We start from the raw sequence: 113111 nt of genomic DNA on the forward strand, positions 1-113111 counted from the left end.
CGGCCGCCCCCCCCCTCAACCGCGCCCGGTATCACTTGTCGGTCCCCCCGGGGTTGGTAACCGCCGGGGCGTCGCCCCGGGGGGCGGGGGCCCCCCCCGCGGACGGGGGCTCCGCTTCTGTGGCCCGGGCGTCAGGACGGCGGCCGGGCCCACACGGCGTCGCCGGTGGACAGACGGTGTGTCACCACCGAGGTGAGTGCCAGGAGCAGCAGGCACAGGCCCAGGGTGAGCACGAGGTGGCCGTGCAGGACCAGTCCGGCACCGCAGAGGGCACCGAGCAGCATCGCCAGCACGGACAGGATCCGGCGGCCGGGCCGCGGCGCCGCACCGCCCGCCGGCGTGGAGTCCGCGGCCAGACCGGTGAGGGTCAGCGTCAGCACGGTGGTGGTCATGTCCGGGACGCCCAGGCGCCGGGCGACCGCGTTCTGCAGACCCATGCCGAGCCCGAGGCACACGATCAGCGTGTACTGGACACCGGTGGTGACCCGGCCGTCGGCGACCGCCGTGACGAGGACGGTCACGGCGACCAGGACCGTCTGCACGGCGGTGGCCGTCCTCAGCAGGTGCCCCCGGTGCGCGGCGAACCGGCTGCCGAGCCTGCCGCCGGCCAGCGCGCCGAGCAGGAACGTCACCAGCGCGACGACGGAGGCGAGCGCGGACAGGTTCGGGGCACCCCCCAGCGCGAACCCCAGGAAGACCACGTTGCCGGTCATGTTGGCGACGAAGACGTGCCCCAGCGCCAGATAGCTCACCGCGTCGACCAGCCCGGTCACCACGGTCAGCGTCAGCATCAGCGGTGGCAGCGGTCCGTGGCGGTCGTCCTTCGGCGGGACCAGCGTACGGACGGCGTCAGTCAGCAAGCCGCGCACGAGGCTCTCCTTCCGCCGCCGAGGGCGTACGGTGCAGCACCAGGCGGGTCAGCAGCCCGCTGACGGGGCCGGCCACGATCGCGGCGAGCACGACCCACACCGGCCACGGGGTGATGCCCAGCGCGTGGTCGACGGACCACCGGCCGGGCCCGGTGAGGGCCAGCGCCGCGGAGACCACGACGAGGACCAGCGGGTACTCGTAGCCGTCGTTCTGCACCCAGAGACCCTTCGGCCACTTGACGGTGCCCGCGACGGTCATCACCCCCATGGCGGCCATCGCCGCCAGGGGCGTGAGGAGTCCGGCGGTCAGGAACAGGCCGGCACCGATCTGACTGGCGCCCGCGACCACCGCGGTCAGCCGGCCCCCTCGGAAACCGTCGTGCCGGAACTCCTCGGTTCCGCCCGCCAAGCCGTGGCCCCCGAGCCGGAAGCTCACCTTCTGCACTCCGTGCCCGGCGACGAGCAGTCCCGCCACCAGCCGGAGGACCAGCAGTCCCGCATCCATCGTGTTGTTCCCTGCCTGTATGTTCCGTCGTTTTCCCGGTCGGGTCAGCCGGCCGCGTGGGCGCCCATGACGGCCTGCGCGTACACGACGCCGAGACCGTAGGCGCCGGCGTGCTGCTTCACCACGTCGGTGGTGGCGGCGTACGTCTCCGTGCGCGCCCAGTCGCGCTGCAGCTCCAGGAGCACCTGCACCCACGTCACCGGGACGGCACCGCCCTGGACCATGCGCTGGACGGCGTGCTCGTGGGCCTGCGGGCTGACACCGCCGGACGCGTCCGTGACGACGTACACCTCGTAACCCTGCGCGATCGCGGACAGCGTGGGCAGGACGACGCACACCTCGGTCCACAGACCCGCGATGACCAGCTTCTTCCGGCCGGTCGCCTTGACGGCGTCCACGAAGGCCGTGTCCTCCCAGGCGTTCATCGAGGTGCGGTCGATGATCTTCTGGTCCGGGAAGACATCGGTGAGCTGCGGCATGATCGGGCCGGAGAAGGACTCGGCGGCCACCGTGCTCAGGACGACCGGCACCCCGAAGGCCCGGGCGGCCTTCGCCAGGCCGACGGTGGAGTTGATGATCGCGGTGCGGTCCCCGCTGCCCGTGCCGAAGAACATCTGCGGCTGGTGGTCCACGAAGAGCACGGCGCAGTTGTCGGGGGTCAGCAGGTCGGGGCCGGGGGACGCGGTGACCTGAGCGATGTCGACCATGGGAGTACTGCCTTTCCTAGGGTGGGTGAGGGTGGTGATGAGGGAAGTGGTTCGAGGGGGATGGTTCAGAGGGAGAAGCAGGGGTCGAAGAACGTGCCGCCGCCTTCGCGTGCGGCGCCGCGCCGTACCCGCCACGCGTGGTGCCGCTCCGACTCGGCGACGGCCTCGCCGAGTGACTCGGCCTGGCGCACGCCCGCCGACCGGGACGCCTGGTAGCCGCCGAAGTGCGCCACCGGGCTCCAGTCGGGTGCCACGGGCGGCAGCTCCTCGTCGAGACCCTCGTACTCGCCGGCGGCGTAGACGATCCGGCCGCCGGTGACCGTGAGCAGCGACTCGATGTGCGCGATCTCCGGCTCCGGCACCGTGAAGTAGTCCTCGGACAGCACCGCGAGGTCGGCGAGACACCCCGTCCGGAGCACGCCCTTGACCTCTTCCTCACCGGTGAGTCGGGCCCCGGCGACGGTGAACATCCGCAGGGCGGTCTCCCGGTCGACGCGATTGCCGCGCGGACGGAGTACGAGGTCGCCGACGCCGCGTCCGCTCACCAGCCAGTGCAGGGCGACCCAGGGGTTGTAGGTGGAGACCCGGGTGGCGTCCGTACCGGCGGCCACGGTCAGCCCGCGCTCCAGCATGGCCCGGACCGGCGGGGCGTCCGCGGCGCGGCCGGGGCCGTAGCGGTGCAGGAACGCCTCTCCCTGGAAGGACAGCCGGTTCTGGACGGACATGGCTCCGCCGAGCGCGGCGACGCGGTCGAGGCTCTCCGGGGAGGCGGTCTCCGCGTGGTCGAACAACCACCGGTTGCCCGCCGGGAACAGCCCCTCGACGGCCAGCTTCTCGAACACCGCGAGGTCCCGGCGGATGGTCTCGTCGTAGGTGGCGTGCAGCCTGAAACCCCAGCCGTTCTCCATGAGGAGCCGGACCGCCTTCTCGAACTCCGGCTCGTACTCGCCGAGTTCGGGGCGAGGCTGGGCGAAGTTCTCGAAGTCCGCCGCGGCCCAGGTGAGGTTCTCACCCGCTCCATTGAGGCGGAGCCACTCGTCCCCGTCCTCGGGACGGGCCGTCTCGATCCAGCGGGTCAGGTCGGCTATCTCCTGGCCCGCGGTCTGCGGGAAGAGGTGGTAGGCGATGCGCAGCGACAGCTGCCCGGCCCTGGCCAGTTCGACGACGGTGCTGTAGTTCTCGGGGAAGTTCTGGAAACCGCCGGCGGCGTCGATCGCCGACGTCAGGCCGAACCTGTTCAGCTCGCGCAGGAAGTGACGGGTCGAGAGCTTCCTGTCCTCGCCCTCCAGAGCGGGCGCCTTCGCCAGCGTCGCGTAGAGGACGAGTGCACTGGGCGCCGCCAGCAGCATGCCCGTCGGTTCCCCGTCCCGGCCGCGGACGATCTGGCCGCCCCTGGGCTCGGGCGTGTTCCTGTCGAACCCGGCGGCCCGTGCCGCCGCCCGGTTGAGAACGGCCGACTGGTACAGGTGCAGCACGAACACCGGGGTGTCGGGGGCGGCCGCGTTCAGTTCGGCGACCGTCGGCAGCCGGCGTTCGGCGAACTGCTCGGCCGACCAGCCTCCCACCACGCGCACCCACTGCCCCTTCGGTGTCCGCGCGGCCTGCTCCCGCAGCATCGCCAGACCCTGGCGGAGCGTCGGAACCCCATCCCAGCGCAGCTCCAGGACGTAGTTGAGCCCGCCCCGGATCACATGCAGATGGGCGTCGTTGAGCCCCGGGACCATCCGCCGGCCGAGCGCGTCCACCACCTTCGTGTCCGAACCGATGTAGGGGGCCACGTCCTTGTCGTCACCGACGGCCGTGATGACACCGCCGCGGACGGCGAGCGCCGCGGCCCGCGGACGGCCCGCGTCCCCTGTGTGGATCTTCGCGTTGCGGACGACGAGCTCTGCGGCTTCGTCGGTGGCCTGGGGAACCAGACCGCCGACCGGCATGGCGGACACGTGTACGGGACCTCCTCCGGGATGAGCGTCCGCGCCCTCCGCGGCATGCGGACCCGGCGGACGGGAAAGCGGTGACGGGCGCGAGTGCCCGCCGACGGCCGCCCGGCGAAGAACGGCGAGTGCCGGGCGGACCGCGACCGCTGCGCCGTGAACGCTAGGCCCGGCGGATGCCCTCGCGTGTCCCGTCCGCGCACCGCGGCGTTCCTCACAGCGCACTGGACGCGGGCCGCGGGGGCCGCCGGACCCCGGGGCGGGCCGGGGCGGCCCGGGGCGGCCCTCCTGTGCGCTGTCAGGACGTCGGGGGTGCGCTCGTGGGCAACTACGGCGCTCCCGGCGGACCTAACGTGCGGTCCAGCGGCGCCGGAGTGCTCAGCACGACGGTCCGGATCACGTGCCGGAACGGCCGGCGCCCCGATGCAAATCCAGGAGATCCCCATGTCTGATGCCATCGCGCCGGTCCAGCCGGTGCTGGAACCCGCCGCGGCCGAGTTCGCCGAGGCGACCGCCAAGCCGCCGTTCCTGTTCGACCTGCCGCCGGCGGAGGGCCGCAAGGCCGTCGACGAGGTGCAGTCCGGCGAGATCGAGAAGCCGGCCGTCGACGAGGAGTGGATCACCGTCTCGGGCGGCCCCACGGGCAGCGTCCGGGCGCGGATCGTCAAGCCCGCCGGTGCCACCGGCACCCTCCCGGTCGTCTTCTACATCCACGGCGCGGGCTGGGTCTTCGGCAACGCCCACACCCACGACCGTCTGGTGCGCGAGCTGGCCGTCGGCGCCCGGGCCGCGGTCGTCTTCCCCGAGTACGACCTGTCGCCCGAGGCCCGTTACCCGGTCGCCGTCGAGCAGAACTACGCGGTCGCGCAGTGGGTGGTGGAGCAGGGCGCCGGCAAGGGCCTGGACGGCTCGCGGCTGGCCGTGGCCGGTGACTCCGTCGGCGGCAACATGACCGCCGCCCTCACCCTGATGGCCAAGGAGCGCGGGGGTCCGGCCCTGGTGCAGCAGGTGCTGTTCTACCCGGTCACGGACGCGAACTTCGACACGCCGTCCTACCACCAGTTCGCCACCGGCTACTTCCTGCGCCGCGACGGCATGCAGTGGTTCTGGGACCAGTACACCACCGACGAGGCCGAGCGCGCCCAGATCACCGCCTCCCCGCTGCGCGCCACCACCGAGCAGCTGAAAGGCCTGCCGCCGGCGCTCGTCATCACCGGTGAGGCCGACGTGCTGCGCGACGAGGGCGAGGCGTACGCCAACAAGCTCCGCGAGGCCGGCGTGCCCGTCACCGCGGTGCGTTTCCAGGGCATCATCCACGACTTCGTGATGCTCAACGCCCTGCGCGGCACCCACGCCGCCCAGGCCGCCATCGACCTGGCCGTCCGCACCCTGCACACGGCCCTGCACACCGCCTGACTCCGGGGAGACACCGCAGACATGAGCACCTCCACGCCCACCGTCGTCCTCGTCCACGGCGCCTTCGCCGACGCCGCCAGCTGGTCCGGGGTCATCGGGGAACTGCAGAGCCACGGCATTCCCGTGATCGCGCCGCCGAACCCGCTCCGCGGCCTGGCCGCCGACGCCGCGTACGTCGCCTCCATCGCCGCCCAGGTCGACGGTCCCGTCGTACTGGTCGGCCACTCCTACGGCGGTGCGATCATCACCGTGGCCGGCACCGCCGACAATGTCGTCGGCCTCGTCTACGTCGCCGCCTACGCCCTGGAAGAGGGCGAGAGCCTCGGCGAACTGCAGGGCCGCTACCCGCTCTCACCGCTGGCGAGCAACCTCAGGCAGTGGACGTACCCCGTCCCGGGCGGCGAGCCCGCCGTCGAGGTCACCATCACCGAGGACGCCTTCCCGTCGGTCTTCGCCGCCGACGTGCCCGCCGAGGTCACCAAGGTCCTCGCGGCGGCCCAGCGCCCGCTCGCCGCCGCGGCCTTCGAGGAGACGGCCTCCGCCGCCGCGTGGCGGACCAAGCCGTCCTGGGCCCTGGTCGCCGGCGCGGACAACGCGATCAACCCGGAGGTGGAGCGCTTCGGCGCGAAGCGGGCCGGGGCGACCATCGTCGAGGCCGAGGGCGCGTCGCACGCGGTCGCCGTCTCCCAGCCGAAGGCGGTCGCCGACCTGATCCGCGAAGCGGTGCGCGCGACGAGCTGACCCGGCGCCACGAACGGCCGCGCGGACGCCTCCCCCGTATCGCGTCCGCGCGGTCCCGGCCCCTGTACGCGGTTCGGGCCCGCGAGCAGAACCGGAGAACCGCCGACGCCGGACGTTCACCTCGAACCGTCATGACCGCGCTCCGGAGGAATGGGGCGTCGTCACCCGGCACGACCCGACCGGTCCACACCGGCCTCCCCGCGCCCCGCACTCCGCCCCGCCTCGCGCGGCGCGAACCCCGGCCCGCCGGAGCCGCGGGGTGTGGTCGGGTGCTGCCTCGAAGGCCGTGGATCCCGCCCCGGACCGGCCGGAATCGGCTCGGTCCGCGCGGCGGCGCTCACCGCCGGATCCAGAAGGTGTGGCAGCTGGGCGGCAACAGCGCTCTCCCCCGACGGTCACGGTCAGCCGACCCCCGGCACGGCTCCTCATGTCGGCCCGCGCCCCGGGTCGCCGGTCCCTCACCCCGCGCCGCGTCCTCGTGGCCCGGGGCGGGCCCGTCGGCCGGTCAGGGTGCGGCAGCCGCCCGGGCGACGGCCGTTGCCGCTGTCTCGACGTCCTCGGCCGTGGTCCAGCGGCCCAGCGACAGCCGCAGCGCCCCGAGCGCGCGGTCGGCGGCGAGGCCCATGGCGGTGAGTACCGGGGAGGGGGAGTGGGTGCCGCTGTGGCAGGCCGAACCGGTGGAGGCCGCGATCCGGTCGGCTCTGGCGAGGAGTTCATGGCCGAGGGTTCCCTCGACGCTGACGTTGAGCGTGTTCGGCAGGCGCTGCCGCTCGGGTCCGTTGAGGCGGACGCGGCCGGGCAAGGCGACGGTCAGCCGCCGGTGGAGGTCGTCGCGCAGGGCCGCGACGCGGGCCGGGGCGCCGTCGGCGAGTTCTCCGGCCGCGACACGGGCAGCGGTGCCGAGGGCGACGGCGAGGGCCACGTTCTCCGTGCCGGCCCGGAGACCGCGTTCCTGGCCGCCGCCGTAGACCACCGGCTCCAGCCGTACCCCCTCACGCACGTAGAGGGCGGCGACGCCCTTGGGCGCGTACATCTTGTGCCCGACGACGGTCAGCAGGTCGACGCCCAGTGCCTGGACGTCGAGGGGGATCTTTCCGGTGGCCTGGGCGGCGTCGCAGTGGAACAGCGCACCGTGCGTGCGGGCCAGCGCGGCCAGTTCGGTGATCGGCTGGAGTGCCCCGGTCTCGTTGTTGGCGGCCATCACCGACACCAGCACTGTCTCCTCGGTGAGGGCGGCGGCCAGCGCGTCCGGGGCGACGAGACCGGCGCCGTCGACCGGCAGTACCGTCACGCGCGCCCCGTGCAGGCGCCGCAGCGCCCGCGCCGTCTCCAGCACGGACGGATGCTCGGTGGCCTGCGTGATCACGTGCGGCGCCGAGCGGCCGGAGGCCAGCAGCGTGCCGCGCAGGGCGAGCAGGTTCGCCTCCGAGCCCGAGGACGTGAAGACGACCTCGGAGGGCCGCGCGCCGATCAGGGCCGCCACCTGGGCACGCGCCCCGGCGAGCGCCCGGCGCGGTTCGGCGCCGTAGGGATGGCTGCTGGCGGGATTGCCGAAGTGGACCGTCAGATAGGGGGCCATCGCTTCGACAGCCCTCGGGTCGACAGGCGTGGTGGCGTTGTGGTCCAGGTAGACGGGCCCGTCGGCCGGTCCCGGACGCGGCGCGAGTGCGCCGGGCGGACCGGTCATCCCCGTCCCGCCGCACCGGCCGGCAGCCACACGGTGTCGCGGGCGCGTTCGCGGCACCCACCACGGCAGTACACGACGATCATCGTCCTTCCGGCGGCTCGGCGAGGGACTCCGGACGCGTCCAGGGACACCGTAGAGGAGGTCACCGCGCCGCGGCGGAAGGCCGGACAGGCGGAGGGTGAGGTCAGCCGTTGCGCCGGCACCCCCCGAGGAACCGGGAGGCGTTCCCGGGCACCGACCGCCCTGCGGGCCGCCCGGCCTCCCACGGACGCGCCGCGCCACGCCGCCCACGATATGACACGGCGTCAGCCGGTGATTACGCTGCGCATGTGATCGGGTCACGGGTCGGCCGCGACGGGAGCGTGGGGCGTCTGCGTCGTGCCGCCCTGCTGGTCGGGCTGGTTCTGGTGGTCGCCGCCCACCTCACCGGCGCGGTGCACGCCTGTCCCTTCGCCGGGGCGGACCCGAGTGCCGTGGTGGCGGGGGACGTTGCGCACACGGCCGACGGAGCCGGCGGCACGGGTTCGACCGCGCCCCCTCCCGGTCACCGGCACGGGGCGGACGGCCACGTCGACCACACGGCGGACCGGCCGCGCGCCGCCCTGGACGACACCGGACTCGGGGACGAGGCGCCCCAGCCGGTTCTGCCCGCCGTGTCACGCGGCCGGTTCACCCACGGCGGGTGGCGCGCGCGGCCCGGTGACCCGCGCCCCTGCGAGAACGGCTCCCCACGCGCGCTCGTCCGCGTCCTGCGGCAGTAGGCCGGCCCCCGCACGCCCCGGGCCCGTCCGCGGGGCGGGAGTGTGCCCGACCGCCCCGCCCCACTCGCGCAGCGTCCGCCGCACCGCCGTCGGGCCTGAAGGAGCCGTACCCCATGCACCTCTCCCTGCCCGAACCGTTCGGGGCGCGTGCGCCCCGTCCACCGGCCGCCCGACGCGCCGCCCACCTCGTCGGCGACACCCCGGTGCTGTGGGTGGACGAGCCGTTCGCGCCGCCCGGCCGCGGTTTCCACGCCAAGCTGGAGGGCGCCAATCCGGGCGGCCTCAAGGACCGGCCCGCCCTGCACATGGTCCGCGAGGCACGCCGGCGCGGCGACCTGACGCCGGGCGCGCCGATCGTCGAGTCGTCCAGCGGCACCCTCGGTCTCGGCCTGGCGCTGGCCGGGCTGACCTACGGCCACCCGGTCACCGTCGTCACCGACCCCGGCATGGAACCTGCCGTGGCGCGCCTGCTCAGCGCGCTGGGCGCACGGGTCCTCCAGGTCGGCGCACCGCACCCCGAGGGCGGCTGGCAGGAGGCGCGCCGCGAGCGGGTCGCCGGCCTGCTGGCGCGCACCCCCGGCGCGTACTGCCCGGACCAGTACCGCAACCCCGACAACGCCGCCGCCTACCGGCCCCTCGCGGCCGAGCTGACCGCCCAACTCGGACGGGTCGACGTACTGGTGGCCGCGGTCGGCACGGGCGGCCACTCCGCCGGGGTCTCCGCCGTGCTGCGTGAGACCGTGCCGCGGCTGACGCTCATCGGGGTGGACTCGGTCGGCTCGGCCATCTTCGGCCAGCCGGCCGGACCGCGACTGATGCGCGGCCTGGGCTCCAGCATCCATCCGGAGAACGTCGACTACGCGGCCTTCAACGAGGTCCACTGGGTGGGTCCGGCCGAGGCGGTCTGGGCCTGCCGGCAACTGGCCCGCCGTCACTACGCCTCCGGCGGCTGGAGCGTCGGGGCGGTGGCGCTGGTGGCCGGGTGGGCGGCGCGCACGTATCCCGCCGGGACCAGGATCGCCGCGGTCTTCCCCGACGGCCCGCACCGCTACCTCCAGACGGTCTACGACGACGCCTGGTGCCGCGAGCACGCCCTCCTCGGGCGGACACCACCGTCCGAGCCCGACGACATCGCCGAACCGGACGCGCGCGTGGTGACGCGGTGGACCCGGTGCGCCCGGGTCCGCGATCCGCTCGCGCGCGATCTGGCGAAGGCGGGCCCGCGGTGAGGCGGCTGTGGACCCAGGTGGCCTCCTTCGACCGGCCGGCCCGGCTGTTGATGGTGAACCAGTTCGCCATCAACCTGGGTTTCTACATGCTGATGCCCTACCTGGCCGACCATCTGGCCCACGGCCTCGGCCTCGCCGCCTGGGCGGTCGGCCTCGTGCTGGGGGTGCGCAACTTCTCGCAGCAGGGCATGTTCCTCGTCGGCGGCACCCTCGCCGACCGCTACGGCTGCAAGCCGATGATCCTGACCGGATGCGCCCTGCGGTCGGTCGCGTTCGGACTGCTGGCGGTGGCGGCTTCGCTTCCCGCCCTGGTGACCGCTTCGGCCCTGACCGGTCTGGCGGGCGCGCTGTTCAACCCGGCGGTACGCGCGTACCTCGCGGCTGATGCGGGGGAGGAGCGGCGGGTGGCCGCGTTCGCCGCCTTCAACGTCTTCTACCAGGCGGGCATCCTGGTCGGTCCGCTCGCCGGACTCGCCCTGCTGGCGTGGGACTTCAGCGCGGTGTGCGCGGTCGCGGCGCTCATCTTCGCCACCCTGGCGTTGCTGCAGTCCCGTGCCCTGCCCGCCCGGCCCCCGGCCGGCCGTGGCGCCGAACCCGCCTGGCGGGCGGTCGCCGCCGACTGGCGGACCATCGCCGCCAACCGGCCCTTTCTCCTCTTCGCGGCCGCCATGAGCGGCTCCTACGTCCTGGCGTTCCAGGTCTATCTGGCCCTGCCGCTGCACGCCCGCGAACTCTTCGGCCCGCGGACCGGCGCGGTCACCGGGGCGGTCTTCGCCGCCTCGGCGCTCGCCGCGCTGGCGGGACAGCTGAAGCTGACGGCGTGGGCCCAGCGCACCCTCTCGGGGCCGCAGGCCGTCGCGTGCGGGCTGGCGGTCATGGGCGCCGCCTTCCTGCCCCTGCTGCCGCGGACCCACGGCGCCACGGCCGGGGCGGTCACCCTGACGGTGTGCGCGGTCCTGCTGGCCTGGGGCGGGGCACTGCTCTACCCGTTCGAGATGGACACCGTGGTGCGGCTCTCCGGGGACCGGCTCGTCGCCACGGCCTACGGCGCCTACAACACCGCCTCCGGCATCGCGGTGTCGCTGGGCAACCTGGCCGTCGGGGCACTGTTCGACACGGGGGTGCGCTGGCTGCCGTGGGCGGCGCTGGCCGCCACCGGGCTCGGGTGCGCCGCTCTGGTCGCGGGGCTGCACCGGGCCGGACACCTGGGGACGAGGCCGGTTCCGGTGCCGGGATGACGCACCGCCGGACGGCGGCGGGGGGACACGCCCACAGCCCGCGGCCGTCATCCCGTTGTGAGGCGCAACACGGAGCACGTCGTGGAGCGCAGCCTGCCCCCGCCCCGGCGCGAACTCGGCCGCATGACCTTCACAGGGCGCGGCACAGCAGGGCCGCGGGGCCGGGACGGCTGCCCACCCGGGTGGTGAAGGCGATCCCCGCGGCGTACTCGTCCGCCGCGCACTGCCCCTTGTAGTGGCCGGACGCGAAGTCTCCGCCGGCCGCGTCGGCGGGCCGGTTGTCGGACCGGTCGAACCACACCGTACGCCCGGCGCCCGGCAGCGCGGCCCGTGCCGGTGCGCACAGCGCCGCCGACAGGCGTTCGCCGCGCAGGCTGTAGCCGATGAGGAACTCCCCTGCGGGACACTGGTACTTGGTGTAGCCGGACGCCCAGTCGCCACCGGCCGGTACGTTGCGCTCGTCGGTGACGACCGTCTGCCGGGCCTCGGCGCCGCGCAGATCGCCCGTACCGGCGTCGGTGCACAGCCCGCGCCCACCGGTGTGGCTCAGCCCCGCCAGCCTCGAACCGTCGGGGCAGGCGGCCTTGTGCGCTCCCGGATCCCAGTCGCCCGTGGCGCGCACCCGCAGTGACGCCACCGCGTCGCCGTGATCGGTGCTGAGCATGCGCCAGACCGGCACGGCGGCCACGGCACCGGTCTTGCCGGGCGTGGTCATCAGATGCTGCCACGCGGCGGCGCGCCAGTCGCCGCCGTCCAGGATGCCCGAGCGGTGCCCCGCACTGTCGTAGCGCAGCAGTGCCCAGTCGTCGTGGCCCTCGAAGCCGACCAGCGGCCAGAACGCGAAGTCGGCGTCGTGGTCGGCGAAGTAGTCGGTGACATTGCCGAACCAGGTGCGGGCCGCCGCGTTCGTCTCGCTCGAACCGATGCCGAACTCACTCACCCAGACGGGCGCGGTGTAGTGCCGGCCGGTCTCCTCCGCGAAGAACGCCTCGTCGTCCAGGGCCGCTGCCAACTCCGTGCGGGACAGGTCCTGGTAGCGCGCGTCGTGGGTCTCGCCGATGCCCGTGGCGCCGCTGTGGCGGGGGCCGGTGTAGCCGTAGAAGTGGGCCGAGTAGACCAGCTTGCGGGAGTCCACCAGGGTGTGCGAGAGGGTGCGGGCGGGGGTGAGCACGGGCCGGCCGTGCGGCAGCCCGTCCACCGGCACACCGGTCCAGTTGATGCCCTCGATCACGACGAGGAGGCGCGGGTTCGCCTCGGTGAGTATGCGGTCGGCGGCGACCTGGGCGGCGCCGTACCAGTCGTGGTCGTCCCCCAGACCCCAGTTGGGGTCGTCCAGCACGTCCCGCCGGACCTCGTTGTACAGGTCGGCGCCGACCACGCGCGGGACGGAGGCGTAGCGGCGGGCCATGAACACCCAGTCGTCCGCCCACCGGCCGGTGGTCTGGCCGCTGTTCCAGCGCTCGTTGCCGTCGACGCCGCAGCACCACCGCGAGGTGTTGGTGTGGTTGTTGAGGATGACGGCGAAACCGTCCTGGCTGAGCGCCTCGACCACGGCGTCGTAGATCTCCAGCGGTGTTCTGCCGCGGAGCTGGGGGTTGGCCGAGACGGCGTTGTCGGGCACGGGCGCCGTGCTGTGGATCATCTCGTTGGAGAAGGGCAGCCGGATGGTGTTGACGCCCAGTGCATGGAAGTCGGCGAGCAGTCGGGGCAGTGGCGTGCGGTCCAGGCCGAGCGGTATCCCGTGGGAGTCCTGCCCGGCGTGGTGGTTGGCGGGGTCCGCGGCACTGCCGCTGCCGGTCCACGAGCCTTGCGCGCCGTCCCAGTTGGCGCCCTTCAGCCGGAACCGGTCGCCGTGGGCGTCGACGACGTAGCGGCCCCGGGTGGACAGGGGGGCGTACCAGGTGGCCGCGTCCGTCGGGCCCAGGGCGGCCCGGGCGGGAGCGGAGCGCGGTGCCGTGGTGGCGATCCGGGCGGGCGGTGCCGTGGTGGCGATCCGGGCGGGGGCCGGCTGTGGTGGTGCGGTGGCGAAGGCCGTGGTGGTCGTGGTGGCCGTGAGCAGCAGACCCGCGGCGGCGACGGCGAGCCGCGGCACGGCTGGTGATATCGGCATGAGGACCCTTGGGGGTGGGTGGCGGGGGAGTGGGCGGGCCGGTCGACGGCACCGCCCGGCTGGGCGGAGTCTCCACCACCGTCCGGGGCGGGGGGAAGAGCCGGAACGGTGTGTACGTCCGGCCGCCGTTCCCCGGGCGGGCAAAGGCGGTCGGGCACCGGCGGCCGGTCGGTGCGGGCCGTCGCGGCGACGTCCGGACACGTGCCGGGAGACCCTCCGAGTCAGGCCACCGCCGACCCCTCCCACCCACTTGACGGGTGCATGGTCCGTACCTATGGTCTCGTCAACTCAAACGTTCAAAAAGCCGTATGGCGTTCACATATGAGGACGGGTCAGATGCAGGACAAGGACATACCAGCCCGGCGCCGCCGCACGTTCCCGCGTTCCGCTCTCGCCCTCACGGCGGCGGCCGGCGTGCTCACCGCCGGGCTCCTCGCCCTGCCGGGCGCCCAGCGGGCTCAGGCCGCACCCACCGCGTTCGCGCACCCGGGCGTCACCGTCTCGCGCGCCCAACTCGACTTCGTCCGCGGCAAGGTCCAGGCCGGCGCCCAGCCCTGGAAGGGCGCGTACGACCAGATGATGGCCAGTGGCTACGCGAGCCTCAGCCGTACGCCCAAGCCCCGCGCCGTCGTCGAGTGCGGTTCGTACTCCAACCCCAACTACGGTTGCACGGACGAACGTGAGGACGCCATCGCGGCGTACACGGACGCGCTCGCCTGGTACCTCACCCGTGACGAGCGCTACGCCAAGAAGGCGATCGAGCTGATGGACGCCTGGTCAGCCGTGCTCAAGAACCACACCAACAGCAACGCGCCGCTGCAGACGGGCTGGGCGGGCTCCTCCTGGCCTAAGGCCGCCGAGATCATCAAGTACACGTACACCGGCACGTGGGCCAACTCGGGCCGGTTCGCGACCATGCTCCGCGACGTCTATCTCCCCGAGATCATCAACGGCTCGAACTCCAACGGCAACTGGGAGCTGTCGATGATGGAGGCGGCCGTCGGCATCTCCGTCTTCCTGGAGGACAAGGCGTCGTACGACACCGCCATGGCGAAGTTCCGCACTCGCACGGCCGCCTACGTCTACCTCGCCTCCGACGGCGACCTGCCGAAGACCGTACCGAGCCAGAACCTGAACACCCGCGACAAGATCGTCTCCTACTGGCAGGGCCAGTCCACCTTCGTCACCGGCCTGACCCAGGAGACCTGCCGCGACTTCACCCACACCGGATACGGCATCTCCGCCATCTCCCACATCGCCGAGACCAGCCGCATCCAGGGACAGGACCTGTACGGCACCGACGTCGGCGAGCGGCTGCGGCAGGCCCTCGGCTTCCAGGCCAAGTACGAACTGGGCACCGCCGCCCCGAGCTGGCTGTGCGGCGGCACCGTGAAGCGGGGGCTGGGCCCGGTCACCGAGGTCGGTTACAACGCCCTGCACAACCGACTGGGCATCGCCATGACCAACACCCAGGCGCTGACCGAGCAGAACCGCCCGGCGGGCAGCAACAACCTCTTCGTCGCCTGGGAGACCCTGACGCACGGGGACAACCCGAACTGAGCCGCACGGGCGGCCGGCCCGGCCCGACGGCTCCCGGACTTCTGTCCTCGGGAGACCGTCGGCCGCGTCATGGCCGGCGCCGGGCCGGCCGGCCTCGCCGTGCCGGGGGACCGGCGGTCAGAGGGCCGAGCCCGCGTCTCCGGGCCGGATCCGGCCGCGCCACCCACCGGACTCCCCGCCGCGGTCCTCGATGTAGCTCTTGAACCGCTTCATGTCACCCTTGACCCGCCGGTCGATCGTCCCGAGCAGGTCCGCGGCCTTCTCCGTGGCTCCGCTGGGCTCGATGTCCATGACCAGCTCGACCTTGGTGTGGGTGTCGTCCAGGCGCTCGAAGCGGACGGTGCCCTTCTGGTTGGTGTCGCCGCTGGTGGTACGCCACGTGATGCGCTCGTCGGGCAGCTGGTCCACGATCTCGGTGTCGAACTCGCGCCGTACCCCGCCGATCTTCATGGTCCAGTGATTGTGCCGGTCGTCCAGCTGCGTGACCTCCTCGACGCCTTCCATGAAGTTCGGGAAGTTCTCGAACTGGGTCCACTGGTTGTAGGCGGTGTGGAGGGGGACGTCGACTTCCACCGCTTCCTTGACCTTGCTCATCTCTGCCTCCGTTCACTCTCCGGGCTGTGCGAACCCCCGAGGGCCTGCGCGGGCCCGGCCGGGGCCTGCCGGGTACCCAGGCAGCCGGCGGTCATGACTGCGCGCCTGACCGCGTGCGCACCCCGCGGCGGGCCCCGGAGCCGGTCCGACGCATCCCGCGAGGCCCCGAGCCCTCCCGAACGGTGCGGATCCGGCCACTGCCCCCGCATTCCGGCCACCGCCTTGACGTGGTGTTTTACAGTGTGAGCCACCAGTTCCGGCGACAGGACCTGTGAGGTATTCGCGAACATGCCGACCGAGACGTTTGAGTTTCAGGTAGAGGCCCGTCAGCTGCTCCAGCTGATGATCCACTCGGTGTACTCGAACAAGGACGTCTTCCTGCGGGAACTCGTCTCCAACGCCTCCGACGCGCTGGACAAGCTGCGTCTGGAGAAGCTGTGGGACGACTCGCTCGACGCCGACGTGTCCGACCCGCACATCGAGATCGACATCGACAAGGACGCCCGTACGCTCACCGTTCGGGACAACGGCATCGGGATGTCGTACGACGAGGTCGGGCAGCTCATCGGCACGATCGCCAACTCGGGCACCGCGCAGTTCCTGCGGGAGCTGCGGGAGGCCAAGGACGCCGCCGGTGAGGAAGGGCTCATCGGCCAGTTCGGCGTCGGCTTCTACTCCGGCTTCATGGTGGCGGACGAGGTCACCCTGCTGACCCGGCGCGCCGGCGAGAGCCAGGGCACCCGGTGGACGTCACGCGGCGAGGGCACGTACACGCTGGAGAGGGTCGACGACGCGCCGCAGGGCACGTCGGTCGTGCTCCACCTCAAGCCCGCCGACCCCGAGAACCAGCTCCACGACTACACCTCCCCGTGGAAGATCAGGGAGATCGTCAAGCGGTACTCGGACTTCATCACCTGGCCCATCCGGATGGTGCCCGAGGGTTCCGGCACGGCCGACGAGAGCGCCGAGCCGCCCGCACCCGAGACCCTCAACTCGATGAAGGCCCTGTGGGCCCGGCCCCGCGACGAGGTGTCCGACGACGAGTACCACGAGCTGTACAAGCACATCGCCCACGACTGGCGGGACCCGCTGGAGACGATCCGGCTCCAGGCGGAGGGCACCTTCGAGTACCAGGCCCTGCTGTTCCTGCCCGCGCACGCCCCGCACGACCTGTTCACCCGGGACGCCAAGCGCGGCGTGCAGCTGTACGTCAAGCGCGTGTTCATCATGGACGACTGCGAGGCGCTGCTCCCGCCGTACCTGCGCTTCGTCAAGGGGGTCGTCGACGCGGCGGACCTCTCGCTGAACGTCTCCCGCGAGATCCTCCAGCAGGACCGCCACATCGAGATGATGCGGCGGCGGCTGACGAAGAAGATCCTATCCACGGTCAAGGACATGATGCCCAAGGACCAGGAGCGGTACGCCACGTTCTGGCGGGAGTTCGGCACGGTCCTCAAGGAAGGGCTGATCTCCGACCCGGAGAACCGCGACGCCATCCTCGCCGTCGCGTCGTTCGCCAGCACGCACGACGACTCCGCGCCGACCACGCTGAAGCAGTACGTGGAGCGGATGAAGGACGGCCAGGAGGACATCTACTACCTGACCGGCGAGTCGCGCCAGAGCATCGAGAACTCCCCCCACATGGAGGCGTTCCGGGAGCGGGGCATCGAGGTGCTCCTGCTCACGGACGCCGTCGACGAGGTGTGGGCCGACGCCGTCGGCGAGTACGAGGGCAAGAAGCTGCGGTCCGTCGCCAAGGGGCAGATCGACCTCGACGCCAGCAACGAGGACGCTTCCGACGGCGAGCGGGAGAAGCAGAACGAGGAGTACGCCGGGCTGCTCGGCTGGATGAAGGAGCACCTGGACGAGGACATCAAGGAGGTCCGCCTCTCCTCCCGCCTCACCGTCTCCCCGGCCTGTGTCGTCTCCGACGCGAACGACCTGACCCCGGCCCTGGAGAACATGTACCGCGCGATGGGCCAGGAGGTGCCCCGCGCCAAGCGGATCCTGGAGCTGAACCCGGACCACCAGCTGGTGAAGGGCCTCAATCAGGCGTACAAGGAGCGCGAGGACCGCACGGAGCTGGCCGAGACCGCCGAGCTGCTGCACGGCCTCGCCGTGCTCGCCGAGGGCGGCCAGCCCAAGGAACCGGCCAGGTTCGTCAAGCTGATGGCGGACCGTCTGGAACGCGCGCTGTAACCCGGCTCCGCCGCCGTCGGCGGCCTGCCCCGGGGTACCGCGCCCCGGAAGGACGGCAGGCCGCCCGCGGCCGGGGGCTCCCCGGGCGGCCTCCATGACGAAACCGCATACCGCCCTTGCCGGACTTTCGTTGGACTCATGGACGGCGCGTTCCTAGCGTGGCAGGCATGAACGCTCCACGCATCGCCCTCGTCACAGGGGCCAACCAAGGACTCGGCCGTGCCCTCGTCGAGGGGCTCGCGAGCCGCATGGACCCGGACGACCTGGTCCTGCTCACCGGCCGCGACCAGCGGCGGGTGACCGACGCCGCCCGCGAGGCGGCACAGCTGCCCGGCACCCGCGCCCAGGTCGTGGGCCGGGTACTGGACGTCACCGACACCGACGCCATCGCGCTCCTCGCCGAGGACCTGCGGGCGCGCCACGGAGGCGTCGACATCGTCCTGTCCAACGCGGTCGCCCGCCTGCTGCCCGAGGACTCGCAGGCCGGGCGCGCCGACGAGTTCATCGACGTCTCCAACACCGCCACGCACGCGATCCTGCGCTCCTTCGGCCCCGTGCTGCGCCCCGGCGGCCGGCTGCTCGTCGTGGCCAGCAGCCTCGGCACCCTCGGTCACCTGGACCCACGGCTGCACCACTTGTTCGACGGCGCCACCCTCGACCAGGTCGAGTACGCCGTGGAGTCCTGGCGCGGCGCCGTCCACCACCACACCGCCCAGGAGGCGGGCTGGCCGGTCTGGCTGAACGTGCCCTCGAAGGTCGCCCAGGTCGCCGCCGTCCGCGCGGTCGCCGCCGAACGCCGGGCACACGACCTCGCCGACGGCACGCTGATCGCGGCCGTGTGCCCCGGCATGGTCGACACCGCCACCTCACGCCCCTGGTTCAGCGACTACAGCGGGGCACAGCCGCCCGCCCGGGCCGCCGAGGCCGTACTCGACCTGGTCCTCGCCCAGCACGTCGATCCCGCCCTCTACGGCGAGCTGGTCCGCTTCGGCAAGGCCCTGCCCTGGCACGACGGCACGCCCCCGGTGGAACAGGACCGCCTGCTCACGCCGTGAGCCCGCCCTCACCCACCGCCCGGCGACCGGGCACCCGAACCCGCGACGCCACACCGGCGGCCGGGGCGGCGGCAGGGTCCCGGCCGGGTTCGCCAAGAGCGTCGGGCAAGGCGCCGCGACGTCCGTTCTCCTCGCGACCTCCACCCTCCTCGACGGAGTCGGCGGGCGGTGCCTCGTCGACTGCGACGAGACCGAGACCGAGACCGAGGCCGAGACCGAGACCGAGGCCGTCGGCCGGCGCACCGGCACGCCGCACGGCGTCGCCCGGTACGCCGTCGACCCGGACTTCGCGCGACGCCTGTGGACGCTGTCGCGGGACCTGCTCGCCCAGGCCGGCTGAAGACGCCTACCGGCGCCCGAACAGGACCGCCCCCGGGACGCGTTCGTCCAGGTCGAGCACCAGCTGGGCCTCGACGGTGAACCCGGCGTCGCCCAGCCGGGCCGCCACCCGGTCGGGCCGGCGGAGGTGCACGTGGACGTTCATCGGGTGGCCGCCGTAGCCCTCCGTCTTCCGCCGCGTCTCGTCGCCGACGTGAAAGCCGAGCAGCAGCGGTCCCCCGGGGCGCAACACCCGCCGGAAATGACCGAGGACCGCGGGGACGGCGGCGTCGGGGACGTGGATCAGCGACCAGAAGGCGAGCAGGCCGGCGACCGAGGCGTCGGCGAGGCCGAGGTCCGTCATCGAGCCCACCTCGAACCGCAGCCCCGGGTGGTCGCGCCGGGCCACCTCGATCATCCCCGGGGAGATGTCGATCCCGAAAGCGTCCACACCCAGCCGGCTCAGATGCGCGGTGACGTGCCCGGGGCCGCAGCCCACGTCCGCGACCGGGCCGCCGCCGGCGGCGCGTACCGATCCGGCGAACAGCGCCAGGCACGCTCGGAGGTACGGTTCCGCGTCGAGCGCATCGCGCATGCGGTCGGCGTAGCTGACCGCGACTGTGTCGTAGGACGTTCGGGTGTCTGCCAGCCAGCGATCCGCGTTCACGCCGGGACACCCTAGCCCGGTGACCGGGGTGACGCACCACTGATCGCCCCCGAAAGCCGGGGCAGGGATTCTCGCATTGGCATGGACCTGACGCGTCGGGAGGTCTAGGCTCTGCCCCGCCACAGATGAGAGCGCTCTCAGTATTCGGCTGTTCCGCCCCACCACTGGAACGACGAAGGACAACTCCCATGAGACGCAAGAGACTCACGTTCGCCGCGCTGTCCGCGCTGCTGTTCCTCGGCGGACCGGGCATGGCCGGAACGCTCCCTGCGGCGGCGGCCGGCCGGGCACCCGGATCCGCAGGGCCCTCCGTGACCGCCGCGTCCGTCGAACCGGCGTCCGACGGCGTCGTGACCGCCATGCAGCGCGATCTCGGCCTCACGCGGAAGCAGGCCGAGTCGCGGATCGCCGCCGAGCGCACCGCCGCGGCTGTCACACCCAAGGCCCGCCGGGCCGCCGGGAACGCCTACGCGGGCTCCTGGTTCGACGCCGCGCGGGGGCGCCTGACGGTGGCGGTCACCCCGGACGCCTCACCGGACACGCGCCGCGCGCTCCGGGCGTACGGGGCCGAGATCCGCACGGCGGGGCACACCGCCAGGCAGCTGGACGCCGTCAAGACGCGCATCGACCGGCTCTCCGCCCCGTCCGGAGTGAGCGGCTGGCACGTCGACCCGGTGGCCAACACGGTCGTCGTCGACGTGGTCCGGCGTCACCGCTCTGACAACGATGTCCGACGGTTCCTCGACCAGGCCCGGAAGGCGGGCGCCGTCACCGTCAGGACCGTCTCCGCCGCCCCGCGGACCTTCGCCGCGGGCACGGTCGGCGGCGATCCCTACTACACCGGCAACGTCCGCTGCTCCATAGGCTTCTCGGTGTACGGCGGCTTCGTCACCGCCGGGCACTGCGCGCAGCCGGGCGCCGGGGTCAGCGGCTGGGACGGCTCCTACATCGGCACCTTCCAGGGCTCCTCGTTCCCGGACAACGACTACGCCTGGGTCAGCGTGGGCAGCGGCTGGTGGACGGTGCCGGTCGTCCTGGGCTGGGGCACGGTGCCCGACCAGCTCGTGCGCGGCTCGGCCGTGGCACCCGTCGGCTCCTCCGTCTGCCGCTCGGGATCGACGTCCCACTGGCACTGCGGGACGGTGCTCGCGCTCAACGAGACCGTCAACTACAGCCAGGGCGCGGTGCACGAACTGACGAAGACGAGCGCCTGCGCCGAACCCGGCGACTCCGGCGGCTCCTTCATCACCGGCGACCAGGCACAGGGCGTCACCTCCGGCGGCTGGGGCAACTGCTCCGGCGGCGGCGAGACCTGGTTCCAGCCGGTCAACGAGATCCTCAACCGCTACGGCCTGACCCTGCACACCTACACCGGCTGACCGCGCAACGCCCCGACCACCCGCGGTCGCGCCAGGGGTTCCGTGCATACGGCGCGGAACCCCCGCCCGTGGCATCGCCCGAACCCTGGAGCAGACCCCGTGCCGACACTCCCCCCGCGCAGTCCCCTCGCACCCTCCCGGCCAGGACAGGCCCTCCGGCACCTCCTGACCGCCCTCGTGGTGACGACGCTGGCCCTCACCACCCTCCTGGCAGCCGGCACGTCCCCCTCCCGGGCCGCCACGTCCTGGACGCCCCGGCCGGCCCCGATGACCACCCCCTGGACGGACCGGGTCCCCGTGGACCACCCCCTGCCGGAGTACCCCCGGCCGCAGCTCACCCGGCCCGACTGGGCCAACCTCAACGGCATCTGGGACTTCGCCGTCACCGCCCGCGACGCCGCGCAGCCGACGACGTTCGGCGAACGCATCCGCGTACCGTTCGTGCCGGAATCCGCGCTCTCCGGCATCCAGCGCAAGATCACCGGCAACGACCGGCTCTGGTACAAGCGCACCTTCACCGTGCCCGCGGGCTGGGGCGGCCGACGCGTCCAGCTCAACTTCGGTGCCTCCGACTGGGAGACGACCGTCCTGGTCAACGGCAGACAGGCGGGAGCGGTGCACCGCGGCGGCTACGACGCCTTCTCGTACGACATCACACCCCTGCTGAACGGCGGCACCAACACCCTCGTCGTGTCCGTGTACGACCCGACGGAGACCGGCGGCCAGGCCATCGGCAAGCAGCGCATCCAGGACGTCACCCCGCACTCCGGCCACAGCATCGTCTACACCGCCTCCTCCGGCATCTGGCAGACCGTCTGGCTGGAACCCACGGCGGCGGGGCACATCACCCGGCTCGACATGGTCCCGCACCTGGAGGACGACACCCTGCACGTGACCGTGCGCGGCACCGGAGCCGACGGCGCCGCCGTGACGGTCAGCGTCTCGGGCCAGGGCACGACGGTCGGCAGCGCCACCGGAACGGTCGGCACCGAGTTCGCCGTACCGGTGCCGAACGCCCGCCTGTGGTCGCCCGACGACCCGTTCCTGTACGACGTCACGGCCCGGCTGACCGGGAGCCCGGGCAGGGACACGGTCGGCGGCTACACCGGCATGCGCTCGATCGCGGTGAAGGACGTCGACGGCGTGCGGCGACCGGTCCTCAACGGACGGTTCGTGTTCCAGACCGGCACCCTCGACCAGGGATTCTGGCCCGACGGCCTCTACACCGCCCCCACCGACGAGGCCCTGAAGTTCGACCTGGGCAAACACAAGGACCTCGGCTTCAACATGGTGCGCAAGCACATCAAGGTGGAACCGCAGCGCTGGTTCTACTGGGCGGACCGGCTCGGCCTGCTGGTGTGGCAGGACATGCCGTCCATGGACAGCGGCAGGACGCCGGACGGCACGGCACGCGCCCAGTGGGAGAGCGAGTACCGCGCCGTCATCGACCAGCACCGCAGCTCGCCCGCCCTCATCCAGTGGGTCGACCAGAACGAGGGCTGGGGCCAGTACGACCAGGCACGCATCGCCGGCATGGTCAAGGCGTACGACCCCTCGCGCCTCGTCGACAACATGAGCGGGGTCAACTGCTGCGGTGCCCAGGACGGCGGCAACGGTGACGTCATCGACAACCACACCTACGTCGGGCCGGGCAACACGCCCACGGAACCGGTGCGCGCTTCGGTGCTGGGGGAGTACGGCGGCCTCGGCTATCGCGTCCCCGGCCACGAGTGGTACCCGGGCGGCGGCTTCAGCTACGAGGACCAGCCGAGCCCGGCAGCGCTGAACGACCGGCTCGTCGGTCTGCTCGACGGCATCCGGGAGAACGCCATGCCCGCCGGCGGTCTCTCCGCCTCCGTCTACACGCAGATCACCGACGTCGAGAACGAGACCAACGGGCTGATGACCTACGACCGCCAGGTCGTCAAGGTCGACGAGGCCCGCGTCCGCGCCGCCAACCAGGCCCTCGTCGCCGCCTCCCGTACCCTCGGCCCACCGGTGAAGCTGCCGCTGGAGCAGTACGTGTCGATCCGCGTCACCACACCCGGCCACACCGACCGCTACATCCGCCACTCCGACGGGCTCGGCTACACCGAGGTGGTCGGCTCCGGCAGCAGCGACCTGCTGAAGCAGGACGCCACCTGGAAGGTGACGCCGGGCCTGGCGAACAGGCTCTGCTACTCCTTCGAGTCCCGCAACTACCCGGGTGAATACCTGCGGCACCGCGACTTCCGGGTCCGCCGCGAGCCGGGCGACGGCTCCGCGCTGTACAAGGCGGACGCGACCTGGTGCCCGGTCCGGGGCGACGGCGGCATCAGGCTGTCCGCGTCCGGCTTCCCCGGCCAGTACCTGCGGCACATCAACGCCGAACTGTGGCTGGCGCAGGCGGGCGGCCCGCACACCTGGGACAACCCGGCCACCTTCACCGAGGACACCACCTGGGCCGTCGAAGCCCCCTGGGCACCCTGACCGCCCGTAGCCGGGTCCGTCCGGCGAAAGGCGGGTACGGCACGGCACACCGGACCGCCGACGGCTCTAAACGGCCGGTCGGTCTCAGCCTGCCGGGGGCGCTTCGACCGGCAGCACCACCCGGAACAGCGCGCCCCCGCCCGCTGCCTGGTGAGCCGTCAGCGCGGCGTGGTGGGTGTGCGCGATCTGGCGGGCCATGGCCAGCCCCAGGCCGGAGCCGGGGAGGGCACGAGCGGTCCTGGCCCGGTAGAAGCGGTCGAAGACATGGGGCAGGTCGGCGCGGTCGATACCGGGGCCGTGGTCGCGGACCGTGATCTCCAGCCGCCTGCCGTCGGCCGACCGGACCGCGGCGACCTCGACCTGGCCGCCCGGCGGGGAGAACTTGGCCGCGTTGTCCAGCAGATTGGAGAACAGCCTCGTCAGCCGGTTCGGAACGGCGGCGGCCAGGGCGGACTCGCCCGCCGGGCCGATGTCCAGAAGGAAGCCGACGTGCGGCCAGTGGTCGCGGGCGGCGGCCACGGCGTGCTCCAGGAGGGCCGCCGGCCGCACCGGTTCGAGGGCCTGCCGCGGCTCCTCGTCGCGGGCCAGGTCGATCAGATCGTTGACCAGAGTGGTCACCTCCCGCAGCTGGCGGGTGAGCGCGCCCGTCGCCCGCTCCCGCTGACGTGTGGTCAGCTGCTCCGAGCGCAGCAGGATCTCCGCGTTGGCGCGCAACGCCGTCAGCGGGGTGCGCAGTTCGTGCGAGGCGTCGGCGACCAGACGCCGCTGCGCGGCGAGGGACTCCTCCAGGGCGTCGAGCATGGTGTTGAAACTGACCGCGAGGCGGGTGATCTCGTCCTCCCGGCCGCGCCGTTCCGCCGGCAGCTCGATCCGGTGCCCGGCATCGCGCGTGGCGGTGATCCGCTCCGCCGTCGCGGTCAGCCGGGCCACCGGTGCCAGCCCCGAGCGGGACACCCAGTAGCCCAGCAGCGCCGCCACCGGCACACCGGCCCCACCGATCACGGCAAGCAGCCCGGCCGCCTGGCGCTCGGCCCGCCGGACCCCGTCGGACCGCAGCGCCACCTGCATGGCCTCCCCTTTGCCGGCGGCCGTGGTGAGCACCCGCACCGGCTGACCGGCGACCGAGGCCGTGCTGTAGTAGGGCGCCCGCTGCCGGCCGGCCACCTGGCGCACCGCGTCGGTTACGGGCAGCAGATAGCCGTCACGCGGATCGTCCGACGCCGACACCGGCACGAGCTGGGCGCAGGCGGGCGCGGCCAGGTACCGGCACTCGCCGGCCTGCACTCCCGGCCCCTGCTGCCGGTACTGCCGGACCGCCAGGGTCGCCGCCTGCGTCAGCTGCAGGTCGAACTGGCGGTGCAGGGTGTAGACGGTGACGGCGTAGGCGCCCGCGCACACGGCCAGGGCCACGCCCGCGACAGCGGCCGACGCCGTGACGGCCAGCCGGCGCCGCAGCGGCGGGCGGCGGTGCCGGCGGGGCCGGGTCATCGCTCGTCCAGCAGGTAGCCCATGCCGTGCACCGTGTGGACGAGGCGGGAGGCGCCGCCCGCCTCCAGCTTGCGGCGCAGGTACCCGACGTAGACGGCAAGCGAGTTGGAGTCCGGACCGAGATCCCGGCCCCACACCCAGCGCATGATCGTCTCCCGTTCCAGCACCTGGCCGGGGTGACGCAGCAACAGGTCGAGCAGGGCCCACTCGGTACGGGTGAACTCCAGTCGCCGCCCCGCCCGCACCGCCGTACGGCTCTCGGGGTCGGCGACCAGGTCGCCGAAGCGCAGACAGCCCGGCCGGGGCGGCTCGCCGGGACCGGCCCGGCGCAGCAGGGCCCGCAGCCGCGCCGCCAGCTCGACCAGCGAGAACGGCTTCACCAGGTAGTCGTCCGCGCCCGCGTCCAGCCCGTCCACCCGGTCGCTGACCGCGTCCAGCGCGGTCAGCACCAGGATCGGGGTACGGTCGCCCAGCGCCCGCAGCCGCCGGCACACGGCCAGCCCGTCCACCACCGGCATCATCACGTCCAGCACCAGGGCGTCCGGCTCCCAGTCCGCCACCGCCGCCAGAGCGGCGTGGCCGTCCGCCGCGCCCTGGACGGTGAAGCCCTCCAGGGTCAGTCCGTCCTCCAGGGCGGCGCGTACCTCCGGGTCGTCGTCGACGACGAGCACCCGTGCGGCGACGCCGGGTGCGGGGTCCTGAGCTGCGGTGTTCATGGGCCCAGCCTGCCAAAGAGCCCTCTTGGAAGTCTCTTGGAACGGCCCGGGACCGTGCCGGGCATGGAAACTCCGCTCTCCGTCGTGATCGGTGCGGGTGGGTGCCCGACGCGGTGATCTCGTTCGTCGGGACAGGTGCGCGACCACCTCCATCTGTTCGCCCCGGGCCGCTACGCGCTCTGACCGCTCAGAAGGCTCCCAGGTCGGAGGAGACCCAGTGTTCGGGGCGCAGGTAGACGACGAAGTGCTCGGGGAACCGGGTCCGGTCGTATTCCACGAAGGCGGCGACCTTGTCCTCGGGAAGGTAGCGCGCGGCCATCTCCCAGGACAGTTCGCGGCTGTCGGGGGCGGTTCTGACCACCGGTCCCTCCACCGACACGTAGCGCACGGTCGGTTCCGTGCGCTGCACCATCAGGCTGAAGCGGCCCGCGGAGCGGATCGCCCGGGCCTTCCGGGAATCGCGCCCGGTGCGCACCCACAACTCGCCGCCCGGCGTGTACTGGTACCAGATGGGAACGGTCAACGGGGCGCGGTCCGGCCCTTCGGCCACCGACAGCGCGCCGATGTGAGGTTCCGCCAGAAACTGCTCTCGTTCTCGTGTGGAGAGTGTCACGTACACGACCCTACGGCCCCGAGCGGCCTGTCTCTAGTCGGTGCCGCGTTCCATGACGCGGCGGGCTGCCTCGGCCTCGGCCGCCGGCGGGGACAGCTCGTCGAGGGTGTCCAGCTCGTCGTCCGCCTCCAGCTCCCGCTCCCAGGCCGCCGCGAGCTGCGCCTGCTCCTCCCGCGGCCTCGCGGCCACGGCCTCCCGGTGGTGGGGGTCCAGCGCCGCCAGGAATCGTTCCAGGGAATCCGTCGGCATGCCGTGCTCCTTGTCGCCGCGAGGGGTGCCGCTCCCGGCCCAGCATGGCCAACGCGCTCACGCCCCCCGTCCCGACACGGCTTCGGGCCACCCTGATGGCCCTGCCGTCCGACCAGCAGGGCGCGTCGGGGCCGGTCAGGTCTGCCGGGCGTGCACGGGGTCGTTGGCGATCTCGTCGGGGCACTTGCGGTGCCGCTTGTGCGACCGCCGGTCGCGCTGCCAGTCGAACGTCGCCAGAGCCAGGGACGCCACCATGCCGACGAGGCCGGCGCCCAGCGCGGTGACGAGCGCGCCGCGGTAGTCGTGGCTCCTGCCGAGCACCAGGTAGAAGAGGCCGGGCAGGGCGGCGGTCCCCAGCGCGGCGCCCAGCCGCTGCCCCGTCTGCAGGGCGCCGCCCGCCGCGCCCGCCATGCGCACGGGGACGTCCCGCAGGGTCATGGTGATGTTGGGGGACACCACGAAGCCGCTGCCGATGCCGCCGAGGAAGAGCACCGGGGCCGCGACCCAGGGAGCGATGGGCAGGGGCGCGAAACGGAGCAGCAGCGCCGTGCCGCCCAGGCCGACGACCACACCCGCGAGTCCGCACACGGTGAGCAGGCGGCCGTACCGCTCCACCAGCCGGCCGGACAGCACGGCCGCGCTCGCCGAGCCGAGGGCGAAGGGTGTCACGGCGAGCCCGGAGCGCAGCGGGGAGAAGCCGAGGCCGCGCTGGTATAAGAGGGCGAAGACCAGCCAGACACCGCTGAAGCCGATGAAGTACAGCGTGCCGATGCCGGCGCCGACGGCGTAGCCGCGCACGGTGGTGAACAGGCGCGGGTCGAGCAGCGGCTGGGCACCCCGGGTGACGAGGCGTCGCTGCCATCGGGTGAAGACGGCGAGGAGCGCCGCGCCGACGACGAACAGCCACCAAAGGCGGCCGAGGCCGCCGGATTCGGCCTGTACCAGCGGATACATGAGCGCGAGGACGCCGAGGCCGAGGAGCAGCACGCCGACCACGTCCACGCTGCCCCGCCCGGAGCGGCGGACGCGCGGGAGCAGCCGGCGGCCGAGGAGCACGGCGAGGATGCCGATGGGGACGTTGACGTAGAAGATCCACCGCCAGCCCTGGGCGCCGGAGGCGAGCGCGAGGATGGCACCGCCGGTGATGGGGCCGGCGGCGGAGGAGATGCCGACGGTGGCGCCGAAGAAGCCGAAGGCGCGACCGCGCTCGGCGCCGCGGAACATCTGCTGGATGAGCGCGGAGTTCTGGGGCGCCATGAAACCGGCCGCGAGACCCTGGGCGAGGCGGGCCACCACCAGCAGCGTGATGTCCGGGGCCGCTCCGCACGCCGCGCTGAAGACGACGAAGGCGCTGAGGGCCAGCAGGAAGATACGGCGCCGGTCCAGGGCGTCACCGAGACGGCCGGCGGTGACGAGGGCGAGCGCGAAGGTGAGGGCGTAGCCGGAGACCACCCACTGCACCTGCGCGGGGGAGGCGTGCAGCTCGCGCTGGATGGTGGGCAGGGCGACCGCCACGATGGTGACGTCGAGCAGGCTCATGAACCCGGCGACCAGCGTCACCCACAGGGCATGCCAGCGGTTCGGATCCGGCTCGTACCCGTCCTCCCGGGCAGCCGGCTCCGGACCGCCCGCGGCTGACGTCGAGGCTGTCACCCGGCCTCCTCTCACCGTGCGCACCCGGGCGGGACAGGTTCCCCTGTGCGGACGGGGCACACATACCGCCGCTGCGGAGAGCAGGGCGGTGCCTCGTGAGACGGGCGAGCGCTGACGCCGCGACGCGGCCATGTCACGCCTGGACCGGGACTGACGGCGCGCAGCCCGCGCGCGGGGGCGGTCGGCCCGGCCGGCGCGGGGCGAGGTGGTACGGAGGCCCGTGGCGAAGGAAGACTCCCGCGTCCCGCACGGTTGGGCGCAGGCGACGGTGGTTACTCCGGACCATATGGACGACGACAAGCCGCTTGCCCTGGTGACCGGGGTCTCCAGCGGAATCGGATACGCACTGGCCAGGCAGTTCGCCGAGCACGGCTACGATCTGCTGATCAACGCGGAGGACGACCGCCTGGAGCACGCCGCGCTGCTGCTGCGCGAGACGGGCGCCGGGGTCCGCGCCGTACAGGCCGATCTCCGGACGGCGGCGGGCGTGGACCGGCTGGTCGCGGCCACCATCGCCCTGGAGATAGACGTCGCCGTCCTCAATGCCGGGGTGGGACGGGGCGGGGCCTTCGTGGACACGGACCTGGACGACGACCTCTCCGTGATCGATCTGAACGTGACCTCCACGGTGCGGCTCGCCAAGCCGCTGGTGCGTGACATGCTCCGCCGCGGCTCGGGCCGGCTGGCGTTCACGTCCTCCATCGCGGCCACCATGCCGGGGCCCTTCCAGCCGGTGTACAACGCCTCGAAGTCGTTCGTGCAGTCCTTCTCCGAGGCGCTGCGCAACGAGCTCAAGGACACGGACGTCACCGTCACCGCGTTCCTGCCCGGGCCGACCGGCACCGACTTCTTCCGCCGGGCGGACATGGGCGACACCAAAGTCGGCACCGCGGACAAGGACGACCCGGACGACGTGGCCCGCCAGGCCTTCGACGCGATCGTCCACGGACACGCGAAGAAGGTCACCGGCTCCTTGAGGACCAGGGCCCAGGGTCTGGCGAACAAGATCCTGCCGGACAGCGTCAAGGCCGCCATGCACCGCTCGATGGCGGAGCCGGGATCCGCCGACGACCCGGACGGACATCGCTGAGGGTCAACGGCCCGGAGGCGGGGCAGGTTTGCGCCGGGAGGCACGGGCAACGCGAAGTCCATGACTGAGACGAACAACGAGACGGGCAAGCAGTCCGGGCCGGCGCAGGACACCGCCGCGAAGGCCAGGCGGGCGGCGGACAAGGCGACGGCACCGGCCGGCCGCGCGGCGAAGAAGGCGGTGGCGGGTACGGACGACGCGGTGTCCGCCGCGAAGTCGGGGACCGAACGAGCGGCCGAGGCGACCGGTGCGGCGGCCCGCACGGCGGCTCGGGGTGTCGAATCGGGGCGTCAGGCGATCGTCACGGCGTCGGGCCAGGTCGCGGCCACCGCCAAGACGGCCTGGGCGGTCGTCGCCCACCGCAAGATGCTCGCCGCCGGTGTGGGCGCGGGCCTCACCGCGCTGAGCGCGGCGTCGTACACGTGGGGGCGCCGGGCCGAGCGCCATACGCACGGGCCGCTCACCCGCTGGACCCAGGGCCGTATCTGACGTGCTGCCGGGCCTCGCCCTGCGCGGGGCCGGCTCGTGAGCGGAGCGACCGACTTCGTCCGCTTTCGTTGGAACTTGAACATCTGGTGTGGTGTCCCGCACCGTCCTACGCTCCCTCCATGGAGTTGGAGGTGAGGCACCTTCGCGTTCTCTGCGCCATCGCGGACACCGGCAGTGTGCACAAGGCGGCACGCGAACTCGGCCTGGCGCAGCCTTCGTTGAGTACCCAGCTGCGGCGCATCGAGCGCACGCTGGGTGCCCAGCTCTTCGTGCGTGCCCGGACCGGCTGCCGGCCCACCCCGCTGGGGCTGGCCGTGCTCAGCCGGGCCAGGCCGCTGGTGGCGGAGCTGGCGGCGATCGTGACCGAGACCAGGGCCGCCGCCGCCCGGGCCGCCGACGGGTTCCAGCTGCGCATCGGCGCCACGGCGAGCCGGGCCATCCCGGGCTGGCTCCGGCTGCTGAGGGCACGGCTGCCGCGCATCGAACCGACGCTGCGGATGAGCGGGTCCGCCAACGCCCTGCTGGAGATGGTCGCCGCGGGCCGGCTCGACACGGCCTTCGTGCACGAGGTCGAGGGAAGTGCGCTGCGCGTTCCGCCGGGCCTGCGCCTGCGCGTGCTCGTCGAGCGGGAACCGCAGTTCGTCACGCTCGCCGCGGACCATCCGGCGGCGTCACGGCGTCAGGTCAGCCTGTCGGACCTCGCCGGCGACCGCTGGATGGTCGACTCCACGGTCGACGGCGAGTGGGACGCGCTGTGCCGGGTGCTCCGCGCGGCGGGCCTTGATTCCGAGATCCTGCACGGCGACTACCTCACCGCGTATTCACTGGCCGCCATCGGCGAGGTGGTCACGGTCAGCCAGCCGACGGCCCATCCCCGGCCGGATTGCGCGATCCGCCCCCTGGAGGGCGACCCGATCGGGGTACGGCTGCTGCTGGCCGCCCGCACGGAGTCCGAACTGGACGACGTCTACCCCGAGTTGCAGGAGGCCTACTGGGCGGTGGCCCGTGACGCTCCGGCCTACCGGCAGTGGCTGGCGCGAGCGCGGGTGCCCGACGAGCCGGAGCCGTCGGACCCCCGTGAGGCGGTGTGCCGGCTCGTCACAGGCCGGCCGGGCACAGCTGCCGGGCCTCGCCGCCCCTGATCGCCGCGGTGACGCACCCGCCGGGCAGGCCGTCGTGTGTGACGGCGGAGAAGTTGGCAGTCACGGTCAGCACGCCGTCGCCGAAGGTCGTCCGCTGGACCCGGCGGTCCGGCGTCAGCCAGCGGAAGCCGGTCATCGGCTCGGTCGCCGCAGCCCTGTGCAGGGGCGCGAAGTACTTCTGGAGCCGTGCGATCCGTTCGCCGTGGCGGTCGAGTTCAAACTGGTCGAGCACGAGATTGAGGGGCACGTTGTAGAGCATCGCCAGCAGCGCGCGGGTGCGGCTCTGGTCCGGCAGCTTCGACCACGGCAGTTCCCAGCGCTCGGTGCTGATCACCGAGTCGTGCAGCACGGTCTGGTAGAGCGGCACCCGGTACCTCGGGTCGTACATCGCCTTGGCGACGTCGGCCGGGAGGCGAACCGGCTTGAAGTAGATGCCGGGCGCCCCGGCGGGCGTGTAGCCGCCCCAGGTCGCGCGGTCCCTCTCCAGCGCCCACAGCCGGTCGGTGACCGGCGTGCCCGAGCCGTGGCTGAACGACAGCACGCCGTTCGCCCACGATCCGGCGCTCTCCGACCCCAGCACCAGCCTCCGGTCGCCGGACAGCCGGGCCATGCGCTCCAGCCGGTTCCGGCGGTCGCGGGCCTTGGTCATCGGGTGCGCGGGGGTGTGGTCGGTGAACAGCTCGCCGGCGGCGTCGACGTCGAGGAAGTAGCTGTCGGCACCGTTCGCGGTCATCTCCCGGGTCCGGTCGGCGAGAAGGTGCCGGGAGGGCTCGGCCCGCCGCAGCGCCTCGGAACTGACATAGCAGCCGCGCCCGCCGAACCCGGTGACGGGCTTGCCGTCAGGTCCGTGCACGCAGGCGTCCGGCCACACCCCGGCGGGCCACTTCGACACCGAGGTGTCGGCCGAGCCGGGGTCCTGGGCGTTGGCCCAGGAGTCGTACGGCCCCACGAGGTAGCCGGACCGCTCGGCCGCGTGCGTCGCCTCGGCGTCCATGGGGGAGCCGTCGGCGTCGTAACCGAGCCACATCCGGTCGATGCCGAGCTGCCGCAGCCGGCGGACGCCCTCGGCGGTCCGCGCCCGGCCCCAGGTGTAGGCGTGGAAGGCGCCCACCAGCTTGCCGACGTCCGGGTTCCGGGCGATCTTCTCGCGCAGGGTGGTGATGCCGCCGTGCGTGGTCAGCCAGGCGCGGTAGTCGCGGGCCGCGGCCACCGGCGAGCCGTCGGTGAGTGCGAAGGTCACCCTGTAGTCCGCCGTGCCCTCACGCGCCGAGAACGCGTGCTCGGTCTCGGTGTGCAGCCGGCCGGCGGCGGAGACGAACTTCAGCGTGGTCCCGATGTCGGTCTCGGCGATGTAGCTCGCGCCGTGCCGTCCCGACAGGCTCGTGCCCCAGAACGGCATCGTCAGGCCGTCGGCCATGCCCGCCTCCGAGCCGGCGAGCCCCGCCCGCGCCGAGTTCCACCACCGGTCGGCGACCGGCACCGACAGACCCTCACCGCGCGGCACCTGCACGTCCCTCGTGGCCGGGTCGCCGCCGGTCACCGGCCAGGTCAGGGTGGACCCGGACCGCCCGGCCGAGTGCACGGACACCGCCAGCCGCCCTTCGCGCGCGGACGCGGTGACCGTCAGCCCTTTCGCCGCGTACCGCCAGGTCGCCCTGCCGCCGTGCACCGACACCTTCCCGGCGGGGCCGAGTCCGCCGGCCGCGGGCGCGGAGAGCTGCCAGGTGCGGCCGTCGTCGGCCCGGGCGCGTACGGACAGCGTCGCGGTGTCCACCACCGCGCGTCCGCCGGCGACGGGAACGGTCACCTGACCCCCGTGCGCCTCGACATGCGGACGGCCGCCGGGGCCCGTACCGAACGCGGTGGCCGTGCCCACGACACCGACCACCGTGAGCGCACCGCCCAGCGCGATGATCTTCTTCCTGGTGTTCCTGATCTTCCTCGTCCTCATGGCCGGCCACTGTGGTGACGCGGGATAAGAGACTTCTAAGAACGTGCCGTGCGCGGCCGGTCCGCTCTCCCGCGGGCCTCAGTCCCGCTGCCCCCAGGCCATCGCCATGCCGGGTCCGAGTTCGGCGAGCCGGGGTGAGGCCAGGTACGCGAGCGCCTCGTCGACGACCGCCGCGTCCACCTGGCCGGTCGCCTCCAGAGCGGGGCGCATCCGGCTCCATGTCTCGGCCCAGAACAGGGCCAGGGGGCTGCCGGCCACGAGCGGCGGGCTGAACAGTTCCGCGGCGACGTCGTGCAGCCCCTCCTCTCTCAGGAAGTGCGGGTACGCCGGGACGTGGGAGATGTCGGTGCCGATCGTCGACCGCAGCGCCCGCCACATGGCGTCCATGGTGCGCCGGTACGCGGACGAGGAGTCCAGGGCGTCCGGTACCTCCAGGGCGTCGCCCAGTACCAGCCGGCCGCCGGGGTTGAGCCACCCCGCGAGCCGCGTGATGATCCGGCGCCGCTGGGGGAGGTGCATGAGGACGAACCTGGCGTGGATGAGGTCGAAGCCGCCCGGGCGCAGGGTCTCGTCGGTGAGATCGGCGGTGATCACCCGCAGCCGAGGCGTTCGCAGGGCGTCCAGCGCGCCGGTGTCCCGGTCCAGGGCGACCACCTCGTCGACCCCCGCCTCCTCCAGCAGCCACCGTGCCACCGTTCCGGTCCCGGCGCCCACCTCCAGGCAGCGGCTGCCCGGCCCGACGCCCAGGGCCCGTAGCCGGCGGGTGGTCACCGGGTCGTAGACCAGCGCGGCGGCGTCGATCCGCTCCGCTTCCCGCGGGTCTTCCGGTGCGAACAGGTCCTCGCCGTAGCGGCCTTCTTCGGGCGCGGACCCGCCCGCGGGGGAACTCGTCATGAACCGGACCTCCTGCCCTGGCGGCCGTGCGCGTCTCGGGCTACGTGTACGTGTACGTGACGGTCCGCGTACAGGTGCGCGCGCCGGCTCGCGCATAACGGTACATAAAGGGTCAGCCGTCGCCCAGCGCCGTGAGGAGGCGCGCGCAGCGGGCCGTCATCTCGGCCGCGCTCTGGTCCGGATGGTCCGACCACCAGCGCATGACGGCGGTCACGGCGTACTGCCAGACCTCGTTGAGGAGTTGGTGGTCGAGGGGGTCGTCGTGTCCGGCGCCGGTGAGGAGCCGGGCGGCACCGGCGGCGCCCATGGCGGCGAGGCGCCCGCGGAAGCGGCGAACGGCGTCGCGCAGCTCACCGTCCGGCGGCAGGGCGGGGTCGTAGAGGACGGACCAGGCGTGCCGGTGCCGTTCGACCGTGGCGAAGATCGCGTGGAGGGTGTCCAGCGCGTGGTCCGTCGAGCCGCTGCGGGACCGGGCGGCGGCCACGGCGTCCACCAGCAGGGCGCCGACCCGGTGGACGCAGGCGAGGTAGAGGCCGTCCTTGGTGTCGAAGTAGCTGTAGACCAGAGGTTTGGAGATTCCCGCGCGCCGTGCGACGGCGGCGACCGACACGCCTGCGTAGCCGTGGGTGCCGAACTCCTCCACGGCCACGTCGATGATCTGCCGCTCCCGGTCCGCGCGGGAGACGCCCTTCGTTCCGGCCTTGCCCATGAGGGTGAGCGTACTCCACCATGTGACCCATCGGTAATTTACCCGAGGGTCAATTCAAGGGGGTGCGGCGTCATGACGCGGTCGTGGTGGGGCTGGGGAAATGTCGAGGACGCGGTGGACGGAGCCGAACTGCGGGCGCTGCTGAACCGCGTGCGGGCGCTCGTGCCCGGCGACCTGGCCGGTCACGAGCCGCCCGGCATCGCCTCGCTCGGCCTTCCCGCTCCCCGGGTGACCCCGCCCGTCTCGCTCGCCGCCCTGTGCTCCGCCGAACCGGCCGACCGTGCCGCGCACGCGCACGGCAAGGCGTTCCGGGACGTGGTGCGCAACCTGCAGGGGGATCTGCGCCATGTACCGGACCTGGTCGCGCGGCCCCGCGACGAACGCGACGTGACCGACCTCCTCGACTGGTGCGGCCGTGCGGGCATCGCGGTGATCCCCTACGGCGGCGGCAGCTCGGTGGTCGGCGGTGTGGAACCGCGGTGCGAAGACCACCCCGCCGTGGTCACCGTGGATCTGGAGCGCATGGACCGGGTCCTGGAGGTCGACAGCACGAGCCGGGCCGCGCGGATCCAGGCCGGCGTCTTCGGCCCGCGCCTGGAGGACCAGCTCAGGCCGCACGGCCTGACCCTGCGTCATTTCCCGCAGTCCTTCGAGTTCTCCACGCTCGGCGGCTGGCTCGCCACACGGGCGGGCGGCCACTACGCGACGCTGTACACCCGCATCGACGACCTCGTCGAGTCGATGCGGGTCGTCACGCCGAGCGGGGTCAGCGCGTCCCGACGGTTGCCGGGATCGGGCGCGGGGCCGTCACCGGACCGGCTCTTCCTGGGCAGCGAGGGCACGCTGGGCGTCATCACCGAGGCGTGGATGCGTCTCCAGGACCGGCCTCGATGGCGCGCCCGGGCGTCGGTGCGGTTCGATGACTACGCGGCGGCCGTGGCGGCCACCCGGGCCATCGCGCAGAGCGGCCTGAACCCGGCGAACTGCCGGCTCCTGGACGCGTCGGAGGCACTGCTCAACGCGGGCGTCAGCGTGGGCGGCGGCGTACTCGTCCTCGGCTTCGAGTCCGCCGCGCATCCGGTGCACCGCAGCCTGGAACGAGCCCTGGAGCTGTGCCGCGACCACGGCGGAGAGGCGTCCGCCGACACCCGCGCGGCATCCGGCGCGCCCTCCGGGAGCGGGCCGGGAGAGGGCACGGCCGGAGGGTCCGCCGTGGACACCTGGCGTTCGGCGTTCCTGCGGATGCCCTACCAGCGTGACGCGCTCGCCCGTCACTCGGTGATCGCCGAGACGTTCGAGACGGCGTGCACCTGGGACACCTTCGAGACACTCCACCGGGCGGTCACCGAGGCGGCGCGGCAGGCCATGCGCGAGACCACCGGCACCGGGGTGGTCACCTGCCGGTTCACCCACGTCTATCCCGACGGGCCCGCCCCGTACTTCGGCGTGTACGCACCCGGCCGCTGGGGCGGCATGGTGGCGCAGTGGGACCACATCAAGGCCGCCGTGTCCGAGGCGATCGAGACGTCCGGCGGCACGATCACCCACCACCACGCGGTCGGCCGCGACCACCGCCCCTGGTACGACCGCCAGCGCCCCGGCCCCTTCGCCGCCGCGCTGTCCGCCGCCAAGACGGCCCTGGACCCGGCCGGGATCCTCAATCCCGGAGTGCTGCTGCCGGCGCGGTGACGCCACCGCCTCGTCGCCTCCGGCGCCCGGGAGGACACCCGGCCACGGGTTCCGCGCGTCGGTGCAGCGCTACGGCGACGAGGGTGCGGGGGGCCGACCGCCGGGCCGCCGCCCGTACGGCCCGCCGACATCCGTCGTTCGCCCGACTGCGGCAGCGTGGCCGTATGACGCACGACCGAATACCGTCCGTGGACGCGCTCATGGCGCTGCTGGCCGACTGCGAGGACGTCTGGGACACCCCGGACCGCTCCGGTGATCCTGTGGACATCCTCGATCACGGGCTCCAGGTGGCGGCCCTGCTGGCCGAACGTCACCCGGAGGACGAGGAACTGCACGTGGCCGGACTCGTCCACGACATCGGCCACTACCTGGTGCCCGCCGACGAGGCGGCACACGGCGGACACGCCGCCGAGGCGGTCGAAGGTCTGCTCGGGCCGAGGGTCGCCCGCCTGGTCGCCGCGCACATCCCGGCCAAACGCTATCTGGCCGCCGCCGACCCGCGGCTGGTGCTCTCACCGGAGAGCGCCCGCACGCTCGGCTGCCAGGGCGGCCCGATGTCTCCCGAGGAGGCGGCGGACTTCGAGGCCCACCCGGACTTCCCCGCGGCGATCGCCCTGCGCAGGGCGGACGACGCGGGGAAGGTGGTGGGCTTGCCGGTGGGGTCGTTGGAGTCGTGGCGGCCGGTGGTCCGGCGCGTGGCCGCCGGTGGTCGGGCGGCCGGGTGAAGCCGTGGACCGCGGGCCCGGTCGCCGGGCGGTCCCCGGCGTCTTCGTAACCGGCCGGTGGACGATCCGGTCGGGGTACGAGCCCGGTCCCGGCATCACCACCGCGGGCGACGCCCGTGTCACCGGGGCGTCCCGGGAGGACGGGTGCGGGCGGGCGCGCGGACACCGGCACCGCTACCGCTACCGCTCGGGGCGACGGCGCCGCGGCCGGGACGGGCGGACACGGTCACCGGCGGCGGGCCGGCGGGCAGCCGACCAGGCAGCCCTGCCGTGCCGTCGGGTCATCGCTGTCGGGCCGTCCGGACCGGCCCCTCGTCCCGCAGGGCGGCGCGCATGGCGCACAGGCGCCGGTGCTGCACATTGCTGCCAAGGATGCTCCAGCCCACGAACACCACGGTGAGGACCGCGTATCCGATCGCCTGGCGCACCGTCCCGGTCAGCGCCATCAGTGCGGTGACAGCGGTGAACAGCACCGCCAGGCCGACCAGGGCGGCCACCCGGTGGCGCGTGCGGCGAAGGCGCTGTGCCACGAGGTCGCCCATGGCCGCACGCTCCTTCGGCGCCGTCGGTACCTCACCATGGCGCAGTTTGAGCTCCAGCGCCACGAGATCGTCCGCCGAACCGCCGGCGGCACGCTTCTCCCGGCGCCGCCGGGCGAGGAACAGGCCGATCGCGCCGAGAGAGGTGACCGTCGTGCGCACCAGGACCGACAGAACGGACCGCCCCGGGAACAGGAGCATGACCAGAGCGCTGGCGGCGAGGACGGAGAGGACCAGCTGCAGCCACACGTGCCGGCCGAGAAAGGCACCTACGCGTTCCATGACCAACCTCCCCGGGTCACACCCGTGACCGGCGCCGGACGGCCGACACGCGCGTCACGAGGGCCGCGCCCAGCAGGATCCACGCCACACCCGCGTAGGCCCAGCGCGCCGATCCGTTCAGGGAGCCGATGGACTCCAGCACCGCCCAGACCGCCAGCACCACGCACAGACTGGTCCACGCGATGTCCCCGACCCGTGCGCGCAACTGCTCGCGTTGTCCCGTGCCGGGCTCCAAGTCCCCGATTCCCTGGTCCTGCAAGGGTTCTCGCTGAGGCACGCCGGCCCCTCCTCCGTCTGCCGTTTCCGTCATGCTGTGCCCGGCGGATACCCCGGGAGCGCCCGCACAAGTGCCCAAAGTGGCGCAGATAGACGGAAGTTGGGCCTCCGGGTGCCGGTGTCCGCATGCCCGGGGTCATGCCCCGGCCGGGTCATGCCCCGGCCGGGTCGCCGCCCGTCAGACGAAGGCGCTCTCACCGGTGATCGCCTTTCCGACGATCAGGGTGTTCATCTCCCGGGTGCCTTCGAAGGAGTAGATGGCCTCCGCGTCCGCGAAGAAGCGCGCCACGTCGTAGTCCAGGACGATGCCGTTGCCCCCGAATATCTCCCGGGCCCAGGCGACGACTTCGCGCATGCGGCCGGTGACGTGCGCCTTGGCCAGGGACGAGTGCTCGTCCCGGAACACCCCGGCGTCCTGCAGCCGGGCGAGCTGGAGCAGCATCCCCCAACTCGACGTGATGTTTCCCAGGCTCTTGACCAGGAGGTCCTGCACGAGCTGGAACCCCGCGAGCGGACGGCCGAACTGCTCCCTCTCCTTGGCGTAGGAAAGCGCCAGTTCATACGCCCCGATCATGACGCCGAGCGCCTGCCAGGCGACGCCACTGCGCGTGGCGCGCAGGATCTCGGCCACGTCCCGGAACGACGACACGTTCTGCAGCCGGTCGGTTTCCGGCACCCGGACGTCGGTGAGGGTGATGTCCGCGTTCTCGACGATGCGCAGCGACGTCTTGTGGGCGATCTTCTCGGCCGTGAACCCGGGTGTGCCCTTGCCGACGACGAAGCCCTTGACCTGGTCGTCGGCGACGTCACGGGCCCACACGACGACATGGTCGGCGAAGGTCGCGTTGCCGATCCAGCGTTTGGCACCGTCGAGCACCCAGGTGTCGCCCTCGCGCCGCGCCGTCGTGCGCATGCCGGCCGCGATGTCGGAACCGTCGAGCGGCTCCGTGAGCGCGAACGCCCCGATGGTGTCCATCCTCGCCATGGCCGGCAGCCACCGGTCACGCTGCTCCTGGTCGCCACCGACCTGGATCGCGTACATGGCGAGGCCGTTGTGCACACCGAAGAAGGTGGCGACGGAGGCGTCGACGCGGCTCATCTCCATGGCCATCATCCCCGTCAGCACATGGCTCGCGGCCGGTCCCGGTTCGCCGTAGCCCTCGTACGCCAGCCCGGCCAGCCCACTCTCACGGAACCGCCCGATCAGCTCCTCGGGGAAGCTGCCGGCGGCCCAGTGCTCGGCCACCAGCGGGCGGACCTGTTCCCGCATGAACGCCCTGGTCCGGTGGAGGACTTCGCGTTCCTCCTTCGTCAGGGCGGCCTCGAAGTCGTAGAAGTCGGCGACGTTCTGCTGTTCCGTGGGAGTAGTCATGGGGCACTTCTTCCACGCTTGCGCCGTGCGATGCCCGAGCCGGCGGGTGCGGGGTCAGGGCGCGCCGCCGGGTCCGGCCGGCGCCTGTGCCCGCCGTACCGCGGCCCGGTCCACCGAGGGGTGCCCTCCGGCCTCCCACAGGCACCAGGTCGACCACAGCAGCAGGACCAGGAAGACGGCGAGCAGGCCCAGCAGCACCACCGTCTGCCGTGCCGACCCGTCGTCCCGGACCATGCCCAGCAACAGGCAGGAGGTCCAGGCCAGTACACCGCCCGCGTACACGGCCCGCAGCCGTCGCAACTGACGTATCGAACCCATCGTCACCTTCCGGCAGCTCGCCTCACGTGTCGTCCTGCCGGTACCCCCGCCGGGCGACTTCACCGCATGCGACGGTGGCCGCCTCGTTCGTGCGGCGCGTCGGGCCGGCGGCCGGTTCGGACGTCTTCGCCGGCGAGGGGCGCGGCCCGGACGCGGGGTCCCGCGGCCCCGGACCCCGAAGAACGCTCCCGAAAGGATGAATGGCGTGGTCGCACGGCATGTCGCGAGCGCCGTCCCCCGCACGCTGGGACCGCCGGACCACGGGCGGACAGTGAGGGGGCGGATGTGCGGGGGTGCAGGCGGAGTTCGTTACGGGACCGGGCGCGCTACGTGTTCGACAGAAGGCTGGCCCGCAGCACGGGAAGGCTGCTGTTCTGGCTCGCCCTGAGCTGTCTCGCGGTCGTCGTGCCGGTCAGCACCCTGCTGGTGTGGATGGACCCGAACGCGCCGCGCACCCTGTCCGGCCGGCTCACGGCGGTGTGGCGCGTCAGCGCGGAGACCCTGCGCCTGGGCGTGGCGACCGGCGCGCCGCTGCGGATGCTGCTCTCCGTCGTGCTCGGGCTGGTCGCCCTGCTGTGCGTGTCCACGCTCGTGGGTGTGATCACCACCGGGCTCGGTGAACGGCTGGCGGAACTGCGCCGCGGGCGCTCTACCGTGCTGGAGCGTGATCACGCGGTCGTACTGGGCTGGTCGGAACAGGTGTTCACGGTGGTCGCGGAGCTGGTCGCGGCGCAGCTGAGCAGTGGGCGGGGAGTGGTGGCGGTGCTCGCCGACCGGGACACCACCGAGATGGAGCGTGCGCTCGCCGCCACGCTGGGCGCGGGCCGGGCCCGGCTGGTCTGCCGTACCGGATCGCTGACGGACCCCGGGGCTCTGGCACTGGTCGCCCCGGCCTCGGCCGGTTCGGTTCTGGTGCTGCCGGCCGAGGACACCGACGCCGATCCGGAGGTGGTACGGGTCCTGCTGGCGCTGAGGTCGCTGACCGGTGCGCAGGACGGGCCACCGGTGGTGGCGGCAGTGCGGGACGGCCGCTATCTGCCGGCCGCGCGGCTGGCCGCCGGGGCGCGGGGGGTCGTTCTGGAGACGGACCTGACGACCGCGCGCCTGCTGGTGCAGTCGGCGCGCCGCCCGGGCCTCCCGGCTGTGCTGCGTGACCTTCTCGACGTCGCGGGGGCCGAGTTCCACGTGGTCGCGGTCGGGGAACTGGTGGGGCTCACCTTCGCGGAGGCAGCGCTGCGCTTCGAGAGCGTCTGTGTGGTGGGGTTCCTGCGGGCCGACGGCCGTCCCTGTCTCACACCGGAGCCGGGTACCGTCCTCGGGGCGGGAGACCGGCTGGTCGTCGTCGCACACGACGGCACCGCCCGTCCGCCCGTCGACCGCCGGCGACACGTCGACCCGGCCGCCATGGCTCCGCTCGTCCCGGTCCCGGGAGAACCCGTACGGGTGCTGCTGCTGGGCTGGAACCGGCGGGCGCCGCTGATCGTGGACATCCTGCGCCGGACCGCCCGGCCGGGTTCCGTCCTGGACGTGGTCACCGGTCCGGACGACCAGGTCGTCCGCACACCGCCCCAGGACCTGCCGGCCACGGGGCGGCTCACCGTCACCCACCGCGTCGGTGACCTCGCCCGCCCCGAGACCCTGCGTACCGTCGACACGCGCGGCTACGACAGCGTCATCGTGCTGGGCCCGGACGGGGCCGCCGGTTCCGGGAGGCCCGACGACCGGACCCTGCTGACCCTGCTGGTCCTGCGGGCACGGGAGGAGGAGACGGGTTGTGCGCTGCCGGTGGTGGCCGAGCTGTGCGACCACCGCAGCCGGGCCCTGGCTCCGCTGGGCGCGCGGTCCGACGCGGTGGTGCGAGGGGAGCTCACCGCTCTGCTGATGGCGCAGATCTCCCTGGACCCCACGCTGGCACCGGTGTTCGAGGAGGTCTTCGCCGCCCGGGGCGGCGCACTGGACCTGCGTCCGGCCGGCCGCTATGTGCTGCCCGGCCGTGAGGCGTCCTTCGCCACGGTGGCCGCGTCCGCGCTGCGGCACGGCGACTGCGCGATCGGCTACCGCGCGTACGACCCGGGCGGCGTGCGCGGTGACGACGGCATCCGGCTGTGCCCGGACAAGTCGGAGCGGCGTGTGTGGGCGGCGCAGGACGCGGTCGTGGTGGTGTCGGCGGCCCCCGGTGCGTTCGACGCCGGCGGCGACGGGCGGGATGCCCTGCCCCGCATGCGACGGGATCCGGACGGGAGCGACTCGTCCACGAACGGTCCTCAGGAACACCGGTGAGACGCCGGGGCGCCGCACAGACTTCCGGGAACTCTCCGTGTTGCCGCTGGTGAAATAGGTTTGTCGTATCGTCTCCCTGGCATATGCAATCAAGTGTTTGATGGGGAAGACGTGGCGACTGAGAGCAACACGCACCTTCTGGTCGAGACACTGACCGCGCAGCGCGACGCGTTCCTCGCTCAGTGGACCAGGACGGTCGGCGATGATCTGCGGGGCCGGCTGAGCGTGGCCGAGCTGGGCCGTGAACTGGGCGAGCTGTACGAGGCCATCGTCCAGGCCATCAACGCCGGCGGGCTGGACGGCCGGGGAGAGGCCTTCGGCGAGACCCGCAGCCTGCTGATCGAGCTGTCCCGCAACCGCGCCCGCCAGGGCTTCACCCCCACCGAGACCGCCCGCGGCGTCTTCGTCCTCAAGGAAGTGCTGGAGCCGTCCCTCACCGTCGACGGCGAGAGCGCGCGAGCCTACCTCCAGTTCGCCCGGCTGCTGGACGACCTGGCCCTGCTGACCACGGAGGCCTACGTCCGCACCCGTGAGGAGATCATCTCCTCGCAGGCCGAACAGCTTCTGGAGCTGTCCACGCCCGTGGTCAAGCTGTGGGAGGGCGTCGTCGGCGTACCGCTGGTGGGCACGCTCGACTCGGCCCGTACCCAGGTCGTCATGGAGAAGCTCCTGCAGACGCTGGTCGACAGCGACTCCACCCACGCCATCATCGACATCACGGGCGTCCCGACCGTGGACACCCAGGTCGCGCAGCACCTGCTGAAGACCGTCGTCGCCGCCCGCATGATGGGGGCGCAGTGCACCATCTCGGGCATCCGCCCGCAGATCGCCCAGACCATCGTGGCGCTCGGCATCGAGTTCGGTGACATACCCACCAACGCCTCGCTGTCGGACGCCCTGCGTCAGGCGCTGAAGGAGATCGCCCTGGACGCCGAGGACGACGTGCGAGGTCTGCTGTGACCGACCGCGTCCCCGTCCTCAAGATCGGCGAGATCCTCCTGGTCTCCATCCAGACGGACCTCGAGGACCAGCTGGTCCTGGACCTCCAGGACGACCTGTCGAACCGTATCGTCGCCACCGGCGCCAAGGGCGTCGTCATCGACATCTCGGCACTGGAGATCGTCGACTCCTTCGTCGGGCGCATGCTGGCCACCAACGCCTCCATCTCGCGCATCCTCGGCGCGGAGACCATCGTCGTCGGTATGCGGCCCGCCGTGGCCATGACGCTGGTCGAACTCGGCCTGTCCCTCAGCGGCGTGCGCACCGCCCTCAACCTGGAGCGCGGGCTGAAGCTCCTACGACGCCTCAGCGCGGGCCGCGCATGAGGGACTTCGGCGTCGCGACCGCCACGGCCGATACCGTCTCGGTCGCCGGCAGCGGCGACGTGGTCGCGGCACGGCAGATGGTGCGCGCCCTGGCCCAGCGCGGCGGCCTGTCGCTGGTGCACCAGACGAAGCTCGTCACGGCGGCCAGCGAACTCGGCCGCAACATGCTGGTCTACGGCGGCGGCGGTGTCGTACGCGCGGCAGCCGTCACCGAGGCGGGCCGCACCGGCGTCTTCGTGGAGTTCGCCGACCAGGGGCCGGGCATAGCGGACGTCGAGCTGGCGCTGACGGACGGCTGGACGTCGGGCAACGGGATGGGGCTCGGGCTCAGCGGAGCCAAGCGGCTCGTCGACGAGTTCGACATAGAATCCGGGCCGGGAGGCACCACCGTGCGCATTGTGAAGTGGGGACGGTGAACGCAACTCCCGTCACCGAGGCCGGTGACGTGTGCTGGCTGCGCTCGGACATCGCCCTGGCGGCGGCCGCCCGCCGCCAGGCGGCGCAGCTGGCCCGCGGCATCTGCCTTCCCGAGGAGCGGGTGGCGCGCGTCGAACTGTGCGTGACGGAGATGGCGACCAATCTCCTCAAGTACGCCGACGACGGCTCTCTCGCCCTGCGCGTGGTGCGGGCCGGCGGTCATCCGGCCGTCGAGTGCCTGTCGCTCGACAGCGGTCCCGGCATCGACGACGTGCACGGGGCGCTGCGCGACGGCACGTCCGCCTCCGGCAGCCTGGGGATCGGCATGGGGGCCATAGGGCGGCTCGCCGACGCCTCCGGCGTGCACTCCCTGCCCGGGCGGGGCACGGTGGTGTTCGCGCGCTTCTGGGCGGACGACCGGATCCCGCCGCCCGGCCCGGTGCGGACCGCCGGGCTGACCCGGCCCATCAGCGGTGAGCAGGTGTGCGGCGACACCTGGGCCGTACGTCCGCTCGGCGCTCCCGGCTCGGACGCGCTGCTGCTGATGATGTGCGACGGGCTCGGGCACGGGCCCCTGGCGGCCCGGGTCGCGGACCGGGCCAGGGAGGCCTTCCGCGACAGCGGCCACACGAGCCCGGAGGCCGTACTGCAGGACGTCCACCGGGGCCTGCGCGGAACCCGGGGAGCGGCGGTGGCGATCGCCCTGGCCGACGCCGCCGGACAGCGCGTGCGGCTGAGCGGGGCCGGCAACATCGCGGCGCTGGTGGCGTCCGAGGGCACCCGCAGTGGACTGCTGTCCCTGCCGGGCATCGTCGGGCTGCAACTGCCCCGCCCGCGCACCTTCGAGGCGGCGTTCCCGCCCGGCGCCGCCCTCGTCATGCACTCCGACGGCCTCAGCGACCGCTGGAAGCCGGCGGACTTCCGCGGCCTGTTCGCCCAGGATCCCGCCCTGGCCGCCGCGCAGATCCTCAACCAGGCCGCGGTGCGCAGGGACGACGCCGGCATCGTCGTGGCCCTCCACCGGCGGCCGTGACCACCGGGCCCCCGGCCGGCACGTGACCAGGACGGCACTCCGGGAGGCGTGAGCGAGGCCGGCGAGCACACTCCTGCGGCACTCTCGCGACGGTGGCCGCCGAGGCGCCCGCGCACCCCGGGGCGCCCGCACGCACTTGCTGGCGAACGGGTGACGTCGCACGGGGGCCCGGCTCCCGGCGTTCAGCGTGCCGTCGGCCGCCGTCCCCGGTGTTTGACTGGGTCGCGTGAGCCTGGCGAAGCGGTCCCACGAGGGGGCCGGCAGGGCGGGATTCGGGGTCGTGGCGGTGGTCTTCACCGTGGCCATCGCGTTCTCGACCGTGCCGACCCCGCTGTATCCCCTGTACGAGAAGCGCGACGGCTTCGGCGCGTTCACCGTGACGGTCGTCTTCGCCGTGTACGCGGTGGGCGTCGTGGCGGGGCTGGTGGCCGCCGGCCACCTCTCCGACCGTGCGGGACGGCGCCCGGTGCTGGTCGCGGCGCTGCTGTCCGAAGTGGCCGCGGCCCTGGTCTTCCTCGCGTGGCCCGCGCTGCCGGGCCTTCTCTTCGCCCGTTTCGTCACCGGACTCGGCGTGGGTACGGCCACGCCCACCGCCACCGCCTACCTCCAGGACCTGCACACGCGGGCGAGGCCGGGGGAGGGGCCGGGCCGCTTCGAGACCGTCTCGACCGCGGCGAACGTCGGCGGCCTCGGCGTGGGGCCGCTGGTGGCCGGCCTGCTCGCGGCGTACGCCCCGGCGCCGGTGCACACGCCCTACGCGGTCTTCGCGGTGCTGCTCGCCGCCGCCGCCGTCTTCGTCATGCCGCTGCCGGAGACGGTCGCCGAACCCTCCCGCCCCTCGCCCTACCGCGTGCAGCGGATCCGCATGCACGGCGGTGCCGTGCTGTTCGGCCGGGCCGTCGCGTGCGCCTGTTCCGGCCTCGCGGTCTTCGGGCTCTTCACCTCCCTGGCCCCCGGTTTCGTCGCGACGGCCCTCCACCAGACCTCGCCGGCCGTCGCGGGGGCCATCGTCTTCGGTGTCTTCGCCGCCGCGGTGCTGGGGGAGATCCTCTCCGCCCCTCTGGGGCCGACGGCCCGCGAGGCGCTGGGGGTCGCGGCGGAAGCCGTCGGCTGCGGCGCCGTCGCCGTGGGCATGGTGAGGGGCTGGCCGGCCCTGTTCGTCGCGGGCGGCGTCGTCGCCGGACTCGGGGCCGGCACCCTGTTCAAGGCCGCCGTGGCGCTGGTCGCGCAGTCGGCGCCCGCGGACGTACGCGCCGAGGCCCTCGCGACCTTCTTCCTGGCCGCGTACACGGGTCTCGTCGTCACCTCGCTCGGACTCGGCGTGGCCGCCCAGCTGACCAGTCCGGCGACGGCGACACTGTGGTTCTCCGGCTATCTCGCCCTGCTTCTCACCGCGCTCGTCCTCTTCAGCCGCGCCGACCGCGCGGCCCGCCGGCCCCGCCCGGCCTGACCGTACGGCGTGGCTCGCGAGAGCCCGCGCGGGCGGACACAATCGTCGGTGTGGACGCGCACCCTCCGCCGGAGCGGACTCCCGACGGGCACTTCGTCGTCGTGGACGGGCGCAAGTGGCGGGCCACGGACCCCGCCGTTCCGGAGGAAGCAGCCGCACGTCTTCGCCGCCACCTCATGAGTGCGCGCCGGGCGGTGCGATCCGCGACCGCGGCGGGCGACGCGGAGGCGGAGCGCTCGGCACGCGCGCGCGTGCACCACGCGAAGGTCGCGTTGGGCGAACGCGGCACCCCGTGGTGGGAGCAGTCCGAGGACCGGCGCCGTCGGCGGTGGGAGGACGGTCTCGCGGCACTCGACGCACAGACACCGAGGTGAGGACCGTGCGCAGCCACCCGCCACCGCACGGCAACGGCGCCGCGGCGCGCACGGGCAAGCGGCGTCGGCCGGGGGCCGACGCGCGGGGTACGGCCGTCCGGGCGGTGGCCGGGACCTGTGCCCGGCGCGGCGGATTGAGGTATTACGCCGGGGGCACGAGCACCACACGGCATGCGGGCATGCCGCCGGCAGGTGACCCGGGAGGACGGAACAGGGATGACCGAGGAAGTGATCACGGCGACGGGGGAACGGCCCGTGCGGTCCGACGGCGGGAGAGTCAGGACCCCGCCGCTGCGGCCGGGCGGTTACGACCCGGCCGACTACGCCGCTTCGGTGGCGCGCAGCGCCGAGGAGGCGGGTGTGTCGGCGCTGCTGCTCATGTCCGTGCTCCACAACGAGGCGTACAAGCCCCACCACCCGCTGCTGGAGCGGCTGTGGCAGTGGTGGAAGCCCGACGCCTCCTTCGGCCTCGGCAACATGCACCGGGCGACGTTCGAGCGGGTGCGGCGGGCACACGGCCTGACGGCCCGGTGGCAGGACCTGCGGAACGACCCGGCGCTGGCCATCCACGCCGCGGCCCTCTACCTGAAGGACCTGGACCGGACGCTGCCGAGGCGGCACACACGCCGCTGCACCCGGGACGAACTCCTGGCGCTGGGTTACAACGCGGGTGAGCGCAACATGCGGGCCTTCGCCCGGGGCGTCCCGCCGGGGCCCATGGCCCGGTCCTATCTCCGCCGTCTCCGGGCCAACAGGCGCCGCGCGGCCGAGGCGCTGGCCGGCCTCGACGCCGCCGACAACACCGTGGACGGATGACACCGTCGGCTGCGGGGTGCGTGCCCGCGCCGCGCGGTCCGCGCCGTGTGAACAATCGGCGTGCTTCCCGGCCGACCCGTCCGGCATCATCACCGGATGATCGGCAATCGCATCACCCATCGCATGGCGGACGGCGTCCGCGTACCGGGCACCTGGCGGCACGCGTTCATCTGCAACGGCGGCTCCTACTTCCTCACCGACCTCTTCATCTACGCCGACGGCCTCGTGGACTGCTGGGAGCTGGTCACGCTCGACGAGTTCGAGAAGAAGCTCCGCAGCGGATGGGTGGCAACCAGCCTTCCGGACGGCGGGCACGCCTCCGCACACCATCTGGCCTCGTGGACGTTCGGTGAACCGCGCACCTGGTTGACGCCGGAGCTGCTGCTCGCCGAGGTCCGCGACACCGTCGACAAGCTGAACCGTCGCCCCGACTCGACCGACCGCTGCCTCGCCGCGGTGGACGTGTTCATGGGGGACCGGTCGGAGGAGAACCGGGCCGCTGCCCGGGCCGCCTACCTGGCCATCCCCGAGACCGTGCGCCACTACGCGCTCGGCGACATGGACCACAAGGACCGTCCCTTGCAGGTCCTGGTGGCCGGGCCCGGTGGACAGGCGCCGGGCCCGCCCGGGGAACCGGTGACGCAGGGGGAGTACGACCGGGCCGTGGCGTACTTCGAGGAGCGGAGCCAGTGGCGCGCCGCGGCCCCCGCACGGGTGCCGGCCGACGGGCCGACGGGCTCCTTCGCCCCCGCGGTCAAGGTGTACCACTCGTATCCGCAGCGCGCGCTCGAAGACCCGGGCAAGCAGGCCCTCCGCAACGACTACCCCGCCCCGATCACCCTCGGCGACGTCACCTACCCGTCGGTGGCACACGCCTACTGGGCCCGGTCCGTCGCCGCACCGGAGGCCCGTACCGCGGTCGCGGCGGCGGAGACGGCGGCGAAGGCCCGTACCCTCGCGGCGGCGGCGCCACGGCGCGAAGGCTGGGAACAGGCACGGACCGCGGTCATGGCCCGACTGCTGCGCGCCAAGTACGAACAACACCCCGACCTCGCCGCGATCCTGCTGGCCACGGGTGACGCGACGGTGCTCTACGACGACGCGGACTCCGGCTTCTGGGGCGACAACGGGGGCCGGGGCCGCAACTGGACGGGCCGACTGCTGGAACTCGTCCGGTCCGAACTGCAGGCCCGGCACAGCCGCGTCGACTGAACCGCCGCCCGACGGAGCCCCCGGGCGGGAAACGGGGCTCCTGGCCGACGGCCGGGAGACCTCACCGCAGAGCTGCCCCCGCAAGTCCTGGTTGCGACCGGGCCGAGCGGGTAGCAGCGGCAGGGAGAGGGGCGTCGTTGTGGCCCGGAGATTACGGAAAGTGATGTTCTCGTGACCCATCTCGGCGGTCCCGGTGACGACCGGGCGAGCGTGGGTGAGGGCGCGGAGGCCGCCGCGCTGGAAATCGCCGACGGCGTGGAGAGTCTGACGACTCTCTGGTCGCTGGCGGCTCAGGGGGCGGCGCTGCGGTTGTCGCAGCACCAGCTGCGAGCGTTGCGGGCACTGGAGTCGGCACCGGGCCTGAATCTCACCGCCTTGGCGGAGCGGCTGGACATCGGGCTCCCCACGGCGAGCCGACTGTGCGACCGGCTGGAGGCGGCCGGTCTGCTGGAGCGTGTCCTGCATCCGCACAAGCGGCGTGAGGTGCGGCTGGACCTGACCCCGCACGCCCGGCGTGTCCTCGGCGACGTGGCCCGGCGCAGGGCGCGGGCGCTCGCGGAGGTGCTGGAGGGCATGAAACCGGCCGACCGGGCCGCGCTGAGCCAGGGCCTGCGGGCCTTGCTGGGGGCGCGGAGCCAAAGGCCGCCGGGCCTCGACGCGGAGTGACGAGGCCGGTCCCGGCCGCCGTCGACGCCGGACGGCCGTCCCGTCAGCGTCCGTGCCAGTCCAGGCACACCACCAGCGCGTCGTCGTCCGGGACGGGCCGGCCGCGGTGACCGGACAGTTCCCGCAGGATGGCGCGCGGCACCTCGGCGGCGGGCAGCAGACGGGTCGACTGGATCGCCCGTGCCAGCGCGGCGTCCCCGTACACCTCGCCCTTGGGGTCGGCCACGGCGTACACCCCGTCGCTCACGAAGACCAGCCGGTCGCCGGGTTCCACCTGGAACTCCTGGGTCACGTAGTCGGTCTCCTCGAACATGCCGAGCGGCAGCTGGGCCTCGAAGTCGATTGGCTCCACCGTCCCGCCGCGCAGCCGCAGCGTCTGCGGGGATCCGGCGTCCACCACCCGTACCCGTCCGGTGGCGAGTTCGAAGTCGAACATCAGCACGGAGAGGTAGCAGCGCCCCTGGTAGTGGGCGTAGACCGCCTGGTCGGCCAGGGCCGCCTGGTCGGCGAGCGCGAGACCCGCCCGGCGGGCGTTGCGCAGGGCGTTGATGGCCAGGTTGGTCAGCAGGGAGGCCTCTATACCCTCGCCCATCCCGTTGGTGACGTACAGCATGAGGTGGTCCGCGGTGGCGGACCAGTCGAAGTTGTCACCGAAGATCGCGTAGGCGGGTTCGAGCTGTGCCGACAGTTCGTACTCCGGGCGGCCGCACGAGCGGCCGGGCAGCAGCTGCCACTGCATCTCGGCGGCCAGGGTGAGCCGGTCCTTGCGGCGCGCCTGGAGGTACAGGTCGGTGTCCCGCTCGGCGACGACCACCTCATGGGCGAGCACCTCGGCGATCTCGGACAGCTCCGCCAGACCGTTCCCGTCGAGTTCCGCGTCCGGCAGGGTCACCGACAGCACGCCGAGCCGGTCGCCGCGCACGGTCACGGGCAGATGGACGCGGACCAGGCCGTCCCGGTCCGGTTCGACGATCGGCTCCTGTGCGCCGAAGGCGCGGCCGGCCGTGGTGCCGTTGACCGACAGCGGCTCGGGCGCGTGCGGCAGCGCGGTGACCGGCTGCAGCACGGTCAGGCCGTAGTCGGCCATGAACAGCTCGGCGGCCCGCGCCGCGTACTGCTCGGCGAGCACGCGTCGGACCGCGTCGGGCAACTCGTGCGGTGCCGCCGTGCGCAGGGCGCGTTCGGCGGTCACGAATCTGTTCACGATGGAAAAAACACCAATCCTTTGTCGGATACCGGTCGCATAACGGCGCTCGATTCCTCCGCGCCTGTCGTGCAGGACATCTGTCGTCGGCTCGCGTCCCTAGTAGGCTGGCAACCGTCCCGGAGCCTGCGAAAGTGTGACTGTGACTGCCTTCCGACACCTGCCACAGCCCGACGAGGTCGCCCGTGTGACCTCCACGGCCGGTGAGCTACTGGAAGTGCTCTGGGGTCGTGCGTCCACCGCGCCCGCCTCCGCGTCCCAGTTGCGCGTGCTGCTCATCCTCGAGCACCACGAGGGCATCAACCTGCGTACCCTCGCCGACTCGCTGGCATCCACCCCGCCGTCCACCAGTCGGCTGTGCGACCGGCTGCAGGCCGCTGGTTTCGTCGAGCGCGTGGTACGCCCCGCCGACCGGCGCGAGGTGCGGCTGTACCTGAGCAGCCGGGGGCGCGCCTTCCTCGACGACCTGCGGGCCCGCAGGGAGAGGGAACTGCAGGAGGTCCTGACGCTGATGCCCGCCGCCAAGCGGGCCGCGCTGCTGGAAGGACTGGAGGCGTTCTGCGCCGCGGCGGCCGCGCAGATACACGACGACGCCGAGAGCTCCGGCAGCCGTACGGCCTGATGCGCACAGCCCGGCGTCCGGCCCGTCGGCACCGTGCGGTGCCGACGGCCGGAACACGCAGCGACCTGCGTCCACCGGAACATCACAGATCCTTCCCCATGTCCGTCCGACACGGTTACTTTCTTGTCTCGCGACTATAGTTGTCAAACGGCAACTGCCTGCCGCTTTCTCACTCCTGGCCTTCCGATACCTCCGATGGCCCGAGTCCGCGGATCCGGGAACCCGAGTACCCCGGGACGGCGGACGCGGTGTCGTGCCCACGCCGTGTGTACGGCGTTCACCCGGGTTTCACGCGCCGCGTGCGGTCCGGTGGATCGCGCGGGAGCCGTAAGGTGCGCTGACGCTGACGGAAGAGCGTGCTGAAGCCGCTGGATCGTGCAGCCGAGGCGTGCGGCGACGGCGGTGCGCGAGAGGCTGCTGCGGGCCGGGTCCCGCTCGGCCTCCCGGCGGACGGGTTCGGCGGTGTACCGCTTCTCACTCGTCCCGGCCGGTCTGTCACGGCACGCCGACTGTATCCCGGCGCCGCCGCGTGGTCCTGCACCGGCGTGTACGGGAGTAGCCCGCCCGACGGCCACGTGGAAGCGGCGGCTCTACCGGCCCGTCACCCACGGCCGCAGCGCCGCATTCTGGCGTGAACACACCGGTGCCGGCCGGACGAGCGGACGGCGGGCGGACGGTCGACGGGCCCGGTCGACGCCGAGACCCCTCCGGTGCCCGGCCGTCGGATGCCGAGAACCCGGCCGCGCGGAGTCGGCCGCCGGTACCCTGACATGGCCCGGAAACACCTGGGCGGCCCAGGGCATGTCCCGCCCGCCGGCGGGTAGGCGTGGGCACATGAACGGGGGCACGCGAATGGAGCCGGTGACGTCAGGATCTGGCGGTGAGGGTGTGACCGGCTCGGAGCCGATCCAGCAGATCGTTCCACTCGACGGACAGGGCCCGTGCATCGCCGAGGCCCGGCACCACGCCGCCGACTTCCTCGCCCGGGTCCAGAGGGAGTACGGCCTGCCGGTGCCGGCGCGGGCGATGGACGTGACCAGGCTGGTCGTCAGCGAGCTGGTCACCAACGCCCGTAAGTACGCACCCGGTCCGGTGCTGATGAGACTGCGGGTCGTCGGTGGCCTGGTCGAGGTGGCCGTGTGGGACAGCGACCCGGCTCTGCCGGTGGCACGGGCCGCCGATCCGGGCCGCGTCGGGCAGCACGGACTGGAGATCGTGATGGCGGTCGTCCAGGGCTTCGAGGTGCGGCGGGAACCGGTGGGCAAGCGCATCACCGCCCGTATCGCCCTGGCCGACGACCCGGGCGACCCCCTCACGGGTCTCCAGTTCGGCTAGGGCCTGTCGGACCATTCCCGTCTGCGGGCGACGACGGGAATGGGTCGGACAGGCCCTAGGACTCTTCGTTCGGACATCGCCGGGCTCGCGGGCCCGGAGCGTGCGTCGCGTGCGTCCGGTCCCCTCGGCTCCACACCGAGGGGACCGGACGCACGCGCTCACCCGGGCTCAGGCGCGCCGTCGGGTCCACATCGGGCTGATGAGGCTGATCAGGACGGCCGCCACGCCGATCTGGAAAAGATGGCGGATCCAGTCGATGCCTCCGGTGTCCCGCACGCCGAAGGCGCTCGCGAGCGCGTTGCCCGCCAGGCCGCCGAGTATGCCGAGAAGGATCGTCAGCCACAGCGGGATGGGCTGACGTCCGGGAATGACGAGCTTGGCCAACAGACCGATGATGAGGCCCGCGATGATGGCCCAGAGGAACGACACGGCCTCTCCTTTCCTTTCACCGAACGTTCGTGCATCTGGCGGATGCCCTCACTCGCCCGACGTACGCCTCAGATGTCGTCCGCGCGCATGGCCCGGGCACGGGAGTCGGTGACGGTGAAGTGCTCCAGGGTGCCGGTGAGGGAGAAGAGCCGCTCGACCGTAGGGTGGAAGGGGCCGAGCAGGATCAGCTCGCGGCCGGCGGAGCGGTGGCGGCGCCAGGAGTCCAGGAGGGCGTTGAGCAGTCCGCTGTCGGCGAACGTCACCTGGGAGAGGTCCACCACGGTCACGGGAAGCGCCGTCTCCTCCGCCTCGTCCCAGGCGGCCTGCAGCAGGTCGTTCTCCTCGTAGTCGACCTCGCCGCGCACGGTGATCTCGAAGACTCGGTCATGGCAGGTCACCTTCACGGTGGCCCTGCTTTCCCACTGCATTCCTTCGTCCTCGTGCCCTCGGTCCATGGCCACGCGGCGCCGCGCCGCCTCGCCCTGCGCGGTTCTCCTACCCCGTCCGGGCCATAAGTTGCCTCCGGGCAAGTATTCCTGGCCCCGGGGCACGCGCACGCCGTCCGCATCGTGTGCCGGAGGTTTCCGGTCACGGATCAGGTGGCGTGCGCGCCGGTCGCGTCCTCGTCCCGGCCCGTCCGGGCGGTGAGGTGGTCGAGGGTGCAGGTCTGACGCAGCAGGCGTTCCAGCGGGGCGGGGCGGTTCTCCAGGTACAGGGCGCCGCCGACGGCGCGGACGCGCCGGTGGACCATCAGCAGCGCCGAGATGCCCACGGAGTCGATCCAGGACAGCTCGGCGAAGTCCAGGCGCACGCCGTGTACTTCGGGATGCCGGGCCAGGTGCTCGACGACCGTGTCGATCAGGTGGTCTGCGGTGTCGAGGTCGAGGTCGCCGGCGATGCCGACGGTCAGCTCGCGGGCTCCCTGTGTGACGGTGAGGCGCAGGGCGGGTCGTGGCGGGGCGGTCATACTTCGCTGGGGGGGCCGGGGACGGGGAAGGCGGGGCGGCGGGCCAGGGCGGCGGTGCCGTCGTCGAGCAGGCCGAGGGCGCGGGGGAAGTCGCGCAGGTGCTCACGGAGCACCTGGAGCGCGGTGACCACCGAGTGGGCCGGCACCCGCCGCGCCTCCAGGACGTCGGCGGTCCAGCACAGGAACGTGGTGAAGAGAGCCGGGTCGTCCACGTACAGGGCGGTGGCCAGGAAGTCGACGATGGGGGCGAGGTCTTCCGCCGTCCGCTCGCGCTGCGTGTCGCTGTACGCGCGCATCGCGGGGAATCGATTCTCCAGGCCGGCCAGCGTCTGCCGGACGAGGCGGCCGCGGGACTGGGCGACGAACGTGTACTCCTGGTCGGTCAGATGCGGCAGGTCGTCCCAGACCTGACGGGCCGCCGCCGGACGGGGCGAGGACAGTTCCGCCTCCAGTACGGCCGCCGCGGCACGGGCGTCGGGCGCCCAGTGGTCGGCGCCCAGCGCACGGGCGTAGCGGCCGTTCGGACCGAAGGCCCTGCCGCCCGCCATGACGGGGACGCCGACGGCCTGGCACGCGGTGATGGCCGCGTGCGCGGTGGGCAGGTGCGTGGGGAGCGAGCCGGACAGCAGCACCGCCTCGGAACTGGTGCTGTGCAGATGGGAGACCAGGTGCGGGGTCGGGGTCTGGGCGCCGAGGAAGTCCACCCGCCAGCCCCGTAGTCGCAGCACCTCGGCGACCAGGCGGGCCGGCAGGGCGTGCCACTCGCCGTCGACACAGCTGACCGTGACGCGCCCCCTGGCCACGCGGCCGGGATCACCGGCGGGCGGGCGGTCGTGCACGAGGGCGGTGATCACCCGCTCGTTGATGGCTGTCGCGGCATGTTCCTGGGCCACGCTCAGGCGGTCGGCGGCCCACTCCGTGCCGACCCTGCCCTGCACCACGGCGATGACGTCGAGCAGCAGCGTCTCCTCGTCCGTCCCGTCGGCCCGGGCCCGGCGGATCACCTCGACCGCCGTGTACTCGTCGCCGTCGGCCACCGCACGCCACAGCTCGTCCGCCAGGACGTCGGTGCCGGTCACGGGGGGAGCGCTCACCCGTTCCTCCTGGATATCGTGCCGTCGGCGCGGGTCTGACCGGCCGCCACCGTCAGATCGGCGGCGCGGGGCGCGCTGATGGCGACGGTGGCGACGTCGTCGTGGCTGCCCGACCCCACCCACTGGGCGGTCAGCATCTGGATCCGTTCGACGATGGCCTCGGCCGGCAGGCCCGCGCACTCGGCCAGGACCCGCTTGAGCCGGTGCTCACCGAAGAGTTCGTCACCCAGCGGGCCGCCGCGGGCCTCGGTGACCCCGTCGGTGTACAGCAGACAGGTCTCCCCGGGCCGCAGCGTCACATGGGCGGTGGCGGAGGTGACCTTCGGCAGGGCGCCGATGAGGGATCCGCGGGTGGCGGTCTCCTCGACGGTGCCGTCGCCGCGGACGATCAGCGGGGCGAGGTGGCCCGCGCTGGTCAGGCGCAGTTCCACCGTGCTGCCCCGGCGGCGGACGGAGGCCAGCACGAGTGTGGCGAACCGGGTGTGGTGGGAGGACAGCAGCGCGCTGTTGAGCAGGGTCAGCGTGCGCTCGTGGTCCGCGGCCAGCGGCAGCAGCGCGTGCAGCGTGTTGCGGATCTTGCCGGTCAGCACCGCCGCGTCCAGGCCCTTGCCGGCCACGTCCCCGAGCACCACGAGCGTCTCCTCGGCGGGGTCGGTGCCGGGGTGGACGTCGTAGAAGTCCCCGCCGATGCGTTCGTTGTCCCGCGCGGGACGGTAGGCCCCCGCGTACTCCACCCCGTGCACGCTCTCCAGCCGGGGCGGCAGCAGTTCCCGCATCAAGGTGGAGGTGATGGATGCCTGTTCGGTGTACAGGCGGGCGGCCGACAGCGCGGCGCCGGCCCGGGCGGCGAAGAGCCGGGCGAACAGCTCCTCGTCGCCGCTGAACGCCTGTTCACGGCTGGAGCGGAGGAGGACCAGCGCACCGGCGGGCACACCGTGCCCGGGAAGCGGGGCGACGATGACGGAGCCGACCGGTTCGGTGAAGTCCGCCGGACGCACCCAGTCGGGCAGGTCGGCCGGGTTGATCCAGCGCGCCGGTACGGGCGGGAACCCCTGGAGGGCCTCGGCCAGTCCGGGCACGGCCTGCACGTCGACCGGCGCGGTCACCCGGGTCACCGGCCCGCCGCGGTAGGCGTACGTCAGCTGGTGGCGGCGCCCCTGCGGCGGGGCGACGAGCAGAGCGGCCTCGGCGAGGTGATCGGTGGCCATGCGCGCCGTGGCCTCCGTGCACCGGGCCAGGTTCAGCGTCGACAGCAGCTGGCTGGAGACATCGGCCAGGAGGGCGGACCGCTGCCGGGCGCCGGCCAGGGCCTTCTCCGCCAGCCGCCGGTCGGTGTCGTCGATGAGCCACCACACCACGTCACCGTCGTCCGCCGAGGTCGCGTGGGCCTCGAAGAAGCGGTCGGCGACGGCGCCGCCCGCCTGCCCGGGGTCCTCGGACGTGCCGTCGGTGAACCGCTCGTGCGCCTCGGCCAGCCAGGACGGTACCGTGTCGCGCAGCCGGTCGCCCCGGACGGCGTCCGACCACAACAGGCGCGCGGCGGTGTTCAGTTCGACGAGATCACCGGCCCGGTCCGCGATGATCACCGGGTACGGGGCATGGGCCCAGGCGGCGCCGACGCTGATCGCGGCACTGCGAGGGTCGACGGGTGAGCCGCTGAAACCGAACACACGCGGGGACGCGCCTTCGGCGCGCCCCACCACCTTTCTGCGACTGACAACAGATGTCTTCCGGCAACAGTCCCGCATCGAGCCGTAGGACGCAAGCCGCTTCCCTCGGTTGCCGGTGAACCAGGTGGTCACGCCCCGAAAGAGACATGCCGGGCCGGGAATGTCCTGGCGTCCGGAGCGGTTGTAGCGCATGTGACTGACATGCACCGATCAACAGGGGTGGTGTCGGTCCGCGGGAAAGGAGGGCCCCATGGCACGCAGCACCGTGCGTCCCGTCGTCCGGCTGAAGTCGACCGCCGGGACCGGTGTCACCTACGTGACACGCAAGAACCGACTCAACGACCCCGACCGGCTGGTCCTGCGCAAGTACGACCCGGTGGCCGGGCAGCACGTCCGCTTCCGCGAGGAGCGCTGACCACGGAACACGCCGTTTCCCGGGAGGGCCGACAGGCCGTTCCCGGGACGGCCGACAGGAAGGACAACCCCATGAGGCCCGGTATCCATCCCGCGTCCCGTCCCGTCGTCTTCCGCGACCGGGCCGCCGGCACCGCGTTGCTGACCCGCTCCACCGCAGTCTCGGAGCGGACGGTCGAGTGGGAGGACGGCGCCACCTACCCGGTGATCGACGTCGAGATCTCCTCGGCGAGTCACCCGTTCTACACCGGCACCTCCCGGGTGCTGGACACCGAGGGCCGCGTCGAGCGCTTCGAACGGCGCTACGGCCGGACCGCGCCCGCCCGCGGCTGACGCGGCCGGCCCGTACTCGGCCGGCCCGTACGACGGAGGAGGAGAGGGACATGAAGGTGCGCAAGTCCCTGCGCTCACTGAAGGCACGCCCCGGCGCCCAGGTGGTGCGCCGGCGGGGAGTGACCTACGTGATCAACAGGAGGGAACCCCGCTTCAAGGCCCGTCAGGGCTGAGCGGAGAGTCGATTCTCGTCCCGTCGGGCAGCCGGCCCGTCACCTCGACGGGCCGGCCGCCCGGCATCCTCACCGCGAGGAACCGGCCGTCGGTGGCGCTCCGGACCGGTGCGGTCACCGCCAGACGCGTCACGGCGCGGCTGCCCGCGGCGAGCAGGTACACGGTGCCCGAGGGAGCACGCCACTCGGTGTGCGCCAGCACGTTCTGGCCGAAACGGCTGCACTGCGCCGTGTCGCGCCCCCGGCCCACCACTTCCGCGCCCGTGCCGCCCGGGGCGAGGAAGAAGTACTCCACGTCGCCCGTGCCGCTCCAGGTGTCGGCGCGGGCACAGGCCCAGGTCGCGGTCCCGGACCGCTCGGGCAGCGGCTGCGTGGCGAACACCCAGTGGCCGACGCTGCGCACGCCCCGCCCGTGCAGACCGGCCAGGCGACAGGCCGAGGCCGCCCAGCCGCCCAGCCCCGCCCCGGTCGTCGCCTCACGCGGCAGGCGCGGCCGGGTCCCGGGCCGCAGCGAGGGCAGGTACGTCAGGTGGGCCGGCACCAGCCCGCCGAGGTCGGCGAGCAGGAAGGCGCGGTCACCGGCGATCCGGGACGAGGACCGCACCTGCACGACCGGCACACCACGGCACGGCGCGTCGGCCGCCGCCACCGCGACCGGCTCGGTGACGCCGCTGCCGTCGCGCGTGAGCGCACGTGTGCCGGAGGACGGCGCCCGCAGGTCACGCACGGCCGCGGTGGTGATCCACGGGGCCAGCAGCAGTCGCACGGACCCGGGGGAGCGGGCCACGACGACGGCCGCCGTCGTCGCGTCCGCGCCCTCGGTGCGGGCCACGGTCAGCTCCGGCGCACCGCCGTGCCGGGGCTCGCTGTACCGCACCGTGTGCGCCCCGTCCTGCAGCAGGACGACCGCGCGGCCGGCCACGTCGCCCGCGAACAGCAGCCGGGCCCCCGGCCCGCCGGCCACCGGTTCCCCCGGCTCCGCCGAGCGGTGGCCTCGCCACGCCCGGTCGGTCCAGGCCCGCAGCGCGCGGGCCAGCAGGGCTCGGTCACCGGTGCGCCGGCCGCGGGCGGGCCAGACGGCGAAACCGAGGCGCGCGGAGTGCGCCCACGCGTCGGCGGGAGCCCGGCGCACCTGCCCCGCGCCGGCTCCCGTCGGCGGCCACGGGGACTTGCTGTGAGTCCCGGCATCGGACGGCAGCGTCAGGAGAGCCGCACTCGTGGCGGCGGCCAGTGCCAGCGCCGCCGCCACGGTCCGCAGCCGATGCCTGCGCCGCGGCGGATCCGTGGGGCGGGCGTGCGGCCGATGCCGGCCGAGTGCCCGGGGGAGGGTGACACGGACGAGCCGCACCAGCCGGACGCTGTACCCCAGGAGTGCGGCCCGCGCGGGCCCGGCGTCGGGCAGACGGGAGTGGTGGCCGGACGACGGCGTCCGAGGCTTCGGCATGATCATGTGGCTCTTACGGTGACGGGACGGGCGCGACATGGCAGGACAAGAAAGCTGATCGTTCTGTAGGTCAAACGAGCGATCCCGGGGCCCGTCACCGCCGGTTCGTCGACTTCCCGCCCGCACAGGCGAGCGGGGCGGCCGGGCGGTGCCGTTCGGTGCGTGGGTCGGGGAGGAGCGTGCGGGTGGCCCCGTCATCCGGGGAATCGTCCCGAGGTGCAACAGGGGTGCCGCCCGCCGGGCCATGGCGAAGCCCGGCGGGCGGGTGGGGGGCGGCCACGGCGCCGTGCGGCCAGATGAAGGTGTCCGGCGGCCCGGTCGCGGGTGGTCTCGTCGTGGCGGCGTTCGGCGCGCCGGCGGGGGAGGGGCTCGTGGGCAGTCCTCGTCAGCCGGGGAACCGTCCTGAGGAGCGCAGCTGCCAGCGCCGTTCGGCGTAGGCGAGGTCGTCCCGCCACAGGCGTGCCGCGGCGCTCCGCACGAGCGGGCGCAGCAGCGGTGCCGCCCGCCGGGCCATGGCGAAGCCCGGCCGGTCGGAGGCGGCCATCACCGCCTCGATCACCGCCGTGCGCGGCCGGCCCAGTTCGTCCGGCCCGATTGGCGTGGCATGGGTCTCGACGACGGACCCCTCTCCCTCCCCTTCGGTGATGTGCATGACCACCGTGCGCGGTTCCGGGGCGGTGAACACGGCGCGGACCGGCACGACCAGGCGCCCCGCCAGCTTGAAGGAGACATCGACGGTGAAGGCGTCGCCCGTGTCGCTTCCGGAGCCGTCGGGCGATCCGACCACCGTCAGGTCGACGAACGAGTACGGGTGGAACCAGGCACCGTGCCACGGGTCCAGCCGATTGGCCACGATGTCCTCCACCTCGCACACCCCCACGCCGACGTGAACGGCCGTCAGCGCCCGCGTCCGCTCCGGCCGCCGCGCGATGACCGGTCCGTCCAGCGGCGCCTCACCGCCCACCTCGTCCAGTCGCGCCCACAGCAGGACGCCGTCGTCGTGCACGGGCAGGGGAGCCCAGCCCGCACACGGTGTGCCGTCCAGGGCGAGGCCGTGCCAGTGGCACACCAGGGTGCCGCGGCGCACCGGACTGTCCCGCAACGGAGCACCGAGATGAGGGCAGATGCCGGGACCGCCCACCGGTCGGCCGTCGGCGCCGCGCCACACGACCACCTCCCGCCCCCGCACCGTCCGGGCCAGCGGGCGGTCGGCGCGCAGGTCGGCCGCGGCGCCGATGACGTACCAGTTGCCCGACGGGCGGCTCTGGGCCCGCTTCAGCGCCTGTGTGATCACCGCGGGAGCGGCGTCGCGCCAGGTGGGCCGCTGACGCTCCCACGCCACGCCGCCCCGGCGCAGCGAGAGCGGAAGACGGCGTCGGCCGGGCGGCGGGAGGGGTTTCACACGGCCTCCTTCGAGGGCGGTGCGCACGCTGTCGAGGGCGGTGCGCACGCTGTGCCGTGCGCCGCAGCGGACAGCGGACGCGGCGCGGCCGGTCGCCGGGAGGCATGCCGCGTGCGCAGCCGCGCGGCGACCACCCGCACCACTCCGTCCGCGGCGACCGCCGCGCGCCGCCGGCGCGGCACCACCGCGCGGCGGTGCAGCACCGCGTAACCCTCCCGGGCGACCGCGTCCAGGATGCCGCCGTACAGGACGAACGCGGTGCGGATACAGGGGCGGGACACCGGGTGCAGCATGCCGAGACCAGGCGCCGCCTGCCGGTACACACCGCGCGTCAGCGCCTCGAACTCGCGCAGTGCGGCCGTGATGCGCGGTTCGTGACGGCCGGTGTCCCGGCTCCACCGCAGCAGATCCCGGTCGACCCCGTGGCCGGCCAGCAGATCCGCGGGCAGATAGACGCGCCCACGGTCCAGATCCTCGCCCACGTCCCGCAGGAAGTTGCTGAGCTGGAAGGCGACGCCCAGCGCCGCCGCGTACGGCGCCGCCTCCTCCCGCGGTACGACCGTGCCCAGCACGGGCAGCATCTGCAGCCCGATCACCGCGGCCGAGCCGTGCATGTAACCGCGCAGGTCGGCGTAGGTGGCGTAGCCGGTGACGGTCAGGTCCGCGCGCATCGCGGACATGAAGTCGGTGAACAGCGCGTGGTCGATGCCGTACCGGCGGGCGGTGTCGGCGAGGGCCAGGACCACCGGTTCCCCGCTGTGTCCCTCCCGCAACCCCTGTTCCAGGCGCCTGCGCAGTTCCGCCAGGGCCGCGGTGCGCCGCGGGGTGTCCGCGCCCGCGCCGGGAGCGTCGACGATGTCGTCGGCCCAGCGTGCGAAGCCGTACAGGGCGTGCACGGCGGGCCTGCGTTCGACCGGAAGCAGCCGGGTGGCGAGGAAGTACGTCTTGCCGTGCCGTGCGTTGAGGGCGCGGCAGTGGCGGTATGCCGCGCGCAGCGCCGGGTCGCCGACCCCGGCCGCGTCCAGTTCACGGTCCGTCATACGGGAGTCTCCTTGACATGGGCCGGCGAGGGGTGCGACCGGGCCGGTGAGGGCCCCGGCAGACCGGTGATCCGCGCGGCGGCGAGCTTGCCGGACAGCAGCACGGTCGGCACGCCGACACCCGGTGTGGTGCCGCAGCCGGCGAGAACGGCGTTCTCCGTGCCCCGGACCAGGTTGCGGGGCCGGAAAGGTCCGGTCTGGCCGAAGGTGTGCGCGGCCGAGAAGGGCGTTCCCGCGGCATGGCCCTGGGCCTGCCAGGTGGCCGGGGTGACGAGGCACTCCTCCTCGACGGCGGCCTCGATGCCGTCGAGCCCGCGTCGTTCCAGCTCGCGCAGCAGCGTCTGCCGGTAGCGGGGGCCGAGTTCGCGCCATGCGGTGGCGTCCGGACCGATGTCGGTGTTGGGGCAGGGCGCGAGGATGTAGTGCAGATGGCGGCCCGGCGGGGCGAGGCCCGGATCGGTGGCCGTGGGCCGGGTGATGAGCAGGGAGGGATCGCTCATCAGCCGCCCGGCCCGGGTCAGTTCGGTGAACGTGCTGTGCCAGGCCGCGCCGAAGCTGATGGTGTGGTGCGCCAGCTGCGGCCAGGTACGGTCCGTGCCCGCGTGCAGTACCACGGCGGACGGCGCGTGCCGCAGGCGCAGCGGACGCCGGGGCCGGCGGCCCAGGAGCCGGTAGGCGACGGGCAGGTCCGGGGTGAGGACGACGGCGTCACAGGGGAGGCGGTCCCGGTCCGTGACGACGGCGGTGATGCGGCTGCCCGAGCGTTCCAGACGGGTCACCTCCTGCCCGTACCGCAGGTCGGCGCCCGCGTCGGCGGCGGCGTCCGCCATGGCCCGTGGCAGCGCGTGCATGCCGCCCCGGGGGAAGTACACGCCTGCGACGGTGTCCATGTAGGCGATGACGGCGTACGCGGCGAGGGCGCGGGCGGGTGGCACGCCCGCGTACAGCGACTGGAAGGTGAAGACCCGGCGCAGCCGTTCGTCCCCGAGGAACCGCCCGATCCGCGCGTCCAGCCGGCCGAAGCCGCCGAGCGCGGCGAGCCGGGCCAGGTCGGTGTTGAGGAGGTTCAGCGGGGAGTCGAAGTTGGCGTCGATGAAGCGGCGCATCTGGGCCCGGTGGAGCTTCTCCAGCCAGCGGCGCAGCCGCAGGTAGCCGGCCGCCTCCCCGGGCCCGGCGAAGCGCTCCACCTCCGCCGCCATCGCCTCGGCGCCGGTGTGCACGTCCAGCGCGCTGCCGTCGGCGAAGCACGCCCGGTAGGCGGGCACCAGCGCGGTCAGTTCGACGCGTCCGCGCAGGCTGTCGCCGACCGCCGCGAAGGCCTCGTCGGCGATGTCGGGCATGGTCAGCACGGTGGGACCGGTGTCGATCCGGTACCCGCCGACGTCGAGCCGACCGGCCCGGCCGCCGGGCACCGCGTCGCGTTCGACCACGGTGACGCGGCGTCCGGCGCCCAGCAGGTGCAGGGCGGCCGACAGCCCGGCCAGGCCGGCTCCCACGACCACGACGTGGTCGGTGCGACCGGGCAGCGTCCGCCTCATCGGCCGCACTCCTTCGTACCCGAGAAGGCCAGGGGCACGGACACGGCCGTGTCCGTCGTGGGCGGGGGACTGCTGTGGTCGGGTGCGGCCGTGTCCGTCGTGGGCGGGGGACTGCTGTGGTCGGGTACAGCCGTGTCCGTCGCGGGTGGGGAGCTGCCGTCGTCGGTTACGACCGTGTCCGTCGTGGGCGGAGGGCTGCCGTCGTCGGGCGCCGCCCCGTCGGTGACGGAGGCGAGCAGGCGGCGGAGCCGGTGCCCGGCTCCGTGCTCGGGCAGGACACCGTCGAGACGGCGCAGTCCCTGCGCCACCAGCCGGTCGATCCTGCTCTCGACCGCGGTCCGGGCCCCCGTCCTGATCAGCACGTCCCTGACCCGGTCGAGACCGGCCTCGGTGAGACGGGCGTCGCCGAGCGAACGGCGCAGGACGGCCAGCGCCAGGCGGTCGCCCCTGGCCTCGGCACGGACGTGCGCGACCGCGACGAGACAGGTCGGCTTGCCCTCGCGGATGTCACCACCGGAAGGTTTTCCGGTCCGCCGGGACGGGGCGAACACGTCGTCCAGGTCGTCACGCAGCTGGAAGGCCGTGCCGATGGCGAGGCCGGCGCAGGACAAGGCGTGCGCCGTGGCGTCGTCCGCCCCCGCCAGCGCGGCGCCCAGCGCGAGGGGCCGCTCGACGGAGTACCTGCCGCTCTTGAGACAGGCCGCCCGCAGCGCCCGGACCAGCGAGTACGACCCCGTGATCTGGCCCTGCACATCCAGGTACTGACCCGCCACCATCTCCGTGCGCAGGTCGCTCCACAGCCGGCGCACGACGGCCCCCGTCGGACAGGACAGAGGTGTCTCGGCCACCATGTCGTCCGACCAGACCAGCGCCAGATCGCCGGCCAGCACCCCGCCCGCCTCCGCGAACCGGCCGACCCGCTCGGGGGTCGCCGAGCCGGCGTAGCGGGTGCGCAGATCGGTGTGGAGCGTGGGACGGCCGCGGCGCAGCGCCGAGCCGTCCATCACGTCGTCGTGCACGAGGGCGCAGGTCTGCAGCAGTTCGAGCGCGGCGCCGATCCGCAGGGCGGCCGCCACCGGCACCTCGTCGGTGCCGCCGCAGGCGCGCAGCGTCCACCACAGCAGCTGTGAGCGGGTGCGCTTGCCACCCGCCCGGGTGAACCGCGCGACAGCCCCGGCCAGTTCCTCGGCGAACAGGGCGTCCACGGCGTGAGCGCGCGCGACGCGGTCGGCCAGGGCGTGGTCGAGCACCCGGCCGACGGCGGCGGGTACGTCCGCGTCGACGACCCCCGCGTCCTCCAGGCCCGCCGGGATCCCGCCGACGGTCTCACCGGTTCCCCCGTCCGGGCGCACTCGGACGGGGGAACCCGACGGCGGCACCGGGCACGGCCCCGGTTGCGGTACGGCCGCCTGGTGTTCCGTCGCCTGCGTGGGGCGCATCCCGGTTCCTCTCGTCGTGAGCACACAGCGGTTCGTCACCTCGTCTTCGGCCCGAGCGGCGGGCGTGGATGCGATGCCGGCCGAGTCTGTGAAGGTGTCTTCCACATCCCTCACCCGACGTGGCAACACGGGCCGCATCCGGGTGACCCCGCATCCGTTCGGGTGCGCGGGCGGGAATAGGCGCAAGGTGCGGTGCCGCGCACCGGGCGCGCAGCACGGAAGGAGCCGTCGTGTTCGAGGCGGAGGTGGCCGTCGTGGGCGGGGGAGCCGCCGGACTGTCCCTGGCCCATCGTCTGGCCGGGCCGGTGCGGGGGCTGCGGACGCCGTCCGTCGTGCTCGTGGACGCGCCACCGGGCCCCCTGAGCCCGCCGCGCCGCACCTGGTGCTTCTGGGAGCCGGGCCGCGGACGCTTCGACGCGGCGCTCACCGCCTCCTGGCGGCACCTGCGGGTACGACCACCCCGGGGCGGCCCCATCGAGGGCGACCTGTCGCCCCTGCTCTACAAGATGATCCGCTCCGACGACTTCGCGTCCCTGGTCCGGCGGGACCTGGCGCGCAGCCCCAACGTGCGGTGTGTGCAGGCCACCGTCGAGACGGTGGAGGACGTCGAGGGCGGCGCTCGCGTCCGGCTGCGGCACACCGACGGCGCAACAGGCGTACTGAGCGCGCGATGGGTGTTCGACTCACGGCCGCTCGGCAGCCTGCCGGCCGCCCGCACCACACTCCTCCAGCACTTCCACGGCTGGTTCGTCCGCACCGCGCGGCCGGCCTTCGACCCCCGCACGGTCGACCTCATGGATTTCCGCACACCACAGCCCGCCGACGGCCTGTCCTTCGGGTACGTCCTGCCCACCGGACCGCACGAGGCGCTCGTCGAGTACACGGAGTTCTCACCGCGGCCCCTCACCGACAGCGGCTACCACGCGGCGGTACGGCACTACACCCACGAGGTCCTGCGTCTCGGCGACACCCGTGTCCTCGCCACGGAGACCGGCGTCATCCCGATGACGGACGCCCCCATCCAACGACAGGTCGGGGCCTCGGTGTTCCGTATCGGCGCCGCAGGCGGCGCCACCCGCCCCGCCACCGGCTACACCTTCGCCGGCCTGCAACGCCAGACCCGGGCCGTGGCAGCCGCCCTGCGCCGGGGACACCGGCCGGTACCACCGGCCGCCCACTCCGCCAGGTCCCGCGCCATGGACGCCGTACTGCTGCGCGCCCTCGCCACCGGCCGGGTCGACGGTCCCGCGCTGTTCTGCCGGCTGTTCGACCAGGTACCCATGCCCCGGCTGCTGGGATTCCTCGACGGACGCACCCGGCTGCGCGAGGACCTGTCCATCGGCCTGCGCACCCCGGTCGGCCCGATGCTCCGCTCGGCGCTCGAACTGCCGGGCCTGCCCCGCCGCCCCTTCGACTGGCCCCGCCCGCCTCTGGAGACCACATGACCCCGCTGCGCGACGACGATCTCACCGCCGCGTTCGACCACGCCGCCCGCAGCTACGACGCGCTGGTGGCCGCCAACCCCGGCTACCACGCCCAGCTCCGCCGCTCGGCGCGCCGGCTGGGCCTGCCGGGACAGGGAGCGGGCCTGCGCCTGCTGGACCTCGGCTGCGGCACCGGCGCCTCGACGGCCGCGCTGCGTTCCGTTCTGCCGGCCGCGCGCATCACGGCCGTCGACGCCTCCGCGGGCATGCTGCGGCGGGCCGCCGCGAAACCCTGGGCGGGCGGCGTGACCTTCGTACGGGCACCGGCGGAGCGCCTGGCCGAGGCCGGGGTGAGCTGCCCGTTCGACGCGGTCTTCGCCGGCTACCTGCTGCGCAACGTGTCCGATCCCGACGCCGTCCTGGCCGCCGTACACGGCCTGCTCGTGCCCGGCGGGCGGCTCGCCGTGCACGAGTACACCCTCAGCGGCCGGCGCGCCGACCGCCTGCTGTGGACCCTCGTGTGCCGCGGTCTCGTCCAGCCGGCGGCGGCCGTGCTCGGGGACGGCGGGCTGTACCGCCATCTGTGGCGCAGCGTCGTGGAGTTCGACACCGCGGGCCGCTTCGCCGCCCGCCTCCGGGCGGCCGGTTTCCAGGACGTCCGGACCCTGCCGCTGCCGGGCTGGCACACCGGCATCACCCACACGTTCGTCGCCCGCCGCGCGCAGGCCGTGCGATGACCGCGTCCGGACGGCCGGGAGGCGCCCGGCACGGCCGGGACCGGCGGGCCCGACGGCTGCCGGCCCCGCCGGGCGAGCGGCGCGTCGACGGCGACCGTCCCACGACCGCCGTCGTCGGCGGCGGCATCGCCGGTCTCGCCGCTGCCACGGCGCTCGCCGAACGCGGGGTGGCCGTGACGGTGTACGAGCGTCAGCCGTACCTCGGCGGTCGCGCCGGGGGCTGGCCGACCGGCCTGCGGGACGGCACCGCGGTGACGATGAGCCGTGGCTTCCACGCCTTCTTCCGCCAGTACTACAACCTGCGCGGACTGCTCCGTCGCACCGACCCCGGGCTGCGGCGGTTGACCGGCCTGCCCGACTACCCGCTGCTGCACGCGAGCGGGACGCGGGACAGCTTCCGTCACGTGCCGCGCACCCCGCCGTGGAGCGCCCTCGGCTTCGCCGCCCTCAGCCCCTCCTTCACCGTGCGGGAGCTGCGGGGCGTGAACCCGGCCGCGGCCCTGCCATTGCTCGACGTCCGCGTCCCCGAGATCTACGACCGGCTCGACCGCACCAGCGCCCATGACTTCCTGGACGCCGTCCGCTTTCCCGAGCAGGCCCGGCATCTCGCGTTCGAGGTGTTCTCGCGGAGCTTCTTCGCCGACCCCCGGCTTCTCTCCGCGGCCGAGATGGCGCTGATGTTCCACATCTACTTCCTCGGCTCCGCCGAGGGCCTGCTGTTCGACGTGCCGAGCGCGCCGTTCCCCACCGCCCTGTGGAACCCCCTGGCCGACTACCTGCGGCGGCACGGCGCCGAGGTGCGCACCTCCACGGCCGTCGAACACATCACGCCGACAGGCAGCGGCTACCGGGTGACGACCGATCAGGACGAGCGCCACCACGACACCGTCGTCCTGGCCCTGGACACCGCGGGCCTGCGCGGGGTCGTGGCCCGCTCGGAACGGCTGGGCGACGCCCCGTGGCGGGAGCGTGTCGCACGCCTGCGCACCGCCCCTCCGTTCCTGGTGACCCGGCTGTGGCTGGACCGCCCCGTGGCGCCGGAGCGGCCGGGCTTCCTCGGCACGGGCGGGTTCGCGACCCTGGACAACATCAGTGTGCTGGAACGCTGGGAGGACGAGGCCGCGCGCTGGTCCTCGCGCACCGGGGGATCGGTGGTCGAACTGCACGCCTACGCCGTGTCGGCCGGGGCGGCCCGGGACGTCGAAGAGAAGCGCCTGATCGAGCAGATGCACCACGTCTATCCCGAGACGCGCTCGGCCGGGATCGTCGACGCCCGGCATGAATGGCGCGAGGACTGCCCGCTGTTCCCGGTGGGCGGCTACCGCGACCGGCCGACCGTCCGCACCCCGGATCCGGGTCTCGTGGTCGCCGGTGACCTGGTCCGCACCGACCTCCCCGTGGCCCTGATGGAACGGGCCGCGACGACCGGTTTCCTGGCCGCCAACGTCCTGCTGGAGCGCTGGGGGCTGCGGGGGGTGTCCCTGTGGACGGTCCCGCACCGCGGCCGCAACGCCGTGCTGCGCGGGCTGGCCAGGTGGGGCCGGGCGGAGCCGGGCGGGACCCGAGCGAGCCCGGTGATCCCGCCTACCCCCGCAGCCCCGCCCCCTCCCCGGCCCAGGGGAGGGGATCAGCCGTGATCCACACGGCCTTGGCGGACCGGTTCGGCCGGGCTCCGCGGGGGGCTTGGCGCCGCGGTCCAGCCCGGGCCCGCGCGGGCTTGGCGGCGGGGATGAGCCGACGCCCGCACGGCCTTGACGGCACACGGATCGGCCGGGACCCGCCGGGACCCGCGCGGGCGTTCAGCGGTGCGGATGGGCCAGGGCTCGCGCGGGCGTCCAGCGGTGCGGGTGAGCCGGGGCCCGCACGGCCTCCGTCGCGCGCCGATCGGTCGGGCCCCGCACGGCCTCCCGGCGGCGCGGATCGGCCGGGGCCCGCACGGCCCTGGTGGCGCGGTTCAGCCGCGCTCCGCGGGGGCTTGGCGGCGCGGTCCAGTCGGGGCCCGCGCGGGCCTGTGGCGTGGATCGGCCGGGATCCGCGACGGCTCGGCGGTGCGGGTCAGCCGGAGCCCGGTCGGGGCCTTCAACGGCGCGCCGATCAGCTGGGACCCGCGCGGGCTTGACCACGCGGGTCAGCCGGGGCCCGCGTGGGCTTGGCGGCGGCCGGGGCCCGTGCGGGCGTTCGGCGGTAGTGGATCAGGCGCGTTCCGCGCGGACGACCACCGCGTAGGAGCCGAGGCCGATGAGGCGCTCGCCCGCGATGTCCCCGAGCGCCGTGTACAGGGTGAGGACCTTGCCCGACACGGGGTCGAAAGCGACGTCCCGGACGGTCCCGTGCTCGACGCCGTGCTCGGTGAGCACTCGGCTCCCGACGGCTCCCCGGTGTTCCGGCGTGTCGTCCGGCACCGGCTCGTCGGCGACCCGCGCGTGCACGATCACGGCGTCGTGCCCCACCGCCTCCACCGCGCTCCAGCCGACGACCGCCCGGTTCTTCGGCGCTCCCGCCAGCCGCAGGCAGGCGACGCTCCTGGTACGGACGTCGATGGTGAGGTCGTCCACCGTGCCGAGGGTCACCGCCTCCTCGGCGGTGATCACCGGCAGGCCCCTGGTCCGCGTGAAGAGCATCATGCGAGGCCTCCCTCCCGTGCCGGGGCGTCCGCGGGCGGTTCGGCGGCACCCGCCCGGAACGCCTCCACCTGGGCGCCGAAGCTGGGCAGCTCCTCGGCGACGAAGTGACGGGCCTGCGCGGGCACCACCATGGCCTCGCCGGAGACGGCCAGCGTCTGCCCGCGCGGGACGAACACCTTGCCCCCTCCGCTGTGGAAGTGATCGGCGGCGGCGATCTCGAAGCCGACCACGGTCCCGCTGGTGCCGGCCTCGACGACCACGTCGCGCACGGTGCCGATCCCGGTGCCCCGGTCGGTGATGACGGGCGCACCGATCACCGGGCCGCGTCCCACCGCGTCGGACCCCAGGACCGCGTCCCGGCCGTCGAGCACCGCCTCGCTGGGAATCATCACGGCGGCGGGCCCGAGCGCGTGGACGGCCGAGAACGGCAGGCTCCGCTTCAGCGGTCCGGCCAGCAGCCCCCGGCCACTGAGGGTGAAGCCGGTGATCCGGCCGGCCCCGGCGTCGAAGACGGTGTCCTTGACCCGCGCCACCGCGTCGCCGCCCAGGGTCACGACCTCACGCCCGGTCAGGTCCGACGCGAGCATCAATGTGATCACCGCAGACCTCCCCGGCCGGACCGACGGCCTCCGCGCACCGCAATCACCGTCCCGGCACGTCGTTTCGCCTGGACCGTCAACGCCGTCGCGGCGACCGCTCCGATCACCATGAGCACCAGGACCAACCAGCCCCACCACACCATTGCCGACCTCCTCCGTGGCCGTGTATTCCCCGTCCCGGCCTTCCCTGTCCTCCGGTTGCCCGCAGGGCCGCCGGGGCACGCCTGGAGAGCGGGCCGGGCGAGCCGCGAGGGCCGGGACGGTTCGCCCGCCGCCCGCCTGGGCACTCGGTGATGCCCATAGTCAGCTTGGTGAACCGGAGGCGCACATGGCCGTTCGGCATCATGTGATCAAGGCCGACCCCGCTGTGGTGTGGGACGTCCTCGCGGACGGCCACCGGTACGCGGAATGGGTCGTCGGCACCGGTGAGTCCCGGCCCCGGCGTGGCCGGTGGCCGCAGAAGGGCGCGTCCCTCGCGTACGAGATCCGGCTGGGACCGATCCGGCTGGGCAACGAGACCGTCGTACGGTACTGCCGGGAGGGCTCCCTGCTGGAACTGGAGATCCTCGCCGGCCCGCTGGGCACGGCCCGCTTCTCGATCGAGCTGCGGGAGTGGGGCGAGGACTGCCTGGTCATCGCGGACGAGCATCCGCTGCGGGGGGCCGGGGCGATCGTGCACAATGTCGGCGTCGAGGCGCTGATCCAGCTGCGCCACCGCTCCATGCTCGCCCGGCTCGCCCGCTGCTGCGAGGAGACGGCGGACAGGCGCCGGGATCCGTTCGCGTGGGAGGCGCCGGGCGCGGAGGGGACCGGCCGTGCCTGATGCCGTGGTGATCGGAGCGGGGCCGAACGGACTGGTGGCCGGCAACCTGCTGGCGGACGCCGGGTGGAGCGTCCAGGTGCTCGAGGAGCAGCCGGAACCGGGCGGTGCGGTCCGGCACGACCGAGGAGTCCATCCCGACTTCGTCAACGACCTCTTCAGCTCCTTCTACCCCCTGGCCGCGGCGTCCCCCGTACTCTCCGCGCTCCGCCTGGAGGACTGCGGGCTGCGCTGGAGCCACGCGCCGCACGTGCTCGCCCACCCGCTCACCGACGGCCGGTGCGCCGTACTGGACCGGCGGATCGACACGACGGCCGCCTCCGCCGAGGCCTTCGCACCCGGCGACGGGGCGGCCTGGCGGCGGCTGTTCGAGCTGTGGCAGGCCCTGCGCCCGGACCTGTTGAACGCCCTGTTCACCCCGTTCCCGCCGGTCGTGCCGGCGGCGCGGCTGATGTGGTCCCTGCGGGCCGCGGGCGGTCTGCGCGCCGCCCGGACGCTCGTCCTGCCGGTGCGCAGGCTGGGGGAGGAGGAGTTCCGCGGCACGGGCGGCCGGCTGCTGCTGGCCGGCAATGCCCTGCACGCCGACCTCGCCCCCGAATCGGCGGGCAGCGGCGGCTTCGGCTGGCTGATGTCCATGCTGGGGCAGACGTACGGCTTCCCGGTGCCGGTCGGCGGTGCCGGCGCCCTGACCGAGGCGCTGGTCCGGCGGCTGCGCCAACGCGGTGGAGAGGTCCGCTGCGGGCAACCGGTGCGGCGCGTCGTCATCCGGGACCACCGCGCCGTGGCGGTGCGTACCGAGGCGGGCGAGACGGTGCCCGCTCACAGAGCCGTACTCGCCGACGTGGCCGCGCCCGCGCTCTACCAGGACCTCGTCGGCCGCGAGCACCTGCCCCCACAGGTGCTGGACGACCTGCGGCGTTTCCAGTGGGACTTCTCCACCTTCAAGGTGGACTGGGCGCTGGACGGGCCGGTGCCGTGGCAGACCGCGGAGGCCCGCCGTGCCGGGACCGTTCATCTGGCCGACGGTCTGGACGAGCTGACCCGCTTCGCGGCGCAGATCGCCATGCACCAGGTGCCCGACCGGCCCTTCCTCCTCTTCGGGCAGATGACCCTGGCGGACCCCTCGCGTTCCCCCGAGGGCACCGAGTCCGCCTGGGCGTACACGCACCTCCCGCGTGAGATCCGGGGGGACGCGGGTCACGAGGGCATCACCGGCGACTGGGGTCCGGCGGACCAGGAGCGGATGGCGGACCGGGTGGAACGCCAGGTGGAGCGGTTCGCCCCGGGCTTCCGCTCCCTCGTCCGCGCCCGGCGCGTGCTCGCGCCGCCCACCTTCCAGGCACTGGACTCCAACCTCTCGGACGGCGCCGTCAACGGCGGCACGGCCGCACTCCACCAGCAACTCGTCTTCCGTCCCGTACCCGGCACCGGACGTCCGGAGACACCTGTCCCGGGCCTCTTCCTCGCCTCCGCCGCAGCCCATCCCGGCGGAGGGGTGCACGGTGCCCCCGGCGCCAACGCCGCACGAGCCGCACTGTGCGCCCACCGGACCCCCCACCTGGCCGGCGCCCAGCGGCTGCTCGCCCGCCGGGACCGCACCGGACGCACACGCTGAACGGACACCCGGCCGACGGCGCATCCGGTCGTCCGGTGAATCGGGAAGAGATGCACACGGGAGGAGAGGCACGGACGGGCGGGCGACGCCCGGTCAGGGAGGCCGGCGAGACGGCCGTCCGGAGGGGGCCGGGACCTGAGCCGCGCCCCCGACCAGCTTCTCCAGCCCCCTGGAGAGCCGAGAGAAAGGCCGAGCCCGTGCGAAGCGGTCCCCTGACGAACCGGACTGTCGTGGTGACGGGTGCCGCGCGCGGCGTGGGGGCCGCGCTCGCCTACGAGGTCGCCCGGCGAGGAGCGCACCCCGTCCTGCTCGGGCACGAGAAGGACCGGCTGGACGAACTGGCCGCACGGCTGCCCGCGCGGGCACTCGCCATCGAGGCGGACGTGACCGATCTGCCGGCCCTGGAGCGGGCCGCGCGAGAGGTACGGCACCGCCTCGGGCCCCCTTCCGTCGTGATCGCCAACGCCGGCGTCGCCGCGGGCGGCCCGCTGACCGCCACGGACCCGGCCGAGTGGCGCCGGATCATCGACGTCAACCTCACCGGCAGCGCGCAGACCGCGCGGGTCTTCCTGCCGGACCTGCGGGCCACGGCCGGCTACTACCTCCAGATCGCCTCACTCGCGTCCTTCGGCGCCGCTCCGATGATGAGCGCCTACTGCGCCTCCAAGGCCGGCGTGGAGGCCTTCGCGCACGCCCTGCGCGCCGAGGTCGCCGCCCATGGCGTCGCCGTGGGCATCGCCTACCTGAACTGGACCGACACCGACATGGTGCGCGACGCCGACCGGTACCCGGTGCTGCGCGAACTGCGCGCCCACATGCCCGGCCCCGCCCACCGGGTGTACGGAGTCGAGGAGGTCGCCGCCCGGATCGTGCGCGGCCTGGAACACCGTCGGACAGCCGTCTACGCACCGCCCTGGCTGCGGCTGGTGCAGCCGGTGCGTGCCGCCCTGCCGCCGATCGTGCTGCGCGTCGCCCGTCGGCATCTGCGGCGGCTGGAGGCCGTGGACCCGCTGACACCGACCGGACCGCTCGGTGCCGGAGGCGAGGCCGACCACGCGGCGGCGCGACACGCCCCGTGACCCGGAACGAGCCCGCGTCCCCTCACCCCCCAGGACAGCGCCATGCAGACCTTCCTGCCCGACCCCGACTTCCGGCGCTCCGCCCTGCTCCTGGACCGTCGACGCCTGGGCAAGCAGCGCGTCGAGGCGCTCCAGGTCCTGCGCGGCCTGACCGTCCCCGGATACGGCTGGCGAAGGCACCCGGCCGTGCGGATGTGGAGCGGATACGAGGAGGCCCTCGTCCGGTACGGGCTGGAGATCTGCCGGGTGTGGCGGGAGCGGGGACACCAGGACACCTGTGCCGCGTCACTGGTCGCCGGATACGCGGCCGACCGCCCGGGCGCTGCCGTACGCGACCAGCCCGCGCTCGCCGCCGCCGGGGAACTGCCCCCGTGGCTCGGTGACGAGGCGTTCCACCGCAGCCACCGGTCCGCGCTCGTCCGCAAGGACCGGGAGACCTACGCGGACGTCTTCCCGGGCGTTCCGGACGACCTGCCGTACGTCTGGCCGTCCTCCGACCGGGCGGGGTCCGCACGCGTCCTCCCCGGCCCGTGACACGAGGGCCGACGGCTCACAGCTGAACAGCCGACAGCCGACGCTCGCGCCAGGGGCGACGTCCGCGCCCGTCGACCGCCGGTGATCGCGCTGCCGTACCGGTGACCGCGCGCGGACCGGTCGCCGGTCACGCCTCCGTCAGGTCAGCCGCCACCTCCCGGGCCGCCCGTGCCCCCGACGCCAGCGCCCCCTGCACCGACCCCGTCGCTCGGTGGTCGCCGCACACATACCGCCCCGCCGCCCAACGGGTGCGGCGACTGAGCGGCAGCCCCGGCTCCATCGCGGGCAGCGCCTCGGCGACCGTCCGCGCGGTGAGCAGGTCCCAGCCCGCGGTGTCGGCGTCGTAGCACTCGGCGAGAGCCTCCCGCACCGTCCGCTCCCGTCCCGCGGCGTCCACGCCCAGTACGGAGGTCGCCACCAGCGCGTACCCCCGGGGCGCGTGACCGGGGTGCACCTCGGTCAGCACACAGCTGTTCGCGAAACGGCGCCGCACGTCCGTCATCAGGGTCGGCTCCCGCAGCGGGGAGCGGGGCGCTAGGTGGTAGTACGTGGTGACGGTGCGGTACGGCGGCAGGCCCAGGCCGGGCAGCAACCGGGCCGCCGCCGCGGGGCTCGACGCGACGACCACGGCACGCGCCGCCATCTCACGCCCCCCGTCGACGACGACACCGTCGTCCGTGAGGGCGGTCACGGGCGCCTCCAGAGCGAGCGCGCCGGGCGGCAGTCCGGAGGCCAGCAGCTCCGGCACGGCCGCCACGCCCCCGGCGGGCAGGCAGATCGTGCCGCGCGCCATGCTGCGCCAGACCAGGTGGAAGAACCTGCCGGAGGTCGCCAGGTCCTCCTCCAGGAACACCCCGGACAGGAACGGGCGGAAGAAGCGTTCGACGAAGCCCTCGCTGAAACCGGCCGCGGAGAGGGCGCGCCGGGTGGACGTGTCCCGTGCCCGCCGGACCAGCGCGGCGGGGCCGAGCATGTCCCAGCCGGTGACCGCGGCCAGCGCCGCCAGGTCACGCGGCCCGGCCACCCCGTCGGCCATCCCGCGCAGCGCCTGCCGGGGCGCCCGCGTCGGATCGGAGAACCGCAGCCGCCGCCGGCCGGTGTGCACCAGGAAGCCGGGGGTGAAGGGGCGCAGCCGCAGCTCCTTCAGCGGCAGGCGCCGGCGCACCTGGGGGTAGGCGGTGTTGAAGACCTGGAATCCCCGGTCCACCACACAGCCGTCCACCCGGTCGGTCCGCATACGGCCGCCGACCCGGTCCTGGGCCTCCAGCACGCTCACCCGCAGCCCTCTCGCCCACAGGTCCCGGGCACAGGCCAGCCCCGCCAGTCCGGCGCCCACGACGACGACGTCGTACCGCTCCACGCCCCGCCTGCTGCTCACGTCGCTCCTCCTCGCGGTCGCACGCCCCCGCGACGGGACGCTCACGCAACGGTTCCCGCCCACGCCCGGCACCGGATGCGGTGAGGGACGGGTGGATGACGGCCCGGAAAGCAACGTTCGGACCCGGTCGAGAGCGCTGGCGACCGGGCCCACCCGCGCGGGCGATCGGGCCTGCGTGCGCGGGCGACCTGGCCCAACCCCCGCGGGCGACCGGGCCTACTCGGCCGCCGGCCGCGGCTCCCCGTCTCCTTCCGCGGGCGCCGTCCCCGGACCGTGGGCGGCGGCCGTGCCGAGGGGCGCGCCGCCCACGGCCGGGCGCCGTACGACCAGGCTGCTCACCTCGAAGCTCATCTCGGTCGTGCCGGGGAGGGGCCCCGGGTGATAACCCCCGGCGCAGACGGAGAGGTTGACGATGAGGTAGGCGTGCCAGGCGCGCCCCACGCCCCGCCCGTCGGCGAAGACCCGCGTGCCGTTGAGCCACCAGACCACCGAGCGGCGCCCGAACTCGGTGCGCAGGTCCACCCAGGCACCCGGCTGGACGGCGTCGTCGTGGAGGTAGTGGTTCGCGCCCCGTACGTGGTTGGTGAACTCCAGGATGTCCTGGTTGTCAGGGTGGTATTCGAAGACGTCGATCTCCTGGTCACCGTCGCGCCAGGTCCAGATGGCCGGCCAGGCGCCGGTCTCCCGGGGCAGCCGCACGCGCGCCTCCAGCACGTCTCCCGTCCGGACGGTGAAGCCCTCCTCGCTGTCCTCGGTGGTCAGCAGGCCGGTGTTCCACCTTCCGTCCGGTCGGCGGGTGGCGCGGAACGTCCCCGAACGGCTGTAGTCGGCGTCGCTCACCAGGTAGTCCAGTTTGTCGTCGCCCGGATTGACCGGGCCGCCTCCCGGATAGGCCCACGAGCGGCCGGCGACCCACTGGGCGGTGGAGGTGAAGTCGGCCGTGAACACCACGTCCGACGGGGGCGGGTCGCGCGGGGCCGGCAACGGGCCGCGCGCTCTCGGTTCGCTCATGCCCGATGCATGACCGGTGGTGGCCCGGTCATGCGTCCGGGTGCGCCCGGGACGGCGAAATTGCTCCGTCCGGGTGAACGGCGCGGGCTGGCGCGGGTTGGCGCGGGCTGTGCGCCGCGCCCGCGGCCCGACGGGTTCGCCGCCGGAACTCCGGGCACCACACGGCGGAGGCGCCACGGAGGCGGTCCCATGGCGGACACTGAACGGGGAACGGGAGGCGGCGATGGTCATGGACGTCCGCGAAGAACTGGGCAGGGCACTGTTCCGGCGGGTGGCGGGCCCCGACGGACCGGTCAGCCGCGCCCGCATCCACCAGACGCCCGGCCCGCGCTGGTTCGGGCCCGACCGCCCGATCCGGACGGTCCACGGTGACGCCTCGATGTTCATCGGCGGGATCAGCGCCCTGCTGCTGCAGTCGCTGCACCCGCTCGCCATGGCCGCCGTGGCCGCCCACTCCGGCTATCGCGGCGACCCCTGGGGCCGGCTCCAGCGCACCAGCACCTTCCTGGCCGTGACCACCTACGGCACCGCCGAGGACGCCCAGCGCGCGGTCGACCGCGTGCGCGGCGTTCACGAAGGGATCCGCGGCACGACCGACGAGGGGCGCGCCTACCACGCGGCCGACCCGCATCTGCTCGGCTGGGTGCACGCGGCCGAGACGGACTGTTTCCTGCGTGCTCACCAGCGCTACGGCGCCCGCCCGGCGCAGGCGGCCGACTACGACGCCTACGTCGCCGACACCGCACGGGTCGCCGAGGCACTGGGGGTCGTCGACCCGCCCCGCGACCGCCGTGCCCTGACCGAGCGCCTCGCCGCCTACCGGCCGGAGCTGCGGGTCACCCCCGAAAGCCGCGCCGCAGCCCGCTTCCTGCTGCTCCGGCCTCCGCTGCCGCTCGCGGCGCGGCCGTTCTACGCCGGGCTGGCCGCGAGCGCCGTGGCGTTGCTCCCCCCGTGGGCCCGGAGCATGCTGTGGCTGCCCCGGCTCCCCGTCGTCGAGGACATCGCCGTACACCCCACGGGGCAGGTCCTGACCAGGACCATCCGCTGGGCCATGGCGGCGCCGCGGTCGCGCACGGGCTGACCGCCCTCCACTGCCGGACCGGCCCCGTCCCGCCCCACCCGGCTACAGCGGGCGCAGGCCGAGTTCCGCCACGACGTGTTTGCCCTGGCCGAGAAGGACGGTGTGGAAGCGGCCGCAGAGGCGGGTGATCAGCTGCAGGCCGTGGCCTCCTATGCGGTGCGGATTACGGTCTCTCGGCTGCGGCGGCCTCGGTGAGCCGTCGCGGACGGTGATCCGCAGCAGCGCGGGATCCGTTGTCAGTTCCAGGAGGAGCCCGCCGGGACCGGGGGCGTGGCGCAGCGCGTTGGTGACCAGTTCACTGACGACGAGCTGGGCGTCCTGGCTGGGCCGGTGGCCGGGAGGGTGTCCTGCCTGAGCGAGCAGCGTGCGTACGGCGTGGCGGGCGTCGGTGACGGACGTCCCGTGAGTGTCCCAGACTGCGCCGTAGTGCCAGGCCGCGGTCCGGTCCTGCTCATCCGGCGCCTGATTACTGAGCGGGATGACCATGATCTTCCTGTGCGTCGGTGCGGTGTCGAGTACAGGTCGGTGCTGTCGGACCCTTGCCGTTTACCCGGTGTATCCCTTTTTAAGGAAGGTCCGGCGCCGAAACCGTGGATGTACCCCGGGTCCGGGTCACAGGAAGCGCCGGACCGGGATGACGACGGCCTCCTTGGCGCGCTGCACGAGCGCCCTCCGCCGCCAGCGCGCCGGATCGATGTCCACGCTGCGCTCCAGGTCCGCTTCGTAGTCGCGGTCGAGCGCGGCGGTGAAAGTCTCGTCCAGGACGGCGAGCATGACCTCCTCGTCGTGGTCCATGGACCGGCGGTTGAAGTTGGTGGATCCGATGAGGGAGGCGACCGAGTCCACGGTGATGATCTTGGCGTGCATCATGGTCGGCTGGTACTGGCGGATGCGTACGCCCGCCGCCAGCAGGCGGGCGTAGTGGTGCTGGCCGGCGAGCTGGCAGGCGCGTTGGTCGGTGTGCGGGCCGGGCAGCAGGATCTCGACGCGCACGCCGCGCCGGGCGGTGCGGCACAGCAGATCGATGAAGTAGGTGTCGGGAGCGAAGTAGGCGGTGGCGAGGCGGAACCGCTCCTCCGCGGACGTGAGCATCACGCGGATGAGGGTCTGCATGTCCTGCCAGCCGATGCTGGCGGAGCCGCGCACGACCTGCACGACCGCCGAGCCGGCCTGAGGGTGCTCGGTGAAACGGTCACGGTCGTCGAACAGCTCGTCATGGCATTCGGCCCAGTTCTGCGCGAACGCCGCCGCGACGCCGTCCACGGCCGGACCGCGGAGCTGGACATGGGTGTCACGCCATTCGCCGGGGCCGCGGGCGTCGCCGCACCACTCCTGCGCGATGCCGACGCCGCCGGTGAAGGCGGTGTGCTCGTCGACGATGAGGGCCTTGCGGTGGCAGCGGTGGTTCTGCTTGAACGGCGACAGCCAGACGGGTCTGCGGAACCAGGCCACCTGCACACCGGACGTGTCCATCAGGTCCAGCAGGTCCCGTTCGATCTCCTTGGCCCCGAAGCCGTCGAGCAGCAGCCGAACGCGCACCCCGTCGCGGGCGCGGTCGGCGAGGGCCACCGCGAAGTCACGCGCGACCTGACCACGCCAGTACACGAACGTCATCATGTCGATCGTGTGCCGGGCCGAGCGGATCGTCTCGAGCATCGCGGGGAAGATCTCGTCACCGTTGCGCAGCGGCACGAGATCGTTCCCCTCGGTGGCGGCCACGCCGATCAGTCGCTCCAGACGGCGGCGCAGGCGCTGCTTGCGGGCCGCCGTGTCCGGCGCGGTGCCGCGGGCGGCGGGAGCGGGTATGCCGTCGAGGACCACGCCGGTTCTCCTCCTGAGCGTCGAGGACGGGTTGCGGGCCGCTGGACGAGCCCGGAGAAGCGTATGTCCTGCCTCCACCGCCGCATTCCCCGGACCGGCCGCAGCGGGTGTGCGGATGATGCCTGGGTCCGCGACGCGCAGGCATGCCCGCGGCGAGCCGGGGTATGCGGCCCACCGTCGGGCAGGGAACCCGCGGGGGCGAGGCCGATCGACCGGGAGGGCGCATCATGGCGACGACGACCGTGCAGACCACCGAGCAGACCGTACGCGTGCCGGAGGTGGCGGATCCCTCCAAGGTGGCGCCCAAGGACGCACGGGAGTTGTCGCGGCTGTTCTTCGACCAGCTGGCGGTGCTGGAGGAGGGCACGCGCGAGTACAGCTACGCCCGCAACACGCTGATCGAGATGAACATGTCCCTGGTCCGCTTCGCGGCCGGCCGGTTCCGCAGCCGGGGTGCGGAGGAGATGGAGGACATCGTCCAGGTCGGCATGATCGGCCTGATCAAGGCGATCGACCGGTTCGACCTCTCCCGGGAGGCGGAGTTCACCTCCTTCGCCATCCCCTACATCGTGGGCGAGATCAAGCGGTTCTTCCGGGACACCACCTGGGCCGTCCACGTGCCCCGCCGGCTGCAGGAGGCCCGCGTCCAGCTCGCCCGCGCCACGGAGGAACTCCGCAGCCGCCTCGGCCGCACTCCCACGGTCAAGGAGCTGTCGGAGCTGATGAGCCTGCCCGAGGACGAGGTGCGCGAGGCGCGCCTGGCCGCCAACGGCTACAACTCCTCCTCCCTGGACGCCACGCTCAACGGCAGCGAGGACGGCGAAGCGGCCCTTCAGGACTTCATCGGCGCCGAGGACCAGGCGCTGGAACTGGTCGAGGACTTCCACGCCCTGGCCCCGCTGATCGCCGAGCTGGAAGAGCGGGACCGGCAGATCATCCACATGCGCTTCGTCGAGGAACTCACCCAGGCCCAGATCGGCGAACACCTCGGCGTCTCCCAGATGCACGTCTCCCGGCTCCTGTCCCGCACCCTCGCCCGCCTGCGCGAAGGCATGCTCAGCAACTGAGCCCCTACCGCGAGCCGACATGTGAAGGCGTCGGGCGGAACGTGGAGGAACCGGGACCTTTTCGGAATAATGGACGGGGTCTGAGAGACTGCCGGGTATGGATATCGTTCGCAGGAACAACGTCACCGTCACCGGCAATCCGCAGGGGCGGACGGTGGTGCTGGCGCACGGGTTCGGCTGCGATCAGAACATGTGGCGGCTGACGCTGCCCGCCCTGACCGAGGACTTCCGCGTGGTGCTGTTCGACTACGTCGGATCGGGCCGCTCGGACGCGGCCGCGTTCTCGGAGGACCGTTACGGCCGCCTGGACGGCTACGCCCGGGACGTCGTCGAGGTGTGCGAGGCGCTCGATCTGCGCGACGCGGTGTTCGTGGGCCACTCCGTCAGCGCGATGATCGGCGTGCTGGCCGCCGGCATGGCTCCGGGGCGGATCGGGGCGCATGTGATGGTCGCCCCGTCTCCTCGCTACATCGACGACGACGGCTACCGCGGCGGGTTCAGCGCGGACGACATCGACGAGCTGCTGGACTCCCTGGAGTCCAACTACCTGGGCTGGTCGGCGGCCATGGCGCCGGTGATCATGGGGAACGCGGACCGCCCCGAACTCGGTGACGAACTCAAGAACAGTTTCTGCGCCACCGACCCCGACATGGCGCGGGTCTTCGCCCGCACCACCTTCCTCTCGGATTCCCGGGACGATCTCAAGACCGTCAGCGTGCCCACCCTGGTGCTGGAGTGCACCCAGGACGTGATCGCCCCCCGGGAGGTCGGCGCCTTCGTCCACCAGGCGATCCCCGGCTCGACGCTGGTCACCCTGGACGCGACCGGACACTGCCCACACCTGTCCGCACCTGAATCGACCAACGCGGCAATAAGGAGCTTTCTGACGGGCGCGCAATGATGTGCCGCATCGGGCAACAGCCCGACCCGCACGAGGCCGGCGACGAGAAGACGTCGAATGCGGCCTTCGCCGCACTGCTGGAGGACAGCGCCGAGGAATTGTACGAGAAGGCTCCGTGCGGGTATCTGTCCACACTGATGGACGGCACCATCGCGAAAATCAACTCCACGCTGCTGGGCTGGCTCGGCCTGGAGCGTGACGCGGTGGTGGGCCGCAAGCGGTTCACCGACCTGCTGACCGTGGGCGGGAAGCTGTACCACGAGACGCACTTCGCGCCACTGCTGCGCATGCAGGGCGAGATCGGCGGTATCGCCCTGGAGATCAAGCAGGCCGGCGGCGGCCGGATACCGGTGCTGGTCTCCTCCGTGGTCAAGCGCGGCGGCACCGGCGAGCCCCTGCTGATCCGCACCACCGTCTTCGACGCCCGGGACCGCCGTGCCTACGAGGAGGAACTCCTGCGCGGCCGGAAAGCGGCCGAAGAAGCACGCAGACAGGCGGAGGCCGACCGCGCCCGGCTGCAGGACGCCCTCGCCGTCCTCCAGCAGTCACTGCTGCCCCACACCCTGCCGCCGGTGCCCGGGGTGGAGACGGCCGCCTACTACCACACCGCCCACCCCGACCGGCTCGGCGGCGACTTCTACGACGTCTTCCCCATCGACGGCGAACGCTTCGGCTTCTTCCTCGGCGACGTGTGCGGCAAGGGACCCCAGGCCGCCGCGGTCACCTCACTGACCCGCTACACCCTGCGCGCCGCCGCCGTGCACGACCCCGATCCCGTCTCCGCTCTGACCACGCTCAACAAGGTGCTCCACGAGCGCTACACCGGCAGCGGCGACCCCCGCTACTGCACCGCGGTCTTCGGCACCCTCGAACCCGACCCCGCCACCGGACACGTCGCCGTCCACCTCGCCTCCGGCGGGCACCCTCCGGTCATCGTCGTGCGCGCCGACGGCACGGCCGACTTCCTGCCCACCCCCGGTGGCCTCCTCGTCGGCATCCTGCCCTCCGCGCGCTTCGCCACCGCCACGACCGTCCTCGCCCCCGGCGACACCCTCCTGCTCTACACCGACGGCATCACCGAAGCCCGTACCGGCGAAGACCGCACCGGCCTGTACGGGGACGAGGCCCTCCTCGCCTTCGCCGCCGGCCACGCGGGCAAGCCCCCGCCCGTCCTGGTCGAGGCGCTCACCGTTCTGCTGCACGGATTCGGAGACGGCCTCGACGACGACACCGCCCTGCTCGCCCTTGGCGCCCCCGCCCCCGCTCCCGACCCACAGACGAGAAACAGCCGATGAGCCCCCTGAAGATCACCGCCCGAGACGCAGCCACCGGTCCCGTTCTGGAAATCTTCGGCGAGCTCGACTACTTCACCGCCGGCGAGCTGCTCGAACTGATCCCCACGATCACACTCCAGCCGGGCCGGCGCCTCGTCCTGGATCTGAGCGGTATGGAATTCTGCGATTCCAGCGGCCTCAGCGCCCTGATCGCCGCCCACCAGCACGCCCAGGCCGCTCAGGCGGACTTCGCACTCGCGGCCGTACCCGCCCACACCCTGCGGACCCTGCGCATCGTCGGCCTCGACCAGATCTTCCCCGTCCACCCCGACAGCGACATCGCTTCGGGTAGGTAACGCACGAGGCACAGCCGGGAGTGAAGGGGAAAGTACGGGGCACACGGCGGCTCAGGAGGTTGATAACTATGGTTCCCCTGCTGCTCGTTCTTCTTCTCGCTCTGATCCTTTTCGGCGCCGGTTTCGCCATCAAGATCCTGTGGTGGGTGGCGGTCGCCGTCCTGGTGCTGTGGCTCCTCGGTTTCGTCATGCGCTCCACCAGCGCCGGTGGCGGCCGCGGCCGCTGGTACCGATGGTGACCTGATCCGCGTCCGAACACCCGCCCGCAGGGCCCGGCCGTAGTCACGGCCGGGCCCTGCGGGCATGGCCGGACGAGCGAGCGCGCGGACCGTGGCGGAACCGGGCGAAGGCGTCCTCGAGGCCGGGAGGGTCAGGTGTGCGTGGCGAGGTAGGCGGGGCCCTCGCCGAGCCGGGCCCGTTCGACGGCCTCGAGACGGGCGAAGCCCCGGGGCGCCATCAACTCCCGCCAGTCCGCCAGGTCGTGGACGGCCCACATGTCGTGCTCGGCGGGGTCGAGGCGGATGCGGCGGAGCCGGTCCGCGCCGAGCCGGCCCCCGTCGAAGACGAAACCCACCTTGTTCAGAGGTCTGCCGGGCCCGGCGTGGAGGAAGTGGGTCAGCAGCAGCCTCGGGGTCCCCGGGCCGAGTGCGAGGCCGGTCTCCTCGACGGCCTCGCGACGGGCGGTCCGAAGCGGGTCCTCCCCCTGCGCGTCGAGGTTGCCGCCCGGGAACTGCCAGGGCCGGGAACCGCAGACCGAGCGCAGCTGTACCGGCCGGTCGTGCTCGTCGCGGACGTACAGGCAGCCGTACACGGCGTGGTGGGGCACGGTCAGCGCGTACTGCGACGGTGTCATCGGCATGGGACGGCCGGACCGGGCGGGACGGTGGCCGAACTCGAAGGCGAGGGGCCCGAGCCCCTCCTCGGCCGGCGGGTAGATGCCGCGGAGTCCGGCGAGCAGTTCCTCGCGCGGAGCGTCAGGATCGATGCGGCGGGGATCCTCCGCACCGAGCAGCTCCTCGAACGACGCGTACGGGGTGATCCGCTTGACGACGACGTCGACTTCCCGGCCGCTGTCCCGGTCGTGGAAGACGAGGGCGTCCCCGACTTCGACGGCCGCCTTCGCGGGGGTCGCGACGCGCACCTCCACGGTCTTCCGCCCCGACTCCACCTGCCTGTAGTAGCGCCCCGAGAGGTGGAGGTGGTGTTCCCGCCGGGAGGCCCGTTCCCCGGTCCGGATGCCGGCCGGCACGCGCTGCGCTCCGATGTGCGCAGCGCTCCCGTCCCGGCGCGGGCCGCGCAGGACGAGGAGGGCCAGTCCGTCGGCGTCGTACCGCCCGGCGGCCGTCCAGTGGCTCTGCAGGCGTGCCAGTTCGTCCTCGGCGAGGGCGATACCGCGCCGCTCGGCCGGGGTGTCGGCGGCGAGCGGCGTGACGACCAGGAGGGCGCCGCCCGGCCGCAGGCGGCGGCCCAGCGCGTCCAGGGTGCCCGCACGGGAACCGAGGAACGGAACGACGAACCGCAGGGTGATCAGGTCGTAGCCGTCGGCGTGCAGTGGTGCCCCGTCGTCCTTCTCGACGTCCAGGCGCAGCCAGCGCACCGCGTCACCGTGGCGGGTGCCGGCTTCGGCGAGGGCGGTCCCGGACCAGTCGACGGCGTCCACGGTGTAGCCGGTCGCGGACAGGTGGGCGGCGAGTTCGCCGGTCCCGCACCCGACGTCGAGGGCCCGGCCCCCGGCGGGAGGCGGCAGACGGGTGGCGATCAGCGACCGCTCGGCGTCGGTGAGCCGGCGGTAGCGGCGGCCTTCGGCGTAGCCGCGGTCCCATTCGTCCTGGGTGGTGAACATGCGGGGAAACACGCCCTTCTCGGTGGCGGGGTGGAAGACGGCGAGGCGGCGGAGCCTGCGCGTATCCGTTGGGGAGGCGCCGGCTGTGGGCGGGTGGACCAGGTCGGCGGATCCGGTCATGCGGGATCCACGACGGGGGGTGCGGCCGGGTTCGGAATGCCGGCGTCGGGTGCGTACTGGGCGGCCTGCGCGTCGAACATGGCGGCGTAGCGGCCTCTGGCGGCCATGAGTTCGCCATGGGTGCCGTGTTCCGCGAGCCGCCCGTGGTTGAGGACGTAGATGCGGTCGGCGTGGCGGACGCCGGACATGCGGTGGGTGACCAGGACGACGGCCCGGTTCGGCGCGGCGAGGCGGCGGATGCGGTCGAAGGCCTCGATCTCGGCCTCGGGGTCGAGGGCGGAGGTCGGTTCGTCGACGATGAGGACGCTGTCCGCCCGCGATGTCGAGCCGCGCCAGTGGGTACGGGCGAGGCCCACTTTCTGCCATTCGCCGCCGGAGAGTTCGGTGGCACCGCGGAACATGCGGGCCAGCAGGCTCCGCAGGCCGTCGGGGAGTCTGGCGACCACAGGGCCGGCGCCGGCGTAGTCGACCGACGGCTGCAGGTCCTGGGGCGTGGCGGCCTGGGCGGGTCGGCCGAGGCGGATGTTCATCGCGGCGGTGACCGGCCAGCGCTGGAAGTCCTGGGTGAGCAGGCAGACGCGCTCGAAGACCTGGGAGCGGTCGAGGCCGCCGATGTCCGCCTCACCCCAGCGCAGGCTGCCCGCCTGGGGCAGCAGCAGACCTGACAGGACCTTCATCAGCGTGCTCTTGCCGGAGCCGTTCTCCCCGACCACGGCGGTGACCGACCCCATCGGCAGGGTGAGGGAGACCTGGTCCAGGGCAGCGGTGTCTCGGTCGGGGTAACGGTAGGTGACACGGTCGAGGACGATCTCCCCGATCCGCTCGGGGACCGGATCGCCGCCCTCGGGGATGACGCGCCGTGCCGCCTGGTCCAGGAACCGGCCGTGGTCACGGACGTACAGGGACTCCTCGTGGAGCTGGTTGATGTTCATCACCAGGCCGCCCAGGCTCGCCGATCCGGTCCGCACCGCGATCACGGCTGTGCCGGCGATGGCGAGGCTCATGTGCCCGGCCGTGATCAGCCAGAACATGGCCCCGTAGGTCGAGGCCAGGGCCAGCCCCGACAGCGCGGCCGCGACCCACTCCGTCAGGGCCTTGCTGGAGGCGAGCCGCTCCTGTTCGTCCTCGGCGCTCTCGGCCATGCGCTGGTAGCGGCTGAGCAGGAAGGCGCCGACGGCGTGCAGGCGGACCTCCTGGGCGGCGCTGCGCTCGGTGAGCAGGTTGCCGATGAGCCGGGCGGCCCGGACATGCTCGATCCAGCTCATCACCGACACGTACCGCTCCTGGGCCACACGCATGGCACCCCAGCCGCGGGGTGCGGCGATGAGGATCAGCATGGGCAGCAGGACGGGGTGCAGGACGGCGAGGACGCCGGCGGTGGTGACCAGGGAGATGAGACCGTTCAGCGCGGCGACGCAGGCACCCATCATGCGTCGGGCGGAGCCCGGACCGTACTGGGCGACGTCGACGAGCCGCCGGAAGTCGGGGTCGTCGATCGCTTCCAGCTCGACACTCGCGGCGGCGGCCAGGTACTGGGTGGTGGCGATCCGCTCGACCATCGGCTCCAGGCGCCCGGCGCGAGAGGTCGACCACGCGGAGAGGGCGGAGTTGACGACGCCGACCGCGGCGGCGGCCAGCAGGCCGGGCAGCAGCGCGTGCAGCCGCTGGGGGGCGTCGCCGCTCCCGGCGAGCAGGGCGTGCATGACGGCGTTGACGGCGAGCAGGCCGACGGCCGCGGCGATGCCCTGGCCGATCTCGCTGACCGCCACGGCGAGCAGAGCACGCCGGTCGGCGCTCCACGCCATGCGCAGGGTGGCGCCGACGAGGGCCGGCATGGAGCGCAGCGCCGACATCATGGTCAGGTCCAGGCCCGCGTGCTCGTGGTGGGACCAGCCCATGTCGTAGCGCAGCGGTCCGCCGAACAGCTCCTCCTCCGCGTCGGAGACCCGCGGTTCGGCCATCTGTACCGGTCCGAAGAACCTCTTCACCGGGCACCTCCCGAGGTGGGCCAGTTCAGCGCCCGGTACGACGGGCCGTGAGTGAGCATATGGAAGATGGCGACGGTGTAGGGGTGGCAGTCCCGCGGCGGTCTCTCCATCGGCACCCAGAACAGCCCTTCGTGCTCGTCCGGCCCGGCGCTCTGCGGCTCCCCGGTCCAGGACTGGGCCGCGAACACGGCGGTGATCCGGTCGGGGCCCGCGGGCTCGTGGTGGTGGACGAGACCGCCGAACTCCTGCCTGTCGGCGCCGATATGGACGCCGGCCTCCTCCTTCGCCACGCGCCGTGCCGCGCGGTCCAGCGGTTCACCGGCCTCCGGACGGCCGCTCACGACCGTGAGCTGTCCCGCTGTCAGGTCCGGGCCGGGGCTGCGGCGCACGCACAGGACGGCGCCGTTCGCCCGGAGCAGGATCTGGGCCACGTCGGCGATCAGCGGGTGAGCAGCGTCGCTCAACGTCGTCCCTCCCGGGTCAGGCGCTCGACCGTGGCCCGGCCGCGCGTGGTCACGAACGTGTCGCCGTGCCGGGCGCCGTACGCGAGGGCGCCGGCCGCGTCGGCTGCGGCGAACGCCGCGAGCGCGCGTTCCTCCGCCTCGGTCTGAGTCCGGCCGTACCCCTCGAACAGGGAGGCGCGCAGCTCGGGGTGGTCCGGCCGGTCACCGGCCTCCGCGATGTGTTCGTCCAGCCCCGCCGCCGTGCTCGCGACGACGTTCACGGCCGCGTCCTGGGCCTGGTGGGCGGGCGGAGCGTCGTGGAAGCGGCGCAGCGGCCGGCCGGCCTGCCGGTGGGCGGCGCGGCGGCGAGCGGGATCCGTCATGCCAGGTACCTCGTATCCGGTCGTGCCCCGTCGGCGAGGAGAGCGGCGCGGCCGACGGCAGGGCGGGCGGAGGTGTCCGAGGAGGCAGCGGTATTTTCGAACGCAGGATGAACGAGCGCAGGGCGGCGCAGGGGATGCATGGGTGCTCCTCGGGGTGGGATGCGGACAGGTGATCGGGTAACGGGGGGCTCCCCGTCGCCGTCACGGGTGCGCGAGGGCGAAATCTAGAACTCGATTTCGAATATCTGGGCTTTCCCGTGTGCGGCTGCGGACGGCGTTCCGTGATGCTGCGTTCGATCACTCATGTGGGTTCCGGTACCTCCTGTGGGGGATTGCCGGGCGCCGCCTGGCGGTGGTGCGCGGGCAGGCTTCAGACCCCGACCCCGGCTGCCGCGGGCACCGGGTGCAGGGGGGCTGTGGGCGCGCGGGAGCACGCCGACGGCGTGCGGGCCTCGGCGGTGTCTGTACGTCAACCTCGGTACGGCGGCCCGGGTACGGCGGCCGATGCGTGCGAGGGCGCGGGTGTCGTCCGGGAGCGGGGTGACCCACGACTCCCGGCACACCCCGCGGTGATCGTCGTCGGTGATGGCCGACGCGACATGTATGTCCACGGGTACGGCCGTCGCTCTCGGCCCTCTTCCGCTCGCGTCGCCGTCACCGGAACCCCGTCGCCCGGGGCGCGTGACGCGCGCTCCGGGCGACGGGGTCGGGCGGGCTGATCCCCGCGGTGGTCCGCGGCAACCGGCCCGGTGTGCTCGTCACTACATGTTGATCATGTGGCCGGCCAGACCGTGGACGGCCTCCTTGACCGCCTCGCCGAGCGTGGGATGCGCGTGGACGTTGCGGGCGACCTCGTGCACCGTCAGGTCCCACTGCTGGGCCAGCGTCAGCTCCGGCAGGAGTTCGGTGACCTCGGGGCCGATGAGGTGGGCGCCGAGCAGTTCCCCGTGCGTGCCGTCGCTGATGACCTTGACGAAGCCCACGGGGTGCCCCAGGCCGTGGGCCTTGCCGTTGGCGGTGAAGGGGAACTTGGCCACCTGGACGTCGAATCCGCGCTCGCGTGCCTGGGCCTCCGTCCAGCCGAAGCTGGCCACCTGAGGCTGGCAGTAGGTGGCCCGCGGGATCATGGTGTAGTCCAGCTCCATGGTCTCCGCGTCGGCGATGGTCTCCGCGGCCACGACGCCCATGGACTCGGCGGCGTGCGCCAGCATCAGCTTGGCGGTGACGTCCCCGATCGCGAAGATGTGCGGCACATTGGTGCGACAGCGTCCGTCGACGTCGATGGCGCCGCGCCCGGTGAGGCGGACACCGGTGTTCTCCAGGCCGTAGCCCTGCACGTTCGGGGCGAAGCCGATGGCCTGGAGCACCTTGTCGGTCTCCAGGACCCGGCGCTCGCCGTCCTTGGCGACGGTGACCCGGACGCGCGGGCCCGAATCGTCGATGGCCTCCACGGCGGTGCCGGTGAGGACCTCGATGCCGAGCTTGCGGTAGTGCTTCGCCAGCTCCTTGGAGATCTCCTCGTCCTCCAGCGGGACCATGCGGTCCAGGAACTCGACGATGGTGACGTCCACGCCGTAGCTGCGCAGCACATAGGCGAATTCCACACCGATGGCGCCGGCGCCGGCGATGACGATGCTGTCCGGCAGCGTGTCGCTGAGGATCTGGCTCTCGTACGTCACCACGCGGTCCGACAGGGCGGTGCCGGGGAGCAGTCGTGGGGTGGCGCCGGCCGCGATGATGCAGTGGCCGAACGTCACCGTCTCCGTACGCCCGTCCGGGTGGGTCACCGTCAGGGTGTGGTCGTCGGTGAAGGCACCCCGCCCGTCGAACTGGGTGATGGCGTTCTTCTTCATCAGGTAGTGAACGCCCTTGACCCGGCCGTCGGCGACCTTGCGGCTGCGCTGGTGGGCGACCCCGTAGTCCGCGGAGACGTCATCGCCCACGGAGATGCCGTAGGCCTTGGCTTCGTTCGTGACGAACTGCACCATCTCGGCGTTGCGCAGCAGTGCCTTGGAGGGGATGCACCCCACGTTGAGACAGACGCCGCCCCAGTACCGCTCCTCCACCACCGCGGTGGACAGACCGAGTTGCGCGCTGCGAACCGCGGCTGTGTAGCCGCCCGGGCCCGCTCCTAGAACAAGGACATCGAAATGTTGGCTCACGAAGAACTGATCCTTTCCGGCTGCGGCTCACCGCGCAACCCGGTCCACCCGGCTCCCGCCGGCCCTCGCCGCCGAGGACCCGTGTCCTGAGGCCCTCGACGACCGTCCGGCCCGCGGGAAGTGATGTCCGACACTGCCGTCCGACACTGCCGATCGGGTCCGCTCAGGCATCGGCCGCGGGGGCCGTCCGTCCCTCGAAGGCCGCCAGGATCCGGTCCGCCGCCAGAGTCGCCGTCAACCGGCCCTGCCTGACCTGCCGTTCGAGCTCCGGGGCGGCCTCGCGCACCGCCGGGTCGGCGTACAGCCGGCCGAGCAGCTCGTCGCGGACCATCGCCCAGGTCCAGCCGACCTGCTGGTCCCGGCGTTTGGCGGCCAGCTTCCCGGTGGAGTCCAGCAGGGTCCGGTGCTGTTCCAGGCGCTCCCAGACCGTGTCCAGGCCGGCCGCCTCCCGGGCGCTGCAGTGCAGCACCGGGGGCGACCAGAAGGCGTCCTTGCCGTGCATCAGCCGCAGCGCGCCCGCCAGTTCCCGGGCCGCGGCGCGGGCGTCGCGCTCGTGCGGGCCGTCCGCCTTGTTGACGGCGATCACGTCGGCCAGCTCCAGGACGCCCTTCTTGATGCCCTGGAGCTGGTCGCCGGTGCGGGCCAGGGTCAGCAGCAGAAAGGAGTCGACCATGTCGGCGACCGCCGTCTCCGACTGGCCGACGCCGACGGTCTCCACCAGGATCACGTCGTAGCCGGCCGCCTCCATCACCACCATCGACTCCCGGGTGGCCTTGGCGACCCCGCCCAGCGTGCCCGCGCTGGGGGAGGGGCGCACGAAGGCCGCCGGATCGACCGCCAGCCGCTCCATCCTCGTCTTGTCGCCCAGGATGGATCCGCCCGTACGGGTCGAGGAGGGGTCGACGGCGAGGACGGCCACCCGGTGACCCAGCGAGGTCAGCATCGTGCCGAACGCGTCGATGAACGTCGACTTGCCGACACCCGGCACCCCGCTCACGCCGATCCGCCGCGCCCGGCCGCTGTGCGGCAGCAGCTCGGTGAGCAACTCCTGGGCCAGGGCGCGGTGCTGCGGCCGGGTGGACTCGACGAGCGTGATGGCGCGGGCCACCAGGGCCCGCTTCCCGTCCAGCACACCCTTCACATAGGTGTCGAGATCGATCGCTGCCATCGGCGCTACAGCTCGTGGCCGAGATCGGCCGACAGCTGCTTGACCAGGTCGCGGGCCGCGTCCGGGATCACCGTCCCGGGCGGGAACACGGCCGTGGCGCCCATCTCCAGCAGGGTCGGCACGTCCTGCGGCGGGATCACCCCGCCGACCACGATCATGATGTCCTCGCGGCCCTCCTCGGCGAGCTGCTCGCGCAGCGCCGGGACGAGCGTGAGGTGACCGGCGGCCAGCGAGGACACCCCGACCACGTGCACGTCCGCCTCGACCGCCTGCCGGGCGACCTCCTCGGGCGTCTGGAACAGCGGGCCGACGTCCACGTCGAAGCCGAGGTCGGCGAAGGCGGTCGCGATCACCTTCTGGCCGCGGTCGTGACCGTCCTGGCCCATCTTGGCGACCAGGATGCGCGGCCGGCGCCCCTCGGCCTCCTCGAAGGCGTCCACCAGGGCCCGGGTGCGGTCCACGGACGGCGACTGGCCTGCTTCGTTGCGGTACACACCGGAGATCGTACGGATCTGGCTCGCGTGCCGGCCGTACACCTTCTCCAGGGCGTCGGAGATCTCGCCGACCGTCGCCTTGGCACGGGCCGCGTGCACCGCCAGCTCCAGCAGGTTGCCGTCGCCGTCGGCCGCCCGGGTCAGCGCGTCCAGCGCGTCCCGGCAGGCGGTCTCGTCCCGCTCCGCCCGCAGCCGCCGCAGCTTCTCGATCTGCTGGGTACGCACCGAGGAGTTGTCGACCTTGAGGACCTCGATCTGCTCGTCGCTGTCCACCCGGTACTTGTTGACACCGATCACCGGCTGCCGCCCGGAGTCGATGCGGGCCTGGGTGCGGGCCGCCGCCTCCTCCACGCGCAGCTTCGGGATACCGGCGTCGATGGCCTGCGCCATACCGCCGGCCTGCTCCACCTCCTGGATGTGCGCCCAGGCCTTGCGCGCCAGGTCGTACGTCAGCCGCTCCACGTAGGCGCTGCCGCCCCACGGGTCGATGACCCGGGTGGTGCCCGACTCCTGCTGGATGAGCAGCTGGGTGTTGCGGGCGATGCGCGCCGAGAAGTCGGTCGGCAGCGCGAGGGCCTCGTCGAGGGCGTTGGTGTGCAGCGACTGGGTGTGGCCCTGGGTCGCCGCCATCGCCTCCACGCAGGTCCGCGTGACGTTGTTGAACACGTCCTGAGCGGTCAGCGACCAGCCCGAGGTCTGCGAATGGGTGCGCAGGGAGAGGGACTTGCTGTTCTTCGGTTCGAACTGGGAGACCAGCTTGGCCCACAGCAGCCGGGCCGCCCTGAGCTTCGCGATCTCCATGAAGAAGTTCATGCCGATCGCCCAGAAGAACGACAGCCGGGGGGCGAACGCGTCCACGTCCAGGCCCGCTTCACGGCCGGCGCGGATGTACTCGACGCCGTCCGCGAGGGTGTACGCCAGCTCCAGGTCGGCCGTGGCACCGGCCTCCTGGATGTGGTAGCCGGAGATGGAGATGGAGTTGTAGCGGGGCATCCGCTGCGAGGTGTACGCGAAGATGTCGGAGATGATCCGCATCGACGGCTTCGGCGGATAGATGTAGGTGTTACGGACCATGAACTCCTTGAGGATGTCGTTCTGAATGGTCCCCGCCAGCTTCTCCGGCGGCACGCCCTGCTCCTCCGCCGCCACGATGTACAGCGCCAGCACCGGCAGCACGGCGCCGTTCATCGTCATCGACACGGTCATCCGGTCCAGCGGGATGCCGTCGAACAGCTGGCGCATGTCGTAGATCGAGTCGATGGCCACGCCCGCCATGCCGACGTCACCCGTCACGCGCGGGTGATCGCTGTCGTAGCCCCGGTGCGTCGGCAGGTCGAACGCGACCGACAGGCCCTTCTGGCCGGCCGCCAGGTTGCGCCGGTAGAACGCGTTGGACTCCTCGGCGGTGGAGAAGCCCGCGTACTGGCGGATCGTCCAGGGCTGGTTGACGTACATCGTCGGGTACGGGCCACGCAGGTACGGCGCGATGCCCGGGAAGGTGCCCAGGAAGTCCAGGCCCTCCAGGTCGCGGCCGGTGTACAGCGGCTTGACCCCGATGCCCTCCGGGGTCTCCCACAGCGGCTGGGCGCCGCCGGTGGCGCGCTCGACGGCGGCGCGCCACTCGCCGTCGCTGCCGTCGGCGACCGGGGACCCCAGCTCGATGCCGGAGAAGTCGGGGATTCCCATCAGGACACTCCCATGCGGTCGAGGGTCGCGGACAGCACATCCACGGCGTCACAGCCCGCGAAGACGTACGAGTCGATGCCGGAGTACTCGCCCCGGCCCGCGAGGAACACGTGCCGGGCACCGGCCGCGCGCAGCGACTCGGCGGTCGGCCCGGCCTGCTCGGCGTAGAGCGCGTCGCTGGAGCACAGCACGGCCTCGGTGGCACCGCTGTCCTCGAAGCGGCCCTCGCTGACCGGTTCGACGCCGCCGGCCTGGAAGAGGTTGGCGGCGAAGGTCGCGCGCGCGGTGTACTCGGCGGGCGAGCCGATCGTGGCGAGGAAGATCCGGGGCCGGGTGCCGGTCGCCGCCAGATGGGCGTCGGAACGGGCGCGCAGCTCCTCGTACGCCTCGTCGCGGCGCACCCGCGGCAGCCCGCCCGAGGGCGGCTCGGGGGCGGGCGCGCGCTCCACCGGCTTCTCCGCCAGCGACGGGAACTCGCTGACGCCGGTGATCGGTTCGCGCCGCTTGGCGAGCCGCTTGGACCGCTCCGCCCACGTCGTCGCCAGGTCGGTGCGGATCCGGCCGGAGCGCAGGCCGGCCGCCTGGCCGCCGTCACGCTCGACGGACCGGAAGAACTGCCAGGCGGCCTCGGCGAGTTCGTCCGTCAGCCGCTCGACGTACCAGGAGCCGCCCGCCGGGTCGATGACCCGGGCCAGGTGGGACTCCTCGATCAGGATCGTGGAGGTGTTGCGGGCGATCCGCCGCGCGAAGGCGTCGGGCAGGCCGAGCGCGTGGTCGAACGGCAGCACGGTCACGGCGTCGGCGCCGCCCACCCCCGCGGCGAGGGTCGCGACCGTCGTGCGGAGCATGTTCACCCACGGATCGCGGCGGCTCATCATCACCGGCGAGGTCACCACGTGCTGCACCTGGCCGCCCGCGTCCGGCGCCCCGCAGACCTCGGCGACCCGCGCCCACAGCCGCCGCGCCGCGCGCAGCTTGGCGATGGTCAGGAACTGGTCGGCGGTGGCCGCGTAGCGGAACTCCAGCTGTGCCACGGCCTGTTCGACGCCGAGCCCGGCCTCGGTCAGCTCCCGCAGATAGGCCACACCGGTGGCCAGCGAGGCGCCCACTTCCTGCGCGGCCGAGCCGCCCGCCTCGTGGTACGGCAGCGCGTCCACGGTCAGCGCGCGCAGGCCCGGGTACTCCGCGGCGCACCGGGCGGCCAGCGCGGCGTACGGCGCGAAGTCGAGCGCGGTTCCGGTGCGGGCCTCGTACCCGAGCGGATCGCCGCCCAGCGCGCCCCGTACGGCCTTGGCGTCGACGCCCTTGTCCGCGTACAGCCGCAGCAGGGCCTCGGCGGCCTGCTCGGTGTCGCGGCCCGCGTCCAGCACCACCGGCGCCAGGTCCAGGTAGACGCCGTCGAGGGCGCGGCCCAGGTCGGAGACCGGGATACCGCCCTCGCCCAGCACCAGCCAGAGGGAGGTGCCGCCGTTCTCCAGGTCGGCGAGCACCGGCTCCGCCGTGCCGCCGGCGAGCGAGGTGTGCCGCTGCCGTACGTCCCAGCCGCCCGCGATGCCGCCCTCCGGACGGCTGCCCCGCACGAAGGGGGCGAAGCCCGGCAGGCCGGGGTCGGGCGCGCTGTCGCGCGCGGTGTAGAGGGGCCGGGTGCGCAGCCCGTCCTCCAGCGTCGTGGACAGGGCGTCCTCAGCTGCCTCGCCGGCTAGCTCCTTGCCCGACTTGCGCAGCACGCCCTCGACCAGGCGTTGCCACTGCTCGTGCGTCGCGTCAGGGAACTCGGCGGCCAGTGAGAGCCCGTCGTCAGGCAGGACCGTCATGGTCGGATGCTAGGGCAGGCCGCTGAACGGGAGGTGGAGCACGGGCTGTGAGGTTTCTCTTCTTGCGGTGGTGACCTGTCTCGCTTTCGTCCCGGCAGGGCGGATCCCGCTTTCGTCCCGACAGGGGGTCCCGGGCGCTCGGCGGCCCGGTCGGCGGGTCCGGCCTTCATCCCGGCGGCGGCCCGAGGCCCAGATCGGCCCGTCGCACCTCCCGGGTGGACAGCGTCTGCGGGCTCGCCGTGAAGGCCCGCAGCCTGAGCCGGGCGCTCCTTTTCGACGATACCCGGAAGGCGCCCGACGGAGCCCGGAGTTCGACGGTCGCCGTGGTGTGCGGGGCGATCGTGGCCGGGCCGCGCGCCCGCGACCAGTACTGGCTCATGCCCTGGCCGCTGGTCAGCATGTAGTGCGGGGTGAGCGCGGTGCCGCCGGTGTTGGTGACCCGCAGGGTCAGCCCGGACAGGGCCGACGCCGAGACGCGCCGGGACGCCGTGACGTCCATCCGCAGCGGTGGCGTCCCGGTCGCCGCCAGGGCCGCGCTCACCAGCGCGGGCGTCAGCACAGCCGCTGCGGTCACGGCGAGGGCGGCCCGGCGGCGCGGGCCGGCCAGCGGGCCGGGCCGCGGCTGCCAGGCGTGGGCGAACTCCGGCAGGGGCGCGGTGACCGCCGCCGCCAGCCACAGCGGAGTCATCAGCAGGTAGTAGCCGTCCTGGGAGCGCGTCGCCAGATAGAAGGCGCACCAGGGCAGCACGGTCGCGGCCGGTCCGAGTCGCCGGACGAACAGGACGAACACCACCAGCAGGGCGGCGGCGAGCAGCGCGCTCGCACGGCCGTACCAGTCCAGCCGGTCGCCACCGGGGGTGAAGTACAGCGACACGTCCACCAGGCCCTGGCCGTGCAGCACCGCGCCCTGGGTCAGCGGCAGGGCGATGCCGCCCAGCCAGGGGCCGGACTCGCTCACGGCGAAGTACGTGTCGATCAGCAGCCAGGTCAGCGCCGCGATCCCCGTGATCCGCAGCAGTACCCGCGCCGCCGCCCGCCCGCCCAGTTCGCCGCGCCGCACGGCGTAGATCCCGGCCAGCAGGAACGGTGTGACGAACCAGGGCAGCTGCTGGGCGGCGCACGCGGCGCCCAGGCACGCGGCCCGCGCGATCCCGGCGGCGCCCAGCCGGCCGCGCGCGCCGAGCCGGGGCCAGCGCACCACCACCGGCATCAGCAGGACCAGGCCGACGACGGCCGGGTAGCCCTGCCGGGCGTACAGCGGCAGGAGACCGAAGCCCAGGCAGACCATCGTCGCCGCCGGGCGCCACGGGACCGGCAGCAGCCGCCACAGCACCACCGTGCCCACGACCAGCGCCGCCGTCGCCGCCGCCGTGGCCGGGACGCCGCCGTCGCCCAGCCACAGCAGAGGCGCCGTGAGCAGCGGGGCGAGCGGGGGATAGCCGTACGTGAAGTCGTACCCGCCGTCGGTGGTCGGGGTCAGCGCGACGCCCTTGGCGTGGAAGAGCCAGGGCCACGGATGCCCGTACACCGGATGCCCGGCGACGAGTTCCCGCGCGGCCTGGCTGGTGAGGACGGCCTCGTCGCCGCCGGCGTGGTTCAGGGCCCACGCGCACAGGGCGAGGACGACCGCGGTCGCCAGCACCACCAGGTCCAGGCGGGCCAGCGAGCGGGTCCGGCGGACCGTCAGGGCGAGGACGCCGGTCACCAGGATGGAGGCGTAGCAGACCGAGATGACGCCCGCGAGGACCGGTCGGTGTGTGGCGGCCTGGGTCCAGACCGTGCGTGTGCCGATGAACAGGCTCACGTCGGCGAGGAGCGTGAGCACCCGGTGCCACTGCGCGGGGCCGTCCGGGTCCGGCGGGCGCGTTCCCGGGCCGGCGGACACCGCCGACGATGTCCGCCGTTCGGGTGTCACCTGCTGTGTGTCTGCCACGTGCACGGCACCGGACGCTAGTGGTGGTGGGTGAACCGGGGGCGGAGGCCGGTGAAGAGTCGAGTAGGAGCCCGGTAAGAAATGCCTATTTTGGTGCAGAGCGCCCGAACCGCACAGGGGGAGCGGTGCGGGATCGGTCGCACACCGTGTCATTGTTGGGCCGAACGGGTGACTTGGCGTAAGAATTGGCTGGTGCAGGCATTGAGTGCGAGTCAGGTCGGGGGGAGCCGGTGAGCCGTTACGACGTCACCGATGAACAGTGGGAAGGGCTCGCCCAGGTCGTGCCGCTGCGGGGCCGGGACGCGTGGCCGTCCGCGGTGAGCCACCGCTCGCTGCCCGACGCCGAGACCGAGACCCGGCGCAGATTCGTGGTCCTGCGGGTCAACGTCTTCGCCGACGCGCGGGAGGTCGCCGAGACCCTCATGGCCGGGGTGCCGGTCCTGCTCGACCTGTCCGGCGCGGAGGGGGACGTCGCCAAACGTGTCCTCGACTTCAGCACGGGCGTCGTGTTCGGGCTGGGCAGCGGGATGCACCGGGTCGACCGCAACGTCTTCCTCCTCACCCCGCCGGGTACGGAGGTCAGCGGGCTGATGGAGGGCGCGGGCATCTCGGGCGGCTGACGCGGCTGACAGGGTCCGGCCGGTTTTCTGCCGTGCCTGTGTCCGCGATCGGGGGAGTCGTCCCCCGATCGTAGGAAGGTGGCGGCGGTGAAACGGTTCGGCGTGTGGGCGGAGTCCTACGGTCCGCATATGGCCGTGCCACCCGTGTCCGCTGAGCCACCCGCGGCCGACGCGTCCGCCGGGACCGTCCCCGCGCAGTCCCGCCCACCCCTCGATCTCCGCTCCCGGATCACCGAGTTGCGGCTGTCGGCCTTCGCCGGGCACCGGCGGGCCGGGTTTCCGCTGGGGCCCGTCACCCTGTTCGCGGGGCCCAGCGGGGCGGGCAAGACGACCGCGCTCGCCGCGTACGAGGCGCTGGCCCGGCTCGGCGGCGGCGCGCCGCTCGTGGAAGCGTTCCCGGACCCGGCCGCCTGCGTCCCGGAGCGGGCGCGTCCCGACTCCCAGGGGCGCCGGGGCTTCCGCATCGGGTGTACGGCCGACGGCGCGGAGGGACCGGTCCGGCTGGACGTCGCGGTCCAGGCCGAACCGGACCTGCGGATCGTGGGGGAGCGGCTGACCGCAGGCGGAGTCGTCCTGCTGGAGACCGCCCTGCGTGACCCGGGGCGCCGTACCGTCCAGGCCGCCTGGCACACCGCGGGCTCCGCCCCGGTGACCCGCGCCCCGCTTCCCGACGACCGTCTGGGCACCGCCCTGCTGCCGCTGCGCGTGGCGGGCAAGACCGACGGGCAGCGCCAGGTGCTCGCGGCGGCCGAGCAGATGGTCGTGGCCCTGCGCTCGGTCTTTCCCTGCGATCCACGCCCCGAGTACATGCGGGTCCCCGTCCCGACCGGCTCCGGCCGGCTGCTGCCGGGCTGCGACAACCTCGCCGACGTGCTCTGGCGCACGCGCGCGGAGTGCGGTCGCCGGCACGGCCGGCTGGTCGAGGCGCTGCACGCGGGGTGCGCCGGCCGGGTCGCCGACCTGGTGGCCGAGCCGTCGTCCGACGGCACGGTGCGGGCGCTGCTCGACCGCGGCGACGGCGTCCGCACCGACATCGCCCGGCTCGGCGACGGCGAGCTGCGCTATCTCGCGCTGACCCTGGTGCTGCTGACCGGGCCGGGCGTGCTGGACATGGACGCCCCGGGCGAGGTGCCCGACGCCCTGCGCACCCTCACCGTCCTCGCCGACGGCTTCGACCGTGGCCTGGACCCCGCCCAGCGGCGGGAGTTGCTGTGGACGGCCGCCCGGATGGGCGAGCGCGGGCACATCCGCTGTGTGGCCGCGGTGAGCGACGCCTCCTGGTCCGCCCGGACCCCGGGTGTCACGGTGGTACACCTGAACCCGTGACGGAACATCCCGACCTGGCCCGGCTCCAGAGCAGACTGGCCGAGTTCGCCGCCGCGCGGAACTGGCAGCCCTACCACACACCCAAGAACCTCGTCGCCGCCCTCTCGGTGGAGGCCTCCGAACTGGTCGAGATCTTCCAGTGGCTGACACCGGAGGAGTCCGCACGGGTGATGGACGATCCCGGCACGGCCCACCGCGTCACGGACGAGGTCGCCGACGTCCTGGCCTATCTGCTGCAGTTCTGCGAGGTCCTCGGCGTCGACCCGCTGGCCGCCCTGGCCGCCAAGATCGACCGCAACGAACGCCGCTTCCCCCTTCCGGGCCGGGGGGACCAACAGGCGGAATCCTAAATTCCGTTATCACTCTCCGGAGTCGAATCGGCTGCCGAATCCGAATTGTTGTCCACAGATTTCGGGCTTCCTCTGGCTTTTCGTCCCTTGGGCCCTCACGCTGGGTAGTGAACAAGAGACGGCAGGCGACCGTGCGAGATGACGCGGCGGACGGACGGGGGCACCACATGGATGCGGTACGGCTCATCCTCGCGAGCAGGCGAGCCCTGGCGGGCGGCGCCGACGCGGCGGAGATGATGGCGGAGGTCTGGCAGGCGCAGGCCCTGGCACAGGCGATCGGGAGCCGCCTCGCGGTCTCCGGCCCGCCGGAACTGCGGGGCGAGGCCCTGGGACTGACCGAGCTGGCGGGCCGGGGGTGCGGAGTCCTGGACCCGCCCGAACTCGACCCGGGCGACCTGCGCGCCGCCCAGCTCACCGAACTGGACGACGCCCGCGAGACCCTGATCTGCCTCGGCGGCCTGCTCGGCGAGGTCGGCATATCCCTGGTCGGCATGGCCAGCGCCGCTGCCGACGAGGCGACGTACTGGCAGTGCATGGAGGCGATCGACGCGGCCGACGAGTCCCGCGACCGCGTCCGCGAGATGCTGCGCAAGCTGGCGGCACGGGAAGAGGTGTTACCGGAGGACGCCCAGGACAGCCCGTCCGGCGTGTGAACCGGCGCTGACGTGCCCGCTCGGTGTGCCCGGGACCGGGGGTGGACCCACTCGGTCGGTGAACCCGCGCGGGCGGACCGCTCCGTCCGTCACCGCGAGGGCGGACCCACGCGATGGGCGAACCCGCGCGGGCGGACCGTTCGATCTGTGACCGTGAGGTGCGCCTTGCGGTGTGCGGGTGCCCGACGGCGGCGGGCTCGGCGGAGGGGCTGTGCGCCGCGCGTTCGCTTCAGGCCGTCTCGTCGGCCGCGTCGTGCCTCGGGCCCCCGGACTGCAGGTCCGCCAGCGCCGACAGATCAGCGTTCAGCGCCGCCATCAGCTCCTCCATCTGCTCCAGCAGCCCCTTCGGGCGACCGGTGGAGCCGTCGGGCCGCCCGGCGGGGCCTCCCTGCTGGGGAACGGACTCTTCGGACAAGACGGCCTCCTCGGCCCCCGGCGCGGGTGCCGGACGGTCCGGCCCCGACGGACCAACGATCATCGCCGGGGCCGGTCACTGGCTCGGAGCAGGGCCCGCACACACGGTGGACGATTTTCACCCGGCCGTGGACGGCCGCGCCGGACGACACCGGCGAGGACGACGCGGCGGTCGCCGTGCAGGATAGGTGTATGGACCTTCGAATCTTCACCGAGCCCCAGCAAGGGGCCACCTACGACACCCTGCTCACCGTGGCGAAGGCCACCGAGGATCTCGGCTTCGACGCGTTCTTCCGCTCCGACCACTATCTGCGGATGGGCAACGGGGACGGCCTGCCCGGCCCCACGGACGCCTGGATCACACTGGCCGGCCTCGCCCGCGAGACCAAGCGGATCCGGCTCGGCACCCTGATGACCGCCGGCACCTTCCGGCTGCCCGGCGTGCTCGCCATCCAGGTCGCCCAGGTCGACCAGATGTCCGGCGGCCGGGTGGAACTCGGCCTCGGCGCGGGCTGGTTCGAGGAGGAGCACAAGGCGTACGGCATCCCGTTCCCGAAGGAGAAGTTCGCCCGCCTGGAGGAGCAGCTCGCGATCGTGACCGGGCTGTGGGCGACCGAGGCCGGCAAGACCTTCGACTTCCACGGCACGTACTACGACCTCACGGAGTCGCCGGCGCTGCCCAAGCCCGCGCAGCGGAAGATCCCGGTGCTCATCGGCGGCCACGGCGCGACCCGGACCCCCCGGCTCGCCGCCCGGTACGCCGACGAGTTCAACATCCCGTTCGCCTCCGTCGAGGACAGCGAGCGGCAGTTCGGCCGGGTGCGGGCCGCCGCGGCGGAGGCGGGCCGCGAGGAGGGTGATCTGACGTACTCCAACGCGCTCGTCGTCTGCGTCGGCAGGGACGACCAGGAGGTGGCCCGCCGCGCCGCCGCGATCGGCCGTGAGGTGGAGGAACTGAAGGCCAACGGGCTGGCGGGTTCCCCGGCCGAGGTCGTCGACAAGATCGGCCGGTACGCCGAGATCGGCTCCCGGCGGATCTACCTCCAGCTTCTCGACCTCGGCGACCTGGACCACCTGGAGCTGATCTCCACCCAGGTCCAGTCCCAGCTGTCGTAGCCGCGCCGGGGGGACCGCCGGGGGGACCCGGCCGTCCCCCCGGCCCGCCTCAGCCGCGCTGGGTGAAGCCGTAGTCGAGGATCTTCGCCGCGTCCTTGAACCGCTGGTCCACGGACGTGTCCGCGAGGATGCTGCCCACGACCGTCCTGGAGCCGCGGGTCGCCGCGAACACCAGGCAGAACTTCGCCTCCGGCCCGGAGCCGGTCTTCACGCCGATCGCACCCCGGTAGGAGCCGAGGAGCGTGTTGGAGTTCTTCCACGGCGCCATGGCGTGGGTGCCGCCGCCGGGCCGGTACGACTGCATGTCGTCGTAGACCTTGGTGCCGACGACCGTCTTGAACGTCTTGTTCTTCAGCGCGACCCCGGCCAGCTTGGCCAGATCCCGTGGCGAGGAGTAGTTCTTCCCGTTGGACACCCCGTCGAAGGAGTCGAAGTGGGTGTTCTCCAGGCCCAGTTCGCGCGCCTTGCTGTTCATCCTGCCGATGAACGACTTGGTCCGCTGGGCCGTCGTCGAGCCCGTCCCGTAGGTGTCCGCGAGCGCGTAGGCCGCGTCGCAGCCCGACGGGAGCATCAGGCCGTACAGCAGGTCGCGCACCTTCATCGAGTCGCCGAGGATCAGGTTCGCGCTGGAGTAACGCTGCTGATGGGTCACCGGGTCGATGATGTAGTCGGTGTACTCCTTCTTGATCTTCACCTTCTTGTCGAGGTTCACGTTCCGCTGCGACAGCACCACGAGCGCCGTCATGATCTTCGTGGTGGAGCCGGTCCGCAGCCGGCCGTCCGGCGCCTTGCCGAAGAGCTGCTTGCCCGTGGCCGGGTTCATGGCGAACGCGCCCTGGGCGGACACCTGCGGCGCCGCCGTGACGGTGCGCGCCGAGGCTGCCGCGGGCGGTGTCGCGTCCGCCTGGGCGGGAGCGGTCGCGAGGACGCCCGTGCCCAGGACGGCGCCGGCCGCCACCGCGACGGCGGCCCTTCTCCGTGCCCGGGTTCCGTGGCCGATGCGCATGGTTCCCCCTTCTGTCATTGGTCAGTTGACGAGGGCTCACTCCACCAGATCGGCGGGCCGGACAGCCATAACGGAGATCACATGTCCGCGCGACCCGGTGCGCGGGCTCTGCTGGAGATCGATGCCGCCGCCCCCCTGCCGCTGCGCATCGAGGTCCCCGCGCTGCCCGCACGCGGCGGCCCGGAACTCGTACGCGCGGCGGGCTGTTACTCTCCCGAGGCTGATGTGCTGGCCAGAGCCTGCCGGACCTCAGCCACGGGGAACGGGGTGCGCTTGCTCTGCGTGAGCAGGCGGTGGTGGAAGTCGTCCAGGACGATGGCGTGCGGGGCATGCCGGTCGATGATCGCGCCGATGTCGGGCGGAACGCCGTCGGGGCGGTGACCTTCGACCCATTCACGCAGGAAGGTGCCGTGTTCGGTCCCACCAGGCACGCAGTCGGGCAGGTGATGGCGAAGCAGGTGGCTGGGTGCGTAGGAACGGTCGTAGACAAGATGATCGGCAAGGAAGGCGGCTTCTTCCGCCGAGAGTGCGAAGTCGCGGCTCGACGCGAGCCCGAAGTCCGCGAAGTACACCTGCCGCCCATCGGTGAGCAGGTTGGCGAAGTGCGTGTCGAAGTGGACGAGTCCGCGCGCGCTCATGAACTCCGTCCCCCGCAGCAACGCATCCTCGACCCACCGGTAGGGCGATTCGCCTCCCGGCTCCGGCCAGGCCGCATCACGGGTTTCGCCGAGCCACGCGCCGAGCGTCCGGGGCACATGCTCCAGGAAGAGCACCAGGCTGAAGGAGGAACTGCCGATGGCCTCCAGCCGACGGCGCACGGCTGGCGACCCGTCCCAATGCGCGACGGCCCCCTCAACGCCCCCGAGTCCGTCGACGAAGCCTGAAGGGGGACTGTCAGGCAGAACCCGCCAGTGATACAGCAGGGGGAAACCCGCGAACTCGTTCTTCAGCACCCAGCCTGTGGTCATGATGTGCGTGGCCAGCTCACGCCAGGCTCCGAACCCCGCCGACCCTGCCCCGTACTGGTAGAAGAGGGGAAGTTCGAAGAGGTTGGCGGTCGACCGCACATGCTCCGGTTGCAACTCGATGTCTGTCAGCGGAACCCGCTTGACGAAGACGCGTACTCCTTCGACTTCCATCTCCGCCGACCTACCGCCGATGCCGGAACCGAGACTCGGCGCGGCGGCCACCGCGTTCTCAAGCTGGCGGTCGCTCAACAAGGACAGCCGTGCTCCTACGGCCGCATAAGCAGACACTCGTGCGGCGTGCCCTGACTCGGTCATGTCCATCGGCGGCTCCAGCCTGACATCGGAACTGACTGCTATCGATCATGCCAAGAGGAAACGGGCCGCACACAACGCCCTTGTGTCGCACACCCGTTGTCCATATCGTGGACGGCCGTGCGGCACACGGGTGTTCGCGCGCCGGGAGGGGAGTGACGGGCGTGGAGATCAAGAAGACCGTGGTCCGTGAGGACGAGCGGAGCACCACTCGCCGGCCGGCGATCCTGGAGAAGCGGCCGACCCGCTGAGCATGCGTGTCCACCTGGTCACGATGCCGTGGCATCCGCTCGACCTGCCCTCGCTGCAACTGGGCCTGCTGAACCGGATCGTGCGCCAGGGCCGCCCCGGCGACGAGGTCACCGAGTTCCACGGCTCCCTGCGCTGGGCGGAGTTCCTGCTGGAGCGCTCCGGCGGCCGGCTGCGGCCGGGGGACTACGTGGAGGTCGGCAGCGACGCGATCTTCCACGGTCTCGGTGACTTCGTCTTCTCCGGGGTCCTGTACGACGACCCGGACTGGGGCGTGGCCCGGCTGCGGGACTACGCGGCCGGCCGGGGCGTCTTCATCGACACGGCCCTGGCGATGCGGCCGTACGCGGCCCCTTTCGTCGACGCCTGTGCCACGGAGGTGCTGGCGGCTGAACCGGACGTGGTCGGGTTCAGCCGCCAGCACCTTCATGCAGAACGTGCCCTCGCTCGCCCTGGCCCGTGAACTGAAGCGGAGACGGCCGGAGTTGACGGTCGTCCTCGGCGGCAGCAACTGTGACGGGCCGATGGGGAGCGCGCTGCACCGCAACCACCCGTTCGTCGACCACGTGGTCCGCGGCGAGGCCGAGTACGCCTTCCCGGCCCTGCTGCACCACCTGGCCGCGGGCACCGACCCGGTGGACGTCCCCGGCCTGTGCTGGTGGGACGGCACGGTGTCCCGGGCCAATGAGGAAAGCCGGCGGACCGTGGCCCCGGCGGACATACCCTCGCCCGACTACGACCAGTGGCAGTGCGCCCTGGACGTCTCCCCGGTGCGGGAGTACATCCACCCGAAGCTGGTGGTGGAGGGCGCCCGTGGCTGCTGGTGGGGCGAGAAGCACCACTGCACCTTCTGCGGGCTCAACGGCACCGCCATGGCCTTCCGCGCCAAGCCGGGGGAGCGGCTGTGGACCGAGATCGACAGGCTGGTGCGCCGTCACCGCCTCCTCGACGTGGTCACCGTCGACAACATCATCGACATGGCCTACTTCCGCGACTTCCTGCCCCGCGTCGTCGACAGCGGCTGGGACCTGCGGCTGCACTACGAGGTCAAGTCCAACCTCACCGCCGACCAGCTCCGGCTGCTCGGCGACTCGGGCACGGTGCACATCCAGCCCGGCATCGAGAGCCTCGGCAGCCGCGTGCTGGACCTCATGGACAAGGGCGTGACCGGCGCCCGTAACGTCCGCACCCTGCGCGAGTGCGAGAACCACGCCCTGACCTGCTCCTGGAACCTGCTGTACGGCTTCCCGGGCGAGACCGCCGATGACTACACGCCCGTCATCGACCAGCTCCCCGCGCTGGTCCACCTCCAGCCGCCGAGCGGCGCCCACCGCATCCAGCTGGAGCGGTTCAGCCCGCACTTCACCGATCCCGGCCGCGGCTTCGGCAAGCGCCGCCCGGCCGAGATGTACCAGCACGTCTACGACCTGCCCGAGGGCGAACTCGCCGACATGGTCTACCTGTTCGACAGTGAGCCGGCGGGGCTCGGCGGGCCGGCCGAGCGGCGGCTGCGGGAGGCGGTGGCCGCGTGGCGGGCCGGACACGCGCGATCCCGGCTGCTGTTCGAGGAGGACGGCGCAGACCTGCTGGTGCACGAGAGGCGGTACGGCCGGCCGCCCGCCACCCACCGCTTCACCGGCTGGCGGGCCGCTGCCCTGCGCCACCTGGAGGACGGCCGGACCGTCCCCGCCCTGCACCGACTGCTGACCGAGGACGGGCACGCGGTGGCACCCCCGGACCTGCACACCTGGGTCGGACGGGTGCGGCGGCTCGGCCTCGTGTTCCGCGACGGCGCCACCTACGTCGCGCTGCCCACCCGGGGCGAACCGGTCCGGCTGCCCGAGAGGGCCGGATGAGCGCGCCACCCGCCGCCGTACCGCACCGGCTCACCGGCCGCCGGGTGGAGCCGGCCGGGCCCCTGGACCTGAGCGGCTCCGGCCGCGGTACGGCGGAGGCGGTGCGGTTCCTGCGCGAGTGCCAGGGCCTCGGCCTGCGGGTGGACTGGCGGGCGACGGGCACGCCGTCGTACGACCCGGCCCTGCTGCACCACCTTCCGCCGCCCGCCGAACACGCGTCAGCCGAAACCGAACTGACGGCCTGGCGGGCGGCCTACGCGCAGGGCGCCCTCTACCACCGGCGCGGCCCGGACTTCGTCACCGTCCTGGACCGCCGGGAGCCGGGCACGGCCGCGCGGCTCACCCTGGACCACCCCGCCCTGCACGACACGTTCCTGCGACTGCTGGAGCCCACACCGGTGGACACCCTGGACCCCGTCGGACGCGAGGCGCTCGGTCTGCTCGCCGCCGAGCGGCTGGTGCTGGCCGCCGGGGGCTGGGCGGTGGCCCTGCCACCGCGGATCCGGCGGTGGCCGGTCCCCTGCACGGCGATCTGACCCCTGGAGGGCCGTCCCGTCCCACAACCGGATCGGAAGCGCATCGGAAGCGCGAAACCGGCTCCCGACGGGCGGATGTCGGGCAGAGTGACTGTCGTCCTACCGACGGAACAAGCCACATCCCTGCACACCGCCGGGAGTTGCGAGGCCCCATGAACCACACCTACGAGCCGCCGAGCCTGTTACCCGCCGGTGGCAGGGAGCGCACCTACGCGCTGCTCATCGCCGGTATCCCGCTCCTGCTGATCCTGCTCCTGGCCGTCGTTCCCCACCTGGGCTCGGACGACGCGAACGGCTCCGGTGCCCCCTCCTTCGAGGGCGGCGGATACTCGGGCGGCTACTCCGGCGGATACGACCCGTCGACCCCGGACGTGCCGACACCGGACGTCTCCACGGCGTACTACACCACCGAGCCCTCGGAGCCCGGCTACGGCATCGACGCCACGGACACGGCCCCGGTCCCGACCGACACCGAGAGCACCGAGAGCACCGGGCCGACCGACGGCACGACCGGCCCCGACGGGACGGTCCACCGCTTCTTCGAAGCCATCAACGACCGCGACTACCAGACCGCCTGGGACCTGGGCGGCAGGAACCTCGACGAGTCCTACACCTCCTTCGTGTCGGGCTACGCGACCACCGAACGGGACGACGTCACCGTCGACTCCGTCCAGGGCGAGACGGTATGGGTGCATCTCCTCGCCCAGCAGACCGACGGCACGCAGAAGTCCTACAGCGGCCGGTACACCGTGGTCGACGGGGTCATCACCGGCGCCTCCATGAGCCCCACCGGCTGAACAGAGCGGAGCGAGAAGACAATGGCGAGTGATTTCCTCACCGTGCCCGCTCCGGCGCCGGAACCGGACGGCCCGGTCCCGGGCCGTCCGGCCGCGGACGCCACGAGCAACGCCACCCGGCTGCTGTGCGCGGGCACCTACCTCGACCCCGTCTACCGGGCCGGTGTGATCCGCGAGCTGCTCACCCACCAGTACCGGGTGGTGGCGCCGTCCTACGGCTACGACGCGGTTCCCGTGCTCGCGCACGCGCTGGCGGCGCGCCGGCTGCAGCGCCTCCGGCTGGCCGTGCTCGTCGCGGGCGTCGTGGTCACCTTCCTCCTGATGACCGTCGGCGCCCTGAACGGCTTCACCGCGGCCCTGGCGGTGCTGTGGCTGCTCTGGGTCACCGCGTTCCTGCGGCGGGTCGTCACCCTGCAGACACTGTCGCGCCGGCTGTCCGTCCCGGCCGGCGGCGCGCGCCGGGGGAGGGGGTTCGACGGGTCGTACCCCGACCACCCCGAGCTGACCCCCGAACTGGTCGACAAGATCAAGCGGGAGCAGTCCTCGGACGGCACCGTGATCCGATACGGCGGCTACAAGCCGTTCGTCGGCGCCGGCCGGCAGGTGCGCCGCTGGTCCAACGCGGAACTGATGATCGGCGCGCCGGCCGGGGTGTTCAAGGACCAGCCCGGCGCGTGGCACGCCGTGGCACCCGGAGCGAGCGGCCAGGAGCCCCAGCGCAAGGAGGTCGTGCCCTTCACCGTCGCGGAGCTGACCGCCTACGTCGCCGACCGCATGACCGCCCGGCTGCGGGACCAGGCCCGCCCGACGCAGCGGATCGACGGCCTGGCCGTCGAGCGCAGCACCTTCAGCACGGCCGTCACGACCCTGCGGGGCGTGACGGAACCGACCCCCGAGCAGCTCGACGGCCACTGGGACGACGTCTACGACGCGGGGCGCGACTACCTGTGCATCCGGGTGGGGTCCTGGAGCCAGGAGCTGGTCACCACGGCTTTCGTGGGGTTCGACCTCAAAGGCAACACCCTGCACACCGAGTTCTACTCGTACGTGCTGGCGCCGATCGAGCGGAGCTTCCACCTGGTGGACCGGCTCCCCGCCGCCCTGGGCGAGCGGGCGCTGCTGAAGGTGGCCTGGCACACCGTGCGCGGTACGCCCCACTCCGCCCTGCGGTCGGCCGCCGCGAAGGCGGCCGGTGCCCGCCTGCTCCCGCAGCTGCCGTGGTCCAGGAACCGGATCCGGGTACCGCAGCCGGCCGACACCAGCGAGTTCGGCCTCGGCCGCTACGCCGACGCCCTCCTGAACCGCGGCGCGGTCACCAGTGTCCGGGAGATGGCGACCAGCAGCCGCTTCCACGTCTTCTTCCAGGAGACGGACACGATCAAGTACACACAGATCGTGGAGCGCCAACTCCTCAACGTCCTGCGGGACTTCCTGTACGAACACAACGTCGACCTGACGGAGCACGAGGCCCGCCAGACCAACATCCTCAACAACTACGGGCAGAACAACAGCTTCGTGAACGGCGACAACAACACCACCAACTCCGGTACGCAGAACAGCTTCGGCTCGGCCGGCGGCAAGGGGGCGGGAGCCGCATGACGCACACCTCCACGGGCGGCAACAGCAGCGACTACGGAAGCAGGAACGACTTCGGGCGCAACAACAGCTTCGTCACCGGCAACGGCAACACCACCAACTCGGGCACGCAGAACTCCTACGGCGCCGCCCCCGCCCCCGCGTCCACCCGGCACGCCCGCCCGGAGCAGACCGGTTCCGGCCCCGTCGCGGACCGGCGCCGCAACGTCTTCGTCGTCCACGGGCGGGACGAGGAGGTGCGGACGAAGATGTACGACCTGCTGCGTCTGCTCGATCTGCGCCCGCTGGAGTGGGAGGATCTGGTCGGGGCCACCGGCGGGACGGCACCGTTCCTCGGCGACGTGGTCGCGAAGGCCCCCGGACTGGCGCAGGCCGCGCTGGTGCTGCTCACCCCGGACGACATCGTCCAGCTGCATCCGCAGCTGCGCGGCGCGAACGAGCCGCCGTACGAGACCGAGCCGACCGGCCAGCCCCGGCCGAACGTGCTGATCGAGCTGGGCATGGTCCTGATGGCCTACCCGGAGCGCACGCTGATGGTGGAGGTCGGCGCGCTGCGCACGATCGCCGACATCGCGGGCCGGAACGTCATCCGGTTCGACGGCTCGGAGACAGCCCTGCGCAAGATCGTCCAGCGGCTGAAGCTGGCGGGCTGCACGGTCGACGACACCCGCTCCGAATGGCTCCAGACCTGGCCGTACCGCCACCTGTCGGCGTACGGCCGCACCGGACGGGGAACCCCGCCGGCCCGCTGAGCCGCGGTACGGGCCCGGTGCACGGTCACAGTCGGGGGACGGGCCCGTACCGCTCGGCGCCGTACCCGAGGGGGAGACGCCGCCCGGCGTCAGGCATGGCGCCGGGCGCCGGCCGCCAGCCCGGCCAGGAACGCGCCGGTCTCCGGCAGGTCGATCCGCCCCAGTTCACCGGGGCGGATCACCACACGCAGCTCGCGGCAGACCCTGCGCTCCCAGGAGTGCACGACGAACGACAGCAGGATCAGCCGCAGCAGGCTGTCCTCGTCGAGGTCGTGCAGGCGGGCGAGCCCCGCGCCGGTCAACGGCATGGTGAGGGACTCCAGCCGGCCGTGCCGGCGGACGGCGTCCCACAGCCGTTCCAGCCCCAGCCACAGGTCCTCGACGCCGCTGGAGGCGACGCAGTCGTTCCCCATCCGGCTGTAGGCGACGGCGAAGACCAGCGACGGCCGGGAGCCGAGGACGGCGACCGTCCCGATCGGGTACCGTGCCCGCTTGCCCCGCGGCTTGTCCCGCGCGCTCTCCCACGACACCGGGGCCACCCCCGCCAGCGCGGCGGCCAGCTCCGCGTCCAGCCGGCCGGCGTCCCCCGCGTAGGTGCGGGCGAGCAACTGGCCCTGCACACTGGCGTCGTCGATGACACCGTCGGCGCCCACCCGGGTGTCGAAGGTGTCGGTGAACCCCACCACCAGATGGCCGGGCCGCTCGAACAGGTCGCCCTCCTCGACCACCACCGTCATACCCGGGCGCCCGAACTCCTGCCGCACGGACGCCTGCGGCCTGGACCGTGCCAGCCCCCAGGTCAGGCACAGCGCCACACAGCCGGCCAGTACCGTCCCGGGGCGTGAGACGGCGCCCGGGAACAGCTGGCCGACGAACTGCACGACGGCCGACACCGCGCCGAAGGCGGCGAGCACGCTGCCCGCGAACACCCGTCGCCCCCGCCAGGACCGCGCGAGCCGGGACAGCGCGGGACGGGTGCGTGCGGACGGACCGGTCAATCGCATGCTCGCCTCCAGGGCATCTTGCTACGCTGATCACACTGTTGACGGGACGTCACGCGGCGAAGGGGGCGAGGCGCGTGCAGACCCGTACCCCGCGCATACGTGTGAGCGTCCTCGGTCCGCTGCGGCTGGAGGTGGACGGCGCCCCGGTGCGCCTCACCCCGCTGACGGCACGGCTGCTGGTCCGGCTGGTCGCGGCCGAGGGCGAGGCCGTGACCGTGCGCGAGCTGTACCGGGACGTCTGGCAGCAGACCGTTCAGCTGCCGCACCAGGACCTGCGCAACCGCAACGAGGTGCAGAAGCGGATACTGGAGCTGCGGCGCGCGTTCGACCTCGCCGGGCCGGGACACGGCGCCCGGATCGTGCGCACCGGACAGCTGCCGACCGCGCGCGGAGCCGAGAGCACCTACCGACTGGAGCTGGAGGACGGCGAACTGGACAGCGTCGAGTTCGCCCGCCTGGTGGGGGACGCGCTGCGCGCGGCACCGGCGTCGGCCGTCCGGCTGCTCGACGAGGCCCTGCGGCTGTGGTGCGGCCGGCCGCTGGCCGAGGCGCGCGGCGAGGAGTTCGCGACCGCGCCGGTGCGGCGGCTGACCCGGCTCAGGGAGACCGCGCTGCGCGAACTGGTCGCCGGGCACACCGCGCTGGGCCGTTACGACCTCGCCCTGCCGGCGGCCGAACAGGCGGCCCGGGAGCGGCCGGAGGACCCCGAGGCCGCCGCCGCCCTCGCCCGGCTGAACGCCCGGCTGCGCGAGCGGCACGGCGACGAACTGCTGCGCCACACCCTGCGCGGGCTGCGGGTGGACGTCGTCGTGGTGCGCGGCGACCTGTTCGAGCAGGAGGACGCCAACCTGGTCGTGGGGTTCTCCGACACCTTCGACACCTTCGCCGACGACGTCGTGATCAGCCGGGAGAGTGTGCAGGGCCAGCTCGTCGACCGTCTCTTCGAGGGCCGGCACCGGCTCCTGGACGACAGACTGCGCCGGGGCCTCAAGGAGTTCGCCCCGCTGGCCACCGAGAGCGTCCGGGACAAGCGGCGCGGCCGGCGCACCCGCTATCCGATCGGTACGGCAGTGGCGGTCCCCGTCGGCAAACGCCGGGTCTTCGCCCTCGCCTACTCCCGGCTGGGCAACGACCTGCGTGCCCGGTCCGCCCCGGCGGACCTGCGGCTGAGCCTGGAACGCCTGTGGCCGTCGGTGGCCCGGCACGGCCTGTTCAAACCGGTGGCGATACCGCTGATCGGCGCGGGCCTGTCCCGCCTCGTCGAACTCGACCGCACCCAACTGCTGTTGCTGGTGGTCGAGACCTTCACCCGGAGCCTCGACCAGGACCCCGCGGTCTGCCCCGAGCTGCGCGTCGTCCTGCGCGCCGGCGATCTGGAACGGACCGACCTGTCGGCGGTCGAGTCGTTCCTGCGCGGCGTGGACGAGCGGGGGGCGGCAGTCGGGCCGTCCGGCGCGGGCTGAACCGGTCACACCCCCAGCACATATCCGTTCCCGCTTCCACGGACAGCCGCCGCCCGCTTCCGGAGCGCTTCCGGTGCGCTGCCGCGGGCCGGCCCCGAACCGCACGCCCTGTTGTCGTCCGGAGGACGACAGCCGCGGGACGCGGAAACCGCCGAGGGGAGGGTGAAGCGGGGCTACGGTGGTCAGGATGGAGGCATGGGATTCCATGTCGACTCCGAGGCCGGGCGGCTGCGCCGCGTCATCCTGCACCGGCCGGATCTTGAGCTCAAGAGGCTCACCCCCAGCAACAAGGACGCCCTGCTCTTCGACGACGTGCTCTGGGTGCGCCGGGCGCGCGCCGAACACGACGGGTTCGCCGACGTACTGCGCGACCGCGGGGTGGCCGTCCATCTCTTCGGCGACCTGCTCGCCGAGACCATGGAGCTGCCCGAGGCCCGCACGCTCGTCCTGGACCGGGTCTTCGACGAGAAGGAGTACGGCCCCCTCGCCACCGGCCACCTGCGCGCCGCCTTCGACCGGATGACCCCGCAGGAGCTGGCCGAGGCCCTGGTCGGCGGCATGACCAAGCGGGAGTTCCTGGACGCGCACGCGGAGCCGGCCTCCGTCCGCTTCCACGTCATGGACCTGGACGACTTCCTCCTGCGCCCGCTGCCCAACCACCTGTTCACCCGCGACACCTCGGCGTGGATCTACGACGGTGTCTCCATCAACGCCATGCGCTGGCCCGCGAGGCAGCGCGAGACCGTCCACTTCGAGGCGATCTACCGCCACCACCCGCTCTTCCGTGAGGAAACGTTCCGCATCTGGTCCCGGGGACAGGCCGACTACCCCTCCACGATCGAGGGCGGCGACGTCCTGGTCATCGGCAACGGCGCCGTGCTGATCGGCATGAGCGAGCGCACCACCCCGCAGGCCGTGGAGATGCTGGCGCACAAGCTGTTCGCGGCCGGCTCCGCGCGGACCATCGTCGCCCTCGACATGCCCAAGCGGCGTGCCTTCATGCACCTCGACACGGTGATGACCATGGTGGACGGTGACACCTTCACCCAGTACGCCGGGCTCGGCATGCTCCGCTCGTACACCATCGAGCCGGGGGCCGGCGAGCAGGAGCTGAAGGTGACCGACCACCCGCCGGAGCACATGCACCGGGCGATCGCCGCCGCGCTCGGACTCGGCGAGATCCGGGTGCTGACCGCCACCCAGGACGTGCACGCGGCCGAACGCGAGCAGTGGGACGACGGCTGCAACGTCCTCGCCGTCGAACCCGGTGTCGTCGTCGCCTACGAGCGGAACTCCACCACCAACACCCATCTGCGCAAGCAGGGCATCGAGGTGATCGAGATCCCGGGCAGTGAGCTGGGCCGGGGCCGGGGCGGCCCCCGGTGCATGAGCTGCCCCGTGGAGCGGGACGCCGTATAGCTGTCGTAT

Annotated in this window: 106 protein-coding genes; 56 read left to right on the forward strand and 50 right to left on the reverse strand. The window is 73.1% G+C overall.

The window, feature by feature from the left end:
• Positions 1–131: 131 nt before the first annotated feature.
• From AB0B40_RS07185 to AB0B40_RS07200, 4 genes are all read right to left on the reverse strand, one after another.
• On the reverse strand, positions 132–869 hold the full coding sequence (locus AB0B40_RS07185; RefSeq protein WP_362263415.1) for a YoaK family protein: 738 nt from the start codon (positions 867–869) through the stop codon (positions 132–134).
• A complete protein-coding gene (locus AB0B40_RS07190) occupies positions 850–1374 on the reverse strand; it encodes a DoxX family protein (protein ID WP_345059366.1) in 525 nt (174 codons plus the stop codon). The genes AB0B40_RS07185 and AB0B40_RS07190 overlap by 20 nt, the downstream gene beginning before the upstream one ends.
• A gap of 44 nt (positions 1375–1418) precedes the next feature.
• Positions 1419–2081 (reverse strand): hydrolase, encoded by a 663-nt coding sequence (locus tag AB0B40_RS07195; protein WP_345059369.1) that lies wholly within the window; start codon positions 2079–2081, stop codon positions 1419–1421.
• Positions 2082–2146: 65 nt separating this feature from the next.
• Positions 2147–4015, reverse strand: coding sequence for an amidohydrolase (locus AB0B40_RS07200; RefSeq protein WP_362263536.1), 1869 nt, complete (start codon positions 4013–4015; stop codon positions 2147–2149).
• Between the two features lie 444 nt (positions 4016–4459).
• Here AB0B40_RS07200 and AB0B40_RS07205 point away from each other — a divergent pair, with 444 nt between their 5' ends.
• On the forward strand, positions 4460–5431 hold the full coding sequence (locus tag AB0B40_RS07205) for an alpha/beta hydrolase (protein ID WP_362263418.1): 972 nt from the start codon (positions 4460–4462) through the stop codon (positions 5429–5431).
• A 21-nt stretch (positions 5432–5452) separates the two neighbouring features.
• Positions 5453–6172, forward strand: a complete 720-nt coding sequence (locus AB0B40_RS07210) for an alpha/beta hydrolase (protein ID WP_345059373.1) — start codon at positions 5453–5455, stop codon at positions 6170–6172.
• Positions 6173–6677: 505 nt separating this feature from the next.
• On the opposite strand, the gene AB0B40_RS07215 is transcribed toward AB0B40_RS07210, so the two are convergent.
• Entirely contained in the window at positions 6678–7859 is a 1182-nt protein-coding gene (locus AB0B40_RS07215) for a cysteine desulfurase family protein (RefSeq protein ID WP_362263420.1), read from the reverse strand.
• Between the two features lie 329 nt (positions 7860–8188).
• Here AB0B40_RS07215 and AB0B40_RS07220 point away from each other — a divergent pair, with 329 nt between their 5' ends.
• The 3 genes from AB0B40_RS07220 (at position 8189) to AB0B40_RS07230 (ending at position 11087) form a co-directional block, all read left to right on the forward strand.
• Complete coding sequence (locus AB0B40_RS07220) at positions 8189–8620, forward strand: hypothetical protein (protein WP_362263422.1); 432 nt, start codon at positions 8189–8191, stop codon at positions 8618–8620.
• Positions 8621–8733: 113 nt separating this feature from the next.
• Entirely contained in the window at positions 8734–9849 is a 1116-nt protein-coding gene (locus tag AB0B40_RS07225) for a pyridoxal-phosphate dependent enzyme (protein ID WP_362263424.1), read from the forward strand.
• Positions 9846–11087 (forward strand): MFS transporter, encoded by a 1242-nt coding sequence (locus tag AB0B40_RS07230; RefSeq protein ID WP_362263425.1) that lies wholly within the window; start codon positions 9846–9848, stop codon positions 11085–11087. Before AB0B40_RS07225 ends, AB0B40_RS07230 begins: the two co-directional genes overlap by 4 nt.
• Before the next feature lie 130 nt (positions 11088–11217).
• Here the strand turns inward: AB0B40_RS07230 and AB0B40_RS07235 are convergent, their stop codons facing one another.
• The gene (locus AB0B40_RS07235; protein ID WP_362263427.1) at positions 11218–13197 is read right to left on the reverse strand and encodes a cellulase family glycosylhydrolase; all 1980 of its coding nucleotides are present in this window, start codon (positions 13195–13197) and stop codon (positions 11218–11220) included.
• Between the two features lie 336 nt (positions 13198–13533).
• Between AB0B40_RS07235 and AB0B40_RS07240 the strand changes: the two genes are divergently transcribed.
• Positions 13534–14757, forward strand: coding sequence for an alginate lyase family protein (locus tag AB0B40_RS07240; RefSeq protein ID WP_362263429.1), 1224 nt, complete (start codon positions 13534–13536; stop codon positions 14755–14757).
• A 117-nt stretch (positions 14758–14874) separates the two neighbouring features.
• On the opposite strand, the gene AB0B40_RS07245 is transcribed toward AB0B40_RS07240, so the two are convergent.
• Positions 14875–15351 carry an SRPBCC family protein gene (locus tag AB0B40_RS07245; RefSeq protein WP_345059387.1) on the reverse strand — a complete coding sequence of 159 codons (477 nt, stop codon included), beginning with the start codon at positions 15349–15351 and terminating at the stop codon, positions 14875–14877.
• 288 nt (positions 15352–15639) lie between these two features.
• On the opposite strand from AB0B40_RS07245, the gene htpG reads away from it, so the two are divergent.
• Positions 15640–17550 carry a molecular chaperone HtpG gene (gene htpG, locus AB0B40_RS07250; RefSeq protein WP_362263431.1) on the forward strand — a complete coding sequence of 637 codons (1911 nt, stop codon included), beginning with the start codon at positions 15640–15642 and terminating at the stop codon, positions 17548–17550.
• Between the two features lie 167 nt (positions 17551–17717).
• The gene (locus tag AB0B40_RS07255; protein ID WP_362263433.1) at positions 17718–18605 is read left to right on the forward strand and encodes an SDR family NAD(P)-dependent oxidoreductase; all 888 of its coding nucleotides are present in this window, start codon (positions 17718–17720) and stop codon (positions 18603–18605) included.
• Positions 18606–18951: 346 nt separating this feature from the next.
• Here the strand turns inward: AB0B40_RS07255 and AB0B40_RS07260 are convergent, their stop codons facing one another.
• Positions 18952–19590, reverse strand: coding sequence for a class I SAM-dependent methyltransferase (locus AB0B40_RS07260; RefSeq protein ID WP_362263434.1), 639 nt, complete (start codon positions 19588–19590; stop codon positions 18952–18954).
• Between the two features lie 188 nt (positions 19591–19778).
• Between AB0B40_RS07260 and AB0B40_RS07265 the strand changes: the two genes are divergently transcribed.
• The gene (locus AB0B40_RS07265) at positions 19779–20969 is read left to right on the forward strand and encodes a S1 family peptidase (protein WP_362263436.1); all 1191 of its coding nucleotides are present in this window, start codon (positions 19779–19781) and stop codon (positions 20967–20969) included.
• Between the two features lie 177 nt (positions 20970–21146).
• On the forward strand, positions 21147–23438 hold the full coding sequence (locus AB0B40_RS07270; RefSeq protein ID WP_362263537.1) for an AbfB domain-containing protein: 2292 nt from the start codon (positions 21147–21149) through the stop codon (positions 23436–23438).
• Between the two features lie 84 nt (positions 23439–23522).
• Here AB0B40_RS07270 and AB0B40_RS07275 read toward each other — a convergent pair whose 3' ends face one another.
• The 5 genes from AB0B40_RS07275 to AB0B40_RS07295 form a co-directional block, all read right to left on the reverse strand.
• Positions 23523–24926, reverse strand: coding sequence for a HAMP domain-containing sensor histidine kinase (locus AB0B40_RS07275; protein ID WP_362263438.1), 1404 nt, complete (start codon positions 24924–24926; stop codon positions 23523–23525).
• Entirely contained in the window at positions 24923–25642 is a 720-nt protein-coding gene (locus AB0B40_RS07280) for a response regulator transcription factor (protein WP_362263440.1), read from the reverse strand. Before AB0B40_RS07280 ends, AB0B40_RS07275 begins: the two co-directional genes overlap by 4 nt.
• Positions 25643–25829: 187 nt before the next feature.
• Positions 25830–26255, reverse strand: a complete 426-nt coding sequence (locus AB0B40_RS07285; RefSeq protein ID WP_345059401.1) for a pyridoxamine 5'-phosphate oxidase family protein — start codon at positions 26253–26255, stop codon at positions 25830–25832.
• A 33-nt stretch (positions 26256–26288) separates the two neighbouring features.
• Positions 26289–26504 carry a hypothetical protein gene (locus AB0B40_RS07290; protein ID WP_345059403.1) on the reverse strand — a complete coding sequence of 72 codons (216 nt, stop codon included), beginning with the start codon at positions 26502–26504 and terminating at the stop codon, positions 26289–26291.
• A gap of 135 nt (positions 26505–26639) precedes the next feature.
• On the reverse strand, positions 26640–28157 hold the full coding sequence (locus AB0B40_RS07295) for an MFS transporter (protein WP_362263442.1): 1518 nt from the start codon (positions 28155–28157) through the stop codon (positions 26640–26642).
• A 286-nt stretch (positions 28158–28443) separates the two neighbouring features.
• On the opposite strand from AB0B40_RS07295, the gene AB0B40_RS07300 reads away from it, so the two are divergent.
• The 3 genes from AB0B40_RS07300 to AB0B40_RS07310 all read left to right on the forward strand — a co-directional run bounded on the left by AB0B40_RS07300 (position 28444) and on the right by AB0B40_RS07310 (position 30878).
• Positions 28444–29247, forward strand: a complete 804-nt coding sequence (locus AB0B40_RS07300; protein WP_362263444.1) for an SDR family NAD(P)-dependent oxidoreductase — start codon at positions 28444–28446, stop codon at positions 29245–29247.
• A gap of 60 nt (positions 29248–29307) precedes the next feature.
• Positions 29308–29736, forward strand: a complete 429-nt coding sequence (locus AB0B40_RS07305; RefSeq protein WP_345059409.1) for a hypothetical protein — start codon at positions 29308–29310, stop codon at positions 29734–29736.
• A gap of 119 nt (positions 29737–29855) precedes the next feature.
• A complete protein-coding gene (locus AB0B40_RS07310; RefSeq protein WP_345059411.1) occupies positions 29856–30878 on the forward strand; it encodes a LysR family transcriptional regulator in 1023 nt (340 codons plus the stop codon).
• On the opposite strand, the gene AB0B40_RS07315 is transcribed toward AB0B40_RS07310, so the two are convergent.
• The 3 genes from AB0B40_RS07315 to AB0B40_RS07325 all read right to left on the reverse strand — a co-directional run bounded on the left by AB0B40_RS07315 (position 30835) and on the right by AB0B40_RS07325 (position 34432).
• Positions 30835–32829, reverse strand: coding sequence for a glycoside hydrolase (locus AB0B40_RS07315; protein ID WP_362263446.1), 1995 nt, complete (start codon positions 32827–32829; stop codon positions 30835–30837). The two genes, AB0B40_RS07310 and AB0B40_RS07315, sit on opposite strands and share 44 nt — an antisense overlap.
• A gap of 78 nt (positions 32830–32907) precedes the next feature.
• Positions 32908–33723, reverse strand: coding sequence for a class I SAM-dependent methyltransferase (locus AB0B40_RS07320; protein ID WP_345059415.1), 816 nt, complete (start codon positions 33721–33723; stop codon positions 32908–32910).
• Positions 33724–33835: 112 nt separating this feature from the next.
• Positions 33836–34432 (reverse strand): helix-turn-helix domain-containing protein, encoded by a 597-nt coding sequence (locus AB0B40_RS07325; protein WP_362263448.1) that lies wholly within the window; start codon positions 34430–34432, stop codon positions 33836–33838.
• Positions 34433–34504: 72 nt separating this feature from the next.
• Between AB0B40_RS07325 and AB0B40_RS07330 the strand changes: the two genes are divergently transcribed.
• Positions 34505–36121: an FAD-binding oxidoreductase gene (locus tag AB0B40_RS07330; RefSeq protein WP_362263450.1), complete on the forward strand. Its 1617-nt coding sequence runs from the start codon at positions 34505–34507 to the stop codon at positions 36119–36121.
• A 164-nt stretch (positions 36122–36285) separates the two neighbouring features.
• Positions 36286–36846: an HD domain-containing protein gene (locus AB0B40_RS07335; protein WP_362263452.1), complete on the forward strand. Its 561-nt coding sequence runs from the start codon at positions 36286–36288 to the stop codon at positions 36844–36846.
• A 281-nt stretch (positions 36847–37127) separates the two neighbouring features.
• Here the strand turns inward: AB0B40_RS07335 and AB0B40_RS07340 are convergent, their stop codons facing one another.
• The 4 genes from AB0B40_RS07340 to AB0B40_RS07355 form a co-directional block, all read right to left on the reverse strand.
• Entirely contained in the window at positions 37128–37667 is a 540-nt protein-coding gene (locus tag AB0B40_RS07340) for a hypothetical protein (protein WP_345059422.1), read from the reverse strand.
• 16 nt (positions 37668–37683) lie between these two features.
• Positions 37684–37944, reverse strand: a complete 261-nt coding sequence (locus AB0B40_RS07345; protein ID WP_362263454.1) for a hypothetical protein — start codon at positions 37942–37944, stop codon at positions 37684–37686.
• Positions 37945–38121: 177 nt separating this feature from the next.
• Positions 38122–39315 carry an acyl-CoA dehydrogenase family protein gene (locus AB0B40_RS07350; protein WP_345059426.1) on the reverse strand — a complete coding sequence of 398 codons (1194 nt, stop codon included), beginning with the start codon at positions 39313–39315 and terminating at the stop codon, positions 38122–38124.
• A 54-nt stretch (positions 39316–39369) separates the two neighbouring features.
• Positions 39370–39633 (reverse strand): hypothetical protein, encoded by a 264-nt coding sequence (locus AB0B40_RS07355; protein ID WP_345059428.1) that lies wholly within the window; start codon positions 39631–39633, stop codon positions 39370–39372.
• Positions 39634–39963: 330 nt separating this feature from the next.
• Here AB0B40_RS07355 and AB0B40_RS07360 point away from each other — a divergent pair, with 330 nt between their 5' ends.
• The 10 genes from AB0B40_RS07360 (at position 39964) to AB0B40_RS07405 (ending at position 49206) form a co-directional block, all read left to right on the forward strand.
• Complete coding sequence (locus AB0B40_RS07360; RefSeq protein WP_362263456.1) at positions 39964–41913, forward strand: NAD-binding lipoprotein; 1950 nt, start codon at positions 39964–39966, stop codon at positions 41911–41913.
• Between the two features lie 111 nt (positions 41914–42024).
• Complete coding sequence (locus AB0B40_RS07365; protein WP_362263458.1) at positions 42025–42873, forward strand: STAS domain-containing protein; 849 nt, start codon at positions 42025–42027, stop codon at positions 42871–42873.
• Complete coding sequence (locus AB0B40_RS07370; RefSeq protein WP_345059433.1) at positions 42870–43238, forward strand: STAS domain-containing protein; 369 nt, start codon at positions 42870–42872, stop codon at positions 43236–43238. The genes AB0B40_RS07365 and AB0B40_RS07370 overlap by 4 nt, the downstream gene beginning before the upstream one ends.
• Positions 43235–43654 (forward strand): anti-sigma regulatory factor, encoded by a 420-nt coding sequence (locus AB0B40_RS07375; RefSeq protein ID WP_345059435.1) that lies wholly within the window; start codon positions 43235–43237, stop codon positions 43652–43654. Before AB0B40_RS07370 ends, AB0B40_RS07375 begins: the two co-directional genes overlap by 4 nt.
• A complete protein-coding gene (locus AB0B40_RS07380) occupies positions 43651–44688 on the forward strand; it encodes an ATP-binding SpoIIE family protein phosphatase (protein WP_362263460.1) in 1038 nt (345 codons plus the stop codon). Before AB0B40_RS07375 ends, AB0B40_RS07380 begins: the two co-directional genes overlap by 4 nt.
• A 226-nt stretch (positions 44689–44914) precedes the next feature.
• Positions 44915–46138: an MFS transporter gene (locus AB0B40_RS07385; protein WP_362263461.1), complete on the forward strand. Its 1224-nt coding sequence runs from the start codon at positions 44915–44917 to the stop codon at positions 46136–46138.
• Positions 46139–46188: 50 nt separating this feature from the next.
• On the forward strand, positions 46189–46512 hold the full coding sequence (locus AB0B40_RS07390; protein WP_362263462.1) for a hypothetical protein: 324 nt from the start codon (positions 46189–46191) through the stop codon (positions 46510–46512).
• Between the two features lie 216 nt (positions 46513–46728).
• Complete coding sequence (locus AB0B40_RS07395; RefSeq protein WP_345059443.1) at positions 46729–47328, forward strand: transglycosylase SLT domain-containing protein; 600 nt, start codon at positions 46729–46731, stop codon at positions 47326–47328.
• 96 nt (positions 47329–47424) lie between these two features.
• On the forward strand, positions 47425–48540 hold the full coding sequence (locus AB0B40_RS07400) for an NADAR family protein (protein ID WP_362263463.1): 1116 nt from the start codon (positions 47425–47427) through the stop codon (positions 48538–48540).
• Positions 48541–48711: 171 nt separating this feature from the next.
• Positions 48712–49206, forward strand: coding sequence for a MarR family transcriptional regulator (locus AB0B40_RS07405; protein WP_345059447.1), 495 nt, complete (start codon positions 48712–48714; stop codon positions 49204–49206).
• A 43-nt stretch (positions 49207–49249) separates the two neighbouring features.
• Here AB0B40_RS07405 and AB0B40_RS07410 read toward each other — a convergent pair whose 3' ends face one another.
• Positions 49250–50410, reverse strand: coding sequence for a PP2C family protein-serine/threonine phosphatase (locus AB0B40_RS07410; RefSeq protein WP_345059449.1), 1161 nt, complete (start codon positions 50408–50410; stop codon positions 49250–49252).
• A 136-nt stretch (positions 50411–50546) separates the two neighbouring features.
• Between AB0B40_RS07410 and AB0B40_RS07415 the strand changes: the two genes are divergently transcribed.
• Positions 50547–51032, forward strand: coding sequence for a MarR family transcriptional regulator (locus tag AB0B40_RS07415; protein ID WP_345059451.1), 486 nt, complete (start codon positions 50547–50549; stop codon positions 51030–51032).
• 852 nt (positions 51033–51884) lie between these two features.
• Complete coding sequence (locus tag AB0B40_RS07420; protein ID WP_345059459.1) at positions 51885–52367, forward strand: ATP-binding protein; 483 nt, start codon at positions 51885–51887, stop codon at positions 52365–52367.
• A gap of 168 nt (positions 52368–52535) precedes the next feature.
• Here the strand turns inward: AB0B40_RS07420 and AB0B40_RS07425 are convergent, their stop codons facing one another.
• The 5 genes from AB0B40_RS07425 to AB0B40_RS07445 form a co-directional block, all read right to left on the reverse strand.
• Positions 52536–52796 carry a GlsB/YeaQ/YmgE family stress response membrane protein gene (locus tag AB0B40_RS07425; protein ID WP_345051689.1) on the reverse strand — a complete coding sequence of 87 codons (261 nt, stop codon included), beginning with the start codon at positions 52794–52796 and terminating at the stop codon, positions 52536–52538.
• Between the two features lie 68 nt (positions 52797–52864).
• A complete protein-coding gene (locus tag AB0B40_RS07430) occupies positions 52865–53224 on the reverse strand; it encodes an STAS domain-containing protein (protein ID WP_345051687.1) in 360 nt (119 codons plus the stop codon).
• Positions 53225–53391: 167 nt separating this feature from the next.
• Complete coding sequence (locus AB0B40_RS07435; RefSeq protein WP_345051684.1) at positions 53392–53763, reverse strand: STAS domain-containing protein; 372 nt, start codon at positions 53761–53763, stop codon at positions 53392–53394.
• Positions 53760–54857, reverse strand: coding sequence for a cobalamin-dependent protein (locus AB0B40_RS07440; RefSeq protein ID WP_362263464.1), 1098 nt, complete (start codon positions 54855–54857; stop codon positions 53760–53762). Before AB0B40_RS07440 ends, AB0B40_RS07435 begins: the two co-directional genes overlap by 4 nt.
• The gene (locus tag AB0B40_RS07445; RefSeq protein ID WP_362263538.1) at positions 54854–56443 is read right to left on the reverse strand and encodes a PP2C family protein-serine/threonine phosphatase; all 1590 of its coding nucleotides are present in this window, start codon (positions 56441–56443) and stop codon (positions 54854–54856) included. Before AB0B40_RS07445 ends, AB0B40_RS07440 begins: the two co-directional genes overlap by 4 nt.
• A 334-nt stretch (positions 56444–56777) precedes the next feature.
• On the opposite strand from AB0B40_RS07445, the gene rpmG reads away from it, so the two are divergent.
• The 3 genes from rpmG (at position 56778) to ykgO (ending at position 57447) form a co-directional block, all read left to right on the forward strand.
• Entirely contained in the window at positions 56778–56942 is a 165-nt protein-coding gene (gene rpmG, locus AB0B40_RS07450; RefSeq protein WP_345051679.1) for a 50S ribosomal protein L33, read from the forward strand.
• 71 nt (positions 56943–57013) lie between these two features.
• Positions 57014–57274, forward strand: coding sequence for a type B 50S ribosomal protein L31 (locus tag AB0B40_RS07455; RefSeq protein ID WP_362263465.1), 261 nt, complete (start codon positions 57014–57016; stop codon positions 57272–57274).
• Between the two features lie 50 nt (positions 57275–57324).
• Positions 57325–57447 (forward strand): type B 50S ribosomal protein L36, encoded by a 123-nt coding sequence (gene ykgO, locus AB0B40_RS07460; RefSeq protein WP_345051672.1) that lies wholly within the window; start codon positions 57325–57327, stop codon positions 57445–57447.
• On the opposite strand, the gene AB0B40_RS07465 is transcribed toward ykgO, so the two are convergent.
• The 5 genes from AB0B40_RS07465 to AB0B40_RS07485 all read right to left on the reverse strand — a co-directional run bounded on the left by AB0B40_RS07465 (position 57428) and on the right by AB0B40_RS07485 (position 64310).
• Positions 57428–58891, reverse strand: coding sequence for a hypothetical protein (locus tag AB0B40_RS07465; RefSeq protein ID WP_362263466.1), 1464 nt, complete (start codon positions 58889–58891; stop codon positions 57428–57430). The two genes, ykgO and AB0B40_RS07465, sit on opposite strands and share 20 nt — an antisense overlap.
• Positions 58892–59276: 385 nt before the next feature.
• Entirely contained in the window at positions 59277–60293 is a 1017-nt protein-coding gene (locus tag AB0B40_RS07470; RefSeq protein ID WP_362263467.1) for a DUF5914 domain-containing protein, read from the reverse strand.
• On the reverse strand, positions 60290–61333 hold the full coding sequence (locus AB0B40_RS07475) for a phytoene/squalene synthase family protein (protein WP_345051667.1): 1044 nt from the start codon (positions 61331–61333) through the stop codon (positions 60290–60292). The genes AB0B40_RS07470 and AB0B40_RS07475 overlap by 4 nt, the downstream gene beginning before the upstream one ends.
• Positions 61330–62871, reverse strand: a complete 1542-nt coding sequence (gene crtI / locus AB0B40_RS07480) for a phytoene desaturase family protein (RefSeq protein WP_345051665.1) — start codon at positions 62869–62871, stop codon at positions 61330–61332. Before crtI ends, AB0B40_RS07475 begins: the two co-directional genes overlap by 4 nt.
• Positions 62868–64310: a polyprenyl synthetase family protein gene (locus AB0B40_RS07485; RefSeq protein WP_362263468.1), complete on the reverse strand. Its 1443-nt coding sequence runs from the start codon at positions 64308–64310 to the stop codon at positions 62868–62870. Before AB0B40_RS07485 ends, crtI begins: the two co-directional genes overlap by 4 nt.
• A gap of 230 nt (positions 64311–64540) precedes the next feature.
• Here AB0B40_RS07485 and AB0B40_RS07490 point away from each other — a divergent pair, with 230 nt between their 5' ends.
• From AB0B40_RS07490 to AB0B40_RS07500, 3 genes are read left to right on the forward strand one after another with little or no spacing between them, the layout of a single operon-like run.
• Positions 64541–65755 (forward strand): lycopene cyclase family protein, encoded by a 1215-nt coding sequence (locus AB0B40_RS07490; protein WP_362263469.1) that lies wholly within the window; start codon positions 64541–64543, stop codon positions 65753–65755.
• Positions 65752–66471 carry a class I SAM-dependent methyltransferase gene (locus AB0B40_RS07495; RefSeq protein WP_362263470.1) on the forward strand — a complete coding sequence of 240 codons (720 nt, stop codon included), beginning with the start codon at positions 65752–65754 and terminating at the stop codon, positions 66469–66471. Before AB0B40_RS07490 ends, AB0B40_RS07495 begins: the two co-directional genes overlap by 4 nt.
• The gene (locus AB0B40_RS07500; protein WP_362263471.1) at positions 66468–68108 is read left to right on the forward strand and encodes an FAD-dependent oxidoreductase; all 1641 of its coding nucleotides are present in this window, start codon (positions 66468–66470) and stop codon (positions 68106–68108) included. Before AB0B40_RS07495 ends, AB0B40_RS07500 begins: the two co-directional genes overlap by 4 nt.
• A 555-nt stretch (positions 68109–68663) precedes the next feature.
• Here AB0B40_RS07500 and AB0B40_RS07505 read toward each other — a convergent pair.
• Positions 68664–69095, reverse strand: coding sequence for a PRC-barrel domain-containing protein (locus tag AB0B40_RS07505; RefSeq protein ID WP_345051652.1), 432 nt, complete (start codon positions 69093–69095; stop codon positions 68664–68666).
• Positions 69092–69694 carry a PRC-barrel domain-containing protein gene (locus AB0B40_RS07510; RefSeq protein WP_362263472.1) on the reverse strand — a complete coding sequence of 201 codons (603 nt, stop codon included), beginning with the start codon at positions 69692–69694 and terminating at the stop codon, positions 69092–69094. Before AB0B40_RS07510 ends, AB0B40_RS07505 begins: the two co-directional genes overlap by 4 nt.
• A 328-nt stretch (positions 69695–70022) precedes the next feature.
• Here AB0B40_RS07510 and AB0B40_RS07515 point away from each other — a divergent pair, with 328 nt between their 5' ends.
• The 4 genes from AB0B40_RS07515 to AB0B40_RS07530 all read left to right on the forward strand — a co-directional run bounded on the left by AB0B40_RS07515 (position 70023) and on the right by AB0B40_RS07530 (position 73742).
• Positions 70023–70517, forward strand: a complete 495-nt coding sequence (locus AB0B40_RS07515; RefSeq protein WP_345051647.1) for an SRPBCC family protein — start codon at positions 70023–70025, stop codon at positions 70515–70517.
• Entirely contained in the window at positions 70510–72129 is a 1620-nt protein-coding gene (locus AB0B40_RS07520; RefSeq protein ID WP_362263473.1) for an NAD(P)/FAD-dependent oxidoreductase, read from the forward strand. The genes AB0B40_RS07515 and AB0B40_RS07520 overlap by 8 nt, the downstream gene beginning before the upstream one ends.
• A 197-nt stretch (positions 72130–72326) precedes the next feature.
• Entirely contained in the window at positions 72327–73208 is an 882-nt protein-coding gene (locus AB0B40_RS07525) for an SDR family oxidoreductase (RefSeq protein ID WP_345051641.1), read from the forward strand.
• 42 nt (positions 73209–73250) lie between these two features.
• Positions 73251–73742, forward strand: coding sequence for an MSMEG_6728 family protein (locus tag AB0B40_RS07530; RefSeq protein WP_345051638.1), 492 nt, complete (start codon positions 73251–73253; stop codon positions 73740–73742).
• Positions 73743–73869: 127 nt separating this feature from the next.
• Here the strand turns inward: AB0B40_RS07530 and AB0B40_RS07535 are convergent, their stop codons facing one another.
• Both AB0B40_RS07535 and AB0B40_RS07540 read right to left on the reverse strand, forming a co-directional pair.
• A complete protein-coding gene (locus AB0B40_RS07535) occupies positions 73870–75120 on the reverse strand; it encodes an NAD(P)/FAD-dependent oxidoreductase (protein WP_362263474.1) in 1251 nt (416 codons plus the stop codon).
• Positions 75121–75336: 216 nt separating this feature from the next.
• Entirely contained in the window at positions 75337–76131 is a 795-nt protein-coding gene (locus AB0B40_RS07540; RefSeq protein ID WP_362263475.1) for a family 16 glycosylhydrolase, read from the reverse strand.
• Positions 76132–76354: 223 nt separating this feature from the next.
• Here AB0B40_RS07540 and AB0B40_RS07545 point away from each other — a divergent pair, with 223 nt between their 5' ends.
• A complete protein-coding gene (locus AB0B40_RS07545) occupies positions 76355–77212 on the forward strand; it encodes an oxygenase MpaB family protein (RefSeq protein ID WP_362263476.1) in 858 nt (285 codons plus the stop codon).
• A 42-nt stretch (positions 77213–77254) separates the two neighbouring features.
• On the opposite strand, the gene AB0B40_RS07550 is transcribed toward AB0B40_RS07545, so the two are convergent.
• Together AB0B40_RS07550 and AB0B40_RS07555 are read right to left on the reverse strand one after the other, a co-directional pair.
• Positions 77255–77698: an ATP-binding protein gene (locus AB0B40_RS07550; protein WP_345051630.1), complete on the reverse strand. Its 444-nt coding sequence runs from the start codon at positions 77696–77698 to the stop codon at positions 77255–77257.
• A gap of 126 nt (positions 77699–77824) precedes the next feature.
• On the reverse strand, positions 77825–79033 hold the full coding sequence (locus tag AB0B40_RS07555; protein ID WP_345051627.1) for a phospholipase D-like domain-containing protein: 1209 nt from the start codon (positions 79031–79033) through the stop codon (positions 77825–77827).
• Between the two features lie 227 nt (positions 79034–79260).
• Here AB0B40_RS07555 and AB0B40_RS07560 point away from each other — a divergent pair, with 227 nt between their 5' ends.
• From AB0B40_RS07560 to AB0B40_RS07580, 5 genes are all read left to right on the forward strand, one after another.
• Positions 79261–80100: an RNA polymerase sigma factor SigF gene (locus AB0B40_RS07560; protein ID WP_362263477.1), complete on the forward strand. Its 840-nt coding sequence runs from the start codon at positions 79261–79263 to the stop codon at positions 80098–80100.
• A 97-nt stretch (positions 80101–80197) separates the two neighbouring features.
• Complete coding sequence (locus AB0B40_RS07565) at positions 80198–81001, forward strand: alpha/beta hydrolase (RefSeq protein ID WP_362263478.1); 804 nt, start codon at positions 80198–80200, stop codon at positions 80999–81001.
• On the forward strand, positions 81001–82296 hold the full coding sequence (locus AB0B40_RS07570; protein ID WP_345052294.1) for a SpoIIE family protein phosphatase: 1296 nt from the start codon (positions 81001–81003) through the stop codon (positions 82294–82296). The genes AB0B40_RS07565 and AB0B40_RS07570 overlap by 1 nt, the downstream gene beginning before the upstream one ends.
• Positions 82293–82631, forward strand: coding sequence for an STAS domain-containing protein (locus tag AB0B40_RS07575; protein ID WP_345052066.1), 339 nt, complete (start codon positions 82293–82295; stop codon positions 82629–82631). The genes AB0B40_RS07570 and AB0B40_RS07575 overlap by 4 nt, the downstream gene beginning before the upstream one ends.
• A gap of 68 nt (positions 82632–82699) precedes the next feature.
• Positions 82700–82870: a hydrophobic protein gene (locus tag AB0B40_RS07580; RefSeq protein ID WP_345052063.1), complete on the forward strand. Its 171-nt coding sequence runs from the start codon at positions 82700–82702 to the stop codon at positions 82868–82870.
• 131 nt (positions 82871–83001) lie between these two features.
• Here AB0B40_RS07580 and AB0B40_RS07585 read toward each other — a convergent pair whose 3' ends face one another.
• The 9 genes from AB0B40_RS07585 to AB0B40_RS07625 form a co-directional block, all read right to left on the reverse strand.
• Positions 83002–84594 (reverse strand): methyltransferase domain-containing protein, encoded by a 1593-nt coding sequence (locus AB0B40_RS07585; RefSeq protein ID WP_362263479.1) that lies wholly within the window; start codon positions 84592–84594, stop codon positions 83002–83004.
• Positions 84591–86582 (reverse strand): ABC transporter ATP-binding protein, encoded by a 1992-nt coding sequence (locus tag AB0B40_RS07590; protein WP_345052058.1) that lies wholly within the window; start codon positions 86580–86582, stop codon positions 84591–84593. Before AB0B40_RS07590 ends, AB0B40_RS07585 begins: the two co-directional genes overlap by 4 nt.
• Complete coding sequence (locus AB0B40_RS07595) at positions 86579–87046, reverse strand: NUDIX domain-containing protein (protein WP_345052055.1); 468 nt, start codon at positions 87044–87046, stop codon at positions 86579–86581. Before AB0B40_RS07595 ends, AB0B40_RS07590 begins: the two co-directional genes overlap by 4 nt.
• Positions 87043–87408 (reverse strand): hypothetical protein, encoded by a 366-nt coding sequence (locus tag AB0B40_RS07600; RefSeq protein WP_362263480.1) that lies wholly within the window; start codon positions 87406–87408, stop codon positions 87043–87045. The genes AB0B40_RS07595 and AB0B40_RS07600 overlap by 4 nt, the downstream gene beginning before the upstream one ends.
• A gap of 761 nt (positions 87409–88169) precedes the next feature.
• Positions 88170–89570 carry a dihydrolipoyl dehydrogenase gene (gene lpdA, locus AB0B40_RS07605; RefSeq protein ID WP_362263481.1) on the reverse strand — a complete coding sequence of 467 codons (1401 nt, stop codon included), beginning with the start codon at positions 89568–89570 and terminating at the stop codon, positions 88170–88172.
• Between the two features lie 163 nt (positions 89571–89733).
• On the reverse strand, positions 89734–90738 hold the full coding sequence (gene meaB / locus AB0B40_RS07610) for a methylmalonyl Co-A mutase-associated GTPase MeaB (protein ID WP_345052047.1): 1005 nt from the start codon (positions 90736–90738) through the stop codon (positions 89734–89736).
• A gap of 5 nt (positions 90739–90743) precedes the next feature.
• Positions 90744–92918, reverse strand: coding sequence for a methylmalonyl-CoA mutase (gene scpA, locus AB0B40_RS07615; RefSeq protein WP_362263482.1), 2175 nt, complete (start codon positions 92916–92918; stop codon positions 90744–90746).
• A complete protein-coding gene (locus AB0B40_RS07620) occupies positions 92918–94732 on the reverse strand; it encodes a methylmalonyl-CoA mutase family protein (RefSeq protein WP_362263483.1) in 1815 nt (604 codons plus the stop codon). Before AB0B40_RS07620 ends, scpA begins: the two co-directional genes overlap by 1 nt.
• Before the next feature lie 166 nt (positions 94733–94898).
• A complete protein-coding gene (locus AB0B40_RS07625) occupies positions 94899–96617 on the reverse strand; it encodes a hypothetical protein (RefSeq protein WP_362263539.1) in 1719 nt (572 codons plus the stop codon).
• A 278-nt stretch (positions 96618–96895) separates the two neighbouring features.
• Here AB0B40_RS07625 and AB0B40_RS07630 point away from each other — a divergent pair, with 278 nt between their 5' ends.
• The 4 genes from AB0B40_RS07630 (at position 96896) to AB0B40_RS07645 (ending at position 99614) form a co-directional block, all read left to right on the forward strand.
• Positions 96896–97285 (forward strand): cell division protein SepF, encoded by a 390-nt coding sequence (locus AB0B40_RS07630; RefSeq protein WP_161292996.1) that lies wholly within the window; start codon positions 96896–96898, stop codon positions 97283–97285.
• Between the two features lie 129 nt (positions 97286–97414).
• Complete coding sequence (locus AB0B40_RS07635) at positions 97415–98611, forward strand: ATP-binding protein (protein WP_362263484.1); 1197 nt, start codon at positions 97415–97417, stop codon at positions 98609–98611.
• Positions 98608–98961 (forward strand): nucleotide pyrophosphohydrolase, encoded by a 354-nt coding sequence (locus tag AB0B40_RS07640; protein ID WP_362263485.1) that lies wholly within the window; start codon positions 98608–98610, stop codon positions 98959–98961. The genes AB0B40_RS07635 and AB0B40_RS07640 overlap by 4 nt, the downstream gene beginning before the upstream one ends.
• Before the next feature lie 167 nt (positions 98962–99128).
• Complete coding sequence (locus AB0B40_RS07645) at positions 99129–99614, forward strand: DUF6099 family protein (protein ID WP_345052031.1); 486 nt, start codon at positions 99129–99131, stop codon at positions 99612–99614.
• Positions 99615–99843: 229 nt separating this feature from the next.
• On the opposite strand, the gene AB0B40_RS07650 is transcribed toward AB0B40_RS07645, so the two are convergent.
• Positions 99844–100029, reverse strand: a complete 186-nt coding sequence (locus tag AB0B40_RS07650; RefSeq protein ID WP_362263486.1) for a hypothetical protein — start codon at positions 100027–100029, stop codon at positions 99844–99846.
• Positions 100030–100220: 191 nt separating this feature from the next.
• Between AB0B40_RS07650 and AB0B40_RS07655 the strand changes: the two genes are divergently transcribed.
• The gene (locus tag AB0B40_RS07655) at positions 100221–101144 is read left to right on the forward strand and encodes an LLM class F420-dependent oxidoreductase (protein ID WP_362263487.1); all 924 of its coding nucleotides are present in this window, start codon (positions 100221–100223) and stop codon (positions 101142–101144) included.
• 49 nt (positions 101145–101193) lie between these two features.
• Here the strand turns inward: AB0B40_RS07655 and AB0B40_RS07660 are convergent, their stop codons facing one another.
• Positions 101194–102150, reverse strand: a complete 957-nt coding sequence (locus AB0B40_RS07660) for a serine hydrolase (RefSeq protein WP_362263488.1) — start codon at positions 102148–102150, stop codon at positions 101194–101196.
• A 206-nt stretch (positions 102151–102356) separates the two neighbouring features.
• Entirely contained in the window at positions 102357–103439 is a 1083-nt protein-coding gene (locus tag AB0B40_RS07665; protein WP_362263489.1) for a protein kinase family protein, read from the reverse strand.
• Positions 103440–103683: 244 nt separating this feature from the next.
• On the opposite strand from AB0B40_RS07665, the gene AB0B40_RS07670 reads away from it, so the two are divergent.
• From AB0B40_RS07670 to AB0B40_RS07695, 6 genes are all read left to right on the forward strand, one after another.
• Positions 103684–104142: a hypothetical protein gene (locus tag AB0B40_RS07670; RefSeq protein ID WP_362263490.1), complete on the forward strand. Its 459-nt coding sequence runs from the start codon at positions 103684–103686 to the stop codon at positions 104140–104142.
• Positions 104108–105535, forward strand: coding sequence for a RiPP maturation radical SAM C-methyltransferase (locus AB0B40_RS07675; protein WP_362263491.1), 1428 nt, complete (start codon positions 104108–104110; stop codon positions 105533–105535). The genes AB0B40_RS07670 and AB0B40_RS07675 overlap by 35 nt, the downstream gene beginning before the upstream one ends.
• Complete coding sequence (locus AB0B40_RS07680) at positions 105532–106071, forward strand: DUF5825 family protein (protein WP_362263492.1); 540 nt, start codon at positions 105532–105534, stop codon at positions 106069–106071. The genes AB0B40_RS07675 and AB0B40_RS07680 overlap by 4 nt, the downstream gene beginning before the upstream one ends.
• Positions 106072–106223: 152 nt before the next feature.
• Entirely contained in the window at positions 106224–106868 is a 645-nt protein-coding gene (locus AB0B40_RS07685) for a hypothetical protein (protein WP_362263493.1), read from the forward strand.
• Between the two features lie 21 nt (positions 106869–106889).
• On the forward strand, positions 106890–108467 hold the full coding sequence (locus AB0B40_RS07690) for a hypothetical protein (protein ID WP_345052012.1): 1578 nt from the start codon (positions 106890–106892) through the stop codon (positions 108465–108467).
• Complete coding sequence (locus tag AB0B40_RS07695) at positions 108464–109216, forward strand: nucleotide-binding protein (protein WP_362263494.1); 753 nt, start codon at positions 108464–108466, stop codon at positions 109214–109216. Before AB0B40_RS07690 ends, AB0B40_RS07695 begins: the two co-directional genes overlap by 4 nt.
• 89 nt (positions 109217–109305) lie before the next feature.
• Here AB0B40_RS07695 and AB0B40_RS07700 read toward each other — a convergent pair whose 3' ends face one another.
• Complete coding sequence (locus AB0B40_RS07700) at positions 109306–110220, reverse strand: macro domain-containing protein (RefSeq protein ID WP_362263495.1); 915 nt, start codon at positions 110218–110220, stop codon at positions 109306–109308.
• A gap of 74 nt (positions 110221–110294) precedes the next feature.
• Between AB0B40_RS07700 and AB0B40_RS07705 the strand changes: the two genes are divergently transcribed.
• Both AB0B40_RS07705 and AB0B40_RS07710 read left to right on the forward strand, forming a co-directional pair.
• Positions 110295–111683: a macro domain-containing protein gene (locus tag AB0B40_RS07705; RefSeq protein ID WP_345052004.1), complete on the forward strand. Its 1389-nt coding sequence runs from the start codon at positions 110295–110297 to the stop codon at positions 111681–111683.
• 195 nt (positions 111684–111878) lie between these two features.
• Positions 111879–113102: an arginine deiminase gene (locus tag AB0B40_RS07710; protein WP_362263496.1), complete on the forward strand. Its 1224-nt coding sequence runs from the start codon at positions 111879–111881 to the stop codon at positions 113100–113102.
• Positions 113103–113111 lie beyond the last annotated feature (9 nt).

The sequence above is a fragment of the Streptomyces sp. NPDC042638 genome, from assembly GCF_040647235.1.
In the GTDB taxonomy this organism is placed as follows: Bacteria; Actinomycetota; Actinomycetes; order Streptomycetales; family Streptomycetaceae; genus Streptomyces; species Streptomyces rameus.

Coding starts and splice junctions, on each gene's coding strand:
- AB0B40_RS07190 (WP_345059366.1), bottom strand. CDS start 1,374: ATGGATGCGGGACTGCTGGTCCTCCGGCTGGTGGCGGGACTGCTCGTC.
- AB0B40_RS07195 (WP_345059369.1), bottom strand. CDS start 2,081: ATGGTCGACATCGCTCAGGTCACCGCGTCCCCCGGCCCCGACCTGCTG.
- AB0B40_RS07200 (WP_362263536.1), bottom strand. CDS start 4,015: ATGCCGGTCGGCGGTCTGGTTCCCCAGGCCACCGACGAAGCCGCAGAG.
- AB0B40_RS07205 (WP_362263418.1), top strand. CDS start 4,460: ATGTCTGATGCCATCGCGCCGGTCCAGCCGGTGCTGGAACCCGCCGCG.
- AB0B40_RS07210 (WP_345059373.1), top strand. CDS start 5,453: ATGAGCACCTCCACGCCCACCGTCGTCCTCGTCCACGGCGCCTTCGCC.
- AB0B40_RS07215 (WP_362263420.1), bottom strand. CDS start 7,859: ATGACCGGTCCGCCCGGCGCACTCGCGCCGCGTCCGGGACCGGCCGAC.
- AB0B40_RS07225 (WP_362263424.1), top strand. CDS start 8,734: ATGCACCTCTCCCTGCCCGAACCGTTCGGGGCGCGTGCGCCCCGTCCA.
- AB0B40_RS07235 (WP_362263427.1), bottom strand. CDS start 13,197: ATGCCGATATCACCAGCCGTGCCGCGGCTCGCCGTCGCCGCCGCGGGT.
- AB0B40_RS07240 (WP_362263429.1), top strand. CDS start 13,534: ATGCAGGACAAGGACATACCAGCCCGGCGCCGCCGCACGTTCCCGCGT.
- AB0B40_RS07245 (WP_345059387.1), bottom strand. CDS start 15,351: ATGAGCAAGGTCAAGGAAGCGGTGGAAGTCGACGTCCCCCTCCACACC.
- htpG (WP_362263431.1), top strand. CDS start 15,640: ATGCCGACCGAGACGTTTGAGTTTCAGGTAGAGGCCCGTCAGCTGCTC.
- AB0B40_RS07255 (WP_362263433.1), top strand. CDS start 17,718: ATGAACGCTCCACGCATCGCCCTCGTCACAGGGGCCAACCAAGGACTC.
- AB0B40_RS07265 (WP_362263436.1), top strand. CDS start 19,779: ATGAGACGCAAGAGACTCACGTTCGCCGCGCTGTCCGCGCTGCTGTTC.
- AB0B40_RS07275 (WP_362263438.1), bottom strand. CDS start 24,926: ATGACCCGGCCCCGCCGGCACCGCCGCCCGCCGCTGCGGCGCCGGCTG.
- AB0B40_RS07280 (WP_362263440.1), bottom strand. CDS start 25,642: ATGAACACCGCAGCTCAGGACCCCGCACCCGGCGTCGCCGCACGGGTG.
- AB0B40_RS07290 (WP_345059403.1), bottom strand. CDS start 26,504: ATGCCGACGGATTCCCTGGAACGATTCCTGGCGGCGCTGGACCCCCAC.
- AB0B40_RS07300 (WP_362263444.1), top strand. CDS start 28,444: ATGGACGACGACAAGCCGCTTGCCCTGGTGACCGGGGTCTCCAGCGGA.
- AB0B40_RS07305 (WP_345059409.1), top strand. CDS start 29,308: ATGACTGAGACGAACAACGAGACGGGCAAGCAGTCCGGGCCGGCGCAG.
- AB0B40_RS07310 (WP_345059411.1), top strand. CDS start 29,856: ATGGAGTTGGAGGTGAGGCACCTTCGCGTTCTCTGCGCCATCGCGGAC.
- AB0B40_RS07315 (WP_362263446.1), bottom strand. CDS start 32,829: ATGAGGACGAGGAAGATCAGGAACACCAGGAAGAAGATCATCGCGCTG.
- AB0B40_RS07320 (WP_345059415.1), bottom strand. CDS start 33,723: ATGACGAGTTCCCCCGCGGGCGGGTCCGCGCCCGAAGAAGGCCGCTAC.
- AB0B40_RS07325 (WP_362263448.1), bottom strand. CDS start 34,432: ATGGGCAAGGCCGGAACGAAGGGCGTCTCCCGCGCGGACCGGGAGCGG.
- AB0B40_RS07330 (WP_362263450.1), top strand. CDS start 34,505: ATGACGCGGTCGTGGTGGGGCTGGGGAAATGTCGAGGACGCGGTGGAC.
- AB0B40_RS07335 (WP_362263452.1), top strand. CDS start 36,286: ATGACGCACGACCGAATACCGTCCGTGGACGCGCTCATGGCGCTGCTG.
- AB0B40_RS07340 (WP_345059422.1), bottom strand. CDS start 37,667: ATGGAACGCGTAGGTGCCTTTCTCGGCCGGCACGTGTGGCTGCAGCTG.
- AB0B40_RS07350 (WP_345059426.1), bottom strand. CDS start 39,315: ATGACTACTCCCACGGAACAGCAGAACGTCGCCGACTTCTACGACTTC.
- AB0B40_RS07355 (WP_345059428.1), bottom strand. CDS start 39,633: ATGGGTTCGATACGTCAGTTGCGACGGCTGCGGGCCGTGTACGCGGGC.
- AB0B40_RS07375 (WP_345059435.1), top strand. CDS start 43,235: ATGAGGGACTTCGGCGTCGCGACCGCCACGGCCGATACCGTCTCGGTC.
- AB0B40_RS07395 (WP_345059443.1), top strand. CDS start 46,729: ATGACCGAGGAAGTGATCACGGCGACGGGGGAACGGCCCGTGCGGTCC.
- AB0B40_RS07400 (WP_362263463.1), top strand. CDS start 47,425: ATGATCGGCAATCGCATCACCCATCGCATGGCGGACGGCGTCCGCGTA.
- AB0B40_RS07420 (WP_345059459.1), top strand. CDS start 51,885: ATGGAGCCGGTGACGTCAGGATCTGGCGGTGAGGGTGTGACCGGCTCG.
- AB0B40_RS07430 (WP_345051687.1), bottom strand. CDS start 53,224: ATGCAGTGGGAAAGCAGGGCCACCGTGAAGGTGACCTGCCATGACCGA.
- AB0B40_RS07435 (WP_345051684.1), bottom strand. CDS start 53,763: ATGACCGCCCCGCCACGACCCGCCCTGCGCCTCACCGTCACACAGGGA.
- rpmG (WP_345051679.1), top strand. CDS start 56,778: ATGGCACGCAGCACCGTGCGTCCCGTCGTCCGGCTGAAGTCGACCGCC.
- AB0B40_RS07455 (WP_362263465.1), top strand. CDS start 57,014: ATGAGGCCCGGTATCCATCCCGCGTCCCGTCCCGTCGTCTTCCGCGAC.
- ykgO (WP_345051672.1), top strand. CDS start 57,325: ATGAAGGTGCGCAAGTCCCTGCGCTCACTGAAGGCACGCCCCGGCGCC.
- AB0B40_RS07465 (WP_362263466.1), bottom strand. CDS start 58,891: ATGCCGAAGCCTCGGACGCCGTCGTCCGGCCACCACTCCCGTCTGCCC.
- AB0B40_RS07475 (WP_345051667.1), bottom strand. CDS start 61,333: ATGACGGACCGTGAACTGGACGCGGCCGGGGTCGGCGACCCGGCGCTG.
- crtI (WP_345051665.1), bottom strand. CDS start 62,871: ATGAGGCGGACGCTGCCCGGTCGCACCGACCACGTCGTGGTCGTGGGA.
- AB0B40_RS07485 (WP_362263468.1), bottom strand. CDS start 64,310: ATGCGCCCCACGCAGGCGACGGAACACCAGGCGGCCGTACCGCAACCG.
- AB0B40_RS07495 (WP_362263470.1), top strand. CDS start 65,752: ATGACCCCGCTGCGCGACGACGATCTCACCGCCGCGTTCGACCACGCC.
- AB0B40_RS07500 (WP_362263471.1), top strand. CDS start 66,468: ATGACCGCGTCCGGACGGCCGGGAGGCGCCCGGCACGGCCGGGACCGG.
- AB0B40_RS07505 (WP_345051652.1), bottom strand. CDS start 69,095: ATGATGCTCTTCACGCGGACCAGGGGCCTGCCGGTGATCACCGCCGAG.
- AB0B40_RS07515 (WP_345051647.1), top strand. CDS start 70,023: ATGGCCGTTCGGCATCATGTGATCAAGGCCGACCCCGCTGTGGTGTGG.
- AB0B40_RS07530 (WP_345051638.1), top strand. CDS start 73,251: ATGCAGACCTTCCTGCCCGACCCCGACTTCCGGCGCTCCGCCCTGCTC.
- AB0B40_RS07540 (WP_362263475.1), bottom strand. CDS start 76,131: ATGAGCGAACCGAGAGCGCGCGGCCCGTTGCCGGCCCCGCGCGACCCG.
- AB0B40_RS07545 (WP_362263476.1), top strand. CDS start 76,355: ATGGTCATGGACGTCCGCGAAGAACTGGGCAGGGCACTGTTCCGGCGG.
- AB0B40_RS07550 (WP_345051630.1), bottom strand. CDS start 77,698: ATGGTCATCCCGCTCAGTAATCAGGCGCCGGATGAGCAGGACCGGACC.
- AB0B40_RS07560 (WP_362263477.1), top strand. CDS start 79,261: ATGGCGACGACGACCGTGCAGACCACCGAGCAGACCGTACGCGTGCCG.
- AB0B40_RS07565 (WP_362263478.1), top strand. CDS start 80,198: ATGGATATCGTTCGCAGGAACAACGTCACCGTCACCGGCAATCCGCAG.
- AB0B40_RS07570 (WP_345052294.1), top strand. CDS start 81,001: ATGTGCCGCATCGGGCAACAGCCCGACCCGCACGAGGCCGGCGACGAG.
- AB0B40_RS07575 (WP_345052066.1), top strand. CDS start 82,293: ATGAGCCCCCTGAAGATCACCGCCCGAGACGCAGCCACCGGTCCCGTT.
- AB0B40_RS07580 (WP_345052063.1), top strand. CDS start 82,700: ATGGTTCCCCTGCTGCTCGTTCTTCTTCTCGCTCTGATCCTTTTCGGC.
- AB0B40_RS07585 (WP_362263479.1), bottom strand. CDS start 84,594: ATGACCGGATCCGCCGACCTGGTCCACCCGCCCACAGCCGGCGCCTCC.
- AB0B40_RS07600 (WP_362263480.1), bottom strand. CDS start 87,408: ATGACGGATCCCGCTCGCCGCCGCGCCGCCCACCGGCAGGCCGGCCGG.
- meaB (WP_345052047.1), bottom strand. CDS start 90,738: ATGGCAGCGATCGATCTCGACACCTATGTGAAGGGTGTGCTGGACGGG.
- scpA (WP_362263482.1), bottom strand. CDS start 92,918: ATGGGAATCCCCGACTTCTCCGGCATCGAGCTGGGGTCCCCGGTCGCC.
- AB0B40_RS07620 (WP_362263483.1), bottom strand. CDS start 94,732: ATGACGGTCCTGCCTGACGACGGGCTCTCACTGGCCGCCGAGTTCCCT.
- AB0B40_RS07635 (WP_362263484.1), top strand. CDS start 97,415: ATGGCCGTGCCACCCGTGTCCGCTGAGCCACCCGCGGCCGACGCGTCC.
- AB0B40_RS07645 (WP_345052031.1), top strand. CDS start 99,129: ATGGATGCGGTACGGCTCATCCTCGCGAGCAGGCGAGCCCTGGCGGGC.
- AB0B40_RS07655 (WP_362263487.1), top strand. CDS start 100,221: ATGGACCTTCGAATCTTCACCGAGCCCCAGCAAGGGGCCACCTACGAC.
- AB0B40_RS07660 (WP_362263488.1), bottom strand. CDS start 102,150: ATGCGCATCGGCCACGGAACCCGGGCACGGAGAAGGGCCGCCGTCGCG.
- AB0B40_RS07665 (WP_362263489.1), bottom strand. CDS start 103,439: ATGGACATGACCGAGTCAGGGCACGCCGCACGAGTGTCTGCTTATGCG.
- AB0B40_RS07670 (WP_362263490.1), top strand. CDS start 103,684: ATGCGTGTCCACCTGGTCACGATGCCGTGGCATCCGCTCGACCTGCCC.
- AB0B40_RS07675 (WP_362263491.1), top strand. CDS start 104,108: ATGCAGAACGTGCCCTCGCTCGCCCTGGCCCGTGAACTGAAGCGGAGA.
- AB0B40_RS07680 (WP_362263492.1), top strand. CDS start 105,532: ATGAGCGCGCCACCCGCCGCCGTACCGCACCGGCTCACCGGCCGCCGG.
- AB0B40_RS07685 (WP_362263493.1), top strand. CDS start 106,224: ATGAACCACACCTACGAGCCGCCGAGCCTGTTACCCGCCGGTGGCAGG.
- AB0B40_RS07690 (WP_345052012.1), top strand. CDS start 106,890: ATGGCGAGTGATTTCCTCACCGTGCCCGCTCCGGCGCCGGAACCGGAC.
- AB0B40_RS07695 (WP_362263494.1), top strand. CDS start 108,464: ATGACGCACACCTCCACGGGCGGCAACAGCAGCGACTACGGAAGCAGG.
- AB0B40_RS07700 (WP_362263495.1), bottom strand. CDS start 110,220: ATGCGATTGACCGGTCCGTCCGCACGCACCCGTCCCGCGCTGTCCCGG.
- AB0B40_RS07710 (WP_362263496.1), top strand. CDS start 111,879: ATGGGATTCCATGTCGACTCCGAGGCCGGGCGGCTGCGCCGCGTCATC.